Origin of the sequence: Chlorogloeopsis fritschii PCC 6912 (assembly GCF_000317285.1) — a bacterium.
Classification (GTDB): Bacteria; Cyanobacteriota; Cyanobacteriia; order Cyanobacteriales; family Nostocaceae; genus Chlorogloeopsis; species Chlorogloeopsis fritschii.
In genome coordinates this window covers 1-115,343 of record NZ_AJLN01000068.1, presented here as the reverse complement: position 1 = coordinate 115,343, position 115,343 = coordinate 1, and the positions used below count along the sequence as shown (strand labels likewise).

Sequence of the window (115,343 nt, the reverse complement as noted above, 5' to 3'; positions counted from 1 at the left end):
TTTGATTTTCAATCGCCCACCGCGCTAGTTCAGTGCGGTTGTGTAGATTGGTTTTGCCCAACATATTGGACACATGGCTTTCAACTGTACGCTGACTGACATTTAATTCTTCAGCAATTTCGCGGTTTGCTAAACCCCTAGCTACAAACTGCACTACTTTCAGTTCTGTAGGGGTTAACTGTACATCAAAAGGAACTTGGATGCGGGAACCATTTTCCCCTCCTTTCGCCTGATGTTCTTTCCAACGAATGGTTTGCTTCAGAGAAGATTCTACCTGTGCTACTAGTTCCTCTGGCTCAAAGGGCTTGACCATGTATACATCAGCACCTTTATTCAGACCTTTAACTCGGTCTGCGCTTTGTCCCTTAGCCGAAAGGAATAGAACGGGAATCCAACTGGTGCGTTCGTTTTGCCGGACTTGCTCTACAAAAGTGTAACCGTCCATTTCCGGCATCATCACGTCACAAATGATCATGTCTGGAATATCCTGCTCTAAAATTTCCAGAGCTTCTCGACCATTTTCTGCGGTGATGACTTCATATCCCCGAAATTCCAAGTAATCCTTCACCAGCAAAATCAGGTTGGGGTCATCATCAATGAGTAGAAGTCGTTTGTGATCTTTCATGCTGGGTTCTTTCATAGCAGTGGCACTTGTCGCGCTTAGATCCATCAAGGTCTTGAATAGCAATCCTTTTTGGTGGTTTGTTGTGATTTTGTGCTTTTTCCCACTTAACTTGCCTTTGGTTCGTAAATATCTCAAAATAATCATTGCTTTTGAGAAACTACTATATCAATGACAAAAGTCCAGTGAGGATACGTAGAGCATTAGTATTTATAATGCGTTATTATATATCGCTTTGAAAGGAGCGGGCAAAAAACTTCAATTGAATAATAATCTTTCAGATTATCAAATTCTTTTTGGCTAAAGATGCTCCCTATTAACAATTAACCCGCACTTTCCCTAGCTTGCTGTCTTACCATATCCTTCGGTCATTAAGCTGATATCAGTTGATTGCAAAAAACCGAGGAATTTTCTGACAAAGGACGGACTAGAAAAGCATACTCTTCAACCACCTTATTTCCTATTAAGTGTTTTTGTATAACCCGCTCAATAACTTTCACAGTTGCTTGGCGATCCCAGACACCATCCGGGTAAACAACTATTATCGGCCCAGAGCAACAAACTCGCAAGCTGTCGGCTTTGCTTTGAAGTATGCAACTGGGATGACTTTGTTGGGGAAAATCTAGCTTCAGCTGTTTTTAGCCGCTTGTTCAAGTCTTCCCATGCTTCCAGACTAGCTTCTTTTGCACAATATTTAGGCATATTCTGAACAGTACAGATCAAAATATGTCTCTGATTTTTTTTTAAGTCCTGAAGTTTCTATACAATTACTTAGGGCTTTAATTTTTGGCTGTTGAGTGGTTTTTCTTATTTCTAGACTGGGTTGGATCACTTTAGTTGTTACCTATTTTGCGCTCTCTGATTTCTGTTCTATAACAATTTCCATGCTTTGCAAATAAATTTGACTATATATAAATATTCGTAACTTAATCCAAAAAACCTGAAAAACCTAAGAATTAGAGTATTTTTACTCAAAAATTTTCTGCACCCGTGAAGTTCGGTAACCCGTACACCCTCAAATGTTGCTATTGCGCATCATCCTTCGCTAAATTAGCACTCAGGAGTTGAGAGTGCTAACAAGGCACGAAATTTGTATGGCAGCTGTATCTCTAAGCGTTTCTACCGTTAAACCTCTAGGCGATCGCGTTTTTGTGAAAGTGAGCGCCTCTGAAGAAAAAACCGCAGGTGGTCTGTATTTGCCCGATACTGCAAAAGAGAAGCCTCAAGTAGGCGAAGTAGTTGCAGTTGGTGATGGCAAAGTTAAAGACGATGGTGGTCGTCAGCCAATGGATGTAAAGGTAGGAGATAAAGTTCTTTACTCCAAGTACGCTGGTACCGATATCAAGCTGGGTACCGACGAATATGTACTACTTTCAGAAAAAGACATTTTGGCGATCGTTAGCTAATAGCTGATGGCTAATAGCTAATGGCACGAAGCAGGCAATTAGCAACTAAATATTAACAGTTACCAAATAGCGAGACTGTCGAGAATTATGGCAAAGCGCATTATTTACAACGAAAATGCCCGTCGCGCCTTGGAAAGAGGCATGGATATCCTAGCTGAGGCTGTAGCTGTTACCCTCGGTCCCAAAGGTCGTAACGTAGTACTAGAAAAGAAGTTTGGTGCACCACAAATCGTTAACGATGGTGTAACCATTGCTAAAGAAATTGAATTAGAAGACCACGTTGAAAACACTGGCGTTTCTTTGATTCGTCAAGCTGCTTCCAAGACAAACGATGCTGCTGGTGATGGTACTACCACCGCTACTGTTTTGGCGCACGCAGTGGTTAAGGAAGGCTTGCGTAACGTTGCAGCTGGTGCAAACGCGATTCTGCTCAAGCGTGGTATTGATAAAGCTACTAATTTCCTCGTAGAAAGAATTAAAGAACACGCCCGTCCCGTTGAAGATTCCAAAGCTATTGCTCAAGTAGGTGCCATCTCTGCTGGTAACGACGAAGAAGTCGGGCAAATGATTGCCGAAGCAATGGACAAGGTGGGCAAAGAAGGTGTAATTTCCCTGGAAGAAGGGAAATCCATGACCACCGAATTGGAAATCACCGAAGGGATGCGCTTTGACAAAGGCTATATCTCTCCCTACTTCGCCACCGACGCAGAGCGGATGGAAGCTATTTTCGATGAGCCTTTCATACTGCTAACCGATAAGAAAATTGCCCTGGTACAAGACCTCGTACCCGTGCTGGAGCAAGTAGCTCGCGCTGGTCGTCCTTTGGTAATTATCGCCGAAGATATTGAGAAAGAAGCTTTGGCAACTTTGGTAGTCAACCGCTTGCGTGGCGTCCTCAACGTTGCTGCGGTGAAGGCTCCTGGTTTTGGCGATCGCCGCAAAGCAATGCTCGAAGACATCGCTATTCTTACTGGCGGTCAAGTCATCACCGAAGATGCTGGACTGAAGCTAGAAAACGCCAAGCTAGATTCTTTGGGTAAAGCTCGCCGCATCACTATTACCAAAGACAACACCACCATTGTTGCGGAAGGTAACGATCAAGCTGTGAAGGCTCGCGTCGAGCAAATTCGCCGTCAAATGGAAGAAACAGAATCTTCCTACGACAAAGAGAAACTGCAAGAGCGTCTGGCTAAATTAGCTGGTGGTGTAGCTGTCGTCAAGGTTGGTGCTGCTACTGAAACCGAAATGAAAGATAAGAAGCTGCGCCTAGAAGACGCCATTAACGCTACCAAAGCTGCGGTAGAAGAAGGCATCGTTCCTGGTGGTGGTACAACTCTCGCTCACCTCGCTCCTCAACTGGAAGAGTGGGCAAACAGCAACCTCAAGGGCGAAGAATTGACTGGTGCGTTAATCGTCGCTCGCGCTCTGTCTGCTCCCCTCAAGCGCATTGCTGAAAACGCCGGTCAAAATGGTGCTGTGATCGCCGAGCGCGTCAAAGAGAAGGAGTTCAACGTTGGTTACGACGCTGCTAAGAACGAGTTTGTTGACTTGTTTGCTGCTGGTATCGTCGATCCTGCGAAAGTGACTCGTTCTGCTCTGCAAAACGCAGCTTCCATCGCTGGTATGGTGTTGACAACTGAGTGTATCGTTGTTGACAAGCCTGAGCCTAAAGATGGTGCTCCTGCTGGTGCTGGTGCTGGTATGGGCGGCGGCGACTTCGATTACTAAGATTTCTCTTGTGAGACGGGCATCTTGCCCGTCTGAATATAAAAAACAGCTACTTCTCTTTGGGGAGGTGGCTGTTTTTTTCAAAAAATGGTAATGACTCGGTTTTATCATAAGGGTAGAATACCTCCGTTTACTTTGAAAAAGATGTAATTTGTCAATTTTTACGGGAGGATATTATGCGAGAGTCAGTAATTTATCAAGATATAGCCCAAAAGGAAGCGTTTAAATTAGTTAGTCGTCTGCTAAATCGGCGTTTTGGAGAACTTGATTCTTCATTAATTGAGCAGGTGCGGGATTTATCTGCTGAACAGTTAGAAGATTTAGGAGAAGCGTTATTAGATTTTTCTGAGGTTGCGGATTTAGTAGCTTATTTAGAGCAGTTGAAGAGTTAAAACTTAGATCTGAGTAGTGCATATCTCAGAACTTAAATACTTAAGAACGCTCAAGAAATTCATCTGGACTAATACCAGCTTGCCTTAGAATTGCACGTAAAGTTCCTTCTGGCATATCACCAGAATGGTTAGGAATAGTTGTATAACGATTTGTGTCTGGATTAAACCAGATTTCGTGTCTTCCTGCTGCTTGACGGTGAAAAACAAAACCGAAAGATTTCAAAATTTTAATAATCTCTTTGTAGCTAAACCCAGCCAATCTACCCATAAATTGACTACTGACCCACAATCAAAGGATAGTTAAACTGATCGGCTATTGGTTGCAAATCATCTAGTTCTTGATTCTGAGATTGTGCTTCTAGCAACTTACGTGCTACATCACGGGCAATTTCTAAAGTTTCAGTAACTGTCTGTCCTTGGGCAACTAAACCTTGAATATCATTAGATGTTGCTAAGTAAACACCTTCTGGTAATTTTTCGATGTGTAGGTTAACTATTCTTTCCATGATTTGATGTAGCTGGTAGGAAAAGTGCTGTTAGTAAAAAAAGGGGTGATGTAGTGGAATCCTTCCTGCAATAGTAGAACATTAGTTCTGATAATCCCAGAACTTGCACAGTAGTTTTAAAAGCGATCGCCCATCCTACAAAAAATATGATGAAAGTTGTAGAGTGTAAAAAAATAGCGCGATCGCACCCCTCCCAACTTTCTCTCTCTATGTTCTCTGCGCCTCTATGGTTCAATTTTTTAACCTACAACTGATGAACCAAAATCACCCCGAATCCACACCGCTGCACACACTCAACCCCCTAAATCGCTTCTCCGACAGAGTCGAGGATTACGTCAAATACCGCCCAAGTTACCCAGTTGCAGCCATTGATAAAATCCTGGAAGGGTTAGCGCACCCCTCCCAACTAGTAGCCGCAGATATTGGTGCGGGTACAGGTATTTCTTCGCGGTTGTTAGGCGATCGCGGCGTGAGAGTCATTGCTATTGAACCAAACGCAGCCATGAGAGAAGCGGCTGAACCTCATCCTTTAGTTGAATTTCGAGATGGAACAGCAGAATTTACCAACCTAAGCGATGCTTCTGTGGATTTAGTAACTTGTTTTCAAGCTTTCCACTGGTTTAATCCCCAGCCTAGCTTATCTGAGTTCCGTCGCATTCTCAAGCGATCGGGACGGCTAGCAGTGGTGTGGAATAACCGCGATAAGGAAGATACTTTGACTGTCGAATATAGTCGCTTGGTACGTGCAGCATCGAATCACCACCCAGCAGAGTCGCGGATGCAGACAGTAGAACCACTATTTGCAACTAAACACTTTGTTAATATTCGTGAATATACCTTTGTCTATAAACAACAGTTAAATTTAACTGGACTGATCGGGCGTGCGATCAGTGCTTCCTACGTTCCCCGTCAAGGTTTAGCTTACGAACAACTTATTTCTGGTTTGCAAGAATTATATGAGCGCTGTTGTGATGAGCGTGGTTTGGTTGACATGGTTTATCGTACCAGCGTCCACCTTGCCGAGCCAGCATGAAATCTTGTGAAAAGTCAGGAAAAGCTGAAAGCTCGTGCTTCTATACTACTTGCGCTTCTGGTGTATCAATTTGTAAAAACTCTCTTACTCGCCGCAGATAAGTAGAAGCATCTTCTAGCATTGGAAAATGAGCCGTATTGGGAATCACCACAAACTCAACTTTGTCGTTTAATGCTGCTGCTTGACGTCCCATCTCGGCGGGAATAATTTTGTCGTACTCCCCTGATATTATTAATGTTGGTTGTGCGATCCAAGCAAATTCTTGCGGCATCAACTCCGCCGCTGCTTTGCTAACAGAAGTAAAAATTGTACCTAAAGCAGCATCATAATCCGCAATCAGAAAATCTTGTAAAAAAGCGCGACGCTCTTGGGCAGGTATGGAGCTATGCAAAAATCGCGCCATAAACATTCGGTCTACAAATGGTATCTTTTCTAACCATTTAGGGCGAAATTTCACGACGTAGCCGCCAAATTTATAAAAGGCTGCGAACGCTTTTTCATCGTACTCAAAAATCCCGCTACACGTTAAAATTGCTTTTTCCACGCGATCGCTATAGCGGTTAATAAATAAAGTACCCACAGAAGCACCCATCGAATGAGCATGGATGTACGCACGTTGAATCTTTAACTCGTCTAACAACGCTGCCAAATCGTGCGCGTATTCCTCTAATTCATAGGTTAACTCTCTTGCTGCTTCTGATTCTTGCTGCGGCGAATGCGATTCAATCACTGCTTCACTTGCTTGAGCTACGGCAGCAGGCTTACCACGAGAACGTCCAAATCCCCGCAGATCGTAAAGCAAACAATCAAATTGTTCTGATAAAGCTGCGGCGGTACTTCGCCAGTAGCGAGCCGAACCAGCCCAACCGTGAATGAAAACCATCACTGGCTTTTGCTGAGAAATAGATGGTTTTCGCATCCACTCATAGTAATGTTCAACGCCACGAACATTAATGTATGGCATCTCAATACTGAAGTGTAAAATGTGAAGGATGAAGTTATGAAAATTTTATCTTTTATCCTACCCTACGGGAAGCCGCCCGTAGGGCATCTACATCCTTTGTCCTTTTACGCTGATTCTGGTTTAGGCATTGTAGATGGATGCATAATTAGCTCGGCAGTGGAACGTTTCTCCACCATTTCCTTTGTCACTGTACAGCGAGTCACATCTTTACGAGATGGTAACTCGTACATCACATCCAGCATCAGTTCTTCGACAATACCCCGTAGCGCTCTTGCACCAGTTTTCCGGCGATAAGCTTCTTGAGCGATCGCTCGCAAAGCTTCTTGTTTAAACTCTAGCTGCACGTTGTCCATCTTCAGCAGTTTTTGATACTGCTTGACTAGGGCACTGCGCGGCTGGGTTAATATCGCCATTAGCGCTTCTTCATCTAGCGGGTCTACCACCGCCACCATTGGTACTCTACCAATAAATTCTGGTATCATACCAAACTTAACCAGGTCGTCTGGTTCAAGATAGCGGAGAGTGTCTGCTGCCCGCTTTTCTTTCGTCTGCCCTTCTCCTGGTTGGACAAAACCGATTGACTTTTTACCCGTTCTCTGCTCTACTACTTTCTCCAAGCCGACAAAAGCACCACCGCAAATGAACAAGATATTACTGGTATCAATTTGAATGCAGTCTTGATAGGGATGCTTGCGCCCGCCTTGGGGTGGCACGTTAGCAATTGTTCCCTCTAACATTTTCAGCAATGCTTGCTGAACGCCTTCGCCAGATACATCTCGTGTAATCGAGGGATTTTCGCTCTTACGGGCAATTTTGTCAATTTCGTCAATGTAGATAATTCCCCGCTGCGCCTCTTCGACATCTAAGTCCGCTACTTGCAAAAGTCGCAGTAAGATATTTTCTACATCTTCGCCCACATATCCCGCTTCAGTTAGGGTTGTAGCATCGGCAACTGCAAAGGGTACATCAAGGATTTTTGCCAAAGTTTGTGCCAAAAGAGTTTTGCCACAGCCTGTAGGGCCAATCAGCAGAATATTTGACTTTTGCAGCTCGACAGCATCATCTGTTGATCCCTTGCCATTGTTTTTGGACTGAACCAGTGACAATCGTTTGTAGTGATTGTAAACAGCTACTGACAAAACTTTTTTGGCTTCGTCTTGACCAATGACGTGTTCGTCCAAATACTTCTTAATCTCTCGCGGTTTGGGGATTTGATTTAACGAGAGACTGGCAGAGCGGGTGCGGCGTTTCTGAGGAGGTTCTGACCGAGGTGCTGGTTGTGACGCAGCACTATTCGTGTCGAGTAATTCCTCATCTAGGATTTCATTGCACAAGTCAACGCACTCATCACAGATGTAGACTCCCGGGCCAGCGATGAGTTTACGCACCTGCTCTTGAGACTTGCCACAAAACGAACATTTCAAATGGGAGTCGTATTTAGACATACCAGCCTCTTATTTCACAATGGTGACGTTTTCCCCTGCTGTGGGAAGATTTTGTCTATAGATGACCTGATCGATCAATCCATAATTTTTGGCTTCTTCAGCCGACATAAAAAAGTCCCGTTCAGTATCAGCTTCGATTCTTTCTAATGGTTGACCAGTGTGCTGGGCAAGTAACTGATTCAACTTAGATTTATGATAAAGAATTTCTTTGGCTTGTATCTCGATATCAACGGCTTGTCCTTGAGCACCACCTAAGGGTTGGTGAATCATAATCCGAGAATCTGGTAAAGACATTCGTTTGCCAGCAGTGCCTGCACACAACAAAAATGCCCCCATACTCGCGGCTAAACCAAAACAGATTGTGACTACATCAGGACGGATTTGTTGGATGGTATCATAAATTGCCATGCCTGCTGTGACAGAGCCGCCAGGAGAATTTATGTACAGTTGAATGTCTTTTTCTGGATCTTCGGCGTCTAGAAACAACAATTGGGCAACTATTGAATTGGCAACATTGTCGTCAATTGGCGTTCCCAAAAAAATAATCCGCTCTCGCAGCAGGCGGGAGTAGATATCAAAAGCTCGTTCTCCCATGCCAGATTGCTCTACAACCATGGGGACAATGTTGCTAGGAAGGCTTTGGGAGCGCATTTCAAATTTATTTAAACTGCTGATTGGATAATTTCCCGACTGCGATACAAGCATAGAGAATATTTGCTAACCAAAGAATAACAGCGGTTTAGACAGCCTACGCTGACTATGATAGCGATTAGTTTTGTGTTGTTAGGTATGTGTTAAAACCATTATGCCTCATATAAATTCTTCTCGTGTAAACACAGTATCAAGCCAAGGCGGTAAAGTGCGAGGCAATTTATTTAAGTTTCCTTAAATGTTCCGCCTTGGAACGAGAAATGCTACCTTTGGCAAGCTATTGTGCTTCTGTTGCAGCTGTTTCGTCTGCTGGGGAAGTTTCTTCGCTTGTTTGTTCTTGAGTTTCGGTTGCTTCTGGTGGTGTTTTTTCTGTCGCGCTCAAAGAACCTTCAGGTACAAGTTCAACTTTTGAGTGTTCTAAGAGCCAGTCGATAGTTTTTTCTGTTAATAGTTCGTTTTTGACGACTTCTTGCAGTCTATCTTGATCCACATCTTCTTGGGGGTACTGTTCCAGAAGTTCTTTGATTCTGGCTGCGACTTCTTCTTCACTGACTTGGATGGATTCGCGTTTGCCAATTTCTTCTAGAGCAAGCGATCGCTTCAAACGCTCAACTGCTTCATCGCGAGAACGTTGCCGCAACTGAGGAATGACATCAGGAGTAAACAATTTCTTGATATCCAGCCCTTGCTGCGACAGCCGAATCGCAGTTTGCGTCAACATATGATCGACTTCCTGCTCAATCATTGTTTCTGGCAAATCTACTTCTACATACTTCAAAAGTTCCTTGACAAGGGCTTCTTGCTGATTTTCTTTTGTTTTTTGTTCAGCCTCTTTTTGAAATCTCTCTTCTAAGGAAGTACGTAACTCTGCCAAAGTCTCAAACTCGCTGACTTCTTGGGCAAAATCATCATTCAATTCTGGCAGTTCTTTTTCCTTGAGTTCTTTGAGGGTGACTGTGAAAATAGCTGGTTTTCCAGCCAGATCCTCATTGGCATATGGATCTGGAAAAGTGGCATGAACTTCCTTGGTTTCGCCAGGATTCATTCCCACAATCCCGACAACAAAGCCGGGAATAAATCTATCTTCCTGCAACTCGACTTGAAAATCAGTGGCTTCGCCGCCGGGAATTGCTTCAGGTTCTGCTGCTTCGTCCTCACCTTCGGCTTTGGCTAGCACGCCTTTAAAATCAACTACGGCAACATCTCCCAATTGTGCTGGGCGTCCTTCTACAGGAATTAATGTTGCCATTTGCTGGCGTTCGCTCTCTAGGACTTTGTCTACTCGCTCTGGCTCGTATTTGATTTCTTCGGCTTTGATTTCCAGATCGGTGTACTGAGCTAAATTTACTTCTGGTGGTACATCGACAGCAGCCGAAATGGTCAGGGCTTTACCTGGTTCATAATTATTAATCAAATCCTCAAACGAAGAGCGCAATCGCGGTTGCCCGATCGCGTTAATGTCCTCTTGTTTTACTGCTTCTGTAATTCCATCTTGAATTAGTTCTTCCAGCGCTGCTGCCTTAATTCGAGTTACCCCTAGACGCTGCAGCAATATCTGCCGTGGCACTTTGCCTTTGCGAAACCCAGGAATATTGGCAGAACGAGTGAAGTTTTGAATTACCTGTTCGTAGGTTTGCTTAGTCTTTTCGGGTGTAATTTCTATTTCCAGACCTATTTGACTGGCGGGAAGTTTTTCCTGGGTAACTTTCATGCTTCGTCTCTATTGCTTTGTTGCTACTATTCTTTTTGTTACTTTTACCAAAGACGCGATCTGCATAGCTCCTGCAAATAAAGCTCACTCGCATCTAAGATAATTTATGATTTCCAAGCTTTGGGGCGGAATCTACCTTTGGGCTTGATCAGCTTTCCAAATATATGGGTGCTGCTGAATAGAGATCCAGTTTACTGCCAATGCGAAAGCTCTTGATACTCTAGCGCAAATCAGTCTATATTATTTAACCTCCTCAGTAGCTTTTACCGGATAGCTGATGGCGTGATATCCTGGTTCTCACACCAGCAGTTGTGATTAGCAATTGCTTGTGCAACATTTTCGTTGAACTGCTTAATCAGGAGTGCAGCTACTACTGCTTAGTCTTGCTCAGAGTGGAAAGTGGGTTCCTAGCCTGTTACTCTCAATCCATTTGGATCATAGTACATCCATAGTCAAGACACTTTGATATTTTCAACAGGGTTCTGTTGTTAGCCTGAGGCGTAACTATCAGTCGTTAATAGCAAAAATGCGATTTGCTGTATAATATATATAATTTATATTGTGCATTTGCTGAGAAATTAACAGCTAATTGTTGTAAAATGCAACAATATTTTTACAAAAGCAAAAAGCAAGTAAATTACTATAATTAGATGAAAAATTAAAGTTTATTAATGATAACTATAGAGTATTCAAGTTTATTTAAATTTTTGTGTTGTTATTTTCATTAACTTTAACTATGGATAAAACCTGAGTTTAGAAACTTTCCAGAAAAATGTAAAAACCAAAAGAATCATAATTAAGGAGGAAGCAAGTTTGTCTAATTCCTACCGTGTAGCTATTTTAGGAGCAACTGGTGCAGTTGGCAGAGAATTATTGGAACTTTTAGAAAGCCGTAATTTCCCCGTTTCAGATTTGAAGTTGTTGGCATCAGAACGCAGTGCGGGACAAAGGCTACCCTTCAAAGGTGAAAAGTTGCTCGTGGAGCCAGTCAGCGATGCAATGTTTGAAAACGTGGATTTAGTGCTAGCAAGTGCAGGAGGTTCAACATCCAAAACTTGGGCACCCGTGGCAGTAGAAAAAGGAGCAGTGGTTATTGATAATTCCAGTGCTTTTCGGATGAACCCGGATGTCCCTTTGGTAGTTCCAGAAGTGAATCCCCAAGCAGCAGCAAATCACAAGGGAATTATAGCCAACCCTAACTGCACCACAATTTTGATGACGGTGGCAGTGTGGCCCTTGCATCAAGTCAAACCAGTAAAACGTATCGTAGCTGCAACCTACCAGTCTGCAAGCGGTGCGGGTGCGCAAGCGATGGCAGAAGTAAAAACTCAAGCCAGCGCAATTTTAGAAGGGAAAGAACCAACTGCCGAAGTATTTCCTTACCCGTTGGCATTTAATTTATTCCCGCATAATTCCCCATTAAATGATTGGGGATACTGCGAAGAAGAAATGAAAATGGTCAACGAAACACGGAAAATTTTTGACAATCAGCAGATTAGAATTACTGCTACTTGTGTACGAGTCCCTGTACTTCGCGCCCATTCAGAAGCTATTAATCTAGAATTTGAGACACCATTTAGCCCAAACGAAGCCAGAGAAATTCTTCAAAAATCTCCTGGAGTAAAGTTATTAGAAGATTGGCGAAAAAATTATTTTCCTATGCCTTTGGAAGCAACAGGTAAGGATGAAGTTTTAGTAGGTAGAATTCGTCAGGATATTTCTCACCCTTGCGGTTTGGAATTATGGTTGTGTGGCGATCAAATTCGTAAAGGTGCTGCTTTAAACGCTGTACAAATCGCTGAATTATTGGTAGAAGAAAATCTACTGAAACCGAAGGCAGCAACATACGTTAGTTAATAGTTAGCAGAAGTCCATAGTCTATAGCTCACGGTCAAAAGTCCAATTTTTTAATTTAGCTATTTACTATTGACCAATGACTAATGACTTGAAACACATTTTATAGATGGGTTATTAAACACAGAACCACCAAAACAAAAAAACAAAGAATCAGGAGTGTAAAAAGGGTGGTAGATTTTGGTAGAGTTCTAACCGCAATGATTACGCCGTTTAAAGAAGACGGCAGTGTAAACTATGATGTTGCAGCAAAACTGGCAGAACATCTAGCAAACAACGGTACAGATACAGTTGTGGTATGTGGTACCACAGGAGAATCTCCTACTTTGAGCTGGGAAGAGGAATACCATTTATTCTCTACTGTGTTAGAAGCAGTGGCAGGAAAGGCGCTAGTAATGGCAGGATGCGGTTCCAATTCCACCAAAGAAGCGATCGCTGCTACCCAAAAAGCAGCTAAAATAGGAGTACACGGTGCCTTACAAGTTGTTCCCTATTACAATAAACCACCGCAAGAAGGGCTTTACCAGCATTTTCAAGCCATAGCCGCTTCTGGTCAGTTACCCTTGTTGTTGTACAATGTACCAGGTCGTACTGGTCAAAATTTGCAACCCGAAACAGTTGCTCGGCTAGCAGAAATTGAAAATATTGTTGGTATCAAGGAAGCTAGTGGAAATTTAGACCAAGCAAGTGAAATTCGTCGCTTGACACCAAAAGAATTTCAGATTTACTCTGGAGATGATTCTTTAACACTGCCGATGTTAGCAATCGGGGCAAAGGGTGTAGTTAGCGTTGCTTCTCATCTGGTAGGCAATGAACTACAGCAGATGATCCAATTATTAAATTCGGGTAAAATCCAAGCTGCTACTGACATTCATCTGCGACTTTTCCCGCTATTTAAAGCTTTGTTTATCACAACGAATCCGATTCCAGTTAAAAAAGCATTACAACTTCAAGGCTGGCAGGTTGGTTCTACTCGCCCGCCATTATGTGAAGCTGACGCAAAAGTCACTCAAAAGTTAGAGGCAGTGATGAAGGAAGTTGGTTTAACTTAGCAGGAACTGCCAGAAACTAAGCGACTTTGCTAATTAGAAGCCATAATCAGTATTATAAGTAATTTTGACAGTGTAACAGGTATGATACCTGTGCTACTAAAGAAAAATTACCACTAAATCTGCTTGCTTAAAGTACATTTTTATTGAATATTATCGAAAAATAAAACATCCGATAAAAAGCCGACTAGTTTATAGGAATCTTAACTAACTTAATAGACAGAAATTTTTAACTGTCTTAAAAGACTTCTACATTCCAACACTATTTACAACAAAGAACAATCTAAGGAGAAAATGAGTAAAAACGAAATCAACTCCGCCCTGAAAATTATTCCCTTGGGCGGCTTGCATGAAATTGGCAAAAATACCTGTGTTTTTGAATATGATGATGAGATTATTCTGTTAGATGCGGGTTTGGCATTTCCTACAGATGGAATGCACGGAGTTAATATTGTCCTCCCAGACATGACCTACATGCGGGAAAATCGTCACAAAATTAAAGGCATGATCGTCACCCATGGTCATGAAGATCATATCGGTGGAATTGCCTTTCACTTAAAGCAATTTGAAATTCCCGTAATCTATGGCCCAAGATTAGCAATGGCAATGCTAGAGGGCAAATTAGAAGAGGCTGGAGTACGCGATCGCACCGAATTAAGAACCGTTCTTCCCCGCGATGTAGTGCGAATTGGCAAACACTTCTTTGTGGAATATATTCGCAATACCCACTCCATTGCGGATAGCTTCACCGTAGCTATTCATACACCACTCGGTGTGATTATCCACACCGGAGACTTTAAATTTGACCACACTCCTGTAGACGGCGAACGTTTTGATTTGCAACGGTTAGCCGAGCATGGAGAAAAAGGCGTTCTTTGCTTGATGAGTGATTCAACTAACTCAGAAGTGCCTGGATTTACACCCTCAGAAAGTTCTGTGGCTCCCAATCTTGACCGAGTTTTCTCTCAAGCTGCTGGACGACTTTTTGTCACCACCTTTGCCTCTAGCGTGCATCGCATCAACATTATTTTGCAACTGGCACAGAAGCATAATCGTGTCGTTGGCGTTGTTGGGCGTTCGATGCTGAATCTTATTGCCCATGCCCGCAACCTTGGTTACATCAAATGTAAAGACGATTTGCTGCAGCCATTGAATGCTATCCGCAATATTCCTGATGAAAGCGTACTAATTTTAACTACTGGCTCTCAGGGTGAACCAATGTCAGCCCTGACACGCATCGCTAATAAAGAACATCCTCACATCAAAATTCGACAAGGTGACACAGTAGTCTTCTCGGCTAACCCAATTCCCGGTAATACCATAGCTGTTGTTAATGTCATCGATAAACTGATGATGCAGGGCGCGAATGTAGTTTATGGTCGAGAAAAGGGCATTCACGTCTCCGGGCATGGCTGTCAGGAAGACCAAAAGTTGATGTTAGCATTGACTCGTCCCAAATTTTTCTTACCCGTGCACGGCGAGCATCGAATGCTGGTGAAGCACTCCCAAACAGCCCAGAGTATGGGTATTCCCGCCGAGAACATGGTGATTATTCAGAATGGCGATATTGTGGAATTAACACCAGAGTCCATTGCCGTTGCCGGAAAAGTGCCATCAGGTCTAGAATTGGTCGATACTTCCAGTTCTGGAATGGTTAGTGCCAAAGTATTGCAAGAACGGCAAAAGATGGCAGAGGAAGGTATTGTTACCATCGCCACTGCTATCGATTGGAGTGGCAAGTTGATGGCAAAACCAGAAATTCACCTGCGGGGTGTGGTAACAAGCATCGAGCGATCGCTCCTGCAAAAGTGGGTACAACAGCGGATCGAAGAAATCCTCAGCGTGCGCTGGACAGAATTTGCCCAAACTTATGATGGCGAACAACCAGAGGTAGACTGGGGTGGATTGCAAGAAGTGCTTGAGCGAGAAATGGCGCGTTCCATCCGTCGTGAACTGCAATGTCAACCATCCGTCACATTGCTGATGCAAATTCCCGATGAGCCTCCTGTGAAAGTTGCTGATGGGAGAAGGCGGCGTACACGTACTGCTGCTCAGGTAGCATCTTAGAGCTTGTTTATCTGAAATTGCTCTCGTTGTAGAGACGCAAAATTACCCTCCGGTAACGCCTGCGGCATACGCGTCTCTACTTTGGCTCATACCGTTTCACTTTAAGGTTGATACATTTAGTTAGCAGAGGAGCTTCAGGGGCAACAGGGGCAGAGGGGAAATTATTGGTATCTCGCATTTAGTGAAATGGTTTACTCATAGTCAGAACAAAACAAGCCCCAACTTTACCTAAGCTTTCTCCATTTCCTACTTTTTCTAAAATCATGCCTTTGCATTGAGCCACAGGGAAAGAACTTAATTCATATCATTATCAAATTCCACTTCAGTTCCTGTACTAGGCATGAAAGGGTAAGGCGAGCGAGGAATCCTTGTACTTGGTGGATCGTCATCATCATGCAACAATGGTAGATAATGAGCTAGCAAAGGATCGGAAGGATTGAGTTTGTTAGCTTGACGGAAGTGGTGTATTGCTAAATCCTTCAATTCTAGCCCCAGACAGGCAACACCCATCAAAGAATGATATTCTGCCTCAGAGTCGTTAATTTCTAAAGCTTTACGGAGTATCAAAATTACATCAGCCCAAGCACCTTCTTTCCCACTATCTAAAGCTTGGTTGTAAAGTTCAATATCTTGACGCATGGCAGGATGACAGATCTTTTTATCTATAACTATTTTGATAGAAGAAATTTAAAGCATTACTTGATTAAACAGTTCTATATTTAATCTTTAATAACGACTAAGTAGAAGACAGATGGCAGATGACAGAGAGCAGAAGGTAAAAAGCTGTTCCAATCTGCTTTTTAGAAGTTGCCATTTTACATTTAATCATGTCCACCTACTTATCTGTATCTTCACTTAAACTAGATAAGGATAAATTTGAATTTTTAATTTATTAGTGAATCCACAGAAAAACTAGAAGCAAAGTTAACAAGGTTATTGGCACACCAAAGCGCAGATGCTCAACAAAAGTTAGCTGATATCCTAACTCAGCCGCAGCTTCTACAACTATCAAATTTGCTACCGAACCAAATAAAGTTAAATTACCTGCCAAGGTTGATCCTGCTGCTAGTAATAACCAGGATTGAGTATCATCTCTAGGAATTAAGGATTGCAGTAGAAGTACAGCAGGAACATTAGAAATCATGTTAGACAAAATTGCTGTTACTCCTAAAAGCCCAGCAGAAGAGTTAACTGCATAGGTAAAAGGTTTTAGCAAATTTAACTGTTGTGTAACTCTACTCAAAATAAACAGCCCGGAAAACATTACTAGCAAGTTCCAATCCACCTTCTTGAGAATGCGTTGAGGTTTGACACGGCGAGTGATGAGTAATAAGCTAGCAGCAACTAAGGCTGACTCTGCTACAGGTAAACCAGCAACAAAGGCAATTAACAGTCCACTAGTGATGATTAAAGTTTTATGAAACAGGGGTTTGAAGATACGGTGTTTACGGATGCTTAATTGTGTGCAAGATACAGTTGAGCGTACATTTGGATAAAGCAAGCACAGTAGAATTACTTGAATTGCCAAACCAGTTACAGCGACTGGAGCCAGTGCCCGCATAAAATCAAGGAAGCCGATACCTGAAAAAGAGCCAATTAAAATATTTTGGGGATTACCACTCAAGGTGGCAACAGAGCCAATGTTAGTAGCCCCCGCCATCGCTAATAAATAAGGTATGGGATTCAACCGCAAGGCTTGAGTGAGGCTGATTGTGAATGGCGTAAAAATTAGTACTAAAGTATCATTGAGAAAAAAGGCAGAGAGGATGCCACTGCCAAAAGTCAAGGCAATCAATATGCCCAAAGGACTGCGGGTAAAACGTAATAGAAGCGAGAGTACTTGGGGAAAAAACCCCGCATAGGAGAGATTGGCGTTAATCACCATCATGCTCAACAAAAATACAATGGTGGTAGAATCTATTGCATCCCATGCTTGCTGCAAACTCAGCACGCCGAGCGTAATTAAACAGCTAGATCCTACTAAGGCGATCGTGACACGGTTCATGCGAAAGCCAGGAACATAGCCCAATGCCAACCCCAAGTAAGTTAGCCCTAACACACCATAGATAGCTAATTTGTTAATTGTCATTGGTATAGTATTGAGCTATTTCTTGTTAAATCTAAAAAACAGTATTTATACCTACAGACAATTACTACAAGAAATAGATATGATTTGTCTGCAAATAAGTTTTGTAAATGTTAGAGTAATATCTGTCTGTAGATAGATGGCTTTATTAAAATTTTAACTAAGTCAAGTTATGAACAAGATAGTAATATCACACTTCCGAATCCGGGAAAATTGCGATTAACTTGACGTATTAATAAATAGATTCTGATGTGAGTGGCTACCGAAACATTAGATCTAAGCCTTGTCTAAACAGCATTCTTCCGGAAATGTCATTGTTAGCTTGTATATCTTCAGCAAAGTGGTGAAGACCCTCACGAAAAAAGAGGAGTAAATCATGAAGGTATTCGATAATACCACAAAAAAGATTTTTTTTGCTAGCTGGGTATCATTAAATTCAACCGAAGCTACAAACACTAATGTTATTCAGCTAGGCTGTACTAACCCCAAGCATTACTTGTCTATTCTTCAACCATTACGTCATTGGCTAGACAGCCTACAAATTCGCGATCGCCAATTAGCTCATCGTTTATGTACGCTCATTCCTGCTCAATGTCCCTTTGAGCGCGATGTCAAGTTATTCGGTAGAATCTTTTTCCACATTCCGCCGATGTGCAAACTCAACCCTTTATACGAAGAATTGGTGAGCTTGCGTTTTCGAGCGCTATGCTATCTAGCCGACGAATGTGGCGAGGATGTATCACAGTACTGTTAAAGATTAGGAATTGTTAGTAGAGTTAGTGGTTAGTTATTAAATACTACCTACTACCTACTGTACGGGCGGGTTTACGAAGATAAATTATCAGTTTTAGCGGCAAGATGACAGCAAAACTCGCACGGCAGTCACTATAACGCGGGAAACCCGACGCCAGTTGACGCCAGGTGCTATAACGCGGGAAACCCGACGCCAGTTGACGCCAGGTGCTACAACGCTCTTAACCCGCAAGGGCGCGCTGGCTCACCACCGCACTGTTCCGCAACGCGCTGCCTCCCCTACTATCTACTAACAAAATTTATTCGGAAAGTTTAGCTCTAGCTCTTTCTGCCCGTGCTGGAGCTGAAGTCATCACTTCCTCAAAATTCTCCAGCACCTCGCCAGGGAAATTTTCTAATACTCTAGTAGAAAGAGCAACTCGGCCTTTACCTTCATCTAAATCAATAATTACAGCTTTGATCGGCTGATTAACTTGAAATATCTTTTCTAGATTGTCGATAAATTTCTGACTTACTTGCTTGATGTGGAGTAAGGCACTAACACCATCTAAATCAACAAATACACCAAAAGGTCTGATCCCAGTTACTTTCCCTTCTACCAATTGACCTATTTCCAACATACTAAAATTAGCAGAACGAGTTGCCAAGCGTTGGGAAAGAATCAATTTGTTGTTGCCACGATCAACTTCTAAAAAGCCAGCAGTGAGAATTTGTCCTTTGAGTGCTTCTAAGTTATCACGTTCGCTCAGATGCGATCGCGGAATAAATCCCCGCAAACCCTGAATATCGACAGTTACACCACCCTTGTTTATATTTGTTACCCGTACTTCTACTGTTTGGGAATTTTCTTGCATTTGCGCTAGTCGTTCCCATAAGTGCCTAATTTCCAACTGTCGCCGCGAAAGAGTGACTTGCCCTTCTGCATCCTGATCCCGGATCACCAAAAATTCTAGTTCCTCATTCAGCGGCAAGATATCTGATAAGTTGGTTACTGTTCTCAAAGAAGCCTCTTCACGGGGAAGAAAAGCTGAGGATTTGCCACCAATATCTACATAAGCTCCCTCAGATTCCAATTGGAACACTTTCCCGTGTACTACTTGTCCCTTTTGAAACTGGTAGTCGTGTTGTTCCAGTGCTTTGGCAAAATCATCGAGCGAAAACAACGAATTGGCTTTTTGAGAAGGTTTAGCTTCGGAATTCATGACTTGTAAAGATATATTGCTAATTGTTAATTGCTAACTGCTAATTGTTAATTGCTAATTGTTAATTGTTGATTGCTAGCCATTAACCATTAGCTATTAACCATTAACCATTAACTGTTTAGTTGTTCTCTAAACAGTTGTTTGACTTGCTCCCAGGCATCGGCTGCAGCTTTAGGATTATAACTGGCACGCTGGTCGCAGAAAAATCCATGATCAGCTCCATCGTAGCGAAACACACGATGGGGAATGTTGTATTTTTTTAACTCTGCTTCAATCTGATCTACCTGTTCAGTGGGAATGCTAGCATCTTCTGTACCAAAAAAGGCATAGAAACTGCCTGTGATTTCCGGTGTGCGAGTGATAGTAGGTGCGCCACCTCCGGGTGTAGCGGTAGTGATACGTGCGCCATAAAAAGAGGCAGTGGCCTTAATATCTGGTAGAGTTGCAGCAAGATATGCTACGTGCCCACCGAAGCAAAAACCAATACAACCAAACTTATCTTTTTTGACTTGGGGTAGGGTTTTAAGATAATTGATCGCTGATTGGATGTCGCTTAATAATTCTGATGCTTTGGTTTGCCCCCAAGCGTAGTTTCTGCCAACTTCGATATCTTCTTGTGTATATCCAGTTTCAAAACCAGGAGCAGTACGCTCAAACAATGCAGGGGCGATCGCTATATAGCCTTCGCGGGCAATACGTTCTGTAACATCACGGATGTGAGAGTTAACTCCAAAAATCTCCTGCAATACCACAATGCCTGGATAAGAGCCTGGTTCAGTTGGCTTTGCTAGGTAAGCAGCGATGTGTAAATTAGCTTGCGAAAGGTTAACTGTTGCAGTATCGATTGTTCGCTCTGCCATAATAGTTTTTACGAATAACCTGTAATAGTTTAGATATACTCGTGCAAATATTTCTAGACTACCTCAAAGTCAAACTATCAGTTCCTTTTAGTGAATTCATGAGAAATTTTGCCCAGAGAAATTGAATGTATAAATAAAATATTTGACAAGTAGCATTTGCAGCTAGTCACAAATTGCTACTGCCACCTTTGGAGGTTTGGTAATGATTCAGTTCCGCATTCAGCCAGACAGTGAAATACCCGCATCTTCTCAGCTATTTAATCAAATTCGGTTTGCGATCGCTTCTCGTCAATATCCTCCTGGTTACAAATTACCAAGTACACGGGCATTGGCAATGCAAACAGGATTACACCGCAATACTATCAGTAAAGTTTACCGTCAGTTAGAAGACGATGGACTCGTAGAAAGTCTCGCTGGTTCGGGAATTTATGTCCGCGCCCAAGGGCATGAAGGTGGTAGCAGGCTGCAATCGCCGATTCTCAATGAAAATCCCCAAGCATACAAAGTTGTTCAGCAAGCACTGGATGAACTTCTTTTCCAAGGCTGTTCTCTCAACCAAGCTAGAGAAATCTTTCTTGCAGAAGTAGACTGGCGTTTGCGTTGTAGTGCGCGAGTATTGGTGACAGTACCTACTAGCGATATCGGTGCTGGAGAACTGATGGTGCAGGAATTAGAACAGTCTCTTAAAATACCAGTACAGCTAGTAGTGATGGAAGAATTAGCTGCTGTGCTTGAGAAAACGACTTCTGCTACAGTTGTCACCAGTCGGTATTTTATTGGTGATGTAGAAGTAATTGCCGCACCGAAAGCAGTGCGTGTGATTCCCTTGGATATCTATGATTATGCTAAAGAATTCGAGCTTTTGAAACACCTCCCCAAAGACAGCTGTGTTGGTATAATCAGCCTCAGTTCTGGGATTGTACGCGCCGCAGAAGTAATCCTCCATGGTTTGCGCGGAGATGAACTACTCGTGATGACAGCACAGCCCAAAGATATTTATAAGCTTCATGCGATCGTCAAGCGGGCGCAGCTAATAATCAGCGATCAAGCCAGTTTTGCGTCAGTGCAAGCAGCAGTACAAATGCTGCAAGAAGATATTATTCGTCCACCCAAATTAGTGCGCTGCGATAATTACATCGGCACCACATCTATTAACTTGCTCAAAAGAGAACTGGGTTTAGCTTAAGTGGGGGAGTTAGTGGTTAATGGGTACAGACGCGATTCATGGCGTCTGTACAATTACTGCTCCTGGTGCTCCCCTGCTTTCCTGCTTGGTGGTAGTTGGTGATTAAACTAGACACTATAACTAAACACTAGTAGTTAAGAATTTGTGGTTCAACAGTGTCACTCTCAAACAACAATAGAGCCTAACCAAGGTTGGTATGGTAACCTCAACTTAGTATATGCTCGCACTCAAGGTGAAACCCAACTAATTCACAGTCAATCTCAAGCACCATTAAAGGTGCAACGCCCGTTTTACCCAGAGGGAAAAAATGTTTGTCATAGTGTGATTTTGCATACTGCTGGTGGGATTGTGGGAGGCGATCGCCTGTCGTGCAATTTTCACCTCGAACCTCACGCCCAAGCATTAATTACCACCGCCGCTGCTAGTAAGATTTATCGTACTAATGGGTTACGAGCAAGACAAACCATCAATATTCAAATTGATGCAAATGCTTGTTTGGAGTGGTTACCCCAAGAAACGATTGTGTTCAATAGTGCGTTGTATCGGCAAGATTTACGAGTAGAATTAGCTACGGGAGCAAGTTATTTAGGCTGGGAAATAACTAGATTTGGTCGCACTGCCAGAGGAGAAAAGTTTGTACAAGGAGAGTGGCGATCGCACACCGAAATTTGGCAGCAGGGCAAACCCTTATGGATAGATAGACAATGGTTACCCGGTAGCGACAAAATTTTTCACAGCCCTCACGGATTAAATGGACAAGCGATCGCAGGCAGTTTAGTTTGGGTTCAAGGTGCTGTTTCGCAAGACATGATTGAAAAAGCACGTGATTTATGGCATGGAGAAGGTGAAGTTGGTGTTACTCGTCTAGAACATGGATTTTTGTGTCGATACCGTGGTTCTTCTACTGCTGAAGTGAGAAACTGGTTTATCAGTGTCTGGCAGCTACTGCGTGTATCTTTTTTGAGTCGTGTTAGCTGTCTGCCCAGAGTTTGGCAGATCTAAACAAACTGCCACCAATAAGGAGATCGGGATGCAACTGACGCCTCAGGAAAAAGATAAACTACTTATTTTTACTGCTGCTTTACTAGCAGAAAGACGTAAAGCAAGAGGTTTGAAATTAAATTATCCAGAAGCAATTGCTTATATTTCTGCTGCCATTTTAGAAGGAGCGAGAGACGGCAGAACAGTTGCAGAGTTAATGAGTTATGGCACCACTCTCCTGACGCGAGATGATGTGATGGAAGGAGTGCCAGAAATGATTCATCAAGTGCAGGTGGAAGCAACTTTCCCAGATGGAACTAAGCTTGTGACGGTGCATAATCCAATTCATTAGTTTGACGCAAAAACCTAAAAATTATGATTCCAGGAGAAATCATTACACCACAAGGAGAAATCGAACTCAACGCGGGGCGTTCGACGGTAAAATTGCGAGTATCAAATACAGGCGATCGCCCAATTCAAGTTGGTTCTCACTTTCATTTTTTTGAAGTTAACGCCGCTTTAAACTTTGAACGAGAACAAGCGCGGGGAATGCGCCTCGATATTCCCGCCGGCACCGCAGTTCGTTTTGAACCAGGGGATGAAAAAGAAGTGACGTTAGTTCCTTTAGTTGGTAGTCGTCAAGTTTATGGTTTTAACGGCAGAATTAATGGCAACCTCTAAGTATATTTATTTTTAAACGCAGAGGTACGCAAAGGAACGCGGAGTTAGAGTTTATTGGCTACACGTTAGTTTCAAGGAATGTATTATGCCTTACAGAATGGATCGCCGCGCTTACGCAGAAACTTATGGCCCCACAACAGGCGATCGCATCCGCCTTGCTGATACAGAATTATTTATAGAAGTTGAACAAGATTTAACTACCTACGGGGATGAAGTAAAATTTGGCGGCGGAAAAGTAATTAGAGACGGAATGGGACAATCTCCTATTTCTAATGCCGATGGTGCTGTTGATCTGGTAATTACTAACGCTTTGATTCTCGATTGGTGGGGTGTAGTCAAAGCAGATATCGGTATCAAAGATGGCAAAATATTCAAAATCGGTAAAGCTGGAAATCCCTACATTCAAGACAATGTAGACATTATTATTGGCCCCGGCACAGAAGCCGTCGCCGGAGAAGGAATGATTCTTACTGCTGGTGGTATTGATGCCCACATTCATTTTATCTGCCCCCAGCAAATTGAAGTTGCGATCGCTTCTGGTATTACTACAATGATTGGCGGTGGTACAGGCCCGGCTACAGGTACAAATGCTACTACTTGCACACCTGGCCCTTGGAATATTTACCGTATGCTACAAGCGGCTGACGCTTTTCCTGTGAACTTAGGATTTTTAGGTAAAGGCAATGCCAGCCAGCCTCAAGGGCTGGTGGAACAAGTGGTAGCTGGTGTCATGGGGTTGAAGTTGCACGAAGATTGGGGAACAACACCAGCAGCAATTGATACCTGCCTTAGCATTGCCAATGAATATGACGTGCAGGTTGCAATTCACACCGACACGTTGAACGAAGCAGGATTTGTGGAAAATACTATCGCTGCCTTCAAAAATCGTGTCATTCATACTTACCACACAGAAGGCGCAGGTGGCGGACACGCACCCGATATTATCAAAGTTTGCGGTGAAAGGAATGTCCTGCCATCTTCCACTAATCCTACACGCCCTTACACTCTCAATACCTTAGACGAACACCTAGATATGTTAATGGTGTGTCATCACCTCGATCCGGGTATTGCTGAAGATGTGGCGTTTGCGGAGTCGCGTATTCGCCGGGAAACTATCGCTGCTGAAGACATTTTGCACGATTTGGGCGCGTTTAGTATGATTTCTTCTGACTCTCAAGCAATGGGAAGAGTAGGAGAAGTAATAATTCGCACATGGCAGACAGCACACAAGATGAAAGTGCAACGTGGAAATCTCACTCCAACTTCTCTCCCAGGAGGAGAACAAAGAGCAGATAACTTGCGGGCAAAAAGATATGTCGCTAAATACACAATTAATCCAGCAATTACTCACGGAATTTCTCAGTATGTAGGTTCAGTTGAAGAGGGTAAACTAGCTGATTTGTGTTTGTGGCATCCAGCATTTTTTGGTGTCAAACCGGAGATCGTGATTAAAGGCGGTGCGATCGCCTGGGCGCAAATGGGTGATGCTAATGCTAGTATTCCCACACCGCAACCAGTGCATATGCGCCCGATGTTTGGTAGTTTTGCAGGCGCGCGTCACGCCACGTCGTTCACTTTTGTTTCGCAAGCAGCGTTAGAAAGGGAAATTCCGAGCCAATTGGGATTGCAAAAGCAAGCAGTGGCTGTTTGTGGAACACGTCAGTTGAGCAAGCAGGATATGAAACTAAATGATGCGTTACCCCATATAGAAGTAGATCCAGAAACTTATGAAGTGAGGGCAGATGGGGAATTGCTAACTTGTGAACCTGCGACAGTTCTGCCAATGGCACAGCGATACTTTTTGTTTTAGTAAAATCGCGATCACCTGCTTTGTTGTAACATGAGAATGCGATCGCCTCATCACATCTGGCTGTAAATGTGGCTAAACTGTTTCTATGTAATGCATTCCTTTAACAGGTGAAAAAGCTAAGATAAAAAAGTTCAATATTGTATCCTAAGCAAATAGTTATGTTACCTGTTAACAAAAAAATTGTGACTGACGAAGCAATGCGTCCAGTAGCAGTTTTGATTGATTATCAAGACTGGCAGAAAATTGAGCAAATATTAAAAGCTTATGAATTACAACAACAAGTAAACTTTGATTTAAATAAATATGCGGGTGTAATTAAATTAATCCAAGACCCTTTAGAATATCAGCAGAACATTAGAGATGAATGGAGTTAACACAGCCTTTAATATTATTAGATACAAATATAGTGCTGTACTTTTTGGGTGGTAGGTTAACAAATCCCTTGCCATCAGGACAGTATTTTGTTTCAGTTATTACTGAAATTGAATTATTGTCTTATCCCAGTTTAAGTTCAGATGAAGAAATACAAGTTATTGATTTTTTAAATAAAATTTCAGTTGTTGGCATTGATAGTAATATCAAAAATTTAACAATAGCACTTCGCAAAAAATACAGACTCAGGCTTCCTGACGCAATAATTGTAGCAACTACAAAATCTCTAAATGCGATATTATTCACGAATGATATAAGATTAGCTAATTTAACAGAAATTAACACTCAGTCAGTGCAAATTGTGTAATGGAGGGTGATCGCCTACTTTGTCGTAATATGAGAATGCGATCGCGTCATCATATCTGGCTGTAAATGTGGCTAAACTGGTTTCTAGGCAAGCAAGTCAAACCATGAATATTTACGAGCTTTTGGAATCAAAACGAGAAGAAATCCTCCAAAGTGCTGCCAAACACGGAGCATACAACATACGTATTTTTGGTTCCATAGCACGCCGAGAGGCTGATGCAAACAGTGATGTGGATTTTTTGGAATGGAACCTGGAAGAAGCCTTTTTGACTTAGGTGGGCTGCTAATGGAGTTGCAAGAGCTATTGGATCGCGATGTAGATATAGTAACTGAAAAGGGATTACGACAACGTATTCGGGAACGGGTTTTGAAAGAGGCTGTTCCATTATGAGAGACAACAGCGAAAAGTTGCGTGACATATTAGAAGCAATTGAACGTATAAACAAGTACGCAATTCAAGGAAGACAAAGCTTTGAACAAAATGAACTAATTCAAACTTAGTAACATCTGCAAATAATTGGTGAAGCATCTCGTGCCTTATCTGCTGAAACGAGGTTACAATATCCTGAAGTTCCTTGGTCACAGATGATCGGGATGCGAAATATTTTGACTCACAGTTACTTTGAAATTGATTTAGACGTGGTTTGGTCTGTTGTTGAGCGAGATTTGCCAAACCTGAAACAGCATATAGAAGCTATTTTAAAAGCATTATCCTAACTGATGCAATCGAAAGTTAAAGATGCGATCGCCTAATTTTGAGGTCAGGATATTTAATCTCCACATACTACAACTGTATTAGTGATGCAGTAGCAAATATTGCTAGTCAAAGCCAAAACAGACACCAACTACCCATTTTTCACGATCCAGTAATTTGGCTAGTTGCTCCTTGGATAAGTTCCATCATTTTGCAATGTGTTTATTTGTTAAATCGCTCCATCTGTTGTTGATACAGTAGATTGGTGGCTATTTATTGGTAAATAAAATTTCTTGAGCGATGTTAATTATAAAATAAAAAACAATATATACCAAACTATTTACTTGTCAAAGCAAAACTTTTATCCGAAAATTAAGCCCAATGAATGCTCTATCTTCTCGCACTGACAAAATACTGGTAGTTGATGATTCTCCAGATAACGTATTTTTAATTAAAACTATTTTGGAGGAAGAAGGCTACATAGTTGCCACAGCAGAAAATGGTGTTTCCGCACTCACAAAAATCGCTGAATCAACTTTTGATTTAGTGTTGCTGGATCTGATGATGCCGGGGATGGATGGCTACGAAGTCACTAAGTGTATTAGGGAAAACAAAAGTTTACCGTTTGTGCCAATTTTACTTATTACTGCCCATGACTCACCGAATGTCGCGCATGGGCTAGACTTAGGCGCAGATGATTTTATCCGCAAACCTGTAACCGTAGACGAATTATTGGCACGGGTGCGATCGCTACTTCGCCTCAAGCACAGCATTGATGAACGGGATGAAATTGCCCGCCAAAGGGAAGATTTTGTCTCTCGCCTGACTCACGACTTACGTACTCCCTTAGTAGCGGCGGATCGAATGCTAATGTTGTTCCACGAGGGAGCTTTGGGACAGCTATCGCCCCAAATGCAAGAAGTGATTACAATCATGGCTCGCAGCAACAGTAATCTTTTGACTATGGTAAACACCTTACTAGAAGTTTATCGTTTTGAAGCGGGTCGTAAAGCTCTGGCATTTCAACCAGTAAATTTAGCACAGTTACTTAAAGAAGTTGCAGGTGAATTAACTCCTTTAGCTCAACAAAAGGGGCTGGCTGTAAATTTGGATATTGGTGAAGAGTCAACTACAAGCACAGTCGTGGGCGATCGCTTAGAACTGCATCGGCTATTTACCAACTTGATCGGTAATGCAATTAAATTTACCGATACTGGCTCCGTGACAGTACATCTCACACCATCTATCACTTCTGGTGAAAGCATTATCATCAAAGTTGCCGATACAGGAGTAGGTATTCCTCCTCAAGAGCAAGCAACTTTGTTTGAGAGATTTCGCCCAGGCAGTCACAAGCGTTCTGGTAGTGGTTTAGGGCTGTACCTTTCTCGGCGAATTGTGGAGGCACATAAAGGCACCATCGAAGTTGATTCAGAAGTAGGTAAAGGTAGTGTATTTATCGTGAATTTACCTATTAAACAGTAAAGTTATTCTCATATTTTTTAGGGTTAAAAGATGAGTTTTGAATCCTCAATACATGAGCTTGTTTGCAAACAACGTAATTTTTTTCAAACAGGTCAAACAAAAGATATAGGCTTTCGCCTGGAAAAGCTGAGAAGTCTAAAGCAAGTAGTTATTGAACATAAACAGGCGATTTTACAAGCATTATCAGCAGATTTACACAAGCCAATATTTGAAAGTTATCTTACAGAAATTAGTACAATTAAAGAAATCGATTATGCAATCAAAAATATCAAGAATTGGATTAAACCCAAAAAAGCAGCAGTATCTTTCGAGTTTTTTCCCTACTCAGCACGAATTCAACCAGAACCACTAGGTGTGGTTTTGATTATCAGCCCTTGGAACTATCCATTTCACTTAATGATTGCACCGCTAGTAGGTGCGATCGCTGCTGGTAACTGCGCCATCCTCAAGCCTTCAGAATTTGCTCCTCACACCTCTCGTTTGATAGCCAAGATGATTGGAAAAACTTTCGATCCGGCTTATATTGCTGTAGTAGAAGGTGGGATAGAAACAAGTCAAACACTACTAGCAAAAAAGTTTGATCACATCTTTTTTACTGGTGGTACTGCTGTGGGCAAAATTGTCATGGAAGCAGCTGCTAAACATTTGACACCAGTCACTTTAGAATTGGGTGGCAAGAGTCCTTGTATTGTAGATACTGAAATTGATATCGAAAAAACTGCGAGAAGGATTTGTTGGGGTAAATTCGTTAACGCCGGACAGACTTGCATTGCTCCTGACTATCTTTTAGTACATCAAGATATCAAAAAATCTTTACTTGATAGTATTAAAAAATGTCTGCAAGAGTTTTACGGTGAAAATCCAGCTACTAGTCCCGATTACGCCCGAATTATTCATCAAAAACACTTCGACCATCTGGTAAATTTTTTAGATGATGGTGAAATACTAATTGGGGGAAAAACTAATCGGGAAGAGCTTTATATTGCTCCTACAGTTCTTGATAATATTTCCTGGGATGATTATGTCATGCAGGAAGAAATTTTTGGCCCTATTTTGCCTGTAATTACATATGCTAATATCGCAGATGTTATCAACAAGATAAACTCTCGACCAAAACCTTTAGCTTTATATTTATTTTCTAGTAACAAAAATCTGCAACAGCGAGTTTTACAATCTACCTCATCTGGTGGAGTTTGCCTCAACGATACGCTCATGCAATCCGCTGTGCCATCTTTGCCATTTGGTGGTGTGGGTGATAGCGGTATCGGTAGCTATCACGGTAAAGCCAGTTTTGACACCTTTTCTCATTATAAAAGTGTGTTGCAAAATTCGTTCTGGCTGGACTTAAAATGGCGATATGCTCCCTATGAAGGAAAGTTGTCTTTTCTGAAGCGACTGATTGGTTAGGATGCTAACAGCTAATAGTTAATAGCTATTAGCCATTAGCCATTAGCCATTAGCTATTTTAAAAATTGCTATAACGTTCTTCTGCCCAAGGTTCGCCTCGTTGGTGATAGCCATTGCCCTCCCAAAAACCAAGTTCTTCATGTTCGAGAAACTCTAAGCCATTGATCCACTTGGCACTTTTCCAAGCATACAGGTGAGGAACAACTAAGCGCAAAGGCCCACCATGCTCGGCAGGTAATGGTTCACCAAACAATTTAAAAGCAAAGAAGTTTTCTTCCCGCACAAAATCTGGCATGGAAATATTGGTAGTGTAGCCACCATAGCAATGTTCCATTACATAGGCAGCTTTCGGATCGACTTCAATTAATTCCATGAAGTCTGTGACTTTAATACCAGTCCATTTGACATCAAGCTTAGACCAGCGAGTGACGCAATGGAAGTCAGCAGTAAATTCATGTTGGGGGAGTGCCATAAAGTCTTGCCAAGTAAATATCTTGGCTTTTGCCAAACCCCAAACTCGAAACTTCCAATTATCTGTACTGACTTGGGGAGTTGCACCATAAGTTAATACGGGAAAACCTTTAGTCAGGTATTGTCCGGGTGGAACGCGATCGCTCTCTTCTTGCGTCGGTTTTTGAAAGTATTTTCCTAACATCGTTACCAAAAAATAAATGTTCTTCAGAAAACACTTTAGTTTTTATATGATTAATTTTTATCGACAATAGGTAAGAGCTAATCGCTAACAGCTAATGGTAAGAAAACAATTAGCTATTAGCAGTTAACAATTAGCAGCTTTACGATTCCTCTTCTTCTTCTTCCTCTGCTGATGGATACACAAATGTAGAACGTCCAGTTAAAATCGACTTGCCGAGAGAGAGAGCTTTTTGAGCTTCAAGGGCTGCTTTGCGCCTCCAAGTAGCTCGACGCTGATCGCGTTTGGACTTTGATGTTTTCTTCTTTGGAACAGCCATAGTAGCGGATAACGCAATTTTTGACAACCTTATTATTCTAATTCATTAATGACTCTGCGGTAGAGGTGGAAGAGTTAGGATTGGTTATTTGGCTTGGGGAACGGAGGCTGGAGCTACATTGGGAGGAAGATTGTCTTTCATCAATAATAGCGATCGCGCGGTTTTGAAATATCTTGCCCAGCGTTGGGGATCGGGGCGATTGCGCCATTGTTGACGGCTGACTGCTAATTCTAAAACTGGTGCGATCGCTCCTTGATTTTGTACGGAAACAAATATAGATACATCTGTTACTAAGATATCTTGGTCAAAACTGCGTTGAGCCGCTGCTCTGGCAGCATTTTCTGCCCTGCGCAACAGGGTTTCGTAGTTCTCCTCTGGCAAGCGGTCAATAGCCAAGTCAACTCTGGTGGTGTAAGCTTGCACAATCTTCGGGGCGATCGCTTCTGTCAGCAGCCATATAGGAGCTGCAACACTCAACAAAACTAATGCATGACCGATCCGGATTTTCTTAGCAATTAATGGCATAAGTTGAATGAACCTCTCAAAAGGATTTCGCTTTGCTGAAGAAAATCTGCTTAATGATTGATGACTGCAACTCCTCATGAACTATATACTCCTGGATATGACCAATCAAGTGGATTCGATACAAGTATTTTCTTGGTTAAACAAGTAATAAAGTTTACATCTCATTTTTCATGAGATGATGTTCCATTAGCTATAAAACACTAGGTTAGCTTTGTTTTTCAGCAAAGCCAACCGCGATTTCAAGTAAGTAAAAAATAACTGGCAGAGAGCGCGATGGCAAATAATTGGGCGATCGCCATTGGCATAAATCAATATCAGTTCTTTCAACCTTTAGGGTGTGCACAAGCTGATGCCGAGGCCTTAAAGGATTTTTTAATAGTAGAAGCAGGGTTTTTGCAACAACAGTGTCTGTTGATGACAGATACATCACCACCTTTGGGTGATAGATCTACCTATCCTACAAAAGAGAATATTTTGCTTTTGCTGGAAGATTTGGCAGCAGCCTGCTGGCAACCACAAGACAAAGTATGGTTTTTCTTTAGTGGTTACGGTGTTAACCACAACGGGCAAGATTATTTGATGCCAGCAGAAGCAAACCCTGAACAGATAGAAGAAACTGGCATCGAAGTTCGAGCAATCATGCAGAACTTGCTAGTTGCGGAACTAGACATAGTGCTGATGTTTGATATTAACCGGGCTTTTGCAAATAAGGGGAATACTCTTGTTGGAGTTGAAATTATTGAACTAGCTCAGGAACTAGAAATTCCTACAATTCTTTCTTGTCAACCAGAGCAATTCTCCCATGAAAGTAGCGAATTAGGTCACGGATTCTTTACAGCAGCACTATTAGAGGCTTTGCGTTCCGATCATGGCAATAGCTTAGAGGGCTTAGAAAGATATCTCAGCCTGCGCACACCAGAACTATGCCAACACTACTGGCGTCCTACGCAAAATCCCGTTACTATTATTCCTTCAAGGGAGCAAGGTATTTTGCCAACTTTGGAAGTGGATGAAGATAGGGAACAATCACCCACGATCAGTTCTAGAGAAATCTTAGCTGCTGCACTTCCAGCTCCTTCGCTACACCCTAATCCTCAAATAAATTATTCTGCATGGCAGTCAAGCACAAATACTGACACTGATATAAACATACGTCAACACGGCGAAGAACAAAGCGTTTCTATGTCTTCTCAACCCCTTAAATCTTCATTGTCTTCAACTACGACAAAGAAAAAGAAAAGGGTAGCAAACACATGGCTGCGCAATCCACTACTGTTGTGGAGTGCAGGTACAATGCTCTTATTGGGCTTAATTACAGTAGTTTATCTACGCAACCAAACAGGTTTGAAAGTGGTGGAAATGCTTTCAGCGTCATCTAAAAGTGTTAATGATGACACCGAAACGGAAATTCTGCCCATATCACCTGATACGTCTTACGATACCAACTTTATTAAGTCTTCTCCTGCAACTCCAGCACCTGCACCAACAAGTCAATCACCCTCATCAATAGCTGTTAATTCCCAAGCTATTAAGCGTAATCAAGCAAGGTTAGAATTGGCGAAAATGTCCCTTCGTCTAAATCAAGCCAGCGATCTCAGTTTAGCGATCGCCAAAGCGCGAAAAATTCAGCCCGATCAACCACTGTATCAGCAAGCTCAAGATAATATCCAAATTTGGAGCAGGATGATCTTAGATTTAGCCGAAAGTCGGGCACAGCGAAGACAGTATGCCAAAGCTATAGCCGCAGCCGAATTAGTTGGCAAAGATCAATCGATTTACCCACAAGCACAAGCATCTATTAAACTATGGCGAATAGAGGCAAAGCTGTATATGAGTAACAAAACTCTTTTAGATGCTGCTAATGCCTTAATCATACCTGGACAGGCTTCTACTTATAATCGCGCTATTGAAGTAGCCAAAAAAGTCGCACCAGGTGAACCTGGTTTCGAGCAAGCTCAAAAATCAATCAACCAATGGAGTGAAAAAATCTTAGAGATAGCGATAAAACGAGCTTCGCAAAGACAATTTCAAGCAGCAATTGCAACCGTTCTTTTAGTTCCAGAAGAGACATCTGCTTACAATAAGGCTCAACAAGCGCTGCAAAAGTGGCAAAAGCAATAGAGTTAGTGGTTCGTAGATAGTAGATAGTAGTTTTTAACCACTATCCACTATCCATTAACCACTAACAAATCATGGCAATAGCTCTGCTGGAGTTCCTGCAATGTTTCTTCGTTGAATGCAAATTTCATTAATCCCAATAATTCACTCCAGTTAGACAATCTAGCGTTCGAGAGAGCTTGCCAATACTCGTAGGTAAAGAAATCCACCCACCAATTGGGAGCTTGGCTTTTGTGTGCTGGATCTGGATGCTTTCGCCAGCGTCTGCGCCATTTAACTATTTCTGCTGATGTGGGTGGCTGTACTCCTACAATTGGTGGAAAGTCTGCATAGCTAACAAACTTACTTACGCCTTTGGCATGAACATAAACAATGTAACGCCAGCACTCTACAACGTAAATATCTTCTAACTTAATCTTGAACATTAAGGCTACAGCTTCTTCTGTCACAAATCGCGCTAGGGAGTGAACAACAGGGGATTTGTGGACAATTTTTGACTCACGAATAACAAGCTTTTTTAAAATGGGTGATGATAACATAATAGACAAATCCTTAAGCGGATAGCCTTTTGCGAATAGGTTTCTCTGGCAAATAACCTTTTACCAATAGAGAGATTCGTTTTAAGGGTTTTATTGAATGGGAATGCGATCGCCATGCGGGCACTGTTGTTGGAAAGCGCGAAGCACTTTCACACCCGAACAAGGTTTGGGTGTAACATCAGCACCATCGCCCTTCAGTTTTCCAGGGCGGAGGAAGATCGTTTTTTAGAATAAAATTATTAAATGACTAATACAAATCACTGTCAAGTAGATTATGGGGTTGGTGAGGCTAAGAATTAGAGAGTTTGCTGCCCAGAAGGGTTGGACGTTAAAGGAAGTATCAGATCGCTCTGGTGTAGTATACAGCACTCTCAGAACATACGCCCGATCGCCTGGATTGGCAACCGTAGATTTTACAGCCATTCAGAAATTAGCACGGGCATTTGATGTCATGATTGAGGAATTGGTTGAGGTGGTGCAAGAGTAAGCAGCTCAACAGAATGCAATCAACTAGTCTTAAATAAATATCAATTTATAAATTAGATGCGATCGCGAATTTTTTCGCTAATATTTAGTATTCGATTAGTCGGGTTGCTGCTTTCAGCGGTGGCTTTATGGATATTTGCCCAAATTGCCGAAGAAGTTTTAGAACAGGAAACTCAAAGACTTGACAAAGGCATTTTGCTAGCAATTCGCAGACTGCACACACCATTGGGCGATCGCATCGTGCTAGGTATCACTTTTCTTGGTGAACCAGTGGTTTTATTGGTAGTTTGTTTGGGATTGGGAGCTGGACTTGTATATTATCATCGCCGCTCACAAGCAACAACCTTGGGCATCGCCGCAATCGGGGCGATCGGCTTAAATTATTTACTGAAAGTGCTATTTGGTAGGGCGCGTCCAGAGTTATGGAACCGTATTATTGATGTTAGTCAATACAGCTTTCCTAGCGGTCATGCGATGATTTCGTTGGTGATTTACGGCTTTGTTGGCTATTTACTGGCAAAGCAATTTCCTCATTGGCAGAAATGGATTTTTGCTTTGACTGTTGTTTTAGTTGTCGCAATTGGTTTTAGTCGGCTGTATCTGGGTGTACACTGGCCCACTGATGTAGCAGCAGGGTATGCCGCAGGCATAGTATGGTTGATAGCCTGTATTCTGAGTTTAGAGGTGTGGCAGATGTATCGCTCCTCAGGCAATTCTTCATCACAAGCTCCTAACTAGTGCAGCACGGCAAACTGGGAATTGAGGATTGGGGATTGGGAAGAAGAGGACAAGGGGAGGGGGAGAAATGGGGACAAGGGGAGAGAAGAGGACAAGGGGAGAAGACGTGAGTCAAGATCCTTCCCCTTCCAAGTCACCTTGTCACCCTGTCCTCTTCCTAATTCCTAATCCCTAGTCCCTAGCCTAAGCGCCCCTAGTTCACTAATCAACTTGCAAGACAACTAATGTCATATCATCGGTATTTTGTTTATCAGCACCAATAAATTGCTGTACTCGCTCAAATAGATAATCTAGAATTTCCTGCGGGTCGTGGCAATATCTACAAGCAGCACTGAATTCATTTACAAGGTTTTCTTCGTCATAGCGATCGCCACTAGAACTAGCTGCATCAGTCAAGCCATCTGTATAGTAAATAATTGTATCTCCGGGTTCTAAACGAGCTTTAGCGTCTTCATATTGACTATTGGCATCCAAGCCGATTAACATTCCCAAAGTATCCAAGCGCGTGATTGTTTTTGTTGTCGCGTGCCACCATAAAGGAGGATTGTGCGCTGCGTTACTGTAAGACAAAGTTCGAGTTGGAGGATCGTATTGCGAGTAAAACAAAGTCACGAAGCGGTTAGAATTTTCTAAGTCTGCATACATAACTCGATTCAAGTTTTGCAGAATCTGTGCTGGGGAGTTACTGTGTAAAACCTCTCCTCGTAGCATTCCTCGCATCATTGTCATGATTAGTCCTGCGGGAACTCCTTTGCCCATTACATCACCAATCACCAAAGCCCAGCTACTCACTTCCCGTTCCGGATTATAATTGGGCTGAAAAATCAGATTTTGATTAGTAGGAATAAAATCGTAGTAGTCTCCACCAACACGATTGGCGGGTTTACAACGGGCGGCAAGAGTCACGCCAGGAATGGTAGGACATTGACGTGGCAGCAACCGCCTTTGAATTTCTGCGCCAATTTCCAATTCCTGATCGAGCCGTTCTTTTTTCCGTAGCTCTACAGCAAGTTCATCGTTTTCAATCGCTACCGCAGTTTGATCTGCAACCAAGCGGACTAACTTTTGTCTAGTTTCTGTCCAGCTATATTCTGGATCGCGGCTCAAAACGTAGAGCCAACCTCGTTCCACATGCTTTACCAGAATTGCTGTACCAAATATTTGCATATCTGGCCCCAAATAGCGATGCATTTGGTCATCTAAGATACCTGTACTAGTTGCTAGTGGAGGCGTGTTTGGCACGTGAATGATTTGGCTGCTAGCAGTTTCTAGCGCTTTGCGGATATTCTTTCTCTGGCGGCTATCCTGCCAGTGTAGCTGTTCTAACCGGATTTGACCGTTAGGCTTATAGAGAAACAATGCGCTACCGTCTGCGTCTGTTACTCTTGTTGCCATCAGCGGAATCAACTCTAAAAACTGATTTAAGTTGTTGAAGCTTCTGAGGGCAAATCCTAAAGAACTTAATAAATCTTGGATTTTGTTCTGCTCACGATGCAACCTTGCCACAAGTTCTTTGAGTGCCACAACTGGAGTCACGTCGGTTGTGGCACTGCTGTTACTGTCGGTAGGTTCAGAAGGCAGATGAGGCACAGGCACAGGCATTATTGCACTTCACTAAGCAGATTGGTAATGATTGAATAAATACAGTTGTGTTGAAAGAGCTAAACCATATTTAGACAAGATTAGTCAGTTTAGCAAGAGTAGAATGACGTATTGTGTAAATTTTAGAAGCATTTCATAATTTGATTTGTTCTCTTCATCAAGGCAAAATTTTTAAGTCATGGGTTTTTAATGTGAGATTAGTCCATCAATCGCAGTAGTTTTTACTCAGTACCATAAAGTTTTCTATTCTTTCATAACTGAATCGTTATGTAATATGCCTTTAGATAGAAAAACTTGTAGGAGAATATCTTATTAATGTTCTATAGTCAATTCAATGAAAAAGGTACCAGAAAATAAAGGGTGTAGAATATTTTGCCAAGTATAGGATTATGCGATCGCAAAAATAAATTACTTTTGAACTCTACTAGAACAATAGAAGTTATTGAAAAATTCTATTGAGAAAGCATAATTGCAAACTTTGCAGTTCAGTATGAAAGCGATGATGTTTTGGTTTTTTTCATTGCCCTGACATTAGGTTTTAAATTTCCTCCAGAGAATATTATCTGACCTCACGACCAATAGTTGCTAGAAAAGTAACCAAAAATATGTCCTTAATGACATACACAAATTAACTGTTTTGTTGGAACATTTTACAACCCCTTGCTGGGTGGGTCAAAGAAAATTTTTGATGCACCCTAGCAAGGGTTACCTACCCCTGATAACAGACTTACTGGCGTTTGGACTGACGCTTTTAGGACTTACGCTTTCCTAGTACTGCATTTTCAAGGAATTCAACAGAATAATACCAGAATAGTAAGTCCTAAATTTATTAGTTTTGAAACACAAATAAAATCAAAATCACTTGGCTAACCACTTAAAAGTGCTTCGACAAACTCGTAGCTAGAAAAGGGGCGCAGATCTTCAATACCTTCACCAGCACCAATAAAGCGAATAGGTAAACCCAGTTGCTGCACTACTGCCAGGGCAACACCTCCCTTCGCGGTGCTATCGAGCTTGGTTAGAACCACGCCCGTAAGATTAGCCGCTTGGCAAAAAACTTCAGCTTGCCGCAGTCCATTTTGACCTAAGGTGGCGTCTAGAACCAACAGTGATTCTACTTTGGCATTAGGGGCTTTTTTGTCGATAATGCGACGGATTTTACTGAGTTCTTCCATTAAATTTTTCTTATTTTGCAGCCTTCCTGCTGTATCTACCAGCAATAATTCTGTTTGTCGTGCTGTTGCTGCTGCGATCGCATCGAAAACCACAGCAGCCGGATCTGTGTTCTTGCCTGGATTGGCAACTACCTCCACACCACTGCGTTTGCCCCAAATTTTTACTTGTTCTACAGCTGCTGCTCGGAAGGTATCTGCTGCCCCAATCAAGCACTGATAGCCGGATTTTTGTGCTAGGTGAGCCAGTTTGCCGATGGTTGTGGTTTTACCAGCCCCATTGACTCCAGTGATTAACCAAATGTTCAAAGTATCTTTTTCTGGAGCAAAGGAAAGCTTTTGAGATTTTTGAATCGGCTGATCCAGCATCTCTCGGAGGATTTTTTTGAGGTAAGCGATCGCCTCTTCTGGCGGCAAGACTTCTTCGCGCAGCTTTTTTTGTAAAGCTTCAATGATATAGTCTGTTGCCTCTACACCCACATCAGCTTGGAGCAGCAAGGCTTCTATTTCTGAGACTGCAGCTTGGTTGAGCGGCCCTTGACCGACAATAGCCTTAAGTTGATTTACAATATTGCGGCGGGTTTTGTCTAAGCCCTGACGCAGCCTCTTGAGCCAAGTAATTTCTTCAATCGAAACGTCTTCCGCACGTCGCCCTTGTGCTGCTAAAACTTCTGTTGACCATAAAAATCCTTCATCAAAAGCCAGTTCGGGTATTTCTTCTACTTCTGATGTGGCAGTAGTTGATGGTAACTGTTCTGGTTCTGTAATTTCAATCGCAGTGGCGATCAGTCGTTCCTGCTTCGCTTGCCGTTCCGCTGCTGCCCGTTCTAAAAAAGATAAGGTGCTAGGTGCTGTTTCTGTTTCCTGCTCTGAAGTAAGTGCTTCAATTGTTACTCCTTCAGTCACATTGGGTGTAACTTCTTGACTATCAGTGTCTGCCGCCACAGTAATTGCCGAATCAGACACAGTGTCTTCTTTAGAAGCAGCAGGCTCTTGTGTAGTTATTTGTGCAACACTTAGTGTTGGTTCTTCCTGTGGTAATGACGTTTCTTCAGGAACTTCAGTAACATTTTCAACAGCTTCTTCTGCTTCTACTGACGCCGCGACAGTGCTTTCCGGCGCAGAGGTTTCTGGTAGTGTTTCAGTTGTTACCTCACTAGAAGGAGTTTCTTCTGGTTGGGCTTGTTGTTTTTGTTGAATATTTTTGTAAGCAGCTTTAGCGTATGCCAATAAATCTGCTGCCGCTGGTTGTTCTGCTTCTGGAGTTGGTGTTTCAGGTGCGGCAGTGTCTGGGGGAGATGGTTTTGCAGACGGAGTTTCTCTCTGCTTTTCTTGAGAGGTTGTTTCAGAAGAATCGTTATGTTGACGACGGAACCAATTAAAAACCATTTGCAGCTGGTTGTGTTAGTTGTGAGCTATTTCCACACTACAGTTATTAGTTAGTAGTGTAGTAGTTAGTAGTTAGTAGTTAGTAGTTAGTAGTTAGTAGGGGAGGCAGCGCGTTGCGGAGCCAGTGCGCCCTTGCGCTCTGCCGACTTGTAGCACCTGGCGTCGGGTTAAGCGCGTTGAGTGCGACTGCCGTGCGGGTTTTATGGATTAACTTTGGGTTAGAACTGATAATTTATCTTTTAAACCCGCCCGTACAGTAGCTGGTTGTTCTCCTGGTGCCCCTGAAGCTCCCCTGCTTGCCCCCTTGTCTCCTTATCCCCTTGTCTCCCCATCTCCCCATCTCCCCTGCTCTGCCAGTTCACACAGTCTGTTTTTGCTCTGTAACTCGGCGTAAAACACCATTAATAAACCGATGCCCTTCTTCTCCACTGTAGCGTTTGGCTAGTTCTACAGCTTCGTCAATTGCTACCTTGTTAGGCACGTCTAAAAACATCATTTCCGCCACAGCAATGCGCAAAATATCACGATCAATTTGGGCAAGGCGAGTCACTTGCCAGTCTACTAAAGCTGTAGATATTTGTTGATCTATGTTGTTTCGCTCTTCATCAATTGTTCTGACAATTTCAACGGCGTATCTACTAACTTCCTTATCCTGATTTGCTAGTTGAATTAATTCTGGAAACTCAATAGCTGCACCTAATTGATTGATAGCCGTTTGAGTGGAGGCGATCGCTTCCTTTACCATGACTCTAGCGGAGTTGAGATCGGCAGCACGAACTTCGCTACTTAGGAGGCGATCGTTACTGCGCTGGAGTTCTGCTGCAGCATTATCTAGAGTATCCTGTACTTCCGATCTCAAAGTACGTACAGCTGCCAGCACTAATTTAGGTAGTTGTTCCTCAGTCAATTTTTTGGGGTTTGCTGGCAGTTGGGAGAGGCTCAGAAGCGCTAATTCCCTGGCGATTTGACGAGGTTTCCTGGGTTGCATATAAATTAAGTAAGAGTTTATAAGAAGTGATTTACCGATTAAAACAGAATTAAGATGCAATCGGTTTAGTTAGATAACTAAGCATATGAATTTGTCTCGGACATTACAATATGGATTTTAAGCATCTTCGATCGGAAAAGCCTGCCGCTTTGGATCGAGAGATGACATTTCTAACTTGCAGTCTTTAGCAAGAACTAAAGGTGGTAGGGGTGTATTGGGCGCGACAATACCACCAGAAACTATGATTTTAAAGGCATCTTCTATCGACATTGACAGGTTGACTACTTCATCTTCCGGAACAACCGCATACCATCCGGTTGTTGGATTGGGGGTGGTAGGAATAAAAATGCTCAATACTGGGCGAGACATATTAGCTTGGATATCGCTGCTAACAGCACCAGTCACAAAAGCGATCGCCCACATTCCGCGTCTGGGATACTCTACTAAAATTACCCGGCGAAATTTGCCATTGGTATCTTTAAGTAATGTTTCTAGAAGTTGCTTGAGGGTTTTGTAAACCTGCCCAGCTAAAGGAATCGCTTGTAGAACTCGCTCACCCACATCCAGTAACCAGCGCCCGGCAATATTCCTAGCCATCAGACCGATGAGTAGAATACTCAAAAGAGGTACCATCAGTCCTACTAGGAGATCCAGTAAATTGACCAAAATCGGGTGCATCCCCTGAAAGGGATTCAACTGTTTAGGAATACGGGTAAGGAAATTAACAACCCAACTGGCAATGGTAATTGTTAGCCAAATAGTTGTTGCTAGGGGAATTACTACCAATAAACCAGCAATCAGGTCATTTTTTAAATCTTGCTTCCAACGATCAATTACCAAACCCCGGTTCTCCTTGTTTAGGCTAGTGGAATGTCTGTTATTGGTACTCATAACAGCAGTTTTCTAAATTGGCTAAGTACAGTTCTGTACGTATCAAGCACCGCCAGTCGTTGCCCAATACAACAACATGGCTTGATTGAGAAAGCAGCTATTTTTTTCCTACTTAGTGAATATAGACCTAATATCAACCTAGATTGTGGCTGTTGGTCTAATAAAGCATTATTTTTCTTTTTACGACTTGTAAACGATTGTTGCAAGTATTTATGGTCTTTCTAATATTACCGCGCCCAATCAAAAGCTGCTTGTCATTTTGCAAGCAAGGTTAGCCAGCAAAAGAATCTACTTTGTCTGGTCAATTTACTTTAGAACCGTAACTTCTAACTATTCTGAAAACTTTTATGTGAAAAATATAAAAAATATTAAATTATATAACTTTGCTTTCCAGAGCTTTTGTCTCTAAGCTTGGTTGGGTAATATCCCTTATTTCCCAGGCTTTGAGTAAAATTAGATATTCGTAGAACATCTGCAATACACACCAAGCTAATCCAGCTTGTCCATCCCAGCAGCCACCCAAGATAAAATACATATACAAAAAACGTAGTAGAGGTCTAGCAGGTAGCCGTAAAGATAAATCTTTTAAGGCGCGGCGACGTTCAACCTCCGAGCTACCAAAAAACAAACTTTGCCAGTTAACTGTGCCATTTTCTAGTTGATACAGCGTTTCTTTAGCTTCGTCAGTAGAGTAACGGTTGTGCTTCTCAATCCAACGGCTTAAACCTTTACTACAAGTGTAATGAGGATAAGTTTCTTTTAAAAAGCCTGTTGCTCCGTCACATACTTCTCGTTCAGTATGCCCGTAATCTGTAAACCAAACTTTGCCGTGGCAAAAAAGCCGCAGTTGGTAGCGGGGATATTGTGTACTGCGACGAATCCACCTATTCATGAAAATCACACGTTCGGCAACATAGTAGCCAATACAGTTTGGATTTTGAATTGCTTGTTCGCATTCAGCAAATAATTCTGGTGTCATGCGTTCATCAGCTTCGAGAATGTATACCCACTCGTTTTTTGGAGGTATGTTTTCTAACATCCAAGTTCGCTGACGTCCATGACTTTCAAATTCATGCTGAACTATACGCACAGGATAGCGACGGGCAATTTCCACAGTGCGATCGCTACTGCATGAGTCCACAACAATAATATCGTCAGATTGCATCGCCGACTCGATACAAGCAGCAATATCTAGTTCTTCGTTATAGGTCAATATGTAAATTGATAACATCTGAAAATTTTTAGTTTTATGATTAATCGTTGTGGCAGTATGAGAAGTCTCTTACTGCCTCACAGTTAATGAATTAGCGCATACTAGTTTTAGGTACACCACCTTTGCCAGCATTCATACTTCTTAATCCTGTCCAACCGAGAATAATGTATCCGATGGACAGTAACAAACTATTCATGCCAATTCGCAATCCAGACTTCCAAGCTCTTTGTCTAGCTTGTTGTTCGGCTTCTTCTTTACCTTGACGAATTCGGTTGAGCTGTTGATTTGCAGCTTGCTGCGGATCGCTTTGTTGGGCAAGGAACTTGTCAAGCTCTTGGGGATTGGCTTTAAACTTTTTGAGTAATTCTTTTTGCTCTGCGGGAAGGTTGGGATTATTAAGTGCTTGCTGATATTTTTGCTCATCTTTCAGCAGTTCGGTAAATTGAGTTCTAACTTGGCTTTTTTGTTTTTCTAACTCAGCTTTGACTTGTTCGTTACTTAATTGAGCTTGTACTTGTGATAGCTGATTTTTCAGCTGAGTTTCTGCTTGTTCTGCTTCTTTATTAATTTGTTCAACTCTTTGATCGCTAACTTGACGTACATTATTTAAATGCAAGGGAAAAATTAGCAAAAATATCAAGCCTAAGATACTCGATAATATCAGCGCCGGGAATCTCAAATCTATCCCCGACGAACGTCCATCGTCAGTACTATCAGCCCAATAGCCTGCAAATAGCAAACCCAAACCTACCATTGGTACAATACCCCGATCTACTAACGCTGTTGCCAAATCGATTTGCCAAGTGCGATCGGTTGGTTGAAAGGGAAACAACAGAATTAAAACATCAAGTAAAAAGGACAAAATTAAGATTACCCCGGCTACCTTTAATGTACGGGCAGCGATGATGGCAGCTAAACGGTTATTCATAATCATCATCTCGCAGTTGATAAGAGTGATTGAATATTCTATGTCAAATTCAATGCAATATTGTTCCCTGTATCGAACCTAATTGTTTAAAAATCAGAGTATTCCTTGAGAATGGCAAGTAAAAATTTTTCCTTACTTTATCAATACACCACCGTAACATTTACATTTTCTAGTGTCTTCCGGAGAATCCTCTTGTTTGCAAGATATTTTCCCAAATCGATATATCCTCTGGGCGGTCAACATCAGCTAAAGTTGGCAAGTAAAATACTGATAAATTCAGTTGATGAGCAATATCCACAGTTTGCTGGAATACTGTATTGGTTCCCCAGTCTATGCCAGTAAACAATTCTGGAATTGGATACTGTAAACCAATCAAATAATAGCCACCATCGATTGCCGGGCCAAGTACAAGATTACTTTGCTGGAGTTTTGCAAAAGCTTGTGTAAGAATGTTGATATTAACACTGGGGCAATCCGTGCCTATGATAACGACTGATTTTGCTCCTGCTTCAAAAGCATTGACAAGCGATCGCTCCATCCGTTTCCCTAAATCTCCTTCACCTTGAGATTGATAAACCAAACCACTTCCTAACCAATCTTGCATTAATTGGGAATTCCCCCCTGCAAACCGTACTTCCAACGAAATGGGAATCTCCTTTTGTAATTCTTTAGCCTGCAATAGGGTATATTCAGTCATCTGGCGGTGAAGATGAGCAGCGCCTTCACCTCCCAAAGCAGGAATTAATCGAGTTTTTGTTTTACCTGGCTCTGGATAGCGAGTAAAAATAATCAAATGCTGTTTAGCGATTTCTGATAGATGCAGCACGCAATACCTTGTTTAAATTAGCCAACAATATCTTAATAGCAATACTTGCCATCTTGATCAGGTTGAGCTTGTTCCTTGGCAGTTCGCATTGCTCCTAAGATTGTAGAGACAAAAACGCAGCGTTTAGCCTTGCCACCATGTTGACTAGACAGAGTTATCCTGCCCAGAGGAGGTTTATCAACACTACCCATATAGTCAAATCGAATTCGCTTCACTCCACCAGACTGTTGTAATGTCGTTTCCCCATCTAAGCGAATATTAGAATCTAAATTGTTCCAGTTAGCGTTAGCTGGATTAACACTAGCAGGATGAACAGCCCATTGAACAATACCATTATTGTCGCGAAAACTAGCTTGCCAAGTCAATTTTTCTTTTTTGGCTTCGCTTTGAGCTTGACGCATGGCGCGGTAAACTTCGTTTTGAGCAACATTGAGACGGCGAGTGTGCATGAAACTCAGCCAACTAGGAACAGCTATGGCACATAATATACCAATTACTAAAATTACTGCCAACAGTTCTAATAATGTAAAGCCACTGTGATTGTGATCTGAAAGTATATTTTTGTAATTAAATTTTGTAGACACAGCAAATAATCTCAGGTATTTCTTTTTCCGCAATCGTAGCTATAAAGTTCTACTGATGCTAGAAAATTTTAAAACTACTTAGCTTTTTTAATAAGTATGATTAAAGCCTTAGCCCAAGATCCAGGAAAGATAATAAAGACTAATATTTTAAATAAAATTGTTAAGGTAAATTTGAAATGCTGAACTCGATAAGAGTCGTGGATGAAAAACCTCCATACAAATATTAATCCTAACAACCCTTTTTTTTGATTGATAGGTTCTTGTAATACTTTACAAATCAGATATTTGTAGAGGTTTGCTATACTTTGAGATTCCAAAAATTTTACAGACTCATTAGCTTCAGCAAAGTTACGGTTAATTACTTGCAAACAAGCAGCTTCCATCCGTAAAATATTCGCAGATTCTGAAGTTGCAGATACTCTATATAAAATTTGCGGAGATGGCACTACAACAAACTGATAACGAGCTGCTATTCGTAACCATAAATCCCAATCCTCTGCCGGAGTAACAGACGGATCAAAACCACCAACTTCTGCTATAGCCTGTCTACAAACTAAAGGATTAGAACCGTTTTCTAAAAAATTATTTACTAGCAACTTATCATACACATCTCCACTGTTACTTAAATGCATTCCTGTAAATAAAAATTTACTTTGTTCATCAATATAGTTAGTCCAGCTATAAGCCAATTTTGCTTGTTTATGTGCTTGTAATTGTTTTAGTTGAGCTTCAAGTTTATCATATGTCCAAATGTCATCGGCATCTATAAAAGCAATATATTCACCTACCGCATGGGATAATCCACGATTACGACTGACAGCTTGCCCTGCATTGGGATAAGAAAAAAAACGTAAACGAGGGTCTTTTATATTTTTAATAATCTTTAGAGTTGAGTCTTGAGAGCCATCATTAATTATAATTAATTCAAAATCAGTAAGAGATTGACTTAACACTGAATTTATAGATTCTAATAAAGTTTTTTCTCCATTGTAAACTGGAAGTATAATAGATATTAATGGCATATAAATGTATATATGTAGTTAAGGATTAAATTGCATATAACCTAGTAGAGTATTGGTATTAGATATCTGAGGTATTTTAGAGAATAAAATTTTAGTGAATTGAGAAGGTAAGAGAGTTGTTGTAAGAATCCTCAAGATTATCTTCAGGCAAGCTGGTGCTTTTAGCAATGAAGGATCATTGATAATAGCCTTCCACAAAAATTTTGTTGCTACAAGATTTTTGGATTTTTCTGGTGAACCTTCTAAAGATTTACAAAGCAGATACTTATACAGATTGGCCATGCTATATTTTCTTAAATACATTAAGGATTCAGGAGCATGACTAAAAGCTCGTTGTATCACTGTTAAACAAGCTGCTTCCTGACTGACTACATTAGTAGATAATGAGTTACCGGAAATGCGATATAAGATTTGTGGAGATGACACAGCTACAAATTCATAACGAGCAGCTAACCGTAGATAAAGATCCCAATCTTGACCACCGCTGAGAGACTCATCAAAGCCGCCAACTGTAATTAAAGCCTCCCTTTTAATCAAAGGATTAGAGCCACTTTCTAAAAAATTAACTACTAAAAGCTTGGCGTAAACATTACCAGTAGCTGTAATATATGTCCCTCGCCGTAAAAATTGACTTTTTTCATCAATACAATTTGTCCAGCTATAAGCTACAGATGCTTGAGGATGAGATTGTAGCGCTTGTAGTTGTAACTCTAGTTTATCTGGAGTCCACATATCATCAGCATCTAAAAAACTAATAAACTCTCCATTCGCGTGCTTTAATCCACGATTTCGGCTAATATTTGCACCAGCATGAGGAAAAGAAAATACCTTAATCCTAGAGTCAGTAAATTGAGAAATAACTTCTAAAGTTGAATCTTGAGAACCATCATCAACAATAATTAGTTCCCAATTTTTCAAAGTTTGTTTAAGAACAGATTCAATTGTGTTTTGAATGCTTTTTTGACTATTATAAGCTGGAATAATGACAGATATTTTAATCATAAAGTTCATTAAAATAAATAAAAAATAGAGATATGAGCTTTATAAAAATCTATGAAAATAACATTTCAAGTAATACAAAGGACTAATCATACTAGCTAAGTAAAATTCTATTTCAAAAAGTGCAATTAAATTGGTTTTTAATTGACCTTTATATTTAAAAATATGCTGCAATATTCTACATAGATTACCCAAAATTGTTTTGATTAAAATGATTGGTTTTTCCCAGCTTTTAGCATTAATTAAACGTAGTTGAAAAATACACAAACCACAGCCACGAGCTAGTGCTATTAAGTAGTCTTTTTCCAGCCGCCATTGTGGTATTTGATGATAGATGTGCATGGCGGGATTGTACCAAATTTCCCAACCAGCTTTGTATATATATAAAAGTGCTTCTGTATCATCTCCAGCAAGCATAAATTTACCTAGCCTGCCCTTAAAAACTAATTGCTTTGGAACACTTTCACACCATACTTTTTTACGAACAACTAAAGCTGCACCTGGAGGAAGTCTTAAATTATCAGCATCAAATAAATATGGTTGTAAACCATGTTCTCTAATAGCTAGAAAAGTTTGAATAATTTTAAAGTTTTCTGGAGGATTTACTTCAAAGTCACCGTGAATTTGACCACTCCATGCGCCAGCTTTAGGATGCTTTTTACCAAAAATATAAGATTGCCAAACCCAATCATGTTCTGGTAAATTATCATCATCTAAAAATGCAATAAATTCGCCTTTAGCTTCACTGACAGCCCGCATTCTTGCATAGGCTATTCCTTGCTGTTTTTCATGAAAATACTTTAATGGACAGACATTATTGAAGTGTTTTTGGTAATTTTTTATTAACTCTGATGTGTTGTCTAAACTATTATTATCAATAACAATTACTTCCCAAGTTATTTTTTGTAAATTTGTTTGTTTTAACAATTTATCTAAAACTGTTGGCAACCGCTTTGCACCATTAAATGTAGGAATAGCAATAGTAAAGTCTAGCTTCCCTAAATTTTGATTAACTAACTCATTCATAATTTTTGCTATATAATTTATATTTAAATTTTTATTTAAGATTAAAATATCCATTTTTCCAAAGATAAAATGGACTAATAAAACTACTGATAAAAAGTTGTATTTCGCAAGCTGCAACTAAATCACTTCGCAATTTTGTACGATATATAAGTAAGTGTAAAATAATTTTACGTAAATCATTAAACATATAAGCTAAAAAAATAATTGGTTTATTCCAAGGTTTGACATTAACCATTCGAGTCACATAACGGCTAAGTCCAATTCCTTGAAAAAAAGGTATTAAATATTCTGGTTCTAAACGGAAATTAGGAATTTTATGATAAATTTCCATCTCTGGGTTATACCAAATTTCCCAACCAGCTTTTTGAATGTAAGATAGCATTTCTAAATCTTCACTAGTAAGCATATTATTATAAACTCTACCAGTTAAAATACTGTGTTTCGGAATGCTTTCTAACCATGTTTGCCTACGGATAACAAGCCCCGCAGATGGAGGAAGTAGTCTTTTTTGAGGTTCATAAAGCAAAGGGAAATTCCCTCTTTCTGTAATTGCCAAAAATGGAGCAACGCGGTGAAAATTTTTTGGTGGTTCTACTTCCCATTCTGGGTGAATTTGACTACCATAGGCTCCTGCTTGAGGATGGATTTTGCTAAAAACATAAGCAGCTGCTACCCAATTAGATACTGGGTAGTTATCATCATCAAGAAAACCAATCAATTCACCTTTAGCTTCCTTGACTGCATGTCCTCTGGCATAAGCTGCACCTTGCTTTTCTTCAAAGCAGTACTTTAAGGGATACGGGAAATGCCAGTTTTTTTGATAGTTTTCAATAACTTTAGCTGTATTATCAGTGCTATTATTATCTACAACAATGATTTCCCAGTTGATATTTTCTATGTTAACTTGATTTTTTAGTGCATCCAATAATTGAGGCAAGCGTTTCTCCCCATTATAAGTTGGAATTGCTACGGTAAATTCACAGTTTTCATTCATCATTAGTTTAAAATTTAAATTGAAAATCATTAGCTAGTTTATATAGCTAATTTACAAATGAGTATTAGATGAGATTTAAAAACTAAAAAGCGTGATATTTCAATGTTGCTATGCTTTTTACTTTTTTAGTTCAGTGTTTATATTGATTTTGTAAAATGATTGATAAAATTCTTACTTAACTACAAGCCGTATCTTTGGCTGTTCGCATTCCGCCAAGCAGAGTTGCGACAATAACGCATCGCTTCACGCCACTGGCAGTACTGCTAGCAGTAGGTATAGCTACCACAATACTTAAATTAATGTCAGAATCACTTCCTCCAGATTTGGGTGCTAAAGCACCCATGTAATCAAAGGTAATTGTTTTGGGAGTGGTTAAGTTATTGAATGCAACAGTAGCAGGAGAAGCGAGAGTATTTGCATTACTAAGATTTGTACCAACTATTACTTGTCCTGCCTTTATGCCTACATCTGTGCCTAGATTTCTCCATGTAGTTGGTGTTGTGCCACTGTAAATAGAAAATTGTGGCACATTGTTGTCAGTTCTAAAACTGACACTGTAGTTACGTTTATTCTTTTTCGCTTCTCGTTGTGCTTCTTGCAGAGCAGCCAGAACAACATCATTAGCTTTATTGACTCGTTGTCGATTCGTGAAAGCAAGCCAACCAGGAGCAACTATCGCTGCTAAAACCCCTACTATTAAAATTACTACCAAAAGTTCTAGCAAGGTAAAACCAGCTGTTTTTTGGGAGGATGATAGCTTAAGTGACTTCAATGCTGATTTGGTCATATTATCCCCGTAATTCATTGCTATTTAGTAAACAAAAATCCCCGTCCTTGTACCCGTATACTTGCGGTTGGGAAATAAGTTTTTTTACTATTGTGGTAATTCAATTGGTTGTTTTGCAGACGTGCGAGAGCGTTGCCTCGTAAAAATACTTGTGCTGTTGTATTGGCTCTATCAATGCAAGTATAAAAGCCTAATAAACTACCATGTATCAGCGAGATTCCGGTAGGGCAACTTGGAGGAGTACCAGAGGTTTGATCGATAAAGTCAACTAATGGGATGGGAACATTAGTATAAGTTGCTGAAGTTTTTGTCCAGGCATTCATTTTCTCCTCTAGAGTGCCAGCACCATCTAAGCTAAATCGTTTAAAACCTTCACTAGGACACCAACCAGAAACATACTTTTCTGTGTACCCAGTACAACTGACACCACCGCTCTCTGCTAATACGCCATCTCTAATTTGCCATCTAGCTATGCGAGCAGCGTTAGACCACGGTTGTTGATTATCTTTAATTAAATAGTATGCTATCAATGAGTAAACAAAAGTATCATTTCTTTCCGTGCCTGTTACCGTAATTGCTTGAGGAATAAATTCTCGTTTCCAAAAAACTAGGATTGGAAATCTATCTGTAGCTGTTGGAGAGGGTAATTGATTTCTGATCGCTGTGATTCCAGCTGCATCATAAATATAGATTGCTTGCTGTAAATCGCGAGCAATATAATCAAGTGCTGTTTGGATTTCTTGTTCAGAAGTTGCTTTCGCTTGCTCTTGGCGATCTGTGTTCAAAATATTAACCATAAGTCCAAGCAAAGGTGTGATGACAAGTACAGCCAGGATCATGGCTACCAACACTTCTATCAGGGTAAAACCACTCTTTTGAACAAGCTTAGAACGTTTAATCTGGATACCAAGCAGAAATTGGATTGGACTCATGCTACACATTCTCTATTTAAAACTTTATTACTTAGTTACAAGCAGTATTTGAAGTTGTATTACCTGTATCTTTAAGGCGGTTGCACAAGTCATTAAATGAAGTTGATTGAGGAGCGATCGCTGTGATCATTTCTACGAGTGGAGCTTTGCGATCGCCTAATCCACCTGTGAAAGTAGTTTGTTTAAGAGGTGCCTTTCTCAAGGAGCCATCTGAGTTAAACCCGTCTGCTCTATAAACTCGCAAACCCAATTGGTAGCCAGCCTTAGCGTCAGTAGAAGCAGTGTTATAGCGAAATGCTTGAATTATCAAGTCTTTAGTGCTAGCGATTGTACAACCTCCACCATCACCATCTATACAATACAAATTGTCCGCAGGGGTGGCGGGAACAGTACAGTATTGATTAGCATTACAGGTTAAACTTCCGACTGTTGGGGCATCCGATGCATTTAAAGACACACCAGTGCTAGTAGATGCAGGAGGAGGAATCGCCCTTGTTCTCACGCCATCAATGTACGTTTTAGCGGCTTGAGTTGCTAATTCTATTCGTCTTGATTGTACGCGAGTCGCAGTTGCCAAGACTATGACAGGTGCGATCGCTGCCAGTAAAACAGCGGCAACTAGAATTGCTACTAAGGATTCAATGATGGTGAAACCAGACTCACTAGATGTAGGGTTATTTTGTTGTTGTTTGTGCTGAATCATTTTTACTCACCAGTTTCTGGTATTTGCAAATTTAAGATGAGTTCAATGGGTTTAATTTGTCCCCTCTGATAAACCTCTCCCCGCTTCGGGGAAAGGCTTAAGCGAACTTACATCAAGTTAGTTACAGCGACGCTGATCTGCATCAACTGCATATTGAGTATCGTCTGAGGCTTTTTTGGCACACAACAAAGTCTTCACCCAATCATCATCTCTACCAACTTCCCGGAAGAATTCATCGGGTAGATCGTCTGGTATTTTCACTAGTTTTTGGGCAAATAAATCTGGTGATTGAGACAGCAACGCCACATCATAACCCCACTGCCGTGCTGGAGCTAAATAGTAAGGTATTCTACCACCAGCATTCGTGGTTGTAGGCATAGCATACCTTTGGGAAGAGCCTGATACCAGTGCCATATATGGGGCTGTTGCATATTGACTGCGCTTTATTTGCATGAAGGAACCAGTAATCCTGGCTTTAATAGCATCGCTTGTTGTTCCTGTGGGGTTCCAATTCTCTATGAAACGGGGTAAGTTGTGTAAACCGCCATTGTCTTCATTGGAACGAGCTGGACTATCTCCAGCAGCAATAATGACATTGAAAGTAGTTTCTGTTGCTATTGGTAACCAATTTCCGTGTCTGCCAGTGTCAATAGTATTTTGACTAGCAGTTGGAGTGGGATTACTCTCCGTAGTAAAAGGTTCGTCAATTTGTAAAATTGGTCGTTGCCAATTTCCATTACTGTCAGGTCGTAACCAAGGTATGAAAATGTCTTGGTTCGCTGCGTCTTTTACCACTGCTGGTTGTGTAGAACTTGTGAAGTTAAATGCCTGTATTGTCTTAGGGTTTCCATTCCCTACTCCATAAATTTGAAGGGGACTAACTAGCGCACCAGTAGTAAGATCTCGTTTAAAAGCAAGTCTTCTTGGGAAAGCTGGGTTAGCCCACTTGCCGCTAGGTGGACTACCCACCGATCCTGTCTTGACAGATGTTATTGTACTTCCCTCAGCATTACGTCCACCACTGTTCCATGAACTTTGACCTTGACCTGCATAGTCTTCTGGATCAGTGTTAGTGTTGGTCATGATCCAGTTTTTGGGGTTGCTACATAGGGAGATATCTGTTTGAGGACAAATTTCATATGCATAGTCTCTAGCTCGTGTCCATTTCATAACTGGCGTTACAAAGTTGTTGAGATAGGAACTAGCTTGAAAACCTTGTGTTGCTGCTTGACCTATTACATCTGGAACAAGGTCTTGGGGCATACCATCACTGCCATACCATTTAAACTGTGGGACAAAGCTGTTGACGGTAGAGAAATAAGTTGACAAAGATGATGGAATACTGCTAGAAACAGGCTTCCAGTCATAGTCTCCCTCATTGCGGAAGCCTTCTCTAAAGTTATTGGAAAGTAGAGTCACGGCATCAGCCAATACAGCCGCAGGTCGCCATTCATCACCTGCTTTTCCATCACTATTTTGATCCTGACATCCTCCTGGTAACCTGGGATCACCTGGACGACAAGCAAATTCGGGATTAAGTGTAGAGCGTTCGTAGAAAGATGTCTTACCACCTGCAGTTGTTGCCCAGTCATCGTTTAGCAATTCCCGAAACTCTTCTTGAGTGTGTAGGTTAAAGTCACCTTTAATATATACAGGCAAGTTAGAAGCCAAAATTAGCCCTTTCTCTACATCTCGATAAGTATTCGTTGCACCCCGGAAAAGTTTTGAACCGTTAACCAACATAATGCCGTTTGGACGGCGATTTGGATCAAGTTTAAAGTCTACTGGGCTTTCTAGCTTTGCTGCTGCTGAATTACCTGCACTTTCATCTAGTAGTGCATCATCACGGGTGGCATAGATAATACCGCTATTGGGTAGTAAGTATTCTTGTGTACTGGCTGGCCCCGATCCAATAGTTGTCGTCCGCAGCGAGTTGATATCTAGCACTGTAGCCCGAATTTCTAAAGGTTGTCGGTCTTTTAGGAGAAGATCGTAATTTCTACTTCCCGTAGTTGCGTCAATTGCCTTAATTTCTCTTGCATCTAAAAAGGCAGTTTCCCTAATTGCACCGTGAGGAATGACAGGTGTACCCTGAACCGAAAGACTGCCGTCTAAAATTTGTAAAGCGCAAATTGCAGAGTGAATAGCAGACTGGTCGGAAAGAGTACGATCTGCTGCTGCTTTAGCTAAGGCATTTTTGAGTGGTTCATTCACCCAACGCCCGTTGGGATATTGTAATTGAGCTTGGTAGTTAAGAACTGCACTATAATCGGTGATAGACTTATTGGGGGCTGCGTAAACTATACCGTTATTGGATAAACCATTAGTATCCGTATTCCAAGGCAATGTCTTAGTCGCAAACGTTGGTATATTTTTAGCTGTTGTGCTGTTAGTCGGCTCGTAGTAACTACTTATACAAGCAATTGGTGCTGGGCTTGTTTCAGTGTAGCTAGCGCTTTTGTAGTGATAAACCGCTGTAGCCCGCATTTGTAAATATGGCTGAGTTGTTGTAGGCTGAGGCACCTCATATTGAATATTCAGACCATAATAGAGTTCAAAAGGCTTAATCGCTGCAGGAACAGTAGTACGTTTTGCTGCCATCAAATCAGACCAAATTTGCGTACTGTAGGAAGAGAAATCGCTAGTTGCAGCAGTAGCTCCATCTGGTAAATAAATGCCTGCACCAGTTACAACTCGTAAACCACCAACAGGTTCTTGCGGAGCAGGTACTTTGGCGGCTGCTAGTTCCCAGTCTCCATCTCGTCCTATAGCACCTAAATCAGCCAACTGCTGAATCTGGCTACGGCGACTACGAACGTTATCAGAGTTGGTATTGTTAGGGTAATTCCAGTAATAACTACTAATGGATTGGGTATCTTCCTTCCCTGAGCCAACAAACCTACCTTTGCTGCTGTCCCACCACAATTCAGGCAGGTTATTACCAACTAAAACGCGATCGCCTACATATCGTTCCCTGCCTTCATCTTCTTTTTCCAACTTTGTTGGTTCTGTTGCACCAGGTAGTAATCTGTTACCACTAGTGTTAAGTGTTAAATTGGCATAATCAGTTTTATTTGTACCGTTAGTAGGGTTATAGGGAAAAACCCAGTAGTCTATTGGACGGAGTGAATCACCACTGCTGCCGGATTGAAATGGACTCGTTGTGGCGTAATCTGTACCAGCGCTCATTAAAGCATTACCATTAAAGCCAACTTCTGCGTAAGGTACGCGGCGGGTACGTTTTTTAAAGTAAAGTTCTAGTTTTTCCCGACGAGATTTTGTCGCAGGGCCATTTTGCACTTCTTGCGGATCGCTAGTTGCAGCATTAGCCATTTGAGCATCAACCAAGCGATTGATACGCTGTACGTAAGCTAAACTGTTGTATGCAATAGCAGCTGACCAATGGCTAACAGATTTATTACTTGTGATATTTCTACTCGTATCTGTATTAGGATTAACTCCTTTACCTTGGAACAAATGTACATAAGTACTGTTGGTTAAATCACCACTGTCATTAGTAAAAGTTCCTCCCCCTAAATTACCACCAACAAGAATTTTGGCATTGTCAGCTTCATAAAAACAGGAATTTGGACTACTAACTTGATAAAGGGTTACTCTTTCAAAACTACTACCAGTTAGGAGATTACTGTTAGAAATAATTCGTCCATTCAGGTTTAATTTTGGGCCGGGAGTTATTTCTAAATCATCTTCATAAACAACGGCATTGTTAACTAGAGGAAGTTGTACACGCTCTTGTTGATACTCTATTGCCGAGAAGCCTTTATTGCCTTTGTAACGCTCATATCCAGTAGGTAAAGTACCAGTGTTGGTAATAGGAACATTGGCAGTATAAACGAAAAAGCTTTTTTTCAACTTATTGCCAACCTTAAACCAGCCAGTGTTACCAACCAAAGTTGCACTAGTACCAACAACATCTTCACAGCCACTACTGATTCCACCACCTACCATTGGCGGAGTTCTTGCTTCTAAAGTATTTCTAGCACGGGTAAATGCGCCACCACTGCTAGGAGGATTTTTAAAGTAGATGCCATAAAGTGTGTAGGTATCAAATAAGCCGTTGTTATCAGTATCGACGGGGTATATCCACGCCGAGCGAAGGTTGTCAGATCCATAAGTTACTTTAAGTTGTTGCTCATCTCCAAATGTATATTCATTGACATACGTATTGAAGGCACTTTCTAAAGCTGTATCAGTGGGTGTTGCTCGTGGTAGCCGACTGTCTGCAAACAATTTATTTAACTTAGATTTAGCACGGTCAATGGCTGGAGCCGCAGCGTTGAGAACAGCTTCATTAACTCTGACGTTGCTGGCATTTTTAGAACGTTCAAAGGATCTAAACATAATTGCAGTTGTCAGCAGTACCACTACCAGCGATACCATTGCCACTGTTGGTAAAACAAAACCAGCATTATTTGTTACTCCTCTTCGTTTCCAAGGAGTAATTGAATAACGCAGGAACCAAATAATTTGTCTTTTAATTCCAGATAAAAATCGCTGATTAAATTGTTTGTAAATCTTTTTGATTGCCTTGACTCGTTGGCTCTTACGAGGCATAGCTGTTTCCCTATTAAAGATTGTGATTGAAGTTAGAATTCCCGTCTTGACAAACAGGATGTTGTTAGGCGAGTAAACTTATGATGCCCATTTGTAAAAAAAACATATCAATCTGTTGAAACTTTATAATTGGTACTAAAAAAACCTCCAAATTAAGGGAGGTTTTAGGGAAAAATATTCTCATATTTTGCATGAGAGCCAGAGGCTCTAGTTCTCATTACCAGGTTCAACCTGGTAATGAGGGACAAGGTTTACGATTAACTATTGAGCCGCTAATTTTAAGGAGATACCACGGGCGAAGTATTTCCCCAAATTCCGGTAAACACAAACTTTTCTAGAGGTTTGCGCTGGCGTGGAGCAAATTCACGCTCTCGGTATTGTTCGGGCAGTTCTTCTGGATTACCTGGATACCCAACGGCGATCGCTGCTACTGGCTCATATTTCTCAGGAATGCTGTACAACTGTTGTGCCTTAGCAACATCAAACCCTGCCATTTGGTGAATAAACAAGCCCAGGGAAGTGGCTTGAATTGCCATACTACACGCTGCTGCCCCTACATCATGAAATGCATGACGGTTTTCTTTACCATTCTTCTCAAAGTCAAGCTTGGCGATCGAGAGCATCAAAACGGGAGCATGTTTTGCCCACACTTGATTTCCTTCTGCCAGACAACTAAGCAAACGGTTGAATTCCTCTGGATTATCTTGAGTAGCAACGATAAAGTGCCAAGGCTGCTCGTTATATGAAGAGGCAGCCCAGCGAGCAGCTTCTAGTAAGCTGCAAAGCTTTTCTGGCTCAACTTGCTGTTTTGCAAATGCCAGAGGACTCCAGCGCTGTTGCAGGAGCTTATCAATAGGATACTGGGAATTAGCAGGTTTTTCCATGATTTTCTCGGTTCTTTATTGCAACACAAAGATGAGCTAAATTGGAAAGGCACAGCAAAGACTGTCAGCTTAAGTGTAGCGACTTATAAGCATTTTTATGATCGGTGCGGATTTTGCGGACTTTCTGATTCCCGATGCAGCGGTTTCAGTTGCTGAGTTAACTGACTACATCCGTTTTTTACTGGAGCAAGATGAACAACTGCGGCAAATTTGGGTGATTGGAGAAGTTTCTAGCGCTAATCATCACCGCAGTGGTTTATTTTTCACACTGCAAGATCCCGATGCAGGAGCTGCAATTAAGTGTGTTGTCTGGAATAGCCAATTGCCCAAACTCATGCAAATGCCGATTGTGGGCGAGCAGATAATTATCTTGGGCAGTATGCGAGTTTATCCCCAACGGGGAGAATATCAGCTTTCTGTTTGGCAAGCTTTACCTGCTGGTGTTGGTTTGCAAGCGCTACGTTACCAACAACTGCGAAATCGTTTAGAAGCAGAAGGTTTATTTGCTCCAGAAAGAAAGCGATCACTTCCTATTCACCCCCAAATTATCGCTGTTATTACTTCACCTACTGCCGCCGCTTGGGGAGATATTCAAAAGACTCTCAAACACAGGTACCCAGGTTTACATATTTTATTTTCACCTGCGACAGTACAAGGAGAACAAGCACCTGAATCTATCGTCAATGCAATTCAACGGGTAGAACGAGATGGGCGTGCTGAGGTGCTAATTTTATCGCGGGGTGGGGGTGCAGTTGAGGAACTGGCTTGCTTTAATGATGAACGAGTGGTGCGAGCAGTTGCTAATTGTTCGATTCCTGTGATTACTGGCATTGGACATCAAAGAGATGAGTCTTTGGTAGATTTAGTTGCAGACGAGAGCGTGCATACTCCTACTGCCGCCGCAGAGAGAGTAGTTCCGGCGCTTGTAGATTTATACAATCAGCATCGGCAGCGAATTACTAACCTACAACAAGTGGTTTATGGCGAGCTGGAAACTGCGGAAAATCAGCTGCAAGGCTTACGAAATCTTTTGCGGCGTTTGCGGTTGGATACACAGGTACAGCAAGAGCTATTGGCGCTAGATTGGAAACGCCGACGGCTGATGCAAGCTACAACTAGTAAATTGCTGCACGCCAATCAGCACTTAGAGATGTTGCGACAAAAGTTGGCAACTCTCGATCCGAAAGCTGTGTTGGAGCGGGGTTATGCGGTGGTAAGGCAAGAAAATGGGATAATTGTTCGCAATGCGGCTGACTTAGAAATAGGACAAGAGTTGTTGGTTCAACTTGGTCAGGGCGAGGTTAAAGTAAAGGTTATAGAAACAAAAGAGTGAGAAGCATTAGACACGTCAGGGGCTTCTCAGATCGTAGAGTAGGATGCGAGATTTAAATGATTAAACGTAACAGTTCCTCTAATTCTAAATCAAAAGAAGTTTGGAATTATGAGGCTAAGGTTGCTGAGATAGAAAATATTATTGCTCGCATTGAAGCGGGTAATTTGGAGTTGGCAGAAGTGTTTGAGCAATTTGCTAAGGCTGTGGAAGATTTGCGTGAGTGTGAAAAGTTTTTGCAGCAGCGACAGGAGCAGGTAGATTTGTTGATTGAAACGTTGAGTGATGAGTAATAGTTCCTGGCGATTAAAATCGCGGCGACACAAGCAAAGCCAGCCTACGCCGGCTTAAAAACCTTAATTTGTTGTCTTGGGAAGATAAAGAGAATTTTGTTAATACAATGGAAGAGTTATAAAAAGAAAAAAACGTCTCTAATGGTAAATCTGAATTTTGGAAATCTTTAGAAAAGTTTCGTCAAGAAGAAGAATTAGAAGCAGCAGGTATTGAATCAGAAGTTTTTGCCGAAATTCGTGAGTATTTACCTGGTGGCGAGGTAATTTGGTGAGTCTACGTTTCTTGCTGGATACCAATATTCTGTCAGAACCGTTGCGCCCAAGCCCTAATCCTAATGTAATGATAGGGTGCGATCGCCTTAAGAAAATTCCCTTTAATTATTAATCGCCCCCCTAACCAATATCACCGTACTATCTACCCCAGAAGCGATCGCCTCAGGAATATTTCCTTTCATCACTTGTTGCAGCATCCCTTCACGAGAAGCACCTAAAACTACTACATCATAACCTTCGCTTTTCACTAGGTTAATTACGCCTTCGCTGACAGAATCGGCTTCAATTGGAGCAGCAATGACGGTACTAGACAATTTCCGACGACGGACAAGCTGACGAATCGCCTCCTCTAAAACTCTCATATCTGGTTCTAACTCTGATGGCTTAAATACCCGTGTGAGGCGAATTTTTGGATCTTGTCCTAATGTCACCAAAGCAGGAAGCAATTTAATTGCCATCCTAGCATTGGGGCCACCAGCCATCGGTACTAACCAACGGTTGAATTGGGGAGTAGACGATGCTTGAGGGGAAATATCCGCGTCTTTGTGTCCTAATTTCACCAGTACAACTTCACAAGTGGCTTGGCGTATGACGGTATCTACCACATCGCCAAAAATACGACCAGGGGTAGAAGTACTACCCTTCCACCCCATGAGAATTAAATTAATGTGTCTTTCTGCGATTGTTTCTAAGATTGCTTGGGCGGCATCGTGGGCAACTCGAATTTGCGTATGTACGGGTATGTTCCACTTTTTTCCCAAAACTTCGGCGTTGCGCAGTAATCGCCGACTTTTTGCTGTTCTAACTGGTGTTTCACTAGGAGAACTTTGACGGGAGACAAGAATCACCTGCAAACATTCAATTTCATAGTGGCGATCGCGGGCAATTGCTGCTGCCATTTGGATGAGTGTTTCTGCCGTCTCTGGGTTGGCAACTGGCACTAATAATCGACCTCTGCCGATACTGGGCGATCGCGTTTGATATACTACATAAGATGGTTCCGGTTGCGGGCCGTGTTCTCGATTTTCACAGTTGAGACTGTCTGCTTCTGCGCGAATAATATCGGCGCGCGTAATTATTCCAATTAGTCTTCGCCCTTCTACTACTGGCAAACGACTGATTTGATAGCGATCCAATAAATACAGTACATTACCCAAGTTGTGGATGGGTGTAACCGTGACTGGCTGCGGTGTCATGATTGCTCGCACAGGAGTAGATGAAGCTAAGTTGCGATCGCGAATCTTGAGCAAATCACTCTGAGTAACAATTCCAACTAATTTACCTTCCTCTACTATCGGAAAACCTCGATGATGGGAGCGAGAGAAAGCTTGCACGACTTCATCTAAAGACATCTCTGCATCCAATGTCTCTACTCTTTGCTGCATTACATCTTGGGCTGTTAATTTTGTCAATATGCCCTCGATCGGAATTGGTTTTTCGATATTGATGCCATTGAACTGTAAAAGTCTGCTATACAGAGAGCCTGGCATGAGCTTGTCAGCAACCAGATAGGATGTAACAGAGCCAATCATCAAAGGTAAGACTAAATTGAAGTCTGTTGTCATCTCAAATACAATCACTATCGCTGTGATTGGCACTTTCGAGACGGCGCTAAAAAATGCTCCCATCCCCGCTAAAGCATAGGTAGTAGTTGAACCAAATCCAAACAATTGAACTTGGCTGATGCCGACAACGTATCCTAGACAAGAACCCAAGATTAAACTGGGGGCAAATAACCCACCTGGCGCTCCAGAACCAAATGCTATTAAGGTGAGAATAAACTGAGCGCAAAAAGCGAATGCCGCTAAGGAAGGATTAACGCCGCCTGCAATTACAAACTCTCGCAAGCCAGTGTTATCTCGGAAAGAACTAGGTAAAAATGCAACGATTATACCTGAAGTCAATCCCGCTAAAGCAACCTTTAGCGGTAGGGTGATATGGAAGGTTCGATATAGTTTTATACTTTCAATTATTCCCCGATTAAATAATGCCGCCAGTAATCCTGCTAAAATACCCAAAAGCAGGAAAGAGGGAATTTCTAGTATTGAAAAACTACTTAAGGATTTATTCAATTCTAGGTTTAACAATAAACTGCGTCCACCTAGCAAGCGAGAGACAACACCGCCAATAAACGAAGCGATGATTGCAGTTCCTAGAGTCAAACCTGATAAATCTTGGAGTAACTCTTCGACAACAAATAATACCCCAGCAATTGGCGCATTGAAGGCTGCTGCCAAACCTGCACCTGCACCCGCTGCAATCATTTGGCGTCGGTGATCGGGAGAGGTAGGCACTAAACGACTCATTCCCCCTGCTAAAGCTGCGCCGACTTGTACGGTGGGGCCTTGTCTACCGAGAGTTATCCCTGAACCTAAGGCGAGTGTGGCGCTAAGTAATTTCACTACTGCCACTCGCCAAGAAAGCCTGACTGGCACGTTAGCAAGAGAGGCTTTGACATGGGGGATACCACTGCCAGATGCTTCTGGTGCTACCCTTTCTACCAAGAAACCTGCCAAAAACCCAAAGCACAAACCAATTGTTGGTAGAATCAGCCATGCTGGAAAGATGTGGGAACTTTGAACTCGCCATGTTCCTACCCATCCGGAACTAAATTTTAAGAATACAGCAGAGAAGGCGGCGACTATACCAATGATGCAAGCTTCTGCGATCGCTAAACCTCTTCTCGGTTGCCAGACAGTGCGAATCCACTGAGTCAGCAAAGGGGGCGACATAACAATTAAAAATTAAAAATTAAAAATTATTTTTCTACAAAAGGTTCTGATCACTGTTAACGAATTAAGTGCAGCATCTGATTGCTACCCTTTTGAAATTCCCAGTTAACTTTAACAATTTCGGTTGTAATTCCTACAGATTTCAAGTCTGAAATTAAATTATCTAATAATGGATAAAGCTTGGCATTTTTACCTTGTAGGGGATAAATTCTAACTTCTTGCGAACAAACTCTATACAATTCCAAAATAGAATTTAAATGAAATTTGTAATCAAATTCATCACTATAAAGAAATAAAAAATGACCACTGAGAACTAAATCAAAGCTTTGATCGGCAAAAGGTAATTTTGGTAATTCTGCCGCGATGTAACGTCCTGCTTTTTTCCCTATTGTATAATCTTGAGAAAAACGTTGAAAGGCAAGCTTTCTATATTTTTTAAATCCCTCTAACCCTCCATAAAATTCCCAATTGTAGAATTGTGGAACTAGAGCAACTCTCTCCACAACGTGTTCAAAATCTGCCTTGCCTTTATCAAACAAAACAGTTTCATCAAGATTAAATAACAAATCGCAAGCTACAGCATGAATGCCCATATTATTAGCTTCTGCGACAAAAGAAGCCGCACCTGATGGGCAATCCAAAATTTTGCAACCTTCCCATTGGGATAAGTCAAGGTCAAAAAATTTGGTATATTCTGACAAAGTACGTCCAAAAAAAACTACCCTATCAAGCTGAATGCCATCCTGGCTATGACTTGAAACTTCCATATTTAGGAACAATTATTAATTTTTTATTGCTAATTATTTAATTGTTTTTGCCTGTGGTAGATAGTCCTTCCACAATCAAAGACGGGGTATAACAAGAACCGTTCCAATCAGCATCTCCACCCAATTTAACCAATTGTTTGAGAGCTGTGTAGACATTACCAGCTACCATTGTATCCTTTACACGCCCGATTACCTGACCATTTTTGACGCGGTATCCTAAATCTACGTTGATGGAAAAGTCACCAGAAATACCACTACCACCGCCTAGCATTTGATCCACAATCAAGCCATCGTCTAATTGTTGAATCAATTCTTGTAGGGTTCCCGAACCGGGTTGAAGCAGGAAATTAAATAAACCAGGGGTGGGATAGCTACCTAAACCAGGACGAAAACCATTACCAGTGGAAGGAATTTTAAGCTGCTTTCCGGTAGTGCGATCGCAATAAAAATTTTGCAACACTCCGTTTTCAATAAACACTAAGGGCTGAGTTGGGGTGCCTTCGTCATCAAAGGGACAGCTGTAAGGCCCTGCTTCAGGATCTTGATATAGGGTAAGGGAGGGGGAAACTACCTGTTTGCCAATCCGTTCCGCCCAAGGAGATGCTTTTTCCAAAACTCGCTTACCATTTAATGCGGCTTGGATAGTACCCCAAAGCATATCAGCCGCTTTAGAAGTAAACAACACGCTGGAACGACCGCTTTTGAGAGAAACGTTTTCTTGTGCCCAAGCTAGGCGTTGTAAAATTTGGTGAGCCAGTTTATTGGGTTGGAGATTGCCACGTTCGGTTTCGCCATCAGAAACATTTAAAAAATCATCACCCCGTACCCATTCTGCGGAGATATAGCAGCTCAGAGTAGTGTCTGTGTAGTAGCAATCTAAACCTTTGCTATTAACAAGTCTAGTAGTTTCAACGTCACATTCCCAGTCACCGTTACAAAGAACTTCTGGGTAAATATCACGAATCAGAGCGATCGTTTCTTTCCCCCACTCCACCAGTTTCTCTACTGGCACCTCTGCTCCTAAGTCTGGGTAGGCAGGCTGAAAGTTACTGCCAAGTTCCACATCTTCTGGTTGGTTCAATTGGCTTAAAGCTAAAGCACGTTCCACGATCGCCTGCGGTTCCACATTTCCGTAAGCCACCGCTAATCCTGGGCTTCCGTTACACCACAGCCGCAACGCCGTGCCTTCAGACTGATTGGTTTCTAGCTGTTTGAGACGATTTGCCTCAAAAAATACCGGTCGAGATAGCGATCGCGACTGATACACTTCGGCAACTTCTGCACCAGATTTTAAGGCAAGTTCTAGTAATTGTTCTGCTAGTGTATCTTTTGGTAACTTTTTAGACACCATATTTTTTATTGCTAATAGCTAATAGCTAATGGTTAATTGCACGAGGCGCGAATTAGCCATTAGCTAATCCCCAATTCACTTTAATAGGAAATGGCACGCAGTTTGAAACCATTAAAGTGTGGATGTGCTTCGACATAGAACAGAGTGTCAAGACAACCATTCACGCTCAGTTTGGGCACAAGTATATCTGTTCCCTGTTAAGAGTTCCCTGTTCCCTCTTTCAAGTTAGATTGATCTCACACAACAGCCAAAACCCTGCAAAAGATTCTGCTTGGGGATTGTATTGCACCCCGATAAAATGTACGCCATTAGCTTTTTGCTTGGCTTGTTCAAAGTCTTGAGCTTGGGTAAGCATTTGCGGGTTTTTGATATTGGCTAAAATCCAGCTTTCAGTTGCCCCAGTTTCTAAAAGTAGTCTTCCCCCCTGGCGATTGCTGTCAAATTTCAACCATGCTAAATCTAAACCAGACATCCAGGCAGCCAAAGGCAACGCTCTCGGTGAGAAAATCAAAACACCAGGAATGGGAGTTTGGGGAGAAATATTCACCAACTCTAAGGGAAATCCTTCACCAAAGCTAATTTCCCACTCTGACATATCCGTAAATTCCGAAGCTTGTAAAGTCACAAATCCTAACTGTTGTCCTTCCAAAGCGTCGGGTAGGCGTTGGGCTAAAGGGGCTTCCAAACGCACCGAAGGATTAGCCCCTGCTTGATATCCTTCCTCTTGCGGATAAACTTCTTCCATCCGTTGTTGCAGCCATTGGTTGAGTACCAAAGTTCGACGGCTTGGTTGTGCCGGAACACCAATGTCCTGGCAGGCTTTAGTAATCATATTATTCATTTGCCGACGGAAAAAGCGAATTCTAATTGGTGCTTCTCCTTTTTTGTCAATTGCCTCTTGTAGAGCCGTCCGCAACCATGCCGAATTTACCTGGGTACTGGGGCAATATTTAGCATAGCGAAACAATGAATCAACATTTGTACGGGTATCCAAAGGAGTTTCGCACACTAAGACTTCCCAAACTTTTTTCTGATTTTCGTCCAGAATCGGACGGGAGTAAAAATCGAGTTCCCAGATACTGCCCATGTTATGCCGTTAAAATTTGGCTAGATTTTGTTTTTTATATTCAGTATAATAATTTCAGTTTTTGTTACAAACATTGAAGCTAGTGTTACTAAACTTCAAATTCTGGTCGCTAAAGCTCCAACTTTCGTAACTAAAATTGAGTTGATATTACAAATTTTAAAGCTTTTATCACCAATCTTTGAGCTTTCGTTACCGGAGCGCTGTAGCATTGTTCCACCAAAAATAAAGTCTCCTCAAAGCCTTACAATAAGGGATTGGCAATATATTTTTAATAAAAAAATGGAACAAAATCGTAAGTCAACGGTTGTAATCACAGGCGCATCCTCCGGGGTTGGTTTGTATGCTGCTAAAGCACTCGCTAAAAGAGGATGGGATGTAGTCATGGCTTGTCGGGATTTAGAAAAGGCTGAAAAAGCTGCCCAATCTGTGGGAATACCCAAAGACAGCTACACTATAATGCATATCGATTTAGGCTCTTTAGACAGCGTTCGACAGTTTGTAAATAACTTTAGGGCAAGTGGCAAGTCACTGGATGCTTTGGTTTGTAACGCCGCTATTTATATGCCTTTAATCAAAGAGCCATTGCGAAGCCCAGAAGGCTACGAATTGACTGTTACAACCAATCACCTCGGCCATTTCCTGTTGTGTAACCTGATGCTTGAGGATCTCAAGAATTCCAATGCCAGCGATCGCCGACTTGTAATTTTGGGAACTGTAACGCACAACCCAGATGAATTGGGTGGAAAGATTCCACCACGCCCAGACTTAGGAAATCTCGATGGCTTTGCCGCAGGATTCAAAGAGCCAATTTCCATGATTGATGGCAAGAAGTTTGAACCTGTCAAAGCATATAAAGATAGCAAAGTTTGCAATGTGCTAACGATGCGGGAATTGCATCGACGTTATCACGAGTCAACTGGTATTATCTTTAGTTCTCTTTATCCGGGATGTGTTGCGGAAACACCCCTATTTAGAAACCACTATCCTCTGTTTCAAAAACTCTTTCCATTGTTTCAGAAGTATATCACTGGGGGATACGTGTCTCAGGAATTAGCTGGTGAGAGAGTTGCAGCGGTTGTTGCCGATCCTGAGTACAAGCAATCTGGTGTTTATTGGAGTTGGGGAAATCGCCAGAAGAAAGATGGTAAATCCTTTGTTCAAAGAGTCTCTCCCCAAGCCCGTGATGACGAAAGAGCAGAGCGGATGTGGGAGTTGAGCAATAAGTTGGTTGGACTAGCGTGACTTTTTTAAATGCGATCGCTGTTTGGGCGGCTCCTTGGGAGTACGCCCATTACTACAAATTGGGATAGCAAAAAAGGGCAGGCAAAACGCCCACCCTAAGCGCATAAATTTTATCCAACCTTTACACAGAAACTTTCGCTAAAATCGGTGGCACTGCCACAGAAATTTCTGGCACATACACCTGAGAAACGTAATCGGCAATCATTCTGTCAGTGTTAAATAGGGGTGCATTTGTCTTAATTGAAGCCTTCATCATTTGCACCCAACCGTGGGGAATGCCTTTTTCATCTTGATTGTAGTAGAGGGGAACTATTTCCTCCTCTAACAATTGATACAATGATTCCGAATCAATCCGGTCTTGTAATTCCTGATCGCTAGTGTGGGCATCTTCGCCAATAGCCCAGCCGTTAATACCTTTGCCGTTGGCATCAGCTTGATAGCCTTCGCACCACCAGCCATCGAGAACGCTGCAATTTATACCACCGTTAAAGCAGACTTTTTGTCCGCTGGTGCCAGATGCTTCAAGGGGGCGACGGGGATTGTTTAACCAAACATCAACGCCTTGCACAAGTTTGGTAGCAGTGTAGATGTCGTAGTCTTCGATAAAAGCGACACGGTTGACGATCGCTGGATGTCTGCACCACTCCATCAAGCGTTGAATGATCCGCTTGCCTTCTTCATCGGCGGGATGAGCTTTGCCGGAGAAGACAATTTGGACTGGGCGATCGCTATTGCCAAAAATCCGTAGAGCGCGATCGAGATCCCGCAGTAGTAAATGTCCGCGTTTGTAGGGCGAAAAACGTCTGGCAAATCCGATGGTTAAGGCTTTTGGATCTAGTAGGGTGTTGATAGCTTGAATTCTTTCGTATTCTTCACCTCGCCCTTCTCTGGCTATTTTTACTTTATGGCGGGTATGGGCAACTAGCCTTTCTTTGAGAATTTGATGTCGCCACCACAATTCTGCGTTGGGAATATCTTCTACCTTCTCCCACATTTGGGGATCGACAGCACGAGTTTTCCAATCTGCTCCCAAATACTGATTGTATAAATCTGCCATTAAAGGAGCAGTCCAAGTGGGTGCATGAACGCCATTGGTAATGTAACCAATCGGAACATTGTCTTCGGAGCGATTGGGATAGAGAACTGTCCACATCTGGCGGGAAACTCGTCCGTGCAATTCGCTGACACCATTGGAAGTACGACACATCCGCAGTGCTAAAACAGTCATGCCAAAGGGTTCCCAAGGATCGCCAAGTCGGCGTGCGCCTAATGCCAAAAATTGTTGGCGGGAAAGACGCAATTGTGCCCAGTAGTGGGCAAAGAAGGAGTCGATTAAGTCGGGAGAGAAGACGTCATGCCCGGCAGGAACGGGTGTGTGGGTGGTAAATACACACTGCTTGCGGACATCGGCTTCGATATCGTAGAAGGATTTGCCTGTCTGCTCAATTTTTTGGCGAGCAATTTCTAAGGTGCAGAAGGCAGCGTGTCCTTCGTTGAGGTGATAAACGGATGGTTGAATATTTAAAGCTTTAAGGGCGCGAACACCACCAATTCCCAACACAACTTCTTGAGCAATGCGGGTTTCTTGGTTACCACCGTAGAGATGCCCAGTGAGCCAGCGATCGATGGGATCGTTGTCGTGGCGATCGCTATCCAACAAATAAAGGGTGACTCGCCCGACTTGCACTTGCCAAATTTGCACTTTCACCTGGCGCTGGCGAATTTCTAATTCAATGGTAAGCGCTTCCCCTTGCTCATTTTTGATTAATTCCAAGGGCATCCGGTGGAAAGGATTGTCTACGTAGTAATCCTCTTGCCAACCGCTACGATTCAAGCGCTGCCGAAAGTAACCTTGGCGATAAAGTAAGCCGATCCCCACCATCGGTACGCCTAAGTCTGATGCAGATTTGAGGTGATCGCCTGCAAGGATGCCCAAACCCCCAGAGTAGACGGGAAGAGATTCATGGATGCCAAATTCGGCGCAGAAGTAAGCTATGGGATGTGCGGCGGAAACTTGCGGTGCTACCCGACTCACCCAAGTATTACTCTGCATCATATATTCGTCAAACTCTCTGCCAAGGGCGGAAATTTGTTTGAGATAAAACGGATCTTCTGCTAGTTGAGTGAGGCGTTCGTATGTTGCTGATTCTAGTATTGCGACTGGATTGTGTCCGCAGCGTTCCCATTCTTGAGGATCAATGGTTTGGAATAGGGCAATGCGATCGCTTGTCCAAGACCACCAGTAATTGTAAGCTAAATCTGCTAAACGCTGTAGTGGGAAAGGTAATTTCTCACGCAAGCGCAGTGCCGCACTCATGCTTTTAGTCATAATTATTGTTTGTTTAGTGTTGTTAGTTTACTAGTCAGGACTGAATCATTAGTCCAGCAATGTTTTTACTTTTGACTAATGGCTAAGGGTGACATTATAACGTTATTTGTCACCTAATTAATTGAATCATCACTTCAAGTTGCAACAAATGATTGAGAAAAATACTTTGCAATTTTTGGCTTTTAATTTTCAACGCTAACAACAATCATCCGTCTTTTTTTGCAGATTTTACTAACTGTCTTCCTCAAATTTATTGACGTTGTTTTAAAATATTTTTTAGTTTATTAATTTTTGTTAAATAATAGAAAATATTCGCCAAATACTTTACAGTAAAAGAATTACAGAAGTGCCAGACTAGACAAACTGACATATCTTTGATATAGTTAATCGCCGAATTGGTAGTTGGTATTCCTCTACTATTTGCAAATAGATTTGACAACTAAAAATTTATAATTAACTAAAAATTAAGTCATCAACTCATAACACAAACAGTAGCTCTTGTACTCATCAGAGCAAAGAGCAGTTTAATTAGGATGGTACAAATAAAGCTAACTGCTTAAGGTCGTCATTTGTCCTCTCTTACAAAGTTCTGACATCTAAGACTTTGCGCTTTGTCATTTGTCATTGGTAAAGCTTTCAAGCATATTTGTTTTTCGTAACATAGTTTGGTTTATTTTCGCCGACTGACTGATAGGCTTGATTTTAAATTGCTAAAACTCAAAGCTGATAATTAGAATCTACAGGGCTAGATTGAAGTAGAGCGATCGCATGATGCCGAATATGATCCTCAATAAAGGAAGCGATAAAGTAATAACTGTGATCGTAGCCTTCTTGGTAACGCAGATTTAGAGGCTGATTAACTTCCTGGCAAGCTTGTTCAAAGGCTTCCACCAATAATTGCTCTGCTAAAAATTTATCAGTAGTTCCTTGATCGATCAGAATTGGACTGTGATAGCCAACTTGCTTAATTAATTCACTGGCATCGTAAGCACGCCAAGTTTCTCGTTCTTCACCCAGATAACGGCTGAATGCCTTTTGTCCCCAAGGACTACGCATCGGTGCAGCAATAGGTGCAAAGGCTGAAACCGATTTATATTGCTCTTGATTTCGCATTGCACAGATGAGTGCCCCATGTCCACCCATAGAATGACCGAAAATGCCTTGTCTGTCTAGATTAGCTGGGAAATTTTCGGCGATCGCGGTGGGTAACTCGTGGACAACGTAGCTGTACATTTGGTAGTGTGACGCCCACGGTTGGGTTATAGCATCCACATAAAAGCCAGCACCCGTGCCAAAATCCCATTCGTCATCCTCACCTAAAATTCCCGTATTGCGGGGACTTGTATCTGGTACTACTAACATCAAGCCATATTTGGCTGCAAAACGCTGTGCTCCCGCCTTCACCATAAAATTCTCTTCTGTGCAAGTTAAGCCAGAAAGAAAATAAAGAACAGGCACTGATTCATGACTAGCTTGCGGTGGTTCGTAGACAGCAAAGCGCATTTGTGCGTTACAGCTAGAAGACAGATGACTGTAGAAACCAACTTGACCATTAAAGCATTTATATTTTGAGATGAGATCAATAGACATGATAAAGAAATATCGTCATTCATAATACAAGACTAGCTATCACCCCTACCAACTCGGCTGGATCTACTGGTTTGGGTAAATGCATTTGAAAACCTGCTGCTAGAGCTTGGCGTTTGTCAACTTCTCCGGCATAGGCTGTTAGGGCGATCGCTGGAATCTCTCCCCCTTGTTGGGGCGGCAAACTTCTGATTTGACGGAGTAGCATATAGCCATCTACTTCTGGCATACCAATATCGAAAACCAAGACATTCGGTTTTGACTTTACCACAGCCTGAAGTGCTTCCAAAGCCGATGTCACTGCTGTCACTTGTGCCCCATATTCTTCGAGCACAAAAGTAACTAATTCTCGCGAATCAACGTCATCATCTACGACTAAGACTCGAACGCCGCTTAAATCAAGGGACTTCTGAGACTGTTCGCTGTCTTCAGGTGTTTGGGGTTGCACTGTCATGAGTGGCAGCATCACGGTAAAAGTTGCTCCCTGTCCTTGTCCTTGACTTTCTGCCCTCACTGTGCCACCGTGCATTTCTACTAGATGTTTAACAATTGCTAGTCCAAGTCCTAGTCCGCCAAATTGTCTGGTAGTTTTGCTATCTGCTTGACGGAAACAATCAAATACGTAGGGCAAAAAATCTGAGTTAATTCCCTGTCCTGTGTCAGTGACAGTGATTTGGGCATAGTGAGCGATCGGGGATTGGGGATCGGGGGAAGAGGATGGGGGAGCCAGTGCGTTGCGCGGGTTAAGCGCGTTGTAGCACCTGGCGTGGACAAGGTGAGTTGGGGAGGACACTTCCGTGCGGGGGTTCCCCCCGTTGGGGAAAGTGTCCGTCGACAAGGGGAGAAGATGTGAGTCACTATCCTTCCCCTTGTCCCCTTGCACCAGGTGCTCCTTATCCTCTTGTTTGTCCCTAGTCCCTAATCCTTTTGACAACCTAACCTCAACCCGCCCTCCTTGGGGAGTGAACTTGATGGCATTGGAGAGTAAATTCCAGACAACTTGTTGCAGGCGGGTTTCATCTCCCAAAACTAACCCGATATTTGGTTCAAATACAGTGTGAATTTCAATTGCTTTTGCTTGGGCTGCTAAACGGACAGTATCTAAGGCTGCCGAGATTACCTCAACCAAATCTACAGAGGAAATATTTAAGCTCAATTTCCCACGCAGGATCTGAGAAACATCCAGCAAATCTTCGATGAGTTGAGCTTGTAGCTTGGCATTGCGCTCAATAATTGCTAAGGCTTCCGCTGTTTTGGCTGCGTCTAATTTGCGAGTGCTAAGTAATTTTGTCCAGCCCAAAATCGGATTAAGTGGCGATCGCAACTCGTGAGATAAAATGGCGAGAAATTCGTCTTTGATTCGGTTTGCGGCTTCTGCTTCTGAGCGTGCTCTTCGTTCCCGTTGCAGCAAATTTTCTCGCTCCTGCTCAGAGCGCTTGCGTTCGGTTAAATCAATGACAAAGGTAATACCATCAGATTGGGAGCCGACTCGAAAAGCACTGCCCATCAGAACGGGAATGTGATGCCCCGCTTTGTGGATGTAATATTTTTCTTTGGGAGCAGACACTCCATACTGGTTGAGTTCCGCCATGATCTGCTGCTGTACATCTTGGCTTTCAGATGAGGTAATATCTGTCCAGCGTAATTTTCCTAAGAACATTTCCTGCCGCGTGTAGCCGATCAGTTGCAGATAGGCGTCATTTGCCTCAGTGATATTGCCATTAATATCCCAAAAAGCTATAGCGATCGCATTCGATTCAAACAACCACCGAAAGCGTGCTTCGCTTTCTCGCAGTGCTTTTTCTGCTACTTTGCGCTTGGTGATATTCTCCATCAATCCGTCAATTACAACAGTGCCATCAACGGTGGTAAAAGTCTTGCTAATTCGCACCCAAATCACGCTACCATCTGTGCGACGCAATTGTATCTCGCGATCGCGAACGTTTCCGCCTTGTTTGAGTTGGTGCAAAAGTTCGGCATAGTCTTCTGGCTGAAAATAATACTCAAGCGTTTGATTTTCTGGAATTTCCGTTAATGAATTTAAACCAAGTAAATGTAAAAATGCAGAATTACCTTCTAGTAAAGCTCCATCGGCTGTAAGACGATAAACTCCTACATCTAATTGATTGAGCAGAGTTTGAAAGCGCACCTCTAGCCCGGCTACTTTACGTCGAGTCTCAATTCGCTCTAGTGCCAGACGAACAGCAGCAGGTAGGCGCACATAGTGGCTGGGAGATTTAATTACATAATCATCCAACCCTGATTTCATTGCTTCTACTGCAACTTCTTGGGTGCCACTGTTGGTAAACATGATGACGGGGCAATCGGGGTAACGGCTTTTAATTAACCGTAGAACTGCCAAACCATCATTCCATCGCAATTGATAGTCGGTGATTGCTAAGTCAAATTCTCCTTTTGACAATGCCTGCTCAAATTCTTCCAAGTGAATAATTTGCTGTACCTGAAGTTCAGCAAATTCTTTTTCTAGGGCATGAATCACGAGTAGGCGATCGTGAGGATTATCGTCAATTAAAAGAATGCGTAACATTAGAACTGCTGCAACCGACTAACATTAAAAACTGAATGAAAACTTTGGAAATGAAGGCAGAGGGCAGAGGGTAGAAGGTAAAATGCTCTTCCTAAACAGGTTTTAAATGTTGGCACTTTAACATTTAATTATGTCCAGCTACCTAAAAGGTTTCTACTTGTGGCTTTTCGTTAAAAATTATCCAATGTAAGTTAAGAGTATTAACAATTTCTACTAAATCATTGAAGACCACAGGTTTGACTATATAAGCATTTGCCCCTATGTCATAAACCTGATTAATATCAGCATATTCCCTGGAAGTAGTTAGAACCACAACTGGTAGGCGTTTGAGTAAGGGTTGCTGGCGTAACCACATCAAAACTTCAATCCCAGAGCGGCGAGGAAGTTTCAAATCGAGCAAGACTAAGGTAGGTAAAGGATAATTGCCGCGATCGCTATAAGGTTCGCCTCCAGACAGGTAAAGTACGGCTGCATCTCCATCATTCACAACTTGCAGGGGATTATTAATGCCAGCTTTGCGGAAAGCTCGTTGAATCAGGAGAATATCTTTTCGATTATCCTCAACTAGTAAAATTGTATCTTCTGATTGAAAAGTGCTCATTCCCCTCCTGTGGCTTTTGGCAGTTCTATCCAAAAGCGGCTTCCCTGTCCTAGCTCTGATTCTAAACCGACTCGACCACCCATGCGCTCAACTCCTTTACGCACGATCGCCAAGCCAATTCCAGTACCAGGATAAACTTCACTGCCGTGCAAGCGCTCAAAAACTTTGAAGATCCGCTCAAAATTATCCTCGGCGATACCAATACCGTTGTCTTGTATCCAAAGACGTACAAATGGGGAGGAGGGGGAGATGGGGGGATAAGGAGATGGGGAGAAAAAAGAATTCTCTTGTCTCTCACTCTCTGAATTACGAACTTCTTGTGTCCACATTCGTATTTGAGGTTTGACTCCTGGTGCTACAAATTTGATGGCGTTGGTTAACAGATTAATCACAACTTGCTCTAAAACGATTCGGTTACCCATAACTTCAGCTAAAGGCTCTTCTACTTGTACAGTAGCTTGTTGCTGCTGTAATTCTGGTTCTAGCCGTCTCAAGATTTGTGCCACAAATAAAGACAAGTTAATTGGTTGCAGCGGCATCTGTGCCCGACTGAGTTGGCTGTAAGTGAGCAATTCTTCAGCAAGTCTGTCTAAGTGTCGAGCATTTTCAACAATGCGGCGCAGATAGTTTTGATAGTTTGAACTTAATTGCTCTATTTGCCTTTCTAGTAAAATTTCGCTGAATCCTTGAATAGCCCGTAATGGGGCGCGAAAGTCATGGGAGACGGAGTAGACAAATTCTTCCAAATCTTGATTTGCCAATTCTAATTGCCGATTTAGGGCTGCTAAATCTCGGTTTGCTGTTTCTAGCTCCTGCGTGCGTTCCCTAACCCGTTCTTCTAATGTTGAAGCTAGTTGACGCAGTTGTGTTTCAGCCTGTTTCCGGTCTGTGATATCTTCGATTAAACCATCGACTACTGTCTCACCATTAATTGTGCTAAGAACTGTACTCAACAAAATCCAAATTGTCGTTCCATCGGCTCGATGTAACTGTAATTCATGTTCATCTTGCTGGGGTGGTGGCAAACTACTTAATTGTAAATAAATTGCCTGCAAATTCAGTAGCTGCACCCTTTGAGCAGTAGCCAAAGAATCCACATGGAGTAAGTTGAGAAATACTCGATTGCACTCTAGTAACTCTCCTGCTGAGTTAGCACGAAAAACCCCTACTTTCAACTGATTTAGCAACCCTTGCAGGCGAATTTCCAACAGAGCAACTCGTCGTTGCATTTCTGCTCTTTCTAGGGCAGCTTTAACAACAGTAGGCAAACGATAGTAACGATTAGGTAATTTCAGGACATAATCATCTAGTCCTGTTTTCATTGCTTCTACGGCAATTTCTTCGTTGCCTGTATTCGTAAACATAATTGTTGGGCAGTTAGGATAGTGCTGCTTAATTGTTCGTAAAATTTCTAAACCATTACTCCAACCGAGTTGATAGTCGGTAATCACTAAGTCGAATTCACCTGCTGCCACTGCCTGAGCAAAACCCGCAGCTTCTTTAATCTCCTGCACTTGAAGTTGAGGAAATTCTCGTCTCAATTCTCGAATGACTAAAGTGCGATCGCCTGGATTGTCATCAATAATTAGAAAACGAAGTATTTTATTCATCATGCTGTAGCGTTGTGATTGAGAACAGCTTTTGGCAGAGCAATCCAGAAGCGAGTGCCTGTTCCCAGTTGCGATTCTACCCCAGAGAAACCGCCCATCCGCTCTAAGCCTTTGCGAACAATGGCTAAACCAATACCCGTGCCAGGATAGGTTTCTATGCCATGCAGACGCTCAAAAACACGGAAAATTCGCTCTTGATGTTCTGGTGCAATGCCGATGCCGTTGTCTGTAACCCATAACCGTATCCAATTTTGTCCCTCTTGAACATACTCCTGAGTGTATATATGTACCGAAGGCAATGTACCTGAACTGACAAATTTGATGGCATTACTTAACAAGTTTGTGACAACTTGTATTAGCGTGGAACGGTGAGCCATTACCTGCCCTAAAGAAGGTTCAACTCTAACTTCAGCTTGCCGTTCCTGAATTTGCCTGCCCAATTGTTTGAGTGCTTCATTAACTACAAAATTCAAGTCAACAGGTTGAATTTGAATTTCGGTGCGGCTGAGATGACTGTATGCCAGCAAATCGAGAATTAAAGTATCCATTTGCACAGCATCTTCAGTAATATAGCGGATATACTCCTGCCCCACTACATCTAATTGATCGCTGTATTCTTCTTGCAGTACCTGAGCAAAACCTTGCATTGTGCGTAGCGGTGCCCGCAAGTCGTGAGAAACGGAGTAACTAAAAGCTTCTAGTTCCTGATTAGCTTCTTGTAACTGCATGGTTCGCTCTTGCACACGCTGCTCTAGTTGTTCGGCGTAATTCTGGAGTTGTTCGCGTAATTGGGATTGTTGGATAGCGATCGCAAGCTGGGCTGCCACTTCACTAACAATTTGTTGAGCTTCAAGATTAAAAGCTTCGGCTTGGGTGGCGGCAAGAGTGAGTTCACCGATTACAGTTTTCTCAACTTGTATGGGAATTGTCAGACAGCTATGCAGCCCTGCCGTCAGCAATTGTTCTAAAATTGGCGAACGTTGCTCTAACTTAGCAATATCTTGAATCGAACGAATTTGTCGTTGTTGTAAAACTTCAATCGGAGCAAAATCTTCAATTGGAAAAGTTGTATTTTCAAAAGCCTTTAAAGCTGGATCGCTGCTGTCTGCGATTAACCCGGCTGTTCCAGTCTCGAAATTAAACAAAACTAAAAATGCTCGCTGACAATTAACAAGTTGGCACAATCGTCCCAGAGCATCCCGTACTATAGTGAAATTAGACTCGGCAGCCAAAATTGCCCTATCAATCTTATGCAAATCGGCAAGGCGTTGAGCAGAGCGTTGGGCATTTTCTGTTTGCTCAATTGAAGTTCTCAAGGCGCTCTCATAACTTTGCGACACTTTGAGCAGTTGTCGCCGGATAAAGTAGGCAAGAATAGCCCCAATTCCCAGTGCCAAAATCACGCTAGTTGCACTTACCTGTGTGGTTGTACGACGAACCACTTGGCTGCGACGGTTTCGCAGTTGTTCTTCTGTAGCGATAAAAGCTGCAATTTGGCTACGCATCGCGTTCATTTTCTGATCGCGAACTTTGAAATCCGATGAAGGTTCAGTCTCACCTCTGTTTTTGCGCTCAATTGCCTGAGAAATAAGCTGTTGCCACTGTTGATACTGCAACTGCAATTGATTGACGCGTTTAACCTGACTGGGATTGTCTGAAACTAAATGGTTTAATTCCTTAAAAGCAGCATTGATAACCGGGCGAGCTTCTTGGTAAGGCTCAAGAAATTCTTCCTCTCCCGTGAGTAAGTAGCCGCGCGAGCCTGATTGCAAATCTAACAACAGTTTTTGGGTGCGGTAGGTTTGAGTAATTACCCAATCTGTATGCTCTACCCATTGCATTGCTGATAACAGGCGGTTAATTTGCCACAGCGAAACCCCAGATAACAGCAATAGTAGAGTGGTGGGTAGAGCGATCGCACTAATTAGTCGGCGTCTAAATATGTTTCGAGCAATTTGCAGCAACATACTAATATGCTAGGTGTTTGGATGACAATTTGAGCCTCCAAATGTCAATAATCATCCCAGCGTATTAGATTGTTTTACCGAAACAAGGGTGTAGTGGGAATAATTGTTAAGAGCAACTGCCATAATGCGATCGCTCATTCCTAAAACAGAAGGTTCAGTCGATACATTCACAATGCGAGCCGATACATTTACAATGCGAGCCGATGCATTCACAATGTATGCCGATGCATTCACAATGCGAGTCGATGCATTCACAATGTGAGCCGATGCATTCACAATGTGAGCCGATGCATTCACAATGCGAGTCGATGCATTCACAATGCGGAAGGTTGTGTTTATATGCTGATATCTTGCACCTTTCTCAATAACCGTAGGGTGGGCATTGCCCATAACGTCAAAATAAGGTTTTGAGCCAAATCTAAGCAATGCCCACCTTACAAAAATCGCAATTAAAAAACTGGTGCAAGATGTGAATATGGCAATGTGGTTCAGTACCATTATCTATAAGGTAAGGTGGAGAGAAGTCTGTAGACGCCGGAGGCGGCTTCCCGTAAGGGTGCGGAGGTTTCCTCCGTTAGCGCAAGCTCCTCGCGGAGCGAGGCTCAGAACTTCGGAGCACTGTACATAACCTAAAAATAAGGATTTGAGGAAAGTTAGCCAGTGCCCACCCTACAAAAATTGCTAGAGAGCGATCGCCTTTGGAAATCCAGAAGTTAAGCGAAAACAAGTTTAGGTTGAGGAGCATATCCAAGATAAATGTGTGCAGCAGATTTGAGGACAATCTCCGAATAAAGAATCTGGACTTAAAAAAGCGAAAATACAGATCCCCGACTTCTTTTGAGAAGTCGGGGATCTGAAAAAAGGTTGGGTAATCTAGCAAACTATAAATAAATAGTCTCAAGATTCCGTACTACCAGCACCAACAGCAGCAGGTAATTCTATTTGCCTTGGTTTCACCGGAAAGCGGAAAACAGCAATGATCGCCCTGATTGTAAATACAAACATTGCGATCGCGCCAATGGCAAAAATGATATCACCGGGAATTCGCAACCACACAGTCCATTTCATCCAAGGGCTGCTAATTACTTCTGCACTGCGGGCAAACCAAGTACCATGATTAATCGACACAGCTAGTTGATAGAAGCCATTGGGAATTAAACCCAAAACAAGCATTCCAACTAAACCGCCATTAATCATCCAGAAACAAAAGCGCAGTAACTGCTCATTCCAAGCTTTTTCTGGTACAAATTCCCGCAGAGCAAATAGCATCAATGCCAATGCTAAACAACCATATACACCAAATAAAGCAGCATGAGCATGAATTGGTGTAGTATTTAAACCCTGCGAGTAGTAAAGAACAATTGGAGGATTAATTAAGAAACCAAACACACCTGCACCGACTAAATTCCAAAAACAGGTAGCGATAAAAAAGCGTAAAGGCCATCGATAAAATCCTTCTGCTTCTTGGGATAATTTTAGTGTCTTTAAGACTTCAAAACCAATTAGCGTTAAAGGAACCACTTCCAAAGCTGAAAATACTGCTCCCATCGCGGCAATAAAAGATGGCGTTCCAGAAAAATATAAATGATGCAATGTACCAATAACGCCGCTACCCAAATACAAAATTGTAGTTAGATAAGTCGCACGCAAAGCAGAAGATTTTTTGAGGAAACCTAATTCACTACACAAATAAGCGATGACAACGGTAGCAAATACCTCAAAGAAACCTTCCACCCACAAATGAACTACCCACCAACGCCAATATTCAGCAATGCTTAAAGGTGTGCGATTTGTATACGCCAAACCAACCGAATAAAACAGAGGAATTGTAATTGCACTGTAGAGGAAAAAATGACTCAAACCAGTGGGATTTTTCTCTTTTTTCAAAGCTGGTTTAAAAGCACGATACATCAGCCACAGCCAAAATACCATGCCACCAATTAATAGCAGTTGCCAAACCCTTCCTAACTCAATATATTCATAGCCTTGGTGCCCCCAAAGGAAACTATTTTTTACGTCTAAAACTCCCGTTACCGCTTGCCAAGTACCAATCATGGAACCAACGACAACAAGGGCTAACGCACCTAAGAGAACAGTATTACCAAGCGCTTGAAAATTTGGTTCAATGCCGCCAAAACGTGGAGCAAAATAAAGTCCAGCCGCCAACCAACAAGTAGCAATCCAGAAGACAGCTAGTTGTAAATGCCAAGTACGCGAAGCAGCGTAAGGCAAGAAATTAATTAAAGGAATTCCGTAAAAACCTTCTCCTTCTACAGCATAGTGGGCTGTAAACATCCCCATGATAATTTGAACTAAAAACATAGTCATTGCTACGCCAAAAAATAGCGAGGTGACTTTCTGAGAAGGGGTAGGAATTCGCACTGCTGGGTGTTTTGGTACTGGTTGGACTTCATCCGCTTCTTCTTGAGTTAAGTAGACGAATAAAAATACACCAATTCCTGCAATTAAAATGATGATTGAGACAATTGACCAAATAATAAATTGCCCTGGTGCTTGGTTGCCAATTAAGTCATCATGAGGCCAATTTGCAGTATAGGAAAATGGGGCATTTGGTCGATTTGCGGCTGCTGCCCAAGCTGTCCAAGTAAAGAAGGATGTGACATTTTTAATTTGAGTATTATCTTTAAACCAGCCATCAGGGATTGAGTGAATTGCAGAGCCATGAGCTAATAGTTTTTGATAGTCTTGGAAGACTTTCTTCAATCCTTGGGTTTGGGCATTTGTCAGGATTAAATCGTGGGTTTCAGAGTCATAACGATTAGTTTTAAATTCTTGACTGACAAGTGCTTGTAAACTCGCTTTTTCCGGGGCTGGTAAAGCTTCTAAATCAGCTTGAGAAAAATCAGGATTATCGTTGTATAAAACCCCAGCGGTGGCTAATCCCCAGCGATGAAGTACGTCAGCTGTCCAATCAGGTGCGAGATAGCTACCATGTCCCCAAATACTGCCAACGTGCTGTCCACCGCGAGCTAAATAAGTTTCTTGCCCCGCTTGTATTTCTGCCTTAGTAAAGACGATTTCTTGTTGTTGAGAACGCACTACTTCTGGTACAGGTGGGGCATTTTTCCAAATAGCAGCCCCTGCTGCTAATAAAACAGTAAAAGCGACGATACAGATTAGTACTAACCAAGCAGGAAAACTGAGCGATCGCCTTTTTGACGACATTGTAATATCAGCATCAACTAAGGTGGTATCGGTCATAATCAAACCTCCAAAAATTGTAAATTCATTCTGGAAATTTTGTTGAATAGTTACGAATTCAGAAGAAAACTTGCTACCTTTTTTGTTTGTTCTCACCCTTTCTTGAATTTAGGCAAATCTTCCTTTAATGATTATCAATCTAGTTAAAGAGTTGTTAAGCGCGCAGGTAGAACTGAAAGAGCAACAATAATCAGAAAAGCAAAGGCAGTTACACTTTCAAGGGTTGCTACAAATTGAATTTTAGCGCTGCAATACCATTCTTGATTTAAAACAGCAATGCCAAATTTAAGTAATGCTAATCCAAAAGCTAAAGCTGCAACTGGAGATAACCAACTAAACCAGTAGAGGATGAAGATAATTAGGCTGGCAATAGCATGATAAACTACCCCTGGAATTGCAGAACTAGTTTTTGGTTTGCGCAACTTAACTGTGAAAATGGTGCTGGAAAAGTAGAGAGTATTGAGCGCCCAAAGCCCCATGATACTAGCGGAAATAGTTCCAGTTGTCGCAGCGTAGGCAAAGGGAGTAGAAAGACAAACCGCAGCAAAGACAACCAGCTCATTGAAAATAGATTTTTGCTCTCTTTGCACAACAGAAAAAGCATCCACGATTAAAGCAGCGATCGCACCTACATAAATCCACAATAAAATTGGGTAGCTCAGATATAGCCAAAGTGCAATTGCACCAGAAATCACAGCATAAAACCCACCCCAAAAAATAAAACGTGGTTTGAGGCTGCGACGTTGCTTGATTTGCATTACTAAGGGATGTTCAGCCTGGAAGCCACAAAAAGCGCAGATCAAAGCCAGCGTGGTTGTCAATTTCCAAGCTTGTGGGGCAGCTGCACCAATTAAGAAAGAAACTAGCAACACTACGTATATTCCATGTTCTGGGGAGAACATCGGCTTATACCATGCTTGGGGATTGCTAGATGTATTGAGAGTAGATTGAGCCATTGTCCTCATCTCCCCGTTTGAGGATAAATATTTATTAGGCTACTAGAGATAATTTTTCTCTTTCCCGTGCATCAACAACTAGAGGTAAACAAAGAATAGCGATCGCGTGCTACCATTCTTGTTGCACTGGCGCATTTTCCACATCTTCAAATGGTACACAGTTCGCAAGGGCGACTTAATTAATCCTGAGCAGGATTATCTGACAGCGTTAACAAAAATGCTAAATTTTCTTCTGCTTTTAAAGCATGAGGAGCATGAGCAGGCATAAAGACAAAAATTCCTGGCTCTAAAGTAATTTCTTCTCCTGATAATGTTAGTAAACCTCGTCCCTCAATGACGTTAATAGTGGCATTGCGAGTAGAGGTATGCTCGGAAATTTCAGTGTTAGCTGCCAAACAAAAAAGGGTGTATTGGCAAACTTTATCCTTCAATAATACTTTGCTGAGAACTCCGTCACGTGGATATTCAATTTCTGCTCGCAATTGTTTAACACAAGATGAATTATTTGTGAATGTGGTAGTCATAGTATTTTTGAAGTTTTATAGTGATAAAAGGCAGAAGGGATAAATTAGTAATACTTAAACTCGAATTCCATGATTGGGAATCATCGCTTTTGATTTTGAGAGCGTTTCTTTCCCAGTCCCCGATCACTAATACCCAGTACCCTACCCCACGACAGCACAGAAAATGATATAGCCTAATTCATGGCGATATTTTTGGAAGACTCGACGCATTTCTAAAACACGTTGGCGGATAGGTTCTTTCGTCAAAATATTCCACAAAATCCGCATCGTATTGGATATGCCTTCATCCTCAAACATTTTGCTCAAATTCAATAAAGCCATCGCTCCAGTTTGTTGTTTTTGCACTTTCAATCCGGCTGTAGCACAGGCATTAATCCAGTTCGCTTCTGATAGCGGTGTAGAATTTACTTTTATTACCTTTGCTAACTCAGAATGGATTTCTGCTTCTTTGTCGCGAGCTAATAATTCATGACATAGAAATTTTCCACCGGGTTTAAGTTTATTGTGAATTCCTGTCAAAATTTTGGCTTTGCCTGATGGAGATTGCATTGTGAGAATTGCTTCTGCCAAAACATAATCAAACTTGCCTGGTATAGCTTCTAGGTGAAAAATATCACCTTCAATGATTTCGACTTGATTTTCTAAACCAGCCGCACTAATGTTGGCACGCGATCGCGCTACACTATCAGGGTTTTTTTCTACACCCACGACTTTGACATTGTAGCGTTTGGCAAGAGCGATCGCACTGTAACCAAAACTAGATGCAAGTTCTAAAACTGTTTCCCCTGGCTGAAAATTAGCCCACTCAAATAATTGCTCAGTCGCTTGTCTTCCACCCGGACGCAGATATCTTTTACCTGCTGCTGCTAAAATTTGATGTCCAGAAGCTATTTGAAAATTGAGGGTAGCATTAGTCATGTCTGGTGTCCCCTTAAACTGATGCTATCCTTAGTTTGCCAATAATTTCTCGTGCCGTCTTTGAGGTAGCTCAAAGAGGGGCTAGGGAAAAGAAATTTTCATTCACTAGTTGTGTAATTTAATATATGATCATCTGGTTTGAGAAAAAGGTGGACTGATTTGTTTACTAGGCAAGCAAAAAGAAGACAATTATCAGTAAACTCAGCATCAAAGCAAAGATAATCGCATATTCCATTCTTCTACTGACAATACCCACAAGCACTACAAGGCTAAGTACCAGCAGAATCACACCAACATAATCAGTGGTTTCCCAACCTTTGGCAATTAATGAATCTTGATTGAGCGCGTTCCCATTACCATTTGGAGTTACAGTGGGTTGCTGCGCCTCCAGAAATTTAAGAACTGGTAATACTGGTAATAAATTTATACAAATTTTTGCAGCAATTAATGATGCAAAGTCAGGTAAGGCGGGCACTGTCCACAAAGTAAAAATAAGGGTTTGGGGAAAGTTAGGCAGTGCCCACCCTACAAAAAATCCAATAAAGTAACTGGTGCAATATATGAATATAGTCACTACTATTTATTAATGTTGAAGTGACGATATCTCTGTGATTGTATAACTGCGTCAAACTATTAATCAAATATCCAAAGTTAGATTGTTATTGCTGTTCTTGCTTTTGTTGCGCCTTCTATCTTCTGCCTGATGCTATTCTCCCGCACAGATAACATGGATGTAGTCGAGCCAAGAGTAAAATAATTGAGCATATATCGGGGAGGGCAAAAAATGAGCAGTGCAACAACCGATCGCGATCGCCTAGCTACTGTCAACATACCCAAGCCGTTTTCAGCCTGGCAGCAAGTATTCAAAGAAGCGCGCACCCGGATTTTGCTCTGGTACTTGCTAATTTTGGGAGTAACTTTTCTAATCGCTGTTCCTGCATTTCGCTATCGGCTCTACCAGCGCATTGATGAGCGTGTTCGTCAGGATATGGTAGAAGACATGGCGGCTTTTAAGGCATTGATCAATGCTCAAACAGTTGCTTCCAAGTCGGCGATTGAAGACGATCCAGAAGACATCGCCTTCGAGTCAGAGAGATTGAGCAGGCTGCTCTCCGAAAAAGAACAAATCGTTCCGCCAACCTCGAAAGAAGATTTAAAGAAGCTTTTTAAAACTTACTTGCGGCATCGACTGTCAGAGGATGAATCCTATTTCATCACGTTTATTGATGGTGAATTCTACAAATCTAGTCCCAGAGCACGCCCCAAACAACTTGCAGAGAACTCAGAGCTAATGCAAAAGTGGGCAAAACAAACTCAACCAGAGCAAGGAGAAAAGGAATTCTCCGATCCTAATACTGGCAAGATTCTTTATATGGTCGAACCGATTGAGATTAATGACAAAACGCGAGGAGTTTTTGTTGTTGCCCATAGTGCAGCAGGTGAGCGAGCAGAAGCTCTAGAATCAGTTTCTGTAATTATCGAAGTTTCCAGCCTGGTGTTTGTGGTGTCGTTAATTCTTGCCTGGTTGGCAGTGGGGCGGATACTAGCTCCCTTACGGACAATGACTAACACTGCTCATGCTATTAGTGAAACAGATTTGACTCAACGCTTACCCGTACAAGGAAAAGGAGAACTAGCAGAACTGGCAACGACATTCAATGAAATGATGGACAGGTTAGAAGCAGCCTTTGCTACCCAACGTGAATTTGTCAACGATGCCGGGCACGAACTCCGCACTCCTATTACCATCATTCGAGGGCATTTGGAACTGATGGGAGACGATCCTCAAGAAAAAGAGGAAACGCTGGCACTGGTGATGGGAGAGCTAGACAGGATGAGCCGTCTAGTTGATGACATGATTTTGCTAGCAAAGGCAGAACGCTCGGACTTTTTGCAACTAACAAAGGTTGATGTAGCAGAATTAACACAAGAGTTATTTACTAAAGCTGTGGCACTGGCAGAGCGGGACTGGCAATTAGATGCTATGGCAAAAGGGCAAATTATCGTCGATCGCCAAAGAATTACTGAGGCTGTGATGAATTTAGCCCAAAATGCTACTCAACATACCGCAAAGAGTGATACTATTGCTATTGGTTCTGTGATCGCCAAAGGCAAGGTGCGATTCTGGGTGCGTGATACAGGCGAGGGCATCCCGCTTGTTGACCAAAAGCGTATCTTTGAACGCTTTGCCCGCTCTTCCAACAGTCGCCGTCGTTCCGAAGGAGCAGGGCTTGGGCTGTCAATTGTACGAGCGATCGCTGAGGCTCATGGTGGTCAAGTGTTACTTCGGAGTAAGCTAGGAACAGGTTCGATGTTTACTATCGTCTTACCGCTCGATCCCCCACAGGAGATGAGTGAATATGCCCAATATTTTAATAGCCGAAGATGAGCCTCGGATTGCCTCATTCATCGATAAAGGATTGCGGGCGCAAGGGTTTACAACCACAATTGTTGCCGACGGACTGCATATACTGGATGTAGCGCAGAGTGGAACTTTTGATTTACTGATCTTGGATCTGGGATTGCCCGGCAAAGATGGATTTCAAGTGCTAGAGGAACTACGCGGACAAGGAGAAGATTTGCCTGTAATTATCCTCTCTGCCCGGAGTGATATTCATGACAAAGTTGCTGGGCTAGAAGGGGGTGCGGATGATTATATTACCAAACCCTTCCGATTTGAAGAACTGCTGGCGCGGATTCGAGTGCGCTTGCGAAATACTAAACCTGTAACAAATCCAGAAGAGTTTATCCTCAAGGCTGGTGAAATCTCGCTCGATATACGAACTCGACAGGTAAAAGTAGGCGATCGCGCCGTTGAATTGCCTTCCCGTGAATTTGCAATGGCTGAAATGTTTTGCCGCCATCCAGGACAAATTATCAGCCGAGAACAACTACTAGATTACGTTTGGGGTTACGACTATAACCCAGGTTCTAATATTGTCGATGTTTACGTCGGCTATCTCCGCAAGAAATTAGGCAGTGATTTGATTGAAACGGTTAGAGGTATGGGTTATCGTTTACGAACATGAGTATAATTCTCATGTTGATTTTTAATAATTAAATCAAAATTGGTTTTATGAATCAAATTTTGATTGTTGAAGACGAAGCGGGTGTTGCTGCTTTTATTGAAAAAGGGTTGCGGAGGCAGGGATACAAAACTATTATTGCGGAAGATGGACAGCAGGCGATGCTGTTAGCTCAAAATACTGAGTTTGATTTGATGCTGCTTGACTTGGGACTTCCATTGGTAGATGGTTGGACAGTATTAAAAGAACTCCGCAAGCGGGGAGATACACGACCAATCATTATTGTTACAGCCCGTAAAGACGATCACGAACGGACGATTGCATTCAACAACGGAGCAAATGACTATGTTACCAAGCCATTTCGCTTTAGGGAATTGCTGGAACTGATTCAAGCCCATCTCAGTCATGATTGAAGTATGAAACGGCACAGCAATTTTGATGAACTGGCTGTTGGGGAGTCAAATCACCGCTTGCAATCAACTAATTCTCTGTATTGGTTCAGTCGCCTGAAGGTGGGACAAAAGATAGGTATTGGATACGGAGTGCTTTTGAGCATCGCCGTACTAGGAACTAGTATTGGTTTTTTAATAGCAGATCGCTACCAAAATCAAGCCCAAAAACGGGAACAAGCAGCAATCGAAAAACTATACCAGATATCTCAACTGAAAACGAGCGTATTTCGTGTCCGCACCACTCAGCACCAGTTACTTCTGTATATGGATCGACCAAACTTATGGCAAGAAAATTATGCTGCGTTAGTTGAGTATGTTGCTCAAGCTCGGCAAGTTTGGTCTGAATTTGGAGCGAACTATAGCATTGAGAACACCACCATCATATATGATTCTGTCGATGAGCAAAAAGCTGTTTACCGCTTGTTGCGAAATTATAAAGGTTTTAGCGCTTACTTAAAGCGTACAGAAGCTTTTTTTCGGGATAATAATCCCCGAAAATTATCAGCAGATGAGATTGAAATCGCACGAACTCAACTGTTCAATTTCATGCATGGCTCGTCGGTGTTTTTGGTGGATGAGTTTCTTGATGACATCAAGAGCCTCAAGGAAGTAATTGTCAAAGAGTATGAGCAATCAAAGCAAGAACTGCGAAGGGCAGAGAAATTACGCCTGCAAATAATTTTAGGGAGCCTGTTACTATCAATCGCGATCGCAACTTTGCTAGCAATTTACACTAGTCGCGCCATTGCCCGTCCGATTCAAGCACTCACCCATGTTGCCCAACAGGTTACAGAAGAATCTAACTTCAATCTGCAAGCACCTGTCACCACCAATGATGAAGTCGGCATCTTGGCTAGTTCTCTCAATCGTCTGATCCAAGAAGTTCAGCAACTGATTAAAATCCAAAAAGATGCCAACGAACAACTAGAAGTATACAGTCAGGTACTCGAAAAGAAAGTACGCGAACGGACACGGGAGTTAAATGAAAAAAATCAACGCTTGGAGTTAGCCTTAGAGGAATTGCGCCACACTCAAGCACAACTCCTGCAAAGCGAGCACAATAACGAATCATAATGCCAACACCCTTGCCTAGATGCGATATATTGCATCTGGGCATCCGGATCAATACCGCGATTCAGCAACACCGAAAATTGATAATATATTTTGTGAACTAGAAATAAAGCCCTAATCAGAGAAGATACTGTGACGCGATGAAGCCAAACAATTCTCTCAAGTCAGCATTTTTTCAAACTGCTAGTTACTTAATGCTGGGTATCTTGACTGTAACGAATACGTGTCAATCTGTTTTCGCACAGGTAGCAAATTCTAACGCACAAATGCTAGCGCAGTTCTCTGACAATCAATCACAAGAGCGATCGCAACTAGTTCAAACAGCAAATACCCTATTCAATCAGGGTGATTTAACTGGTGCAGAAGAGAGCTTGCGTAAGTTAATCAAAAAGTACCCAAAAGATGCCTTTGGATATTACCAGTTAGGAAATGTGCTATTTCGTCAGGGTAAAACAGAAGATGCAATCAAAGAATATCAAGAGGCAATTCGCTTAAATTCCAAATATGCCCTGGCATATAATGCGATTGGAGTTGTACTCGCAAGTCAACAGCGTTGGGAAGAAGCAATTGCAGAGTACAATAAAGCACTAGATATTAATCCCAAGTATGGAGATGCACTGACTAATTTAGCTCAGGCACTCTGGCAACAAGGCAAAAGAAATGAGGCGATCGCTTCTTTAGAAAAAGCATTAAAAGTATTTAAAACCCAAGATAGACCTGAGAGAGTAGAACAAATAGAAAAGATTTTACGGGATCTCAAAGGTAATGACGATCCAACTGTTTCGTGAAACTTAGGTTGAGAGATTATATGGTGAACTCGAATTTAGTGCCTTTGAGTTTTTGGTTTGGATACATTTTCATATAAGCTTCTATTATCTTTTCAAATGCCTGTGCGTAGCTGAATGCTGCTGTTAACTGTTCCCAACTGGGAGTACGGGAGAATTTAATTCCTTTTTCCTTAGCAGCCTGGCGACAAGCATTGTAAGAGCCATACTGTTTGAGTAGTTGAGTCCGATCAATTTTCTCCAGTGCAGATGGTAAGGCTGCAATAGTTGGCTTTGGCATCTGCGAGTCTTGAGCAAGTTGCAGTTCATTGAGAGCAATCTGTGCAACCGTGTATATCGTTGCGGCATTATGCAACTCCTGCTGCTGATTCTCCTTCAGATCCTCTAATAGTTTAGTAAAATGAAAATTGAGTAGTCGTAATATAATTTAAAATCTTTAAAAACTTTTGTTTTGTAATCCAATATTATATCACTAAAACCACGACAAATGCTAAAAGGGCATCAACCCCTAAGAGAGTAACGACTCTCTCAAATTTTTAACTTACAGTTTGCTTAATTTTTCTAAAGCAAATAATCGCAATCCCACACAGCAATTTGTTTATAGATGTCTAAAATTGCAATCTACAATTAAATTTCAGATACACTTTGGGTTGTACCTATGACTTCCCTATCGGAATTAACATTACCAGATCACACGCAGTTGCCAGACTCTGACGGCAAGTTCGTGAAAAATCTGCAAGAACATCCCCAAAGTATCTTACTAACTGACTCAATTACACCCGTTTTGCAGCAACTGCATCCCGATGGAAATTACTGCATCGGACAAGACGCAGGCATTTACTGGCGCTTAACCGATCCTCCAGAGAAAGGGGCGGAAGCACCAGACTGGTTTTATGTACCCAATGTACCGCCAACTCTGAATGGCAAAATGCGACGTTCCTACGTGTTGTGGAAGGAATATGTCGCGCCGTTAATTGTGATTGAATTTGTATCGGGGGATGGTAGCGAAGAACGAGATAAAACCACACCTTCACAGGGAGAACCAGGAAAGTTTTGGGTTTACGAGCAAGCAATTCGCGTGCCTTATTATGCAATTTATGAGGTGGAAAAGGCACGTGTGGAAGTTTATCACCTCGTAGATAATACTTATCAACTCATGACACCTAACGAGCGGGAACATTATCTTATTAAGCCGATGGGGGTAGAACTGGGAATTTGGCAAGGCGTTTATCAGAATGCAGAGTTACCTTGGTTACGATGGTGGGATGCACAAGGAAATTTATTGCTAACGGGTGAGGAACGTGCGGAAGTTGAACGACAAAAGCGCAAAAAAATTGTAGAGAAGTTGCGTCATCTTTCCTCTGAACAACTCCAAAGCTTGGGAATCGATCCAGAAATGTTGGATTAATAAGCATTCTCTTTTACTAGCACTACATCTTCATATATCGCCTCAATTTCACACCAAAAATCAACGCTAGCTAGATGCACTTCTTCGCCTTTTTCGTAGGGATAAAGTTCCCAGCGCCCTTTTTCGTTGCGGCGGAAGCATTCCACACTCATTATGTCTTGGGAAATGAGTACGTATTCCTGCAATGATTCTAGGTGGCGGTAGTCTGCAAACTTCTTACCTCTGTCAAAAGCTTCTGTGCGATCTGAAAGTACCTCTACAATTAATTTCGGGTGGCATTTAAAATATTCAAACTCTCTATCCCGTGCATCACAAGTAACCATGACATCAGGATAGTAGTAGCGGTTAATAACTTCAATTTGTGCTTTCATTTCTGCCATGTACACCCGGTAACCACTACCCCGCAAATGGTTTCGCAGCAGCATCGATAAATTCATACTAATAGTGACATGAGCATCACTTGCCCCTGCCATTGCATAGACTTGCCCATCAATATACTCGTGTTTGATTTGGCTAACTTTTTCGCCTTCTAAATATTCTTCTGGAGAAATGTAGTATTCACTTCGGCTTGTAACCATCTTTGTGCCTCCTTTTATGATCATAACAACCACAGATAAACACAGATGGACACCGATAATTTATCTGTGTTTATCTGTGTCCATCTGCGGAAAGTTTGTAGACGCCGAAGGCGGCTTCCCGTTCGCCGTAAGGCGTTCCCGTAGGGTAGGGTGCGGAGGTTTCCTCCGTTAGCGTAGCTCCTCGCGGAGCGAGGCTCAAAGCTTTCCAAGACAGTGGTCGATTTATCAAACATGATTTTCTTATCATCTAGAGTTAATGTAACCCTTCATTTAAAATTCCTCTTTCTATATAAATTGGACGTACTAGTTGCCGTAGAGCAGGTAGTTGTCTCATAAAATACATAGAACCTAAAATACAAACAATTCCATCAATAATTAATACAGTAGGAGCACCGATTCGATCTGCCAACGCTCCTCCTAATAAACTACCAAAAGGTATGATTCCTAAAAATGCCATTGTGAATAAGCTCATCACTCGCCCGCGTTTTTCATCTTCAACTATTGTTTGTAAAACTGTATTGCCAGCAGCAACTTGGAGGATTGTTCCTAACCCAATAAATAGCATTGTGAATAAAGAAAGTGGCAAATAACGTGATAGTGAAAAAGTAATTAATCCTATTCCTAAAATTGTTGGGGCAAAAGCAATCAATTTACCAAGCCCTAATATTGTTTGTCGCGATGCCAAATAAATTCCACCACATAAAGCTCCGACTCCAGATGCTGCCATCAAAAATCCCAGCGTTTCTGCATTACCTTGGAGAATTTTTTCTGCAAAAACTGGTACAAGCACAGTATATTGCAATCCGAAAAAACTAACTAAAGCTGATAGCAATAACAGCGCCCGAATTGGTGGAAAGCTAAAGGCATACACAAATCCCTCTTTGACTTGTTCCAAGGGGTTAGCCGTACTGACTAATATTGTTCTCGGCTTAATCTTCATTGCTAATAAGGCAATGATTACGGCAATATAACTAAGACCATCAATTAAAAAACAGTATGCTGCGCCAATACTAGCAACTAACAAACCACCCACCGCCGGGCCAATTAACCGCGCTCCGTTAAACATTGTAGAATTGAGCGCGATCGCATTGGCTAAATCTTCTCTACGTTCTACCAACTCTGGCACAAATGCTTGCCGTGCTGGTGCATCAAAGGCGCTAACAAATCCTTGAAATAAGCTCAAGACAATGATGTGCCAAATATGAATAACACCCGTTAGTGCCAATGCCGCCAGTGCTAATGACTGAATCATTGACAATATTTGCGTACCAATTAAGGTACGATGGCGGGAAAAGCGATCTACAAATACGCCACCAAAGGGAGCGAGAATAAAGCTAGGAATTTGACTGCTAAACCCAACAACTCCCAGCATTAAGGGCGATTGGGTTAAGCTATAAACTAGCCAAATAGTGGCAGTCTGCGTCATCCAAGTTCCAATCAAGGATATACCTTGTCCAGCAAAAAATAGGCGGTAGTTTCTCGATCTTAAAGCTGGTGGTAGTAGCTGTTTTGGATTTTGCGTTTTCATGCTTGTTAGCGTGCAGTTAACCGTAAGATCAGACTTTAATTAATTGACAATAATGAAAAACCCCCACCCCCAACCCCTCTCCACTGATGGATAAAGGAGTAGTCGTAAGGTGAGGTTAATAAAAAAAGCCGTGAAATAAACATTCACGGCTTTTGGTGTGGTGTGAGGAGCTTAACTAGATATCATGATAACGATTATTTAGCAGTATCAACACACTCGTAACATTTTTTGTAACGGAATTGCAGCTGATTGAGCTAGTTTTACCTCAATGATATTAACTTGAGAAGCATTTTGAGTGCCTAATTTTACTGCCATAACCAAAATAAAACCGTGGAAGTTGTTATTAATCCACGGATTTACATCAAGGTATGAGGAAACTTAATTGTCTTTAATCGTAAACCGATGTGGATGTAGATAAGCCACTGGTAACAGATTCTGTAACAGATTTTATTTCGTGTCGCGTGAGTATATTTTTCTTATATTTATACCAAAGCACCACCACAACTAGAACCGCACCCAGCAGTACAACCGTAACAATAAGCAGCAGTTTGTACTTCGTCTATTAAATCTAGATTGCCAGCCGCGAGCAAATGAGCAACTGTCAGGTTTTCACCGCTGCGAGTTTTTGCAGGTAAATTCATCATCTGGTTAAAATCGCAGTCATATATGTTACCAAGATAATCAATTGAAAGCTCATCGCGGCACATTAAATTTTCAACCGTGTTGGCATTGAAGTGTGACTCTAAAAATTTCAAATAAGGACTGTACAGTTTTTTTCGTTCTAAATGCAATTTAGTTCTGCCTACTGGTAGATTAGTAATAGTAAATAAATTGTTAAAATCTATATTAAATTTCTCTTTTAAAAATACTTTATAATCTCGCTCTAGCTTAATTTGCTCTGGGGTTAAAGAAAATTTTTCACCAGAAGGTAATTGAGGATTATACACCAAATCTAAAATTAGATCTGGCTGTTGACCGTAACCAACTTGATTTAGCCATTGCAGTGCTTTGATGGAATCATTATAAACTCCAATCCCGCGCATTTTATCAACATTATCTGCTAAATAGCAAGGCAAAGAAGCAACAATTCTCACTTGATGGTTGGCAAAATAAATTGGTAAATCTCCAAATTCATCTTCAAAATAAATAGTCAAATTCGACCGAACTATGACTTGTTTACCTGTAGCTCTACTTGCTTCTACTAGTGGCTTAAATCCATAATTCATTTCTGGTGCGCCCCCAGTTAAATCGACAATTTGAATTTGGGGAAACTTGTGAATTATTTCAATCAATTGAGCGCAAATCTCTGGAGAAAGTTCTTCTGTACGTTTTGGCCCTGCTTCCACATGACAGTGAGTGCAAGCAAGGTTACAACGCTTGCCCAGATTGATTTGTAAAACAGTAATTTGCTTTTTAGTTAAAGGGGAAGTTAGTTTATGTTTGAAAGGAGTTAATGCTGAATTTGTTGCTTGAGTTTGCATTAGTTAATATTGCCTGACCTTTACAGATATAATGTTAATTTATATAGAAAAATTTTGCATCACAATTTCACTTGAGAAGATACAACAATAATTTGGTGCATTACGGACGATCGCCCGTCACGCACCCAACATGATAGATAGTTTTCAAGAAAGTTTATGGCGAAGAGTTAGCGCCTCTATATTTCACACTTGTCTTTGCCGTGAACTAACAGCAACCACCGCCAGTGTAATGCCAAGTAGAATTAGTAATTATTAATTTGTCTGGAATTAAAGTAGCAAGTTTGGCAGCTGTTTTATCACACACTGCGGCTGGTACACCTTTTTGCAAAATATGCCCGGCATGATCATCAAATAACTCTTCCAAACCAGTATATATTGCTGTCTTGCCAGTAAAAACACAAGCTCCATCTACAGGAATAGGAACTTTAAAAGATACAGAATCAAGACTTTCTAAAAGTAAATGTTCTTGGAGATGATAAGTTTGGTAATCTAGAAGACGATAAGGACGACGGGCGCGAATTTCTATTTGTCCAAATCCCACATTAATAATTCGCTGAATATACTCTTCATAAGTCAGTGCGCCAGATAAACACATAGCGCGCAAACGCTCATCTTGTTGCAGATGTGGTGGAATTGGGCGAGTGGCGATCGGATCGCTCATTTGTAAACGTCCGCCTGGTTTTAAAACGCGATATGCTTCTTGTAAAGCACGAGTTAAATCTTCTGGCTCAAAAATGTTGAAAAGACAATTTTGCGCTACCACATCTACAGAAGCATCGGCAACAGGTAAATTAAATGCGTCGCCCGCACGAATTTCTACAAAGCTAGGATCAAACCAAGGGTTTTCTTGAGCAGCAATTTCCAGGTTGCGTGCAGCCGCTTCTCGCATTGCTTCCACCGGCTCAACAGCAATCACAGCACCGGGGCAGCGAGAAAAATAAGCAAATTGCAGAGCTTCTAAGCCACCACCAACTCCAACATACAACACAGTAGGTTGATTTGCTAATTCTGCAGGATGAACGGTACTGCCGCAACCATAGTTCATTTCCTGCATTGGTTGGGGAATTTTCAATCCTGGCAATTGGAGGGGTGAACTTTGGACGCAACAAAGTCCAATTTGCGGTGTTTGCGCAACTTCACTGTAGAATTGTGCTGCGGTTTCGAGATAAGTCATTGCACTCCTGATGATATGTATTGGCGTCTAAAATCAACTTTTTGCATCCTAGTACATATCACCCTCTATTTGATGAGTTTTTGCTGAGAGTGTTGTTTTCACTCGCGCAACGCATAACCGACACCACGCACAGTTTGAATGAGACGCTTTTCGTTGTTGGCTTCTAATTTCAGCCGTAGATAGCGGATGTAAACTTCGATAATGTTGGAATCTCCCATAAAGTCGTAGCCCCAGACTTCCTCTAAAATGCGATCGCGCGTAATCACTTGTCGGGGATGTGCTAGCAAATATTCTAGTAAGTCAAATTCTTTAGCTGTTAATTCTATCGCGCGATCGCCGCGATGCACTTCCCGCGTGCGACGATTTAGCTTCAAATCTTCAAATAGCAATATATCTGCGTCTACTTCTTGGGTTCTGCGTAGGTGAGCGCGAACTCTAGCTAACAATTCCTCGACGCTGAAGGGTTTAACGACATAATCATCCGCACCCGCATCCAAACCAGCCACGCGATCGCTCACTTCATCTTTTGCCGTCAATAATATGACTGGCACTTGATCCCCTGTACTTCGCAGGCGGCGGCAAATTTCCACCCCCGACAAACCAGGTAACATCCAGTCTAAAATCACTAAATCTGGATGAGTCTCTCTGGCTGTAGTCAATCCACTTAATCCATCGTGCGCAACGGTAACTTGATAGCCTTCATAACTCAGTTCCAATTCTACAAATCGTGCCAGTTTAACTTCATCTTCAACAAGTAGAATGTGGGCTGTCATGGGAGTTTAATAACTTGATATTTCTAAACTGATTGTCCTGAAAAATAAAGACGAGCAGAAATTAAATTAACTGATAGTTTATACTTTACTTTCTAAGTAAAAATTTCTTAGAGTTTATTCAACAAAATACTTAAAACAAATCAACATTAGTTACGTTTATTTACATATAAGCAATTAATTATTTCATGTTTTCGTGTTTAGATTATACACATGGTCAATATTATTTATTGCTAAGAATTGTTGCAAGTATTAGCTAGTCAGTTTGATTCTAAAAGCGATTGTTATCAGTAATATATAGCCGAAAAATTTTAAAAAAGGAGTTTTTATGTGCTGTAGTTCTGGAGATTGGCAACGAAAAAAAAGAACGCTAGAAGTCCTATCTTCACTAAGTTATCGTACCGGGGAAATCAAGCGTTACTTACAAGAAATTACTTTGGGTGTGAGCGAATTGCTAGAGTTAGATTGGTCAGTTGTTACCCTTTGCCAAGGTGGTTTTGAGAGGGTATTAGCTAGCAGTATTGACTTGGGTAATAGCAGTAATGATGTATATTCATTGCATGGACTTGTCACAGGAACAGTGGTCAATACACAACAAAGTCTAGTGGTAGAAGATACCAAAACTTGTGTTGACTATGGTAAAGCTCCAGAGGGGTATCGAGCTTATTTGGGCGTACCTTTACGCACAGCCCAAGGAGAAGTGATTGGCACTATTTGTTCTTTTCACAAAACGCCGCGTCACTTTACTGCTGAAGAGGTTCAAATTGCAGAATTATTTGCAGAACGTGCGGCAACGGCGATAGATAATTATTATTTGTACCAGCAACAACTACAATTTAATCATATTTTAGAAGCCGAAGTTGCCCGCAGGACAGAAGAATTGCGGGCAGCACAAACAAAACTTGTAGAGCAAGAAAGGCTGGCTGCCATTGGTGAATTTGCTGCCTGTATTATCCATGAAATTCGCAACCCTTTGACGACAATGAAAATGGGGTTGAACTTTTTTCAGAGATTGGATTTATCTGAATCAGCAAAAGAGCGATTATCCCTAGCTTTAGATGAAGCGAGTAGGTTAGAAAGATTGTTAAAAGAAATATTGCTTTATGCCAAGCCACAGTCATTGCAGCTAGAAAAAATTGATATTAACCAATTTATTTCTGAAATCTTACCATCTCTGCAAGGAATGCCAGAAGCAATAGGACGGCAAATAGAATTTTCTGCGGCAATCAATGTGGTTCAGATATTAGGTGACAAAGATAAATTAAAGCAAGTATTAATTAATATAGTGCGGAATGCTTGTGAAGCAATACCAGAAGGAGAGAGTGTGAAATTAATAATTTATAGTGACGGAAATAATAATCAAGTCTATATTAATATACACAATAGTGGCGCACCCATTCCTCCAGAGGTTTTGCCTAACTTAACTAAACCTTTTTATTCGACAAAATCCTCTGGAACTGGATTGGGGCTTGCTATTACTAAGCGGATCGTGGAAACTCATAATGGTGAATTGTTAATTGAATCAACTGTTACGGAGGGAACTACAGTAAGGGTGCATTTACCACTGACAGCTAACTGTTAGCAGTAGACTGTAACATCTTCACCACATTCATCTGCAAGATAGCAAAGAGCTTTGAAACGCAAACCAACTACTTCTTCATAGAGGGGATTAAGCTTACACATTGGTGGGATGTGGAATAGCTTGCGTCCAAAGAGTACGATATCTCTTTCAAACGGACATTGAGCAGGAATCAGTTTGCATAAGAAATGAGCTAATTTGGCGTTATTAATTTCTCTAGATTCTAGCCACTGACGGATTGGATATAGTAGGTCTTGTTGTTGTTTAATAAGAGTTAAGCTAGTCATAAATTTATCCTGTTGATTAGTTTTTAGATTTGAACCGTTTTCTATATATAATTACGGTCAGGTTCTATAGTTTTATGCATTAATTTTGGAGGTTCCCTTTTTTCATCTGAGGGATAACTTGGGAAGTATATCTCTCTTTGATTGGGACACATTTAACTACAAACTCTAGTGGCAGGATTCCAGATTCACTGACTCAACTACTGAAATTTTTGTGCCCAATCGACAGAATTCATCTCGAAATCTTCGATTTACTTATATTGTGTAAAATCTGCTTGCGATCGCCTTCATGCAATAGATTCACCCAATCGGGTGATTTCAGGCAGTTTCAGTAAGATTTGCAGCAATTAGGGGCAGGCGTTATTGCTAACCCGCCCCAGATTTATCGTCTGTGGTAGTTTAACCACCGCCATAGATTTGAACTCTGGCTAAACCGAACGGAATATCTGCTGTTAAACCGACGCTTCTACCGTAAACTGGGTAGAGCCAAGTAGGTGCATTAACCGAATTGGGGTAAAGAGTTCTGACACCTTGCAGAGAAATTTTTATTGTGGTTCCAGTTGCGACTGGTTGAGAAAAGTCTATTGTGGCTCTTTTACCATTCATCGTCACATTGGTTGCCACTTGTTCGCCAGATTGATTCGTAACCCGAATACCTCTAGTTATCATCAGCCCTTCTGGCACATCGATCAGCAACTGGGAGAGAGGGTTACCCTGAACCTTTAAGTCAAAATAATGGGTTGCACGAATTGAATTGCCTACACTAGGGATTGCACCACTACGGATAATTTGAGTAGCTTTAGTATCGCGCCTGAACCTTGGTGATGCTTGGGCAGGAGGAAGTGCAGATAAGGCTACAACTAAAAGAGGCACAACAGATAAAAGTAGCTTTTTCATTTTAGCGATCCTTTTTTAAATTCACTATTACTAAGTGATTTATATTTATATGGTGTAATTTGTTTCTGAGTTTTCTAGAAACTAGATTTAATTTGCAGCTAAGAGATAGATAAATAAACTGATAAATAAATAAGATTTTGCTGAGAGGGAAAATAAACAACCGAAAATAGTAAAAAATTGGTTATCTCATATCTTGTATCTACGCTCTTATCCGCCAAGAAATAAATTTCTTGGCTAAAAGCCAAAGTCAGATAAATCTGACTAAAAAGTTCGTAGTAAGCAGTTCTAACCGCTTAAAATTACTATGCAGAACGATAAATCGCTTACTAAGAACAAATTATGTCTACTTACTTAGAAAAATATTTGAGCATTTACCAGCAGCTAATATCTCCAGCACGTTACGCGATCGCTATTTACTAAATCATCGTTATGCATCGATTTTTAATATTTGGCAATTCCGGTTCCGGCAAAAGCACTCTTGCCAATAAACTTGGCAAAGACTTCGGCATTCCAGTTCTCGATCTCGATACTATTGCGTGGGAAGCCAACCAAATTGCCATACGGCGCAATCACGAAGATTCAGTTAGAGATCTGCGAGACTTCATAGAAAAGAATACTGCTTGGGTAATTGAAGGTTGCTATACTACGCTACTCAAAATTGCTCTTGAATTCTCTACTGAAATTTATTTCCTTAATCCTGGCATTGATAAGTGTCTTGAAAATAACCGCAATCGCCCTTGGGAGGCGCATAAATTCCAATCACCTGAAGAACAGGCACAAACTTTTGATTTTTTACAGAATTGGATTCAAAAATATTATGAACGTAATGATGAATTTGGTTATTCATCCCATCGCTCAATATTTAATCAATTTGATGGTATCAAACATGAAATTACCACATAGCAACCTGATTATTAACTTGGACGTACAACCTGAGCGATCGCCTTTACCAATACTTCTGGATCGACTGGTTTGGGAATATGTAACCTAAATCCAGCAGCAAGTATCTGCTGTTGATCGCTTTCTCCTGCATAGGCTGTCAGAGCAATTGCTGGAATTTGCTCTCCCTGTGAGGGTATGGCTCTAATTTGGCGTAGTAGTGTGTAGCCATCCATTTGAGGCATACCAATATCACTAAGCAAAATATCAGGTTGGGTTTGATTGAGGATTTCCAGTGCCTCTTGTGCGGAGGATGCACAGATGACTGTAGCACCAGCTTGTTTTAAAACAAAGGCAATTAATTCTAGATTATCTGCTTCGTCATCCACAGCTAGTACCTGAATTCCTTGTAAACTCAGGGTACCTGGCGCTAATGCTATTTCCTCAGCTACTGAGGTTGGTGTTAGCACCAACGGTAAACTAACAGTGAAAGTAGCTCCCTGCCCAATTCCTGGGCTTGCTGCGGTGATGGTACCCCCGTGCAACTCCACGATATGACGGGTGATCGCCAGCCCTAACCCTAAACCGCCAAAAGTGCGAGTGATACTGCTATCACTTTGGCGAAAATAATCGAAGACGTAAGGCAAGAATTCAGGATTAATGCCTCTGCCGCTATCTTGCACTTGAACTTGCACTTGTAAATCAGATGTCTCTAATCGAACTTCAACTCGACCGCCTCTAGGTGTAAACTTAACTGCATTTGAAAGCAAATTCCAAAAAACTTGCTGCAAACGCCCGGCATCACCTAAAACATTAATCGCACCTGCTGCAAAGTTAGTTTCAATGTGAATTGCTTTGGCTTCGGCTGCCAAATGTACTGTCTGCATCGCTGCATTTAGTACTGATATCAGATCTACCGAACAAGAATTTAAACTCAGCTTACCTTGCAGGATACGGGAGATATCAAGCAAATCTTCAATTAGTTGGGCTTGTAACTTGGCGTTACGCTCGATTGTATCTAAGGCTAATGCTGTTTTGCTGGCATCAATTTTGCCCCTGCGTAGCAATTTTGTCCAACCCAAAATGGGATTTAGGGGAGTTCGTAGTTCGTGGGAAAGAACAGCGAGAAATTCATCTTTTGTACGATTTGCAGCTTCAGCTTCGGCTCTGGCTCTTTGTTGGGCTTCGTATAGTCGAGCATTGGCGATCGCCATTGCCGCCCGATCTGCCAAGTCTTGCATTAAACTCTGGTCATTGAGATTATGGGGTTGTCCTGGATAGTGGCGACTGAGGCTTAATACTCCGATCGCTTGTCCTTGTATCTTCAGTGGCACAAGCAACATACTACAAACTTTAAAACCCTCAAACTCAAGTTGGTAATCTGGTTTGATTGCGGCACTAAACTCTTGTGGGGATGTTGCTGCCATCAGTACCGCTTCTCCCGTTTGCATGACTCGCCCCCCCATACCTCGATCTGCACGGCGAGGATATTTTTTCAACAGTTCGCTGATGGTTTCTCGGATTTGTGGATCGATGTGGTAACAAGAGACAGGATCGAGCCATTGCCCATCTTCAGAAACCAAGCTCAAGGTACAAACATCGCCTGTAAATTCACTGGCTAGTCGAGTAATAGTATCTAAAATGGTTTGCAAATCTAAGTTTGCTGCTGCAAACGTTTGCGATGCTTGAGCCAAAAAACGTTGAGTTTGCTCAGTCTGTTTTTGATCATTAATATCGGTTGCGGTTCCCAACCAGCCAACAACATTACCATCCTTAGATTTAATTGTGACGATTCTAGCTAAGTGCCAGCGATAAACACCATCCGCTCGCCTCAACCGAAGTTCGATTGAGTAAGGCTTACCAGTTCTTAATGCTTGCATCGATTGAGTAATGGCTGAAGAGCGATCATCGATATGAATAGCCTGGAGCCATCCAAAGCCTTGAGTTTGAGCTAGCCCTAGCCCTGTGTATTCAATCCAACTTTGATTGCAGTAATCTGCCTGTCCATCTATGCGTGCTGTACAAACGAGTTGTGGCAAAGATTCTGCCAGCGAGCGATAACGTTCTTGAGTTAGATTTAGGGCAACTTCTGCTTGCTTGCGATCGCTTATATCTACCGACACTCCTACTATGCGCGCTGCTTGACCCTCAGCATTGAGATAAACTCGTCCTAAATCGTGGAACCATCGTACAGTTCCATCTGGACTAATGACTCGATATTCCTGGGTAAAAGATTCTTCTCCATTGAGCGCACGTTCATAGGCTTGTGCCACCTTCTGCCGATCTTCTGGATGGAGAATAGCAAAAAACTCTTCTGCTGTCCCCTCTTGAAGTCCCCAAACTTCAAGAGCATTGGGAGAACACATGACGTAATTCGTTTGTAAATCTACATCCCAGGCAATGATTTGGGCAGAAGACAGAGCAAGTTGCAGTCGTTCCTCTGCCTGCCGCAGAGCTGCTTCTGCGCGTTTGCGCTCAGTAATATCATGGGAAATGCCTATGACTTGAGCAGGTAAACCATCATCAGTACGAGCAAAAATTAATTCCCGACTCCAAAGCCAATGCCATTCGCCATTGGCATGGCGCATCCGATACTCTAGCTCGATAATTTCTCCGTCTTGAGCTTTATTTAAACGCTCGATTTGGGCAGGAAGAGTTGCAAGATCGTCTGGATGCATCAGTTGGGTGAATAAATATTTGCCCATTGCTTGAACTTGTGTTGGAGTGTAGCCTAACACTTCTGCGATCTGACAATTTACATAGACATTGCGCTGCTCAATCAAATCGTAAATGTATAAAAGCCCAGGTGTGGCATCGGCAACTTGTTGAATGAAGTGGTGGCTTTGTTGTAGTTGCGACTCCACTTGCTTGCGATCGCCAATATCCTGAAACACGATCACACCAGTTGCTGAACGATCGTGCATTGCAGGTAAAATATCGCCATAAACCAGTAGCGGATAAACACCGTTTGGGGTGTGCCAGTTCAATTCTGCTCCATCAATCTTCTCACCTCGTGCCACCCGAATTGCCGGAAGTTGATCGGGCGGAATGAGTTGCCCTGTGGCATCAGTACAGTAAAAATCCCGATCATACACCCCTGCAGAGCGATCCCGTGGAATCTCACTTCCAGCCATCTGCTTTACCGCTTCGTTGAAGAAAGTAAATCGAGCAGTTTCTGGTTCAATAAATATCAGGGGAATTGGTAATAAATTGAGTACTGCTTCTAACCATTGGCGCTGGTTATCTTGGGCTGCCTCTGTGCGTTTGCGTTCAGTTATGTCCTTAACCAACAGAGAAAGTCCATCAGTCGAAGGGTAAACATGAAATTCTCCCCAAGTGTCAAGGGGAGCGTAGTAGTCTTCAAAAACAAAAGCGGTTTGTTCATCCACCGCTTTTTTTAGCATTCGCTCCAGGTTAGTACCGCATAAATCAGGAAACAAATCCCAAATACATTCACCAATTAGTTCTTCCTTGCTCCTTTTCAGCAGGCGAACAGCCTCTTGATTGACGTAGGTGTAGCGCCATTCGCGATCAAATGCAATAAATGCATCGCTTATACTTTCAAGAATGTTAATAACTTGGCGATCGCTTGGTTGCGCCGTTACCTCGACTTGTTCGTTTTCATCAAAGTCATTGTCGGCATTACATTCCAAGCTCCGAGCATAACGTTCTACCAATTCAGAACGAGAAATGCCATATTTGTATGCTCGCTGCTGCAGGACTTGCCAAGCCGTTGGAGTCAGTGATAAATTCACTGCCTGTTTCGGCTCAGAGTCCCAATTGCGGATAAATTTGCCCGTTCTGTCACGTTTCATTGAGCTATTGCCCGTATACGTACATGGATATGGCTAATCTCATTAAATCTGAACTACAATTCCTCCGACAATCTGCCATAGGTAATGATAAGGGCAGAGGGCAGAAGTCGGAAGGCAGAAGGGAAGACGCGGGGATGCGGAGATTGTGGGAGACGGAGAAACTGGAACTTTGAGATTAGAATTTGAAATACCACCTTCAGAAGTTCAACTTTCACCCTCAAAAGCTCAAACTTTCTCTTTCCCAGGCTCCAGCCTGGGAAAGAGAAAGTTTGAGGCTCCGCCTCATGAAGAAGAGGCGGAGCCTCACAGTTTTCATCACCATGCAGAGCATGGTAATGAGAAAAAAGTCAAAAAGTCCCCGTGTCCTAATTCCCTTCTGCCTCCTACCAAATGCAAGCGGTTGAAAAATATAAATTTTATTTTTCGATTATTTGTATCTTATTTACCTTAAAAAATATCTGATTTTCTAGTATTTACCCCTAAATAGCCTTTGCACTTGACTTCTGATGAAAACACATCCAAATCAAATGCCAGTAAATACCTCATCTGAACAAGCATCTAAGTTACATGGGGTACTAAAGTTACTTATAGCGCGATCGCAGCGACAGAAATTTGTCTTCCAATTTACTCTCATGACGCTGCTTGGATGGGTTATGGGTGGTATTGCCAGTATTTTTATAGAAAAAACTCTACTGCGATCGCTCCCATCAAATGTTTTGCAAGTGCATCTTCTCAGTAGTGCTGTTTTTGCAGTGATTTTTGCTGCCGCTCAAGCGATCGCCCTGCGCCACTATCTATCTGTTTGGTTGTGGATATTTGCCACTAGCGCGGGTTGGTTAGCTGCCAATAGCGTATCTGGAGCATGGATTAACCACATTTCATCAATAGCCACATCATTAAATAAAACTTTATCTTTTCGAGAAATGGTTTTTTTTGGAGCTTTGTCAACCATTGCGTATATCCTTTCTGGAATTTGGCTAGGCTTTTTGCAATGGCTAGTACTGCGCAGATACACCACAGGCGCTTGGTGGTGGAGTTTTTTGCCCTCAATTTCTTATTGCTCAGTTAGTATCTTAGTTTGGTTGTTTTCTCAAGTACAATTTCTCATTCCAGAACCAAACCGTCCTGAAATATTATATTTATCTGGACAACTCTTTACAGCAATTATTTTGGGAGTAATTCCGGCGATTGGATTTTGCAGGTTGAAAATTAAATTCCAGCGTAGTAAGTAGAAGGCAGATGGCAGAGGGCAGATGGCAGAAGGGAAAATGCTTATTCTTTCTAGTTTTTGTGAGCGTGCTGAGAGCTATAGAAGCAGATCGTGTGAGTCTTCCTATTGGTTGGGCAGCACCAAGCGGCATCCAAACAGCAGTGGAAGTATTTGTTGGTTATCTGCTATTAGATGCATGGATTGGCAACGGAGATCGTCACCATGAGAGCTGGGGTTTTGTGCGAAATAAGCCAACATTTACTTCAGGAGAAACTGTACACTTAGCACCTACTTACGATCACGCTTCCAGCCTTGGGCGCGATCTCTCTGATGAACAAAGGCAGAAACGTTCAGTAGAAGCATATGCAAACAAATGTTTTTCTGCGTTTTATAGTAGTGTTGATGACAAAAAGCCCCTTAAAACTTTTGATCTGTTCTACCAAGTTGCTCATGCTTACCCTCAAGCAGCCCATATATGGCTTGAACGTCTTGAAAGCGTCTCAAGAGCGAATATATTAACAATTTTTAGTCGTATTCCTAACACCCACATCTCATCCATTGCCGCTGAGTTTGCCCAAAAGATTCTTGAATTCAACCAATACAGGCTATTTACTTTGAGGGAGTCATTACCATGAAGACACCCAAAACGCTATTTTTGGCTTGGCAAGATCCTAACACTCGCTCCTGGTTTCCCATTGGTAGGTTAACGTTTGATGGCATGAGCTACCAGTTTGTCTACACGCAAGGAGTGAAAGAAGCTCAACAGAAATGCGGTTTTGAACCTTTGTCATCCTTTCCGGAATTAAATAAAGTATACACATCAACTCAGTTATTTCCCGTATTCTCTAATCGGTTGATGCCTCGTTCACGTCCTGATTACTCAAGTTTTATTCAATGGTTGAATATTCCGGAACATGAAGACGATCCGATCGCAATGCTAGCCCGCAGTGGTGGGCAACGAGAAACGGACACTCTCACAGTTTTTCCGCGTCCAGAGCCAGATTCAGACGGACGGTATCATTTTCACTTTTTCTCGCACGGGCTAAGACACCTACCACAATGTGCAATTGAGCGGATTAATCTCTTTGTGCCTGGAGAGAAGTTATGGTTGTCTCATGAATTTCAAAATCCATACGATTCCCAAGCGTTGACTCTAAACACAGAAGATCATTACATCGTAGGGTATTGTCCGCGATATTTACGAAGTGAGGTTTTTAAGCTTCTTTGGCAAGATCCCAGTTTAGTAGATTTGCGTGTAGAGCGTGTCAATCGACCCCCAACACCACTCCAGTTTCGGCTGCTGTGTAATATAACCGCCCAGTGCAAAGACGGCTTCCGCCCCTTTTCTGGCCAAGAATACCAGCCTCTAATTGAGGAGGATATGATTCTTGAAACTATGTTGTGAATAATACTCTAAGATATTTCTAGCCCAGGAGCTAGGAGTTTGCAGATGAAAACGCCTCTTGACATTAAATGGATACGTGCCCAGTTTCCTGCACTCACGCAAGAAATCAGCGGACAACCCGTAATTTTCTTTGATGGACCTGGGGGTACTCAAGTGCCTGGCTCGGTAATAGATGCAATGGGCGATTATCTGGTGAGATCAAATGCCAATGCTCACGGGGCTTTTGCTACGAGTGCGCGTACAGATGTGCTGATTGACTCCGCTCGTGTTGCGATCGCCGATTTTCTGGGTTGCGATCGCGATGAAGTGGTATTCGGTGCTAACATGACTACCCTCACTTTCACCTTGAGTCGAGCGATCGCTCGTGAACTCCAGCCTGGTGATGAAATTATTGTGACGCGACTCGACCACGATGCCAATATTTCTCCTTGGTGTGCCTTGGCGGAGCGCGGTGTTAAAGTCCGCTTTGTCGATATTGATGTTACAGATTGCACGCTCGATTGGAACGATTTAGAACAGCAAATTAATCCCCGCACGCGCTTAGTAGCAATTGGGTATGCTTCTAACGCCGTCGGCACTATCAACGACATAGCAAAGGTGGTACGCCTTGCTCGCGCAGTTGGAGCCTTAGTTTTCGTTGATGCAGTTCACTACGCACCCCACGCCCCGATTGACGTGCGCGCACTCGACTGCGATTTTCTCGCCTGTTCGGCGTATAAATTTTTTGGCTCTCATGTCGGTATTATTTATGGCAAGCGCGAACATCTTGCCCGCCTGCAACCTTACAAAGTACGTCCTGCATCAGATGAAGTGCCATCACGCTGGGAAACTGGTACCCTCAATCATGAAGGGTTAGCAGGGATGATAGCAGCAATTAACTATCTCGCGAAAATAGGGTGTCATGTCTCACCCACCCTGGGAAGCGAGTTACTTGCTACTCTCCAAGAGGCTGAGAAAGGAAAATGGGAAGCATTCCGGTGTCCTCCAACTCAATCAACTTCCTATCCTAGTCGGCGTGCTGCCTTAGTAACTGCGATGACTGCAATCCAACAATACGAACTAGAATTGAGCAACCAGCTAATTTCTGGACTGTTGGAGATTCCTGGCTTAACTTTATATGGCATTACCCAACCAGAACGTTTTACTTGGCGCACGCCAACCGTGGCAATCACACTTGCGGGGCAAACTCCTTACTCCATTGCTAAAGCATTAGGCGATCGCGGTATTTTTACTTGGCACGGCCATTTCTATGCGATCAATCTTACTGAGAGGTTAGGAGTAGAAGCTAATGGCGGTTTACTACGGATAGGACTAGTACACTACAACACAGTAGAAGAAATTCAGCGATTATTACAAGCTTTGCGTGAAATTGCTGCTATCCCAACATCATCTTAGTTATCTGGTACTAGCAAACAATTGTTTCATTTTGGGAACTGATTCACAAATCAAACGTCGGCGATCGCGTTGTCAATCTAGTTTTGATCTACGGTTCGCAACTCACATCTTCGTAGACGTTCAAGCATCTTCTGCAACTGCGGATCATTTTTTGCAATTAATGCAGGCGGACAAATTTTTTTACGCTGGCAGTCGTCACAAAGCATTTAAGCTCACCTCCTTTAGCAAAGTTGTTGCCAATCTGCTTCAGGAAAAACTTTAATTTTAAAGATGTTATTTTCCCTGAATAGTAATGTTTTTGAAGTAGTATTTTTTCCTTTTTATATATTTGCGCGGGGATCAGTGTTTGGGGTATCATTTTTATTAAGACAACCTTAAGATTGAGTTAATTTTTCAATAAAATCAGCATTGTAGAGACGCGAAATTTCACGTCTTTACTTTAGCAGGATATAAGCAAATTTGTATAAAAATTTGCAATGGATTATTACTAAAATTCCAAGAGCAAATATACTCAATAATTAAGTCTTAATCTCTCTATGCAAATGTAATATTGTGAAAAACAAGAACCCCTACTTCCGATAGAAGTAGGTGTTCTGTGTCCTTAGTCTCTTTATCCTTGAGCAAGAAAGCTGCGTATGCTATAGATGGAATTTTGAGAGTTTTTTTCGTTAGTATAATCTTTATGAATTGGTACTTGTTCCAGAGATATTAAAATCAGCACTGGACGATAAACTTTACCATAACGCACTCTTTTTTCTTGGATATCAATCCGTGAAATATTGACTAAGGGATACTCGATGATTTGTCTTGTGTGTAAACTTTTCCGTTCTATAATTACCTTGTTAAGACTTTTGTAGAAAGTACAGTCAACTATAGGTGTCGTTACTAAGAAAATACCAAACCCTACTAAAGCAATAATCATGAAAACAAAGAAAGAGTAATCATACCATTGGTGTTGACTTAAGAATAGAGATTGTTGCTGAGAGTAGATAAAGTTATTGATTTGAGAAGCGACTTGTTGATTATTTCTATAACTGCTACTAGATGGTAGAAACTCAAATTCTTTGATTGCACCTACAATCACCACCTTATGCTTTTTATATCCTTTACTGCCAGTAGTGGTGATGACATTTGCCTGTTGAGGATCGAAAATTCTCAGTTTTTCCATATTCCTCAGCACATAAAATCGCCGCAGTTCACAATTAATTTGACTAGGGGAGGGGCGATCGCATTTTAAACTTGCAGAAACAGGAGTATAAAATATTCCATAAATAATACCAACGAATCCCAAGGTGAGAAGCAAACCTCCTTGCCACCAATGAGCTATTGGTAAGTGCTTCATTGCCAGTTTACTACTAGATTGCGCCACAATTCTCATTGATTGTTCTGCTGAAAAATCACTATAGTTACAGTATTCCCTCCAAATTTGATTAAGTATTCATAGGTATTTAAGCAGACAGATATTTAGTTCACATCTTGTACCTGTTGCTTGATTGCAATTTTTTTAGCGATTAGACTAATGGCTTGTGCATCATCTATCTTTGTACGCGATCGCCTACTCAATTTTGGATAAAGCATTAAAAAGGGATACAGTAATGCTGTATCCCTAACTTTACTGCCCACTAGCAAAACTCTACTCTTGCTCTTTTGGTTTTTGCGGGCGCTCAACAGCAGCAGGGTTCACTATTGCTTCATCAGTTCTAGTAGAAGCATCGCTGCGATTTCCTACAACTTCTTGAGGATCTTGTGCGGCGTCGTCGGCAGCATTTGTTAAACCGCTGGCATTAACATTGGGTTTGGCAGAACTGCCTTTGTGACTCGCGTTTCCACCAGGCATAATGTTTCCTCAACTTGCGTAACTGAATATACTCAGCTTAGATTCGTAACAATCAGGAATACCCTATCTCCAGGCGTAAATTTGTACTACATTTCTACTGCTATAGACACTTTCTCTCTTCTAAGGGAACACCATCTAACTTTGATAATCTCACCTTATAAGCATCATGTAGGTATTTCCCACGGACAATAGGCATAATAACCTTGTGTCCAAGATAATCCAGTGAACTCAGCTTTTGAGAAAGGCGATCGCATTCTTGCTAGCAAATAATATCTAAATAACTATTTATATCTTCCGAACTCAAAATCTCTTTCTAAAGACATAAGAAGTAAATGAAAAAAATCTCTCTAAAGAATGAATTACACCGGAAATGAATGATTAAAAATACTAATTAAACACGATGTGAAAAATCACCGCATCCCACATAACACAATGACACCCTTGCCATGGCTATAGCTATGGCATTTACATTTTACTTTTTGAAGTTCTCACGCAAGCTTCCGGCACGGCAATCGCGCAACCACGTCTTAATACCTTGAGCAACAGCGCTGTTACTACTTTCCCGTGGCGGAGTCGGCGGCTTTTGTTTGGGATAGGAACCTGTCTGAGAAAACATCATAACCATCCACCAACCACTTTGATTTTTTGTCAAAAATAACCAATGGAATTGCTGCAATTCAACAGCTTTACCTTTCACATACTGTCTTTCTAGGGTAGTAAAGAATACTTGTTCTACGCCTTTGGAAGTGGGTTTTGATGTTTCTAGGGTAGCTTCGGCAGGGTTAAGTGGTAGTGGTGTAAATTCGGGTCTTCCTGCCACCAGCATATAACTATAAATGTCAACTGACCTTTTGAGACGACGGGCACGTTGCGTGGCTCGATTGGAATAGGCAGGTAAATCTCGCAGCAGCCGTGTAGCTAATGTTTCTAGATTTTGTTCAGAACAAGTAGTTTTTCCCCCATCTCGATCATCCCTCTCCGTAGTTGAAGAGGGGAGAATATTTCCACCATTTTTACTGGTGGAAAGGGAGATTAGGGAAGTGCGGTTAATCGCTAAAGCTTGATAACTTAGCCAATCGCAAATCACAAAAACAAAAGCTATAACCCACAATTCATAATTTATCTTTCTCACACCTAAATTCATGCCAGCACTGCTAGCTCCTCGCAGATTCTCTTCCAAGCTAACTCAGGTTCTATAGCAGCAGTGATCGGACGCCCAATAACGAGATAATTTGCTCCTGCCTTTAGTGCTTGTACTGGAGTTAGCGATCGCTTTTGATCGCCTTTTTCCGCCCAAGTTGGACGTACCCCCGGACAAACTAACAAAAAGTCATTCCCACAGGTTTCCCGTAATTGCGATACCTCTTGGGGCGAACAAACTGCGCCATCTAACCCAGATTCTTGAGCCATCAGTGCCATACTAAGGGCGTATTCTGGCAATTCTAGAGGAATTTTTAAATCAAAGGCTAGTTGACGAGCAGAAATACTAGTCAGCAGGGTAATAGCAATAAGTTTTGGCGGTTGCACGCCTGCTTGTGCTGCTCCTTCCTGTACTGCTTCTGTTGCCGCTTTGAGAGCATCGCTACCAGCAGTAGCGTGAATTGTGAGCAAATCTACGCCATAACGAGCCGCCGCTCGGCAAGCACCAGCAACGGTATTGGGGATATCATGAAATTTCAAATCTAGGAAAATTCGCTTCTGGCGGGATTTTAGCTCAGTTAAGATTTTCGGCCCGGTGCTGGTAAACAGTTCTAAGCCAACTTTCCAAAAGCTGACTTGTGGCAACTTCTCGACAAGAGCGATCGCCGCTGCTTGATCCGGCACATCTAAAGGGACAATAATTTTCTGATCGGGATTCATCTCTAGTTCATTATCAAAATTAAGGGGCTAGGGACTAGGGACTAGGGACTAGGGACTAGGGACTAGGGACTAGGTTAGATTCTTTCCCAGTACCTAATACCGAGTACCCAGTACCCATTAATTTACAAATCGCACAAACTTGTTTTTCCCAAGTTGTAAAACTCGTCCGTATAATTCCTTTGCTTCCTGGAAAGAAGTATCCACATCGGTGATGCGATCGCCGTCGAGTCTTACCCCGCCCTCTTGAATTTTTCGCTTTCCTTCTCCACTGCTCTTGCACAATTGAGTAACATTGAGAAGATAGGACAATTTTGCCGGGAATTGCACCTGAGAAAGAGAAAATTCAGGCATATCACCTGCTTCAATCTGGGTGACGGCTTCTTGTCCGTGATATTGCCTGACTATTTCTTGCGCCAATAATTTTTGGCGATCGCGTGGATTCTCTGGCAATTTATCTAAGGATAAATCAGTCAGCAGTTCAAAATATTGTTTCAGCAGATGATCTGGAACACCCTGCAATTTTTGATATTTTTGTGCTGGATGTTCCAACAAACCTACGTAATTGCCAAGAGACTTAGACATTTTTTGCACGCCATCGGTACCAATCAAAATCGGCAGTAACACGCCAAATTGAGGTTTTTGTCCAAAATGGCGCTGCAAATCTCTTCCAACTGCTATGTTAAATTTTTGGTCAGTACCGCCCAGTTCTACATCTGCCTCAACCGCGACAGAATCATAGCCCTGCATCAACGGATAGAGGAACTCATGCAGAAAAATAGGATTCTCTTTTTTATAGCGTTCAGCAAATCCCTCCTTTGCCAACATCTGTCCTACAGTCATAGTAGAAAGTAACTCTTGAATTTTTTCTAAGTCCAACTTAGAAAGCCACTCGGAGTTATACCGTACCTCTAGGGAGCCAGGTGTGTCGAAGTCCAATATTGGCCGTACTTGTTCGAGATAGTTCTGGGCGTTTTTCGCCACCTCTTCTTGTGTAAGTTGACGACGCACCTCCGATTTCCCTGTAGGATCGCCAATCCTAGCCGTAAAATCTCCAATAATTAGTACTGCTATATGACCAGCATCTTGAAACGCTCGCAGTTTTCGCATTGGTATGCTATGACCAAGATGAATCTCCGCACCAGTAGGATCGATTCCATATTTGACTCGTAAAGGTCGAGTTGTAGTTGCTAAAACCTTTTCTAAGCTGTCTACTTCACTGTCAGAATCAGTTGGTTGTGGAAAAATTTCTGCAACACCACGATGCAACCAAGAAAAATCTTGCGTCATACTACTAAGAGATTGATTTTTACCTATGCTTTGCACTATCGAAGTTGGGTTAGTTCTAGTCACTAGCAATTATTCCGTTTGTCCTTCTGTCAAACTAATATAATTGCAAAAAATTAACTGCCTTGCTTCACCGAAGAAATTATAGTTATATTTACAAGTGAGGAAGTGATAACACCGTGTCGTCTAGTACTTTTGAAGATAAACAATCTCAAGCTGGCGCTTCATCCGGCTTTGAGTTCTTAAAAGGAGTCGGTCAGGTAGCTGGCGGTACCCTGCTGTCAATCACTATGCTGGCGAGTTCTGTCGTGGCGGGAGGACTAGTTGGTTTAGCGATTAGTTTCCGCAACTTGCCAGATGTAAGGCAGTTACGTAACTTTTTACCATCAGAAACTACTTACATATTTGATATTAAAGGTAAATTATTAACGAGAATCCATGGAGAAGCCAACCGTGAGGTTAAACCTTTAGATAAAATTTCTCCAGAACTCAAGCGGGCAGTGCTAGCGAGCGAAGACAGTGACTTTTACTATCATCACGGCATCAATCCCAAAGGCGTCGGGCGTGCTGTAGTCACAAACTGGGCAGCAGGTGGGGTACGTGAGGGTGGTTCCACGATTACCATGCAGTTGGTAAAAAACCTATTTTTGAGTCACAGGCGAGAATTTACCCGTAAAATCGCAGAAGCAGTACTGGCAATTCGTTTAGAACAAATTCTCTCAAAAGACCAAATCTTGGAAATGTACCTCAATCAAGTGTATTGGGGTCACAATAACTATGGAGCGCAAACGGCAGCGCGCAGTTACTTTAATAAATCGGCAGAACATTTAAATTTAGCTGAGTCGGCGATGATGGCAGGCTTGATCCAAGCCCCTGAAGAATACAGTCCATTTGTCAACATGGAAAAGGCTAAATATCAACAGAGAGAAGTGTTAGGACGGATGCTGTCTTTGGGTTGGATCACCCAAAAAGAATATGATGATGCCCTCAACTACAAAATAAAATTGGGCAGAATTAAGTCGTTCCAAGGTAGCGCCCTACCTTACGTGACAAATACCGTCGCTCAGGAGATAGCGAGGAAATTTGGACGCGAGACACTCCTCAAAGGCGGTATGCGCGTTCAAACTACCGTTGATGCGGATTTTCAAAGAATGGCTGAGGAAACTGTCAGTAAATGGCATAAAACTCTGCTCGGCCAAGGATTGTCTAAGAACCAAATGGCCCTTGTGGCAATCGATCCGCGCACGCATTTTGTCAAAGCACTGGTAGGTGGTGTAAACTCTAAGGCTGGAGAATTCAACCGAGCAACTCAAGCTTATCGGCAACCAGGATCTGCTTTTAAACCGTTTGTTTACTATGCTGCTTTTGCAACAGGTAAATACGGCCCGGAAACTGTAGTTTCTGATACCCCAGTCAGCTATCGAGATGGTAGCGGTTGGTACAGCCCGCGCAACTACGATGGTGGATTTCAGGGTTCTATGACAATTCGTACTGCTCTGAAGTTGTCTCGTAACGTTCCTGTAATTAAAATTGGCAAAACTATAGGTATGAATAAAGTTGTCGAGACTTGTCGTACCTTGGGAATTATGAGTCCAATGGAACCGGTAACTTCTTTGCCTTTGGGTGCGATCGGTATGACACCTATGGAAATGGCTGGTGCCTACGCTACCTTTGCAAATTATGGCTGGCAATCACCAACAACAGTAATTGTCCGGATCACCGATAGTGTTGGAAATGTATTGCTAGATAATACTCCTAAGCCCCAGATGGTTCTAGAGCCTTGGGCAGCAGCAGCAGTTATAGATACGATGCGATCGGTAATTACGGATGGTACTGGTAAAGCTGCTGACATAGGTCGTCCAGCTGCCGGAAAAACAGGTACAACCTCTTCAGAGAAAGATATCTGGTTTGTAGGTACTGTACCTCAACTCACAACTGCTGTTTGGGTAGGTAGAGATGACAACAAACAGTTGGCTAGCGGTGCTACAGGTGGCGGCAAAGTAGCACCTGTCTGGCGCGATTTCATGCTCAAAGCACTTAAGGACGTGCCAGTAGAAAACTTCAAATCACCTTCTCAGTTTCCTCGCCCCAAAGCAAAATAAAGGCACTAGGGACTAGAGACTGGCGACTAGGGGATGATAAATTCAGAGTATAGAAATTAAGAACTAGGAATTTTTTATTTAGAGTTTTGATTTTAGAACTCTGTCTCTCTATCTGCTATTCCCTAACTCCTAGCCCCTATCCCCTAAGGCTGTTTTTCCAGTTCTGCTTTCATCCGCTCAAGGGTGAGTTGCATTTGGTCGAACATTTGTTGTGGAGTGACGCCAAACTGACTTAGCTGAGTTTTTAACTGCTGTACAGTCATTTGCGCCATGAAATCTTCAGATAGCTCGAATCGCTTCATAAAGATACGATACCGATCCATCATGGCTTCCATTTGCTCAATAAACAGCTTTTTGCCTTCGCGATCAAACTTGCCGTAGTTATTGCCAAGTTTGATCAACGATTGATAATCTTCAAACAGTTGTTTAGCTTCTTGCTGAACTATATCAGAGTCAAAGAATCCCATGTTACTTCTATATCAATGAGTACCGTAAATCAGTAGCTCACGTCTGTTTTCAAACTTTTGCCTTTACCTATTATTCTAGTCTAGGTAAACAACATAAAGAAAAAGCTTCGGTTCGAGTACGGTTTGTTATCGAAATTTCACTACTTGACGAAGTAGGTAATGTAGTAATCGTACTTGATTTATACGGGATGTTTGAGCCACAATCGGGCGATCGCATTTAGCTAAAGAACTTTATTTGGCGGCAAACTTACTCAGCAAAGCAGCGATACCCACAGCTTTTGCTATTGATGAAGGCTCGGTAGTTTCTGTTAATGTAATTTTTAGTAAAGAAATGTATTTGAGAGCAAGAGGATTTTGAGGGTTTAGTTTTAATGCCTGACGCAGATACACCCTTGCCATACCTCGAAATTTTTGTTTGAAATGTACCAAACCTAGTAAAGCATAATAGTCACTTTGATTTGGCTCTAGCTTGATTGCTTCCCGCAATTCTTGTACAGCTAAGTTCCAATTAGCTAGCTTGATATAATCAACAGCACGCCGATAATAGCGTTGAGCATAGTTGTAAACAGCAGGATTGCCATTATTGTGTTTTTCAGCTAATGTGAATGCTACCGACTCAAGCGTAGATGTAGAGATAATGGCAGTAGATTTTTTCTGAATACAACACTTGCTATTTGGCAATTTTAAAGAACCTAAATTTAATTCGCTTATCGATTGTTGCAAATAATCTGGTGGTAAGGAGGCTTGTGACATATTAATAATATGGTTGTATTCATATTTGGTTTGTAAAAATAAAAAATATAAAGCTAGTATTAAGACTAGATGTAACCTTTACTCTGAGTTTGCTCAAAACAGCGAGTATAACTACTAGTATAGTTACTTGAACCGTTTGATAATTCTTAATAAGTTCCGTAAGATTTACATTTGAATCAAACACATTGTATACAGACTTTAACAGAAAATGTTTCTTGGCAGTGAAACTTTGAAAAGAATTACTAGAACTAATGAACAAATTTCACAAAAGACTAGTGTTTATAGATAAAGACTGATTCTTGCTTGTAGTTGTGGGGTATGACAAACATAAGAGTGTAGAGAACTGCCAAACTGTAGTTATGGTGGTAGCGCTCTGGCTGGATCTGGGATGGCTGTCTTACCGTAAAAATATGGTATTGGTAAATTAATTGGGAATTATGTTAACTAAGCGAAAAAGCCGAAGTGTTGCTGCCGTTTTAGCTTTTGCTGGTACACTGACAATTTCAGGTTTACATAAGTTTTATTTAGGACAGCCACTGTGGGGTATGTTGTATGTGTTACTTTCTTGGACACCTATTCCTAAAGTAGCTAGTGCTATTGAGGGAGTTTGGTATTTAGCCCAAGATGAAGAAGCTTTCGATCGCAATTTTAATCAGGGTAAGTCCACTGTTCGCAACTTGTCCTCAGGGGCAAATCAAGTTGGAGTGATCGCTGAGGCTTTGCGTGAGTTAGATGCTCTGCGTCAGGATGGATTGATTTCTGAATATGAATTTGAGCAAAAGCGCCGCCAGTTACTCGATCAGATTTCTTAATTTGGTAGTAGTTAGTGGGGGCGGGTTGTGTTGATTATATGAACGGTTCAAACCGATTATTTATCTTCTAAACCCGCCCGTACAGTAGTTGGTTGTTAACCACTAACCATTACCCACTATCCACCATCCCTCAAATGCTATGAATCAAGACTGGTTATCATTTCGACTCAACCCCAGACTACAAAAATTGCGTTCTAGACTCCTGAACGATCCTTACTACCGACTGCAATCGGTAGAAGAAATTGCGATCGCTGCATCCTTAGGTATTCGCATCGATGCCAATCAGGCAACTGTAGATGATTGGTTGCGCTTGCCGGGGTTATCGATTCACCAAGCGCGATCGCTTGTGGATATTTCACGTGTCGGTGTTAAATTTTACTGTATTGAGGATGTGGCTGCGGCATTAGGCGTATCAGCACAGCGACTAAAACCTTTCGAGCTAATCCTTATTTTTAGTTATTATGAAGACGAAACTGAAGATAATATCACGTATGTCATCAACCCCAATACAGCAACGGTTGAGAGTTTAATAAAAGTACCTTTTATAGATACATCTTTAGCAGAAGCAGTCGTCGAAAATCGTCTCTCAAAAGGGCCTTATCAAAATTTAGTTGATTTCCAGCGACGGCTCAATCTATCCGGTGATGTTCTTGCTCAACTCATGTACTATCTCAAGTTTTAATTAAGACACTTATGTAATTTCATCACCCAACAATAGTCGGAGTAGTTCACACTCCCATTTGCGAGAGTAAAGCTTGCATATCTTCCCAAGTTAATCCTTGTTGGATATAACGAGGAGCTTCGGGATTGTAAGGGCTATAAACTCGGTCTACTTTGAGAATAATTGCTTCATCTGGCAAAATAGGTACATCAGGATCAAAAGCTGTAGGACGCATCAAAGAACTAGAAAACCCTCTGAAAATAGCTATTTGGTCTTCTTCTCCAGCAATTTCC

At 41.9% G+C, this 115,343-nt stretch carries 110 protein-coding genes (1 of these 110 running past the window's edge); 42 read left to right on the top strand and 68 right to left on the bottom strand.

What is annotated here, in order from left to right; all coding sequences use genetic code 11:
* Positions 1-670, bottom strand: partial view of a response regulator transcription factor gene (locus UYC_RS0112615; protein WP_026087726.1) — the 5' portion only. It extends 8 nt beyond the left edge of the window; the window shows 670 of its 678 coding nt (coding positions 1-670); the start codon lies at positions 668-670; its stop codon lies beyond the left edge, outside the window.
* A 1,046-nt stretch (positions 671-1,716) separates the two neighbouring features.
* Between UYC_RS0112615 and groES the strand changes: the two genes are divergently transcribed.
* The 3 genes from groES (at position 1,717) to UYC_RS0112595 (ending at position 4,148) form a co-directional block, all read left to right on the top strand.
* The gene (groES, locus tag UYC_RS0112605; protein WP_016878545.1) at positions 1,717-2,028 is read left to right on the top strand and encodes a co-chaperone GroES; all 312 of its coding nucleotides are present in this window, start codon (positions 1,717-1,719) and stop codon (positions 2,026-2,028) included.
* A gap of 87 nt (positions 2,029-2,115) precedes the next feature.
* A complete protein-coding gene (gene groL, locus UYC_RS0112600) occupies positions 2,116-3,756 on the top strand; it encodes a chaperonin GroEL (protein WP_016878546.1) in 1,641 nt (546 codons plus the stop codon).
* A 176-nt stretch (positions 3,757-3,932) separates the two neighbouring features.
* Entirely contained in the window at positions 3,933-4,148 is a 216-nt protein-coding gene (locus tag UYC_RS0112595; RefSeq protein WP_016878547.1) for a DUF4351 domain-containing protein, read from the top strand.
* A 40-nt stretch (positions 4,149-4,188) separates the two neighbouring features.
* Here UYC_RS0112595 and UYC_RS0112590 read toward each other — a convergent pair whose 3' ends face one another.
* Entirely contained in the window at positions 4,189-4,416 is a 228-nt protein-coding gene (locus UYC_RS0112590) for a type II toxin-antitoxin system HicA family toxin (RefSeq protein WP_016878548.1), read from the bottom strand.
* 7 nt (positions 4,417-4,423) lie between these two features.
* Positions 4,424-4,654, bottom strand: coding sequence for a type II toxin-antitoxin system HicB family antitoxin (locus UYC_RS0112585; protein ID WP_016878549.1), 231 nt, complete (start codon positions 4,652-4,654; stop codon positions 4,424-4,426).
* A 253-nt stretch (positions 4,655-4,907) separates the two neighbouring features.
* On the opposite strand from UYC_RS0112585, the gene UYC_RS0112580 reads away from it, so the two are divergent.
* Complete coding sequence (locus UYC_RS0112580; RefSeq protein WP_026087727.1) at positions 4,908-5,687, top strand: class I SAM-dependent methyltransferase; 780 nt, start codon at positions 4,908-4,910, stop codon at positions 5,685-5,687.
* A 40-nt stretch (positions 5,688-5,727) separates the two neighbouring features.
* Here the strand turns inward: UYC_RS0112580 and UYC_RS0112575 are convergent, their stop codons facing one another.
* From UYC_RS0112575 to tig, 4 genes are all read right to left on the bottom strand, one after another.
* Positions 5,728-6,651 carry an alpha/beta fold hydrolase gene (locus tag UYC_RS0112575; RefSeq protein WP_016878551.1) on the bottom strand — a complete coding sequence of 308 codons (924 nt, stop codon included), beginning with the start codon at positions 6,649-6,651 and terminating at the stop codon, positions 5,728-5,730.
* Between the two features lie 104 nt (positions 6,652-6,755).
* Complete coding sequence (gene clpX, locus UYC_RS0112570) at positions 6,756-8,096, bottom strand: ATP-dependent protease ATP-binding subunit ClpX (protein WP_016878552.1); 1,341 nt, start codon at positions 8,094-8,096, stop codon at positions 6,756-6,758.
* Positions 8,097-8,105: 9 nt separating this feature from the next.
* Complete coding sequence (gene clpP / locus UYC_RS0112565; RefSeq protein ID WP_016878553.1) at positions 8,106-8,801, bottom strand: ATP-dependent Clp endopeptidase proteolytic subunit ClpP; 696 nt, start codon at positions 8,799-8,801, stop codon at positions 8,106-8,108.
* A gap of 223 nt (positions 8,802-9,024) precedes the next feature.
* The gene (gene tig, locus UYC_RS0112560) at positions 9,025-10,458 is read right to left on the bottom strand and encodes a trigger factor (protein WP_016878554.1); all 1,434 of its coding nucleotides are present in this window, start codon (positions 10,456-10,458) and stop codon (positions 9,025-9,027) included.
* 813 nt (positions 10,459-11,271) lie between these two features.
* Here tig and UYC_RS0112555 point away from each other — a divergent pair.
* The 3 genes from UYC_RS0112555 to UYC_RS0112545 all read left to right on the top strand — a co-directional run bounded on the left by UYC_RS0112555 (position 11,272) and on the right by UYC_RS0112545 (position 15,428).
* Positions 11,272-12,315 (top strand): aspartate-semialdehyde dehydrogenase, encoded by a 1,044-nt coding sequence (locus UYC_RS0112555; RefSeq protein ID WP_016878555.1) that lies wholly within the window; start codon positions 11,272-11,274, stop codon positions 12,313-12,315.
* A 167-nt stretch (positions 12,316-12,482) separates the two neighbouring features.
* Complete coding sequence (gene dapA, locus UYC_RS0112550; protein ID WP_016878556.1) at positions 12,483-13,364, top strand: 4-hydroxy-tetrahydrodipicolinate synthase; 882 nt, start codon at positions 12,483-12,485, stop codon at positions 13,362-13,364.
* Between the two features lie 291 nt (positions 13,365-13,655).
* The gene (locus UYC_RS0112545; RefSeq protein WP_016878557.1) at positions 13,656-15,428 is read left to right on the top strand and encodes a ribonuclease J; all 1,773 of its coding nucleotides are present in this window, start codon (positions 13,656-13,658) and stop codon (positions 15,426-15,428) included.
* 294 nt (positions 15,429-15,722) lie between these two features.
* Here the strand turns inward: UYC_RS0112545 and UYC_RS0112540 are convergent, their stop codons facing one another.
* Together UYC_RS0112540 and UYC_RS0112535 are read right to left on the bottom strand one after the other, a co-directional pair.
* Positions 15,723-16,067 (bottom strand): hypothetical protein, encoded by a 345-nt coding sequence (locus tag UYC_RS0112540; RefSeq protein ID WP_016878558.1) that lies wholly within the window; start codon positions 16,065-16,067, stop codon positions 15,723-15,725.
* Between the two features lie 253 nt (positions 16,068-16,320).
* The gene (locus UYC_RS0112535; protein WP_016878559.1) at positions 16,321-17,517 is read right to left on the bottom strand and encodes an anion transporter; all 1,197 of its coding nucleotides are present in this window, start codon (positions 17,515-17,517) and stop codon (positions 16,321-16,323) included.
* Between the two features lie 373 nt (positions 17,518-17,890).
* Here UYC_RS0112535 and UYC_RS0112530 point away from each other — a divergent pair, with 373 nt between their 5' ends.
* Entirely contained in the window at positions 17,891-18,268 is a 378-nt protein-coding gene (locus UYC_RS0112530; RefSeq protein ID WP_016878560.1) for a Mo-dependent nitrogenase C-terminal domain-containing protein, read from the top strand.
* 93 nt (positions 18,269-18,361) lie between these two features.
* Here the strand turns inward: UYC_RS0112530 and UYC_RS39480 are convergent, their stop codons facing one another.
* The 3 genes from UYC_RS39480 to UYC_RS0112520 all read right to left on the bottom strand — a co-directional run bounded on the left by UYC_RS39480 (position 18,362) and on the right by UYC_RS0112520 (position 20,329).
* A complete protein-coding gene (locus UYC_RS39480) occupies positions 18,362-18,499 on the bottom strand; it encodes a hypothetical protein (protein ID WP_235083171.1) in 138 nt (45 codons plus the stop codon).
* A 67-nt stretch (positions 18,500-18,566) separates the two neighbouring features.
* Positions 18,567-19,469 carry a S1 RNA-binding domain-containing protein gene (locus UYC_RS0112525; RefSeq protein WP_016878561.1) on the bottom strand — a complete coding sequence of 301 codons (903 nt, stop codon included), beginning with the start codon at positions 19,467-19,469 and terminating at the stop codon, positions 18,567-18,569.
* A gap of 110 nt (positions 19,470-19,579) precedes the next feature.
* Positions 19,580-20,329, bottom strand: a complete 750-nt coding sequence (locus tag UYC_RS0112520; RefSeq protein WP_016878562.1) for a dienelactone hydrolase family protein — start codon at positions 20,327-20,329, stop codon at positions 19,580-19,582.
* 202 nt (positions 20,330-20,531) lie between these two features.
* On the opposite strand from UYC_RS0112520, the gene UYC_RS0112515 reads away from it, so the two are divergent.
* The 11 genes from UYC_RS0112515 to UYC_RS0112460 all read left to right on the top strand — a co-directional run bounded on the left by UYC_RS0112515 (position 20,532) and on the right by UYC_RS0112460 (position 29,308).
* A complete protein-coding gene (locus UYC_RS0112515) occupies positions 20,532-21,515 on the top strand; it encodes a GntR family transcriptional regulator (protein ID WP_016878563.1) in 984 nt (327 codons plus the stop codon).
* Positions 21,516-21,659: 144 nt separating this feature from the next.
* Entirely contained in the window at positions 21,660-22,517 is an 858-nt protein-coding gene (locus tag UYC_RS0112510) for an urease accessory protein UreD (protein WP_016878564.1), read from the top strand.
* Positions 22,518-22,545: 28 nt separating this feature from the next.
* Positions 22,546-22,848 carry an urease subunit gamma gene (gene ureA / locus UYC_RS0112505; RefSeq protein ID WP_016878565.1) on the top strand — a complete coding sequence of 101 codons (303 nt, stop codon included), beginning with the start codon at positions 22,546-22,548 and terminating at the stop codon, positions 22,846-22,848.
* Positions 22,849-22,871: 23 nt separating this feature from the next.
* Positions 22,872-23,177, top strand: a complete 306-nt coding sequence (locus tag UYC_RS0112500) for an urease subunit beta (protein WP_016878566.1) — start codon at positions 22,872-22,874, stop codon at positions 23,175-23,177.
* Positions 23,178-23,274: 97 nt separating this feature from the next.
* On the top strand, positions 23,275-24,987 hold the full coding sequence (ureC, locus tag UYC_RS0112495) for an urease subunit alpha (protein ID WP_016878567.1): 1,713 nt from the start codon (positions 23,275-23,277) through the stop codon (positions 24,985-24,987).
* Positions 24,988-25,145: 158 nt separating this feature from the next.
* The gene (locus tag UYC_RS0112490; RefSeq protein ID WP_016878568.1) at positions 25,146-25,361 is read left to right on the top strand and encodes a hypothetical protein; all 216 of its coding nucleotides are present in this window, start codon (positions 25,146-25,148) and stop codon (positions 25,359-25,361) included.
* Positions 25,352-25,726 (top strand): type II toxin-antitoxin system VapC family toxin, encoded by a 375-nt coding sequence (locus tag UYC_RS0112485; RefSeq protein WP_016878569.1) that lies wholly within the window; start codon positions 25,352-25,354, stop codon positions 25,724-25,726. Before UYC_RS0112490 ends, UYC_RS0112485 begins: the two co-directional genes overlap by 10 nt.
* A 67-nt stretch (positions 25,727-25,793) precedes the next feature.
* On the top strand, positions 25,794-26,000 hold the full coding sequence (locus tag UYC_RS39475) for a nucleotidyltransferase family protein (RefSeq protein ID WP_040432384.1): 207 nt from the start codon (positions 25,794-25,796) through the stop codon (positions 25,998-26,000).
* A 232-nt stretch (positions 26,001-26,232) separates the two neighbouring features.
* The gene (locus UYC_RS39470) at positions 26,233-26,442 is read left to right on the top strand and encodes a HepT-like ribonuclease domain-containing protein (RefSeq protein ID WP_321164255.1); all 210 of its coding nucleotides are present in this window, start codon (positions 26,233-26,235) and stop codon (positions 26,440-26,442) included.
* 358 nt (positions 26,443-26,800) lie between these two features.
* Complete coding sequence (locus tag UYC_RS0112465) at positions 26,801-27,901, top strand: ATP-binding response regulator (protein WP_016878574.1); 1,101 nt, start codon at positions 26,801-26,803, stop codon at positions 27,899-27,901.
* 30 nt (positions 27,902-27,931) lie between these two features.
* Positions 27,932-29,308 (top strand): aldehyde dehydrogenase, encoded by a 1,377-nt coding sequence (locus UYC_RS0112460; RefSeq protein ID WP_016878575.1) that lies wholly within the window; start codon positions 27,932-27,934, stop codon positions 29,306-29,308.
* Between the two features lie 58 nt (positions 29,309-29,366).
* Here the strand turns inward: UYC_RS0112460 and UYC_RS0112455 are convergent, their stop codons facing one another.
* The 3 genes from UYC_RS0112455 to UYC_RS0112445 form a co-directional block, all read right to left on the bottom strand.
* A complete protein-coding gene (locus tag UYC_RS0112455; RefSeq protein ID WP_016878576.1) occupies positions 29,367-29,963 on the bottom strand; it encodes a sulfite oxidase-like oxidoreductase in 597 nt (198 codons plus the stop codon).
* A gap of 139 nt (positions 29,964-30,102) precedes the next feature.
* A complete protein-coding gene (gene rpmF, locus UYC_RS0112450) occupies positions 30,103-30,279 on the bottom strand; it encodes a 50S ribosomal protein L32 (protein WP_016878577.1) in 177 nt (58 codons plus the stop codon).
* Positions 30,280-30,363: 84 nt separating this feature from the next.
* Entirely contained in the window at positions 30,364-30,804 is a 441-nt protein-coding gene (locus UYC_RS0112445) for a hypothetical protein (RefSeq protein ID WP_016878578.1), read from the bottom strand.
* A gap of 273 nt (positions 30,805-31,077) precedes the next feature.
* Between UYC_RS0112445 and UYC_RS0112440 the strand changes: the two genes are divergently transcribed.
* Complete coding sequence (locus tag UYC_RS0112440; RefSeq protein WP_016878579.1) at positions 31,078-32,925, top strand: caspase family protein; 1,848 nt, start codon at positions 31,078-31,080, stop codon at positions 32,923-32,925.
* A 47-nt stretch (positions 32,926-32,972) separates the two neighbouring features.
* On the opposite strand, the gene UYC_RS0112435 is transcribed toward UYC_RS0112440, so the two are convergent.
* A complete protein-coding gene (locus UYC_RS0112435) occupies positions 32,973-33,461 on the bottom strand; it encodes a hypothetical protein (RefSeq protein WP_016878580.1) in 489 nt (162 codons plus the stop codon).
* Between the two features lie 274 nt (positions 33,462-33,735).
* Here UYC_RS0112435 and UYC_RS0112430 point away from each other — a divergent pair, with 274 nt between their 5' ends.
* Together UYC_RS0112430 and UYC_RS0112425 are read left to right on the top strand one after the other, a co-directional pair.
* Positions 33,736-33,948 carry a helix-turn-helix domain-containing protein gene (locus tag UYC_RS0112430; protein WP_016878581.1) on the top strand — a complete coding sequence of 71 codons (213 nt, stop codon included), beginning with the start codon at positions 33,736-33,738 and terminating at the stop codon, positions 33,946-33,948.
* A 56-nt stretch (positions 33,949-34,004) separates the two neighbouring features.
* Positions 34,005-34,685 (top strand): phosphatase PAP2 family protein, encoded by a 681-nt coding sequence (locus tag UYC_RS0112425; protein ID WP_016878582.1) that lies wholly within the window; start codon positions 34,005-34,007, stop codon positions 34,683-34,685.
* Between the two features lie 201 nt (positions 34,686-34,886).
* Here the strand turns inward: UYC_RS0112425 and UYC_RS0112415 are convergent, their stop codons facing one another.
* The 17 genes from UYC_RS0112415 to UYC_RS0112330 form a co-directional block, all read right to left on the bottom strand.
* Positions 34,887-36,281: a PP2C family protein-serine/threonine phosphatase gene (locus tag UYC_RS0112415; protein ID WP_026087729.1), complete on the bottom strand. Its 1,395-nt coding sequence runs from the start codon at positions 36,279-36,281 to the stop codon at positions 34,887-34,889.
* 872 nt (positions 36,282-37,153) lie between these two features.
* The gene (gene ftsY / locus UYC_RS0112410; protein WP_016878587.1) at positions 37,154-38,848 is read right to left on the bottom strand and encodes a signal recognition particle-docking protein FtsY; all 1,695 of its coding nucleotides are present in this window, start codon (positions 38,846-38,848) and stop codon (positions 37,154-37,156) included.
* A gap of 358 nt (positions 38,849-39,206) precedes the next feature.
* Complete coding sequence (gene nusB, locus UYC_RS0112400) at positions 39,207-39,836, bottom strand: transcription antitermination factor NusB (RefSeq protein WP_016878591.1); 630 nt, start codon at positions 39,834-39,836, stop codon at positions 39,207-39,209.
* Positions 39,837-39,953: 117 nt separating this feature from the next.
* Entirely contained in the window at positions 39,954-40,727 is a 774-nt protein-coding gene (locus UYC_RS0112395; protein ID WP_026087730.1) for a DUF502 domain-containing protein, read from the bottom strand.
* A gap of 373 nt (positions 40,728-41,100) precedes the next feature.
* Positions 41,101-41,958 carry a glycosyltransferase family 2 protein gene (locus UYC_RS0112390; protein ID WP_016878594.1) on the bottom strand — a complete coding sequence of 286 codons (858 nt, stop codon included), beginning with the start codon at positions 41,956-41,958 and terminating at the stop codon, positions 41,101-41,103.
* Between the two features lie 73 nt (positions 41,959-42,031).
* Positions 42,032-42,868, bottom strand: coding sequence for a hormogonium polysaccharide biosynthesis protein HpsJ (gene hpsJ-B / locus UYC_RS0112385; RefSeq protein WP_016878596.1), 837 nt, complete (start codon positions 42,866-42,868; stop codon positions 42,032-42,034).
* 169 nt (positions 42,869-43,037) lie between these two features.
* The gene (locus UYC_RS0112380; protein ID WP_016878601.1) at positions 43,038-43,694 is read right to left on the bottom strand and encodes a TIGR04282 family arsenosugar biosynthesis glycosyltransferase; all 657 of its coding nucleotides are present in this window, start codon (positions 43,692-43,694) and stop codon (positions 43,038-43,040) included.
* A 32-nt stretch (positions 43,695-43,726) separates the two neighbouring features.
* Positions 43,727-44,278, bottom strand: coding sequence for a GspH/FimT family pseudopilin (locus tag UYC_RS0112375; protein WP_016878603.1), 552 nt, complete (start codon positions 44,276-44,278; stop codon positions 43,727-43,729).
* A gap of 74 nt (positions 44,279-44,352) precedes the next feature.
* Positions 44,353-45,300, bottom strand: coding sequence for a glycosyltransferase (locus UYC_RS0112370; protein ID WP_016878605.1), 948 nt, complete (start codon positions 45,298-45,300; stop codon positions 44,353-44,355).
* A gap of 18 nt (positions 45,301-45,318) precedes the next feature.
* Positions 45,319-46,302, bottom strand: a complete 984-nt coding sequence (locus UYC_RS0112365) for a glycosyltransferase (RefSeq protein WP_016878606.1) — start codon at positions 46,300-46,302, stop codon at positions 45,319-45,321.
* 39 nt (positions 46,303-46,341) lie between these two features.
* Positions 46,342-47,325, bottom strand: coding sequence for a hormogonium polysaccharide biosynthesis glycosyltransferase HpsE (hpsE, locus tag UYC_RS0112360; RefSeq protein WP_235083177.1), 984 nt, complete (start codon positions 47,323-47,325; stop codon positions 46,342-46,344).
* 31 nt (positions 47,326-47,356) lie between these two features.
* Positions 47,357-48,319 (bottom strand): hormogonium polysaccharide biosynthesis glycosyltransferase HpsE, encoded by a 963-nt coding sequence (gene hpsE, locus UYC_RS0112355; protein WP_235083178.1) that lies wholly within the window; start codon positions 48,317-48,319, stop codon positions 47,357-47,359.
* Positions 48,320-48,494: 175 nt separating this feature from the next.
* Entirely contained in the window at positions 48,495-49,106 is a 612-nt protein-coding gene (locus UYC_RS0112350; protein WP_016878611.1) for a pilus assembly FimT family protein, read from the bottom strand.
* A gap of 20 nt (positions 49,107-49,126) precedes the next feature.
* The gene (gene hpsC, locus UYC_RS0112345) at positions 49,127-50,038 is read right to left on the bottom strand and encodes a hormogonium polysaccharide secretion pseudopilin HpsC (RefSeq protein ID WP_016878612.1); all 912 of its coding nucleotides are present in this window, start codon (positions 50,036-50,038) and stop codon (positions 49,127-49,129) included.
* Between the two features lie 31 nt (positions 50,039-50,069).
* Complete coding sequence (gene hpsB, locus UYC_RS0112340) at positions 50,070-50,741, bottom strand: hormogonium polysaccharide secretion pseudopilin HpsB (RefSeq protein ID WP_016878613.1); 672 nt, start codon at positions 50,739-50,741, stop codon at positions 50,070-50,072.
* Between the two features lie 117 nt (positions 50,742-50,858).
* On the bottom strand, positions 50,859-55,316 hold the full coding sequence (gene hpsA, locus UYC_RS0112335; RefSeq protein WP_016878615.1) for a hormogonium polysaccharide biosynthesis protein HpsA: 4,458 nt from the start codon (positions 55,314-55,316) through the stop codon (positions 50,859-50,861).
* Between the two features lie 278 nt (positions 55,317-55,594).
* Entirely contained in the window at positions 55,595-56,200 is a 606-nt protein-coding gene (locus UYC_RS0112330) for a nitroreductase family protein (RefSeq protein WP_016878616.1), read from the bottom strand.
* A 97-nt stretch (positions 56,201-56,297) separates the two neighbouring features.
* On the opposite strand from UYC_RS0112330, the gene xseA reads away from it, so the two are divergent.
* Both xseA and xseB read left to right on the top strand, forming a co-directional pair.
* Positions 56,298-57,533, top strand: coding sequence for an exodeoxyribonuclease VII large subunit (xseA, locus tag UYC_RS0112325; protein ID WP_016878617.1), 1,236 nt, complete (start codon positions 56,298-56,300; stop codon positions 57,531-57,533).
* A 56-nt stretch (positions 57,534-57,589) separates the two neighbouring features.
* Positions 57,590-57,823, top strand: coding sequence for an exodeoxyribonuclease VII small subunit (xseB, locus tag UYC_RS0112320; protein ID WP_016878618.1), 234 nt, complete (start codon positions 57,590-57,592; stop codon positions 57,821-57,823).
* Between the two features lie 374 nt (positions 57,824-58,197).
* On the opposite strand, the gene UYC_RS0112315 is transcribed toward xseB, so the two are convergent.
* The 4 genes from UYC_RS0112315 to UYC_RS0112300 all read right to left on the bottom strand — a co-directional run bounded on the left by UYC_RS0112315 (position 58,198) and on the right by UYC_RS0112300 (position 64,033).
* Entirely contained in the window at positions 58,198-60,828 is a 2,631-nt protein-coding gene (locus UYC_RS0112315) for a chloride channel protein (protein ID WP_016878620.1), read from the bottom strand.
* 56 nt (positions 60,829-60,884) lie between these two features.
* Positions 60,885-61,595: a class I SAM-dependent methyltransferase gene (locus tag UYC_RS0112310; RefSeq protein ID WP_016878621.1), complete on the bottom strand. Its 711-nt coding sequence runs from the start codon at positions 61,593-61,595 to the stop codon at positions 60,885-60,887.
* Between the two features lie 37 nt (positions 61,596-61,632).
* On the bottom strand, positions 61,633-62,946 hold the full coding sequence (locus UYC_RS0112305; RefSeq protein ID WP_016878622.1) for a TldD/PmbA family protein: 1,314 nt from the start codon (positions 62,944-62,946) through the stop codon (positions 61,633-61,635).
* Positions 62,947-63,166: 220 nt separating this feature from the next.
* Positions 63,167-64,033, bottom strand: a complete 867-nt coding sequence (locus UYC_RS0112300) for a Tab2/Atab2 family RNA-binding protein (protein ID WP_016878624.1) — start codon at positions 64,031-64,033, stop codon at positions 63,167-63,169.
* 279 nt (positions 64,034-64,312) lie between these two features.
* Between UYC_RS0112300 and UYC_RS0112295 the strand changes: the two genes are divergently transcribed.
* Positions 64,313-65,275 (top strand): protochlorophyllide reductase, encoded by a 963-nt coding sequence (locus tag UYC_RS0112295; protein ID WP_026087732.1) that lies wholly within the window; start codon positions 64,313-64,315, stop codon positions 65,273-65,275.
* Positions 65,276-65,396: 121 nt separating this feature from the next.
* Here UYC_RS0112295 and glgP read toward each other — a convergent pair whose 3' ends face one another.
* From glgP to UYC_RS0112235, 12 genes are all read right to left on the bottom strand, one after another.
* Positions 65,397-67,604, bottom strand: a complete 2,208-nt coding sequence (gene glgP / locus UYC_RS0112290) for an alpha-glucan family phosphorylase (RefSeq protein WP_016878628.1) — start codon at positions 67,602-67,604, stop codon at positions 65,397-65,399.
* A gap of 717 nt (positions 67,605-68,321) precedes the next feature.
* Complete coding sequence (gene fghA / locus UYC_RS0112285; RefSeq protein ID WP_039752275.1) at positions 68,322-69,194, bottom strand: S-formylglutathione hydrolase; 873 nt, start codon at positions 69,192-69,194, stop codon at positions 68,322-68,324.
* Between the two features lie 19 nt (positions 69,195-69,213).
* The gene (locus tag UYC_RS0112280; protein ID WP_016878631.1) at positions 69,214-71,739 is read right to left on the bottom strand and encodes a hybrid sensor histidine kinase/response regulator; all 2,526 of its coding nucleotides are present in this window, start codon (positions 71,737-71,739) and stop codon (positions 69,214-69,216) included.
* Between the two features lie 142 nt (positions 71,740-71,881).
* A complete protein-coding gene (locus UYC_RS0112275; RefSeq protein WP_016878632.1) occupies positions 71,882-72,340 on the bottom strand; it encodes a response regulator in 459 nt (152 codons plus the stop codon).
* On the bottom strand, positions 72,337-73,953 hold the full coding sequence (locus tag UYC_RS0112270; protein ID WP_235083173.1) for an ATP-binding protein: 1,617 nt from the start codon (positions 73,951-73,953) through the stop codon (positions 72,337-72,339). Before UYC_RS0112270 ends, UYC_RS0112275 begins: the two co-directional genes overlap by 4 nt.
* The gene (locus UYC_RS0112265; RefSeq protein WP_016878635.1) at positions 73,950-75,917 is read right to left on the bottom strand and encodes a CHASE3 domain-containing protein; all 1,968 of its coding nucleotides are present in this window, start codon (positions 75,915-75,917) and stop codon (positions 73,950-73,952) included. Before UYC_RS0112265 ends, UYC_RS0112270 begins: the two co-directional genes overlap by 4 nt.
* Positions 75,918-75,968: 51 nt before the next feature.
* Positions 75,969-76,415 (bottom strand): hypothetical protein, encoded by a 447-nt coding sequence (locus UYC_RS0112260; protein WP_016878636.1) that lies wholly within the window; start codon positions 76,413-76,415, stop codon positions 75,969-75,971.
* A 399-nt stretch (positions 76,416-76,814) separates the two neighbouring features.
* Positions 76,815-79,139: a nitric-oxide reductase large subunit gene (locus tag UYC_RS0112255; RefSeq protein ID WP_235083174.1), complete on the bottom strand. Its 2,325-nt coding sequence runs from the start codon at positions 79,137-79,139 to the stop codon at positions 76,815-76,817.
* A 143-nt stretch (positions 79,140-79,282) separates the two neighbouring features.
* Entirely contained in the window at positions 79,283-80,095 is an 813-nt protein-coding gene (locus UYC_RS0112250) for a YwiC-like family protein (RefSeq protein WP_016878639.1), read from the bottom strand.
* A gap of 179 nt (positions 80,096-80,274) precedes the next feature.
* Entirely contained in the window at positions 80,275-80,619 is a 345-nt protein-coding gene (locus UYC_RS0112245) for a cupin domain-containing protein (RefSeq protein WP_016878641.1), read from the bottom strand.
* Positions 80,620-80,760: 141 nt separating this feature from the next.
* Positions 80,761-81,537 (bottom strand): SAM-dependent methyltransferase, encoded by a 777-nt coding sequence (locus UYC_RS0112240; RefSeq protein WP_016878642.1) that lies wholly within the window; start codon positions 81,535-81,537, stop codon positions 80,761-80,763.
* Positions 81,538-81,703: 166 nt separating this feature from the next.
* Positions 81,704-82,111, bottom strand: coding sequence for a hypothetical protein (locus UYC_RS0112235; RefSeq protein ID WP_016878644.1), 408 nt, complete (start codon positions 82,109-82,111; stop codon positions 81,704-81,706).
* Between the two features lie 210 nt (positions 82,112-82,321).
* Between UYC_RS0112235 and UYC_RS0112230 the strand changes: the two genes are divergently transcribed.
* The 5 genes from UYC_RS0112230 (at position 82,322) to UYC_RS0112210 (ending at position 86,874) form a co-directional block, all read left to right on the top strand.
* Positions 82,322-83,926, top strand: a complete 1,605-nt coding sequence (locus UYC_RS0112230) for a sensor histidine kinase (protein WP_016878646.1) — start codon at positions 82,322-82,324, stop codon at positions 83,924-83,926.
* Positions 83,898-84,566 (top strand): response regulator transcription factor, encoded by a 669-nt coding sequence (locus UYC_RS0112225; RefSeq protein ID WP_016878647.1) that lies wholly within the window; start codon positions 83,898-83,900, stop codon positions 84,564-84,566. The genes UYC_RS0112230 and UYC_RS0112225 overlap by 29 nt, the downstream gene beginning before the upstream one ends.
* A 47-nt stretch (positions 84,567-84,613) precedes the next feature.
* Positions 84,614-84,976, top strand: a complete 363-nt coding sequence (locus tag UYC_RS0112220; RefSeq protein ID WP_016878648.1) for a response regulator transcription factor — start codon at positions 84,614-84,616, stop codon at positions 84,974-84,976.
* Positions 84,977-84,979: 3 nt separating this feature from the next.
* On the top strand, positions 84,980-86,089 hold the full coding sequence (locus UYC_RS0112215) for a HAMP domain-containing protein (protein ID WP_016878649.1): 1,110 nt from the start codon (positions 84,980-84,982) through the stop codon (positions 86,087-86,089).
* Positions 86,090-86,226: 137 nt separating this feature from the next.
* On the top strand, positions 86,227-86,874 hold the full coding sequence (locus UYC_RS0112210; RefSeq protein WP_016878651.1) for a tetratricopeptide repeat protein: 648 nt from the start codon (positions 86,227-86,229) through the stop codon (positions 86,872-86,874).
* Between the two features lie 16 nt (positions 86,875-86,890).
* Here the strand turns inward: UYC_RS0112210 and UYC_RS0112205 are convergent, their stop codons facing one another.
* Positions 86,891-87,226, bottom strand: a complete 336-nt coding sequence (locus UYC_RS0112205) for a hypothetical protein (RefSeq protein WP_016878652.1) — start codon at positions 87,224-87,226, stop codon at positions 86,891-86,893.
* A gap of 303 nt (positions 87,227-87,529) precedes the next feature.
* On the opposite strand from UYC_RS0112205, the gene UYC_RS0112200 reads away from it, so the two are divergent.
* Complete coding sequence (locus tag UYC_RS0112200) at positions 87,530-88,279, top strand: Uma2 family endonuclease (protein ID WP_016878653.1); 750 nt, start codon at positions 87,530-87,532, stop codon at positions 88,277-88,279.
* Here UYC_RS0112200 and UYC_RS0112195 read toward each other — a convergent pair.
* The 6 genes from UYC_RS0112195 to UYC_RS0112170 all read right to left on the bottom strand — a co-directional run bounded on the left by UYC_RS0112195 (position 88,276) and on the right by UYC_RS0112170 (position 93,813).
* The gene (locus UYC_RS0112195) at positions 88,276-88,857 is read right to left on the bottom strand and encodes a Uma2 family endonuclease (protein ID WP_016878654.1); all 582 of its coding nucleotides are present in this window, start codon (positions 88,855-88,857) and stop codon (positions 88,276-88,278) included. The two genes, UYC_RS0112200 and UYC_RS0112195, sit on opposite strands and share 4 nt — an antisense overlap.
* A gap of 70 nt (positions 88,858-88,927) precedes the next feature.
* Positions 88,928-89,086, bottom strand: a complete 159-nt coding sequence (locus tag UYC_RS37760; RefSeq protein WP_157171239.1) for a hypothetical protein — start codon at positions 89,084-89,086, stop codon at positions 88,928-88,930.
* 24 nt (positions 89,087-89,110) lie between these two features.
* A complete protein-coding gene (locus UYC_RS0112190; protein WP_016878655.1) occupies positions 89,111-90,385 on the bottom strand; it encodes an MFS transporter in 1,275 nt (424 codons plus the stop codon).
* 482 nt (positions 90,386-90,867) lie between these two features.
* Positions 90,868-91,866, bottom strand: a complete 999-nt coding sequence (gene arsS, locus UYC_RS0112180) for an arsenosugar biosynthesis radical SAM (seleno)protein ArsS (protein WP_016878659.1) — start codon at positions 91,864-91,866, stop codon at positions 90,868-90,870.
* Between the two features lie 205 nt (positions 91,867-92,071).
* Positions 92,072-93,040, bottom strand: coding sequence for an arsenosugar biosynthesis arsenite methyltransferase ArsM (arsM, locus tag UYC_RS0112175; RefSeq protein ID WP_016878661.1), 969 nt, complete (start codon positions 93,038-93,040; stop codon positions 92,072-92,074).
* Positions 93,041-93,138: 98 nt separating this feature from the next.
* The gene (locus tag UYC_RS0112170; RefSeq protein ID WP_016878663.1) at positions 93,139-93,813 is read right to left on the bottom strand and encodes a response regulator transcription factor; all 675 of its coding nucleotides are present in this window, start codon (positions 93,811-93,813) and stop codon (positions 93,139-93,141) included.
* Between the two features lie 325 nt (positions 93,814-94,138).
* On the opposite strand from UYC_RS0112170, the gene UYC_RS0112165 reads away from it, so the two are divergent.
* Positions 94,139-95,392 (top strand): GAF domain-containing sensor histidine kinase, encoded by a 1,254-nt coding sequence (locus tag UYC_RS0112165; RefSeq protein ID WP_016878665.1) that lies wholly within the window; start codon positions 94,139-94,141, stop codon positions 95,390-95,392.
* On the opposite strand, the gene UYC_RS0112160 is transcribed toward UYC_RS0112165, so the two are convergent.
* Positions 95,389-95,676: a Mo-dependent nitrogenase C-terminal domain-containing protein gene (locus UYC_RS0112160; protein ID WP_016878666.1), complete on the bottom strand. Its 288-nt coding sequence runs from the start codon at positions 95,674-95,676 to the stop codon at positions 95,389-95,391. The genes UYC_RS0112165 and UYC_RS0112160 overlap by 4 nt on opposite strands.
* Positions 95,677-96,072: 396 nt before the next feature.
* The gene (locus UYC_RS0112155; RefSeq protein WP_016878667.1) at positions 96,073-96,570 is read right to left on the bottom strand and encodes a DUF2808 domain-containing protein; all 498 of its coding nucleotides are present in this window, start codon (positions 96,568-96,570) and stop codon (positions 96,073-96,075) included.
* Between the two features lie 429 nt (positions 96,571-96,999).
* On the opposite strand from UYC_RS0112155, the gene UYC_RS0112150 reads away from it, so the two are divergent.
* Complete coding sequence (locus UYC_RS0112150) at positions 97,000-97,473, top strand: P-loop NTPase family protein (protein ID WP_016878669.1); 474 nt, start codon at positions 97,000-97,002, stop codon at positions 97,471-97,473.
* 11 nt (positions 97,474-97,484) lie between these two features.
* On the opposite strand, the gene UYC_RS0112145 is transcribed toward UYC_RS0112150, so the two are convergent.
* Positions 97,485-101,264 (bottom strand): PAS domain S-box protein, encoded by a 3,780-nt coding sequence (locus tag UYC_RS0112145; protein WP_016878670.1) that lies wholly within the window; start codon positions 101,262-101,264, stop codon positions 97,485-97,487.
* Between the two features lie 29 nt (positions 101,265-101,293).
* On the opposite strand from UYC_RS0112145, the gene UYC_RS38585 reads away from it, so the two are divergent.
* From UYC_RS38585 to UYC_RS38915, 6 genes are all read left to right on the top strand, one after another.
* Positions 101,294-101,437 carry a hypothetical protein gene (locus UYC_RS38585; RefSeq protein ID WP_162139004.1) on the top strand — a complete coding sequence of 48 codons (144 nt, stop codon included), beginning with the start codon at positions 101,294-101,296 and terminating at the stop codon, positions 101,435-101,437.
* A gap of 459 nt (positions 101,438-101,896) precedes the next feature.
* Positions 101,897-102,496, top strand: a complete 600-nt coding sequence (locus UYC_RS0112135) for a hypothetical protein (protein ID WP_016878673.1) — start codon at positions 101,897-101,899, stop codon at positions 102,494-102,496.
* Positions 102,497-102,503: 7 nt separating this feature from the next.
* Positions 102,504-103,109 carry a hypothetical protein gene (locus UYC_RS0112130; protein ID WP_016878674.1) on the top strand — a complete coding sequence of 202 codons (606 nt, stop codon included), beginning with the start codon at positions 102,504-102,506 and terminating at the stop codon, positions 103,107-103,109.
* Positions 103,106-103,879, top strand: coding sequence for an HIRAN domain-containing protein (locus UYC_RS0112125; RefSeq protein WP_016878676.1), 774 nt, complete (start codon positions 103,106-103,108; stop codon positions 103,877-103,879). Before UYC_RS0112130 ends, UYC_RS0112125 begins: the two co-directional genes overlap by 4 nt.
* 45 nt (positions 103,880-103,924) lie before the next feature.
* A complete protein-coding gene (locus tag UYC_RS0112120; RefSeq protein ID WP_016878678.1) occupies positions 103,925-105,274 on the top strand; it encodes a cysteine desulfurase-like protein in 1,350 nt (449 codons plus the stop codon).
* 31 nt (positions 105,275-105,305) lie between these two features.
* Positions 105,306-105,536: a hypothetical protein gene (locus UYC_RS38915; protein ID WP_200862373.1), complete on the top strand. Its 231-nt coding sequence runs from the start codon at positions 105,306-105,308 to the stop codon at positions 105,534-105,536.
* A gap of 348 nt (positions 105,537-105,884) precedes the next feature.
* On the opposite strand, the gene UYC_RS0112110 is transcribed toward UYC_RS38915, so the two are convergent.
* The 6 genes from UYC_RS0112110 to tyrS all read right to left on the bottom strand — a co-directional run bounded on the left by UYC_RS0112110 (position 105,885) and on the right by tyrS (position 110,258).
* Positions 105,885-106,652: a hypothetical protein gene (locus UYC_RS0112110; RefSeq protein WP_016878680.1), complete on the bottom strand. Its 768-nt coding sequence runs from the start codon at positions 106,650-106,652 to the stop codon at positions 105,885-105,887.
* 86 nt (positions 106,653-106,738) lie between these two features.
* Positions 106,739-106,897 carry a hypothetical protein gene (locus tag UYC_RS38910; RefSeq protein WP_016878681.1) on the bottom strand — a complete coding sequence of 53 codons (159 nt, stop codon included), beginning with the start codon at positions 106,895-106,897 and terminating at the stop codon, positions 106,739-106,741.
* 10 nt (positions 106,898-106,907) lie between these two features.
* The gene (locus tag UYC_RS0112100) at positions 106,908-107,111 is read right to left on the bottom strand and encodes a hypothetical protein (protein ID WP_016878682.1); all 204 of its coding nucleotides are present in this window, start codon (positions 107,109-107,111) and stop codon (positions 106,908-106,910) included.
* 472 nt (positions 107,112-107,583) lie between these two features.
* Positions 107,584-108,255 (bottom strand): hypothetical protein, encoded by a 672-nt coding sequence (locus UYC_RS0112095; protein WP_016878684.1) that lies wholly within the window; start codon positions 108,253-108,255, stop codon positions 107,584-107,586.
* A complete protein-coding gene (gene pyrF, locus UYC_RS0112090; protein WP_016878685.1) occupies positions 108,252-108,971 on the bottom strand; it encodes an orotidine-5'-phosphate decarboxylase in 720 nt (239 codons plus the stop codon). The genes UYC_RS0112095 and pyrF overlap by 4 nt, the downstream gene beginning before the upstream one ends.
* 117 nt (positions 108,972-109,088) lie before the next feature.
* Complete coding sequence (gene tyrS / locus UYC_RS0112085; protein ID WP_016878686.1) at positions 109,089-110,258, bottom strand: tyrosine--tRNA ligase; 1,170 nt, start codon at positions 110,256-110,258, stop codon at positions 109,089-109,091.
* A gap of 176 nt (positions 110,259-110,434) precedes the next feature.
* Here tyrS and UYC_RS0112080 point away from each other — a divergent pair, with 176 nt between their 5' ends.
* On the top strand, positions 110,435-112,357 hold the full coding sequence (locus tag UYC_RS0112080; RefSeq protein WP_016878687.1) for a transglycosylase domain-containing protein: 1,923 nt from the start codon (positions 110,435-110,437) through the stop codon (positions 112,355-112,357).
* Between the two features lie 143 nt (positions 112,358-112,500).
* On the opposite strand, the gene UYC_RS0112075 is transcribed toward UYC_RS0112080, so the two are convergent.
* On the bottom strand, positions 112,501-112,824 hold the full coding sequence (locus tag UYC_RS0112075) for a DUF1825 family protein (protein WP_016878688.1): 324 nt from the start codon (positions 112,822-112,824) through the stop codon (positions 112,501-112,503).
* Between the two features lie 231 nt (positions 112,825-113,055).
* On the bottom strand, positions 113,056-113,577 hold the full coding sequence (locus UYC_RS0112070; RefSeq protein WP_016878689.1) for a tetratricopeptide repeat protein: 522 nt from the start codon (positions 113,575-113,577) through the stop codon (positions 113,056-113,058).
* Between the two features lie 437 nt (positions 113,578-114,014).
* On the opposite strand from UYC_RS0112070, the gene UYC_RS0112065 reads away from it, so the two are divergent.
* The gene (locus UYC_RS0112065; RefSeq protein ID WP_016878690.1) at positions 114,015-114,389 is read left to right on the top strand and encodes an NINE protein; all 375 of its coding nucleotides are present in this window, start codon (positions 114,015-114,017) and stop codon (positions 114,387-114,389) included.
* A gap of 139 nt (positions 114,390-114,528) precedes the next feature.
* Positions 114,529-115,071, top strand: a complete 543-nt coding sequence (locus UYC_RS0112060) for a ComEA family DNA-binding protein (protein WP_016878691.1) — start codon at positions 114,529-114,531, stop codon at positions 115,069-115,071.
* A 46-nt stretch (positions 115,072-115,117) separates the two neighbouring features.
* On the opposite strand, the gene UYC_RS0112055 is transcribed toward UYC_RS0112060, so the two are convergent.
* Positions 115,118-115,343 (bottom strand): DUF7734 family protein (locus UYC_RS0112055; RefSeq protein ID WP_016879525.1); only part of this gene is annotated, 226 nt, incomplete at its 5' end.

Excerpts from the sequence above, each read along its gene's own strand:
- groES (WP_016878545.1), top strand. The coding sequence starts at position 1,717 with ATGGCAGCTGTATCTCTAAGCGTTTCTACCGTTAAACCTCTAGGCGAT.
- groL (WP_016878546.1), top strand. The coding sequence starts at position 2,116 with ATGGCAAAGCGCATTATTTACAACGAAAATGCCCGTCGCGCCTTGGAA.
- UYC_RS0112595 (WP_016878547.1), top strand. The coding sequence starts at position 3,933 with ATGCGAGAGTCAGTAATTTATCAAGATATAGCCCAAAAGGAAGCGTTT.
- UYC_RS0112590 (WP_016878548.1), bottom strand. The coding sequence starts at position 4,416 with ATGGGTAGATTGGCTGGGTTTAGCTACAAAGAGATTATTAAAATTTTG.
- UYC_RS0112585 (WP_016878549.1), bottom strand. The coding sequence starts at position 4,654 with ATGGAAAGAATAGTTAACCTACACATCGAAAAATTACCAGAAGGTGTT.
- UYC_RS0112580 (WP_026087727.1), top strand. The coding sequence starts at position 4,908 with ATGAACCAAAATCACCCCGAATCCACACCGCTGCACACACTCAACCCC.
- UYC_RS0112575 (WP_016878551.1), bottom strand. The coding sequence starts at position 6,651 with ATGCCATACATTAATGTTCGTGGCGTTGAACATTACTATGAGTGGATG.
- clpX (WP_016878552.1), bottom strand. The coding sequence starts at position 8,096 with ATGTCTAAATACGACTCCCATTTGAAATGTTCGTTTTGTGGCAAGTCT.
- clpP (WP_016878553.1), bottom strand. The coding sequence starts at position 8,801 with ATGCTTGTATCGCAGTCGGGAAATTATCCAATCAGCAGTTTAAATAAA.
- tig (WP_016878554.1), bottom strand. The coding sequence starts at position 10,458 with ATGAAAGTTACCCAGGAAAAACTTCCCGCCAGTCAAATAGGTCTGGAA.
- UYC_RS0112545 (WP_016878557.1), top strand. The coding sequence starts at position 13,656 with ATGAGTAAAAACGAAATCAACTCCGCCCTGAAAATTATTCCCTTGGGC.
- UYC_RS0112540 (WP_016878558.1), bottom strand. The coding sequence starts at position 16,067 with ATGCGTCAAGATATTGAACTTTACAACCAAGCTTTAGATAGTGGGAAA.
- UYC_RS0112535 (WP_016878559.1), bottom strand. The coding sequence starts at position 17,517 with ATGACAATTAACAAATTAGCTATCTATGGTGTGTTAGGGCTAACTTAC.
- UYC_RS0112530 (WP_016878560.1), top strand. The coding sequence starts at position 17,891 with ATGAAGGTATTCGATAATACCACAAAAAAGATTTTTTTTGCTAGCTGG.
- UYC_RS0112525 (WP_016878561.1), bottom strand. The coding sequence starts at position 19,469 with ATGAATTCCGAAGCTAAACCTTCTCAAAAAGCCAATTCGTTGTTTTCG.
- UYC_RS0112520 (WP_016878562.1), bottom strand. The coding sequence starts at position 20,329 with ATGGCAGAGCGAACAATCGATACTGCAACAGTTAACCTTTCGCAAGCT.
- UYC_RS0112515 (WP_016878563.1), top strand. The coding sequence starts at position 20,532 with ATGATTCAGTTCCGCATTCAGCCAGACAGTGAAATACCCGCATCTTCT.
- ureA (WP_016878565.1), top strand. The coding sequence starts at position 22,546 with ATGCAACTGACGCCTCAGGAAAAAGATAAACTACTTATTTTTACTGCT.
- UYC_RS0112500 (WP_016878566.1), top strand. The coding sequence starts at position 22,872 with ATGATTCCAGGAGAAATCATTACACCACAAGGAGAAATCGAACTCAAC.
- ureC (WP_016878567.1), top strand. The coding sequence starts at position 23,275 with ATGGATCGCCGCGCTTACGCAGAAACTTATGGCCCCACAACAGGCGAT.
- UYC_RS0112490 (WP_016878568.1), top strand. The coding sequence starts at position 25,146 with ATGTTACCTGTTAACAAAAAAATTGTGACTGACGAAGCAATGCGTCCA.
- UYC_RS0112485 (WP_016878569.1), top strand. The coding sequence starts at position 25,352 with ATGGAGTTAACACAGCCTTTAATATTATTAGATACAAATATAGTGCTG.
- UYC_RS0112465 (WP_016878574.1), top strand. The coding sequence starts at position 26,801 with ATGAATGCTCTATCTTCTCGCACTGACAAAATACTGGTAGTTGATGAT.
- UYC_RS0112460 (WP_016878575.1), top strand. The coding sequence starts at position 27,932 with ATGAGTTTTGAATCCTCAATACATGAGCTTGTTTGCAAACAACGTAAT.
- UYC_RS0112455 (WP_016878576.1), bottom strand. The coding sequence starts at position 29,963 with ATGTTAGGAAAATACTTTCAAAAACCGACGCAAGAAGAGAGCGATCGC.
- rpmF (WP_016878577.1), bottom strand. The coding sequence starts at position 30,279 with ATGGCTGTTCCAAAGAAGAAAACATCAAAGTCCAAACGCGATCAGCGT.
- UYC_RS0112445 (WP_016878578.1), bottom strand. The coding sequence starts at position 30,804 with ATGCCATTAATTGCTAAGAAAATCCGGATCGGTCATGCATTAGTTTTG.
- UYC_RS0112440 (WP_016878579.1), top strand. The coding sequence starts at position 31,078 with ATGGCAAATAATTGGGCGATCGCCATTGGCATAAATCAATATCAGTTC.
- UYC_RS0112435 (WP_016878580.1), bottom strand. The coding sequence starts at position 33,461 with ATGTTATCATCACCCATTTTAAAAAAGCTTGTTATTCGTGAGTCAAAA.
- UYC_RS0112430 (WP_016878581.1), top strand. The coding sequence starts at position 33,736 with ATGGGGTTGGTGAGGCTAAGAATTAGAGAGTTTGCTGCCCAGAAGGGT.
- UYC_RS0112425 (WP_016878582.1), top strand. The coding sequence starts at position 34,005 with ATGCGATCGCGAATTTTTTCGCTAATATTTAGTATTCGATTAGTCGGG.
- ftsY (WP_016878587.1), bottom strand. The coding sequence starts at position 38,848 with ATGGTTTTTAATTGGTTCCGTCGTCAACATAACGATTCTTCTGAAACA.
- nusB (WP_016878591.1), bottom strand. The coding sequence starts at position 39,836 with ATGCAACCCAGGAAACCTCGTCAAATCGCCAGGGAATTAGCGCTTCTG.
- UYC_RS0112395 (WP_026087730.1), bottom strand. The coding sequence starts at position 40,727 with ATGAGTACCAATAACAGACATTCCACTAGCCTAAACAAGGAGAACCGG.
- UYC_RS0112390 (WP_016878594.1), bottom strand. The coding sequence starts at position 41,958 with ATGTTATCAATTTACATATTGACCTATAACGAAGAACTAGATATTGCT.
- hpsJ-B (WP_016878596.1), bottom strand. The coding sequence starts at position 42,868 with ATGAATAACCGTTTAGCTGCCATCATCGCTGCCCGTACATTAAAGGTA.
- UYC_RS0112370 (WP_016878605.1), bottom strand. The coding sequence starts at position 45,300 with ATGCCATTAATATCTATTATACTTCCAGTTTACAATGGAGAAAAAACT.
- UYC_RS0112365 (WP_016878606.1), bottom strand. The coding sequence starts at position 46,302 with ATGATTAAAATATCTGTCATTATTCCAGCTTATAATAGTCAAAAAAGC.
- hpsE (WP_235083177.1), bottom strand. The coding sequence starts at position 47,325 with ATGAATGAGTTAGTTAATCAAAATTTAGGGAAGCTAGACTTTACTATT.
- hpsE (WP_235083178.1), bottom strand. The coding sequence starts at position 48,319 with ATGAATGAAAACTGTGAATTTACCGTAGCAATTCCAACTTATAATGGG.
- UYC_RS0112350 (WP_016878611.1), bottom strand. The coding sequence starts at position 49,106 with ATGACCAAATCAGCATTGAAGTCACTTAAGCTATCATCCTCCCAAAAA.
- hpsC (WP_016878612.1), bottom strand. The coding sequence starts at position 50,038 with ATGAGTCCAATCCAATTTCTGCTTGGTATCCAGATTAAACGTTCTAAG.
- hpsB (WP_016878613.1), bottom strand. The coding sequence starts at position 50,741 with ATGATTCAGCACAAACAACAACAAAATAACCCTACATCTAGTGAGTCT.
- hpsA (WP_016878615.1), bottom strand. The coding sequence starts at position 55,316 with ATGCCTCGTAAGAGCCAACGAGTCAAGGCAATCAAAAAGATTTACAAA.
- UYC_RS0112330 (WP_016878616.1), bottom strand. The coding sequence starts at position 56,200 with ATGGAAAAACCTGCTAATTCCCAGTATCCTATTGATAAGCTCCTGCAA.
- xseA (WP_016878617.1), top strand. The coding sequence starts at position 56,298 with ATGATCGGTGCGGATTTTGCGGACTTTCTGATTCCCGATGCAGCGGTT.
- xseB (WP_016878618.1), top strand. The coding sequence starts at position 57,590 with ATGATTAAACGTAACAGTTCCTCTAATTCTAAATCAAAAGAAGTTTGG.
- UYC_RS0112315 (WP_016878620.1), bottom strand. The coding sequence starts at position 60,828 with ATGTCGCCCCCTTTGCTGACTCAGTGGATTCGCACTGTCTGGCAACCG.
- UYC_RS0112310 (WP_016878621.1), bottom strand. The coding sequence starts at position 61,595 with ATGGAAGTTTCAAGTCATAGCCAGGATGGCATTCAGCTTGATAGGGTA.
- UYC_RS0112305 (WP_016878622.1), bottom strand. The coding sequence starts at position 62,946 with ATGGTGTCTAAAAAGTTACCAAAAGATACACTAGCAGAACAATTACTA.
- UYC_RS0112300 (WP_016878624.1), bottom strand. The coding sequence starts at position 64,033 with ATGGGCAGTATCTGGGAACTCGATTTTTACTCCCGTCCGATTCTGGAC.
- UYC_RS0112295 (WP_026087732.1), top strand. The coding sequence starts at position 64,313 with ATGGAACAAAATCGTAAGTCAACGGTTGTAATCACAGGCGCATCCTCC.
- glgP (WP_016878628.1), bottom strand. The coding sequence starts at position 67,604 with ATGACTAAAAGCATGAGTGCGGCACTGCGCTTGCGTGAGAAATTACCT.
- fghA (WP_039752275.1), bottom strand. The coding sequence starts at position 69,194 with ATGTCTATTGATCTCATCTCAAAATATAAATGCTTTAATGGTCAAGTT.
- UYC_RS0112280 (WP_016878631.1), bottom strand. The coding sequence starts at position 71,739 with ATGTTACGCATTCTTTTAATTGACGATAATCCTCACGATCGCCTACTC.
- UYC_RS0112275 (WP_016878632.1), bottom strand. The coding sequence starts at position 72,340 with ATGAGCACTTTTCAATCAGAAGATACAATTTTACTAGTTGAGGATAAT.
- UYC_RS0112270 (WP_235083173.1), bottom strand. The coding sequence starts at position 73,953 with ATGATGAATAAAATACTTCGTTTTCTAATTATTGATGACAATCCAGGC.
- UYC_RS0112265 (WP_016878635.1), bottom strand. The coding sequence starts at position 75,917 with ATGTTGCTGCAAATTGCTCGAAACATATTTAGACGCCGACTAATTAGT.
- UYC_RS0112260 (WP_016878636.1), bottom strand. The coding sequence starts at position 76,415 with ATGGTACTGAACCACATTGCCATATTCACATCTTGCACCAGTTTTTTA.
- UYC_RS0112255 (WP_235083174.1), bottom strand. The coding sequence starts at position 79,139 with ATGACCGATACCACCTTAGTTGATGCTGATATTACAATGTCGTCAAAA.
- UYC_RS0112250 (WP_016878639.1), bottom strand. The coding sequence starts at position 80,095 with ATGGCTCAATCTACTCTCAATACATCTAGCAATCCCCAAGCATGGTAT.
- UYC_RS0112245 (WP_016878641.1), bottom strand. The coding sequence starts at position 80,619 with ATGACTACCACATTCACAAATAATTCATCTTGTGTTAAACAATTGCGA.
- UYC_RS0112240 (WP_016878642.1), bottom strand. The coding sequence starts at position 81,537 with ATGACTAATGCTACCCTCAATTTTCAAATAGCTTCTGGACATCAAATT.
- UYC_RS0112230 (WP_016878646.1), top strand. The coding sequence starts at position 82,322 with ATGAGCAGTGCAACAACCGATCGCGATCGCCTAGCTACTGTCAACATA.
- UYC_RS0112225 (WP_016878647.1), top strand. The coding sequence starts at position 83,898 with ATGCCCAATATTTTAATAGCCGAAGATGAGCCTCGGATTGCCTCATTC.
- UYC_RS0112220 (WP_016878648.1), top strand. The coding sequence starts at position 84,614 with ATGAATCAAATTTTGATTGTTGAAGACGAAGCGGGTGTTGCTGCTTTT.
- UYC_RS0112215 (WP_016878649.1), top strand. The coding sequence starts at position 84,980 with ATGAAACGGCACAGCAATTTTGATGAACTGGCTGTTGGGGAGTCAAAT.
- UYC_RS0112210 (WP_016878651.1), top strand. The coding sequence starts at position 86,227 with ATGAAGCCAAACAATTCTCTCAAGTCAGCATTTTTTCAAACTGCTAGT.
- UYC_RS0112200 (WP_016878653.1), top strand. The coding sequence starts at position 87,530 with ATGACTTCCCTATCGGAATTAACATTACCAGATCACACGCAGTTGCCA.
- UYC_RS0112195 (WP_016878654.1), bottom strand. The coding sequence starts at position 88,857 with ATGGTTACAAGCCGAAGTGAATACTACATTTCTCCAGAAGAATATTTA.
- UYC_RS0112190 (WP_016878655.1), bottom strand. The coding sequence starts at position 90,385 with ATGAAAACGCAAAATCCAAAACAGCTACTACCACCAGCTTTAAGATCG.
- arsS (WP_016878659.1), bottom strand. The coding sequence starts at position 91,866 with ATGCAAACTCAAGCAACAAATTCAGCATTAACTCCTTTCAAACATAAA.
- arsM (WP_016878661.1), bottom strand. The coding sequence starts at position 93,040 with ATGACTTATCTCGAAACCGCAGCACAATTCTACAGTGAAGTTGCGCAA.
- UYC_RS0112170 (WP_016878663.1), bottom strand. The coding sequence starts at position 93,813 with ATGACAGCCCACATTCTACTTGTTGAAGATGAAGTTAAACTGGCACGA.
- UYC_RS0112165 (WP_016878665.1), top strand. The coding sequence starts at position 94,139 with ATGTGCTGTAGTTCTGGAGATTGGCAACGAAAAAAAAGAACGCTAGAA.
- UYC_RS0112160 (WP_016878666.1), bottom strand. The coding sequence starts at position 95,676 with ATGACTAGCTTAACTCTTATTAAACAACAACAAGACCTACTATATCCA.
- UYC_RS0112155 (WP_016878667.1), bottom strand. The coding sequence starts at position 96,570 with ATGAAAAAGCTACTTTTATCTGTTGTGCCTCTTTTAGTTGTAGCCTTA.
- UYC_RS0112150 (WP_016878669.1), top strand. The coding sequence starts at position 97,000 with ATGCATCGATTTTTAATATTTGGCAATTCCGGTTCCGGCAAAAGCACT.
- UYC_RS0112145 (WP_016878670.1), bottom strand. The coding sequence starts at position 101,264 with ATGAAACGTGACAGAACGGGCAAATTTATCCGCAATTGGGACTCTGAG.
- UYC_RS38585 (WP_162139004.1), top strand. The coding sequence starts at position 101,294 with ATGGCTAATCTCATTAAATCTGAACTACAATTCCTCCGACAATCTGCC.
- UYC_RS0112135 (WP_016878673.1), top strand. The coding sequence starts at position 101,897 with ATGACGCTGCTTGGATGGGTTATGGGTGGTATTGCCAGTATTTTTATA.
- UYC_RS0112130 (WP_016878674.1), top strand. The coding sequence starts at position 102,504 with ATGGCAGAGGGCAGATGGCAGAAGGGAAAATGCTTATTCTTTCTAGTT.
- UYC_RS0112125 (WP_016878676.1), top strand. The coding sequence starts at position 103,106 with ATGAAGACACCCAAAACGCTATTTTTGGCTTGGCAAGATCCTAACACT.
- UYC_RS0112120 (WP_016878678.1), top strand. The coding sequence starts at position 103,925 with ATGAAAACGCCTCTTGACATTAAATGGATACGTGCCCAGTTTCCTGCA.
- UYC_RS0112110 (WP_016878680.1), bottom strand. The coding sequence starts at position 106,652 with ATGAGAATTGTGGCGCAATCTAGTAGTAAACTGGCAATGAAGCACTTA.
- UYC_RS0112100 (WP_016878682.1), bottom strand. The coding sequence starts at position 107,111 with ATGCCTGGTGGAAACGCGAGTCACAAAGGCAGTTCTGCCAAACCCAAT.
- UYC_RS0112095 (WP_016878684.1), bottom strand. The coding sequence starts at position 108,255 with ATGAATTTAGGTGTGAGAAAGATAAATTATGAATTGTGGGTTATAGCT.
- pyrF (WP_016878685.1), bottom strand. The coding sequence starts at position 108,971 with ATGAATCCCGATCAGAAAATTATTGTCCCTTTAGATGTGCCGGATCAA.
- tyrS (WP_016878686.1), bottom strand. The coding sequence starts at position 110,258 with ATGACGCAAGATTTTTCTTGGTTGCATCGTGGTGTTGCAGAAATTTTT.
- UYC_RS0112075 (WP_016878688.1), bottom strand. The coding sequence starts at position 112,824 with ATGGGATTCTTTGACTCTGATATAGTTCAGCAAGAAGCTAAACAACTG.
- UYC_RS0112070 (WP_016878689.1), bottom strand. The coding sequence starts at position 113,577 with ATGTCACAAGCCTCCTTACCACCAGATTATTTGCAACAATCGATAAGC.
- UYC_RS0112065 (WP_016878690.1), top strand. The coding sequence starts at position 114,015 with ATGTTAACTAAGCGAAAAAGCCGAAGTGTTGCTGCCGTTTTAGCTTTT.
- UYC_RS0112060 (WP_016878691.1), top strand. The coding sequence starts at position 114,529 with ATGAATCAAGACTGGTTATCATTTCGACTCAACCCCAGACTACAAAAA.